This is a genomic window from Halomonas cibimaris, assembly GCF_055379665.1.
In genome coordinates, this window is the sequence record NZ_AP043828.1 from 2,160,033 (window position 1) to 2,272,300 (window position 112,268).

At 61.0% G+C, this 112,268-nt stretch carries 104 protein-coding genes, 3 tRNA genes, 3 rRNA genes and 1 pseudogene (2 of these 111 cut by a window edge); 67 read left to right on the plus strand and 44 right to left on the minus strand.

What is annotated here, in order from left to right; translation table 11 throughout:
- Positions 1-963 carry the 5' portion of a phosphoribosylformylglycinamidine cyclo-ligase gene (purM, locus tag ACZ415_RS10035; protein WP_344701329.1) on the minus strand. It extends 129 nt beyond the left edge of the window, so the window shows 963 of its 1,092 coding nt (coding positions 1-963); its start codon is at positions 961-963; its stop codon lies beyond the left edge, outside the window.
- A 188-nt stretch (positions 964-1,151) separates the two neighbouring features.
- Between purM and ACZ415_RS10040 the strand changes: the two genes are divergently transcribed.
- The 5 genes from ACZ415_RS10040 (at position 1,152) to ACZ415_RS10060 (ending at position 4,713) form a co-directional block, all read left to right on the plus strand.
- Positions 1,152-2,276 carry an AI-2E family transporter gene (locus tag ACZ415_RS10040; RefSeq protein ID WP_344701327.1) on the plus strand — a complete coding sequence of 375 codons (1,125 nt, stop codon included), beginning with the start codon at positions 1,152-1,154 and terminating at the stop codon, positions 2,274-2,276.
- The gene (gene hda / locus ACZ415_RS10045) at positions 2,273-2,977 is read left to right on the plus strand and encodes a DnaA regulatory inactivator Hda (protein WP_344701325.1); all 705 of its coding nucleotides are present in this window, start codon (positions 2,273-2,275) and stop codon (positions 2,975-2,977) included. Before ACZ415_RS10040 ends, hda begins: the two co-directional genes overlap by 4 nt.
- 55 nt (positions 2,978-3,032) lie before the next feature.
- Positions 3,033-4,424, plus strand: a complete 1,392-nt coding sequence (locus ACZ415_RS10050; protein ID WP_344701323.1) for a class II fumarate hydratase — start codon at positions 3,033-3,035, stop codon at positions 4,422-4,424.
- Between the two features lie 90 nt (positions 4,425-4,514).
- Positions 4,515-4,591 (plus strand) — tRNA-Val (locus ACZ415_RS10055).
- A gap of 45 nt (positions 4,592-4,636) precedes the next feature.
- Positions 4,637-4,713 (plus strand) — tRNA-Val (locus ACZ415_RS10060).
- A 114-nt stretch (positions 4,714-4,827) separates the two neighbouring features.
- Here ACZ415_RS10060 and ACZ415_RS10065 read toward each other — a convergent pair.
- From ACZ415_RS10065 to ACZ415_RS10080, 4 genes are all read right to left on the minus strand, one after another.
- A complete protein-coding gene (locus ACZ415_RS10065) occupies positions 4,828-5,319 on the minus strand; it encodes a GAF domain-containing protein (RefSeq protein ID WP_344701321.1) in 492 nt (163 codons plus the stop codon).
- A 135-nt stretch (positions 5,320-5,454) separates the two neighbouring features.
- Positions 5,455-6,240, minus strand: coding sequence for a MetQ/NlpA family ABC transporter substrate-binding protein (locus tag ACZ415_RS10070; protein ID WP_344701319.1), 786 nt, complete (start codon positions 6,238-6,240; stop codon positions 5,455-5,457).
- A gap of 112 nt (positions 6,241-6,352) precedes the next feature.
- The gene (locus ACZ415_RS10075) at positions 6,353-7,006 is read right to left on the minus strand and encodes a methionine ABC transporter permease (RefSeq protein ID WP_344701317.1); all 654 of its coding nucleotides are present in this window, start codon (positions 7,004-7,006) and stop codon (positions 6,353-6,355) included.
- Positions 6,987-8,030, minus strand: a complete 1,044-nt coding sequence (locus tag ACZ415_RS10080) for a methionine ABC transporter ATP-binding protein (protein ID WP_344701314.1) — start codon at positions 8,028-8,030, stop codon at positions 6,987-6,989. Before ACZ415_RS10080 ends, ACZ415_RS10075 begins: the two co-directional genes overlap by 20 nt.
- 558 nt (positions 8,031-8,588) lie before the next feature.
- On the opposite strand from ACZ415_RS10080, the gene ACZ415_RS10085 reads away from it, so the two are divergent.
- From ACZ415_RS10085 to moaE, 10 genes are all read left to right on the plus strand, one after another.
- Positions 8,589-9,221: a riboflavin synthase subunit alpha gene (locus tag ACZ415_RS10085; RefSeq protein ID WP_344701312.1), complete on the plus strand. Its 633-nt coding sequence runs from the start codon at positions 8,589-8,591 to the stop codon at positions 9,219-9,221.
- Positions 9,222-9,330: 109 nt separating this feature from the next.
- The gene (locus ACZ415_RS10090) at positions 9,331-10,626 is read left to right on the plus strand and encodes an NCS2 family permease (protein WP_344701310.1); all 1,296 of its coding nucleotides are present in this window, start codon (positions 9,331-9,333) and stop codon (positions 10,624-10,626) included.
- Positions 10,627-10,712: 86 nt separating this feature from the next.
- Positions 10,713-11,258, plus strand: coding sequence for an adenine phosphoribosyltransferase (locus ACZ415_RS10095; protein ID WP_344701308.1), 546 nt, complete (start codon positions 10,713-10,715; stop codon positions 11,256-11,258).
- A 6-nt stretch (positions 11,259-11,264) separates the two neighbouring features.
- The gene (gene gpt, locus ACZ415_RS10100) at positions 11,265-11,744 is read left to right on the plus strand and encodes a xanthine phosphoribosyltransferase (RefSeq protein WP_344701306.1); all 480 of its coding nucleotides are present in this window, start codon (positions 11,265-11,267) and stop codon (positions 11,742-11,744) included.
- 42 nt (positions 11,745-11,786) lie between these two features.
- Positions 11,787-12,470, plus strand: a complete 684-nt coding sequence (gene ung, locus ACZ415_RS10105) for a uracil-DNA glycosylase (protein WP_344701303.1) — start codon at positions 11,787-11,789, stop codon at positions 12,468-12,470.
- 166 nt (positions 12,471-12,636) lie between these two features.
- Positions 12,637-13,266 (plus strand): uracil phosphoribosyltransferase, encoded by a 630-nt coding sequence (gene upp, locus ACZ415_RS10110; RefSeq protein ID WP_344701301.1) that lies wholly within the window; start codon positions 12,637-12,639, stop codon positions 13,264-13,266.
- Positions 13,267-13,424: 158 nt separating this feature from the next.
- Complete coding sequence (locus tag ACZ415_RS10115; protein WP_464387784.1) at positions 13,425-14,597, plus strand: uracil-xanthine permease family protein; 1,173 nt, start codon at positions 13,425-13,427, stop codon at positions 14,595-14,597.
- 25 nt (positions 14,598-14,622) lie between these two features.
- Positions 14,623-15,231 (plus strand): molybdopterin-guanine dinucleotide biosynthesis protein B, encoded by a 609-nt coding sequence (mobB, locus tag ACZ415_RS10120; RefSeq protein ID WP_344701297.1) that lies wholly within the window; start codon positions 14,623-14,625, stop codon positions 15,229-15,231.
- On the plus strand, positions 15,222-16,025 hold the full coding sequence (gene moaC / locus ACZ415_RS10125) for a cyclic pyranopterin monophosphate synthase MoaC (RefSeq protein ID WP_344701295.1): 804 nt from the start codon (positions 15,222-15,224) through the stop codon (positions 16,023-16,025). Before mobB ends, moaC begins: the two co-directional genes overlap by 10 nt.
- A gap of 2 nt (positions 16,026-16,027) precedes the next feature.
- Positions 16,028-16,504 (plus strand): molybdopterin synthase catalytic subunit MoaE, encoded by a 477-nt coding sequence (moaE, locus tag ACZ415_RS10130; RefSeq protein WP_344701293.1) that lies wholly within the window; start codon positions 16,028-16,030, stop codon positions 16,502-16,504.
- A 3-nt stretch (positions 16,505-16,507) separates the two neighbouring features.
- Here the strand turns inward: moaE and ACZ415_RS10135 are convergent, their stop codons facing one another.
- Entirely contained in the window at positions 16,508-18,094 is a 1,587-nt protein-coding gene (locus ACZ415_RS10135) for a ribonuclease J (RefSeq protein ID WP_344701407.1), read from the minus strand.
- Positions 18,095-18,364: 270 nt separating this feature from the next.
- Here ACZ415_RS10135 and ACZ415_RS10140 point away from each other — a divergent pair, with 270 nt between their 5' ends.
- A complete protein-coding gene (locus ACZ415_RS10140) occupies positions 18,365-19,036 on the plus strand; it encodes an energy-coupling factor ABC transporter permease (RefSeq protein WP_344701291.1) in 672 nt (223 codons plus the stop codon).
- Between the two features lie 20 nt (positions 19,037-19,056).
- Here ACZ415_RS10140 and lexA read toward each other — a convergent pair whose 3' ends face one another.
- Complete coding sequence (gene lexA, locus ACZ415_RS10145; protein WP_344701289.1) at positions 19,057-19,710, minus strand: transcriptional repressor LexA; 654 nt, start codon at positions 19,708-19,710, stop codon at positions 19,057-19,059.
- 236 nt (positions 19,711-19,946) lie between these two features.
- Between lexA and ACZ415_RS10150 the strand changes: the two genes are divergently transcribed.
- The 4 genes from ACZ415_RS10150 to ACZ415_RS10165 all read left to right on the plus strand — a co-directional run bounded on the left by ACZ415_RS10150 (position 19,947) and on the right by ACZ415_RS10165 (position 22,893).
- On the plus strand, positions 19,947-20,597 hold the full coding sequence (locus ACZ415_RS10150; RefSeq protein ID WP_344701287.1) for a TetR/AcrR family transcriptional regulator: 651 nt from the start codon (positions 19,947-19,949) through the stop codon (positions 20,595-20,597).
- 27 nt (positions 20,598-20,624) lie between these two features.
- Positions 20,625-21,152: a L,D-transpeptidase gene (locus ACZ415_RS10155; protein ID WP_344701285.1), complete on the plus strand. Its 528-nt coding sequence runs from the start codon at positions 20,625-20,627 to the stop codon at positions 21,150-21,152.
- Between the two features lie 90 nt (positions 21,153-21,242).
- Positions 21,243-22,271, plus strand: coding sequence for a beta-N-acetylhexosaminidase (gene nagZ / locus ACZ415_RS10160; protein WP_344701283.1), 1,029 nt, complete (start codon positions 21,243-21,245; stop codon positions 22,269-22,271).
- 43 nt (positions 22,272-22,314) lie between these two features.
- Positions 22,315-22,893: a hypoxanthine-guanine phosphoribosyltransferase gene (locus ACZ415_RS10165; protein ID WP_344701405.1), complete on the plus strand. Its 579-nt coding sequence runs from the start codon at positions 22,315-22,317 to the stop codon at positions 22,891-22,893.
- Between the two features lie 39 nt (positions 22,894-22,932).
- Here the strand turns inward: ACZ415_RS10165 and ppsR are convergent, their stop codons facing one another.
- Complete coding sequence (gene ppsR / locus ACZ415_RS10170) at positions 22,933-23,766, minus strand: posphoenolpyruvate synthetase regulatory kinase/phosphorylase PpsR (RefSeq protein WP_344701281.1); 834 nt, start codon at positions 23,764-23,766, stop codon at positions 22,933-22,935.
- Positions 23,767-24,101: 335 nt separating this feature from the next.
- Between ppsR and ppsA the strand changes: the two genes are divergently transcribed.
- The gene (gene ppsA, locus ACZ415_RS10175; protein ID WP_344701279.1) at positions 24,102-26,474 is read left to right on the plus strand and encodes a phosphoenolpyruvate synthase; all 2,373 of its coding nucleotides are present in this window, start codon (positions 24,102-24,104) and stop codon (positions 26,472-26,474) included.
- A gap of 71 nt (positions 26,475-26,545) precedes the next feature.
- Complete coding sequence (gene ggt, locus ACZ415_RS10180) at positions 26,546-28,372, plus strand: gamma-glutamyltransferase (RefSeq protein WP_344701277.1); 1,827 nt, start codon at positions 26,546-26,548, stop codon at positions 28,370-28,372.
- Between the two features lie 6 nt (positions 28,373-28,378).
- Here the strand turns inward: ggt and ACZ415_RS10185 are convergent, their stop codons facing one another.
- From ACZ415_RS10185 to acnB, 3 genes are all read right to left on the minus strand, one after another.
- Positions 28,379-30,286 carry a glycerophosphodiester phosphodiesterase family protein gene (locus ACZ415_RS10185; protein ID WP_344701275.1) on the minus strand — a complete coding sequence of 636 codons (1,908 nt, stop codon included), beginning with the start codon at positions 30,284-30,286 and terminating at the stop codon, positions 28,379-28,381.
- A gap of 39 nt (positions 30,287-30,325) precedes the next feature.
- Positions 30,326-30,811, minus strand: a complete 486-nt coding sequence (gene rraA, locus ACZ415_RS10190; RefSeq protein ID WP_344701273.1) for a ribonuclease E activity regulator RraA — start codon at positions 30,809-30,811, stop codon at positions 30,326-30,328.
- Positions 30,812-30,971: 160 nt separating this feature from the next.
- Positions 30,972-33,575: a bifunctional aconitate hydratase 2/2-methylisocitrate dehydratase gene (gene acnB / locus ACZ415_RS10195; protein ID WP_344701271.1), complete on the minus strand. Its 2,604-nt coding sequence runs from the start codon at positions 33,573-33,575 to the stop codon at positions 30,972-30,974.
- A gap of 511 nt (positions 33,576-34,086) precedes the next feature.
- Here acnB and ACZ415_RS10200 point away from each other — a divergent pair.
- Both ACZ415_RS10200 and ACZ415_RS10205 read left to right on the plus strand, forming a co-directional pair.
- A complete protein-coding gene (locus ACZ415_RS10200; protein ID WP_344701269.1) occupies positions 34,087-34,722 on the plus strand; it encodes a MiaE family protein in 636 nt (211 codons plus the stop codon).
- A gap of 27 nt (positions 34,723-34,749) precedes the next feature.
- Entirely contained in the window at positions 34,750-38,634 is a 3,885-nt protein-coding gene (locus tag ACZ415_RS10205; RefSeq protein ID WP_344701267.1) for an AAA family ATPase, read from the plus strand.
- Between the two features lie 9 nt (positions 38,635-38,643).
- Here the strand turns inward: ACZ415_RS10205 and ACZ415_RS10210 are convergent, their stop codons facing one another.
- Both ACZ415_RS10210 and queC read right to left on the minus strand, forming a co-directional pair.
- Positions 38,644-38,970 (minus strand): YkgJ family cysteine cluster protein, encoded by a 327-nt coding sequence (locus ACZ415_RS10210; protein WP_344701265.1) that lies wholly within the window; start codon positions 38,968-38,970, stop codon positions 38,644-38,646.
- A gap of 9 nt (positions 38,971-38,979) precedes the next feature.
- Positions 38,980-39,681: a 7-cyano-7-deazaguanine synthase QueC gene (queC, locus tag ACZ415_RS10215; RefSeq protein WP_344701263.1), complete on the minus strand. Its 702-nt coding sequence runs from the start codon at positions 39,679-39,681 to the stop codon at positions 38,980-38,982.
- Between the two features lie 173 nt (positions 39,682-39,854).
- Between queC and trhP the strand changes: the two genes are divergently transcribed.
- Together trhP and ACZ415_RS10225 are read left to right on the plus strand one after the other, a co-directional pair.
- On the plus strand, positions 39,855-41,255 hold the full coding sequence (gene trhP / locus ACZ415_RS10220; protein ID WP_344701261.1) for a prephenate-dependent tRNA uridine(34) hydroxylase TrhP: 1,401 nt from the start codon (positions 39,855-39,857) through the stop codon (positions 41,253-41,255).
- 111 nt (positions 41,256-41,366) lie between these two features.
- Positions 41,367-41,792, plus strand: coding sequence for an SRPBCC family protein (locus ACZ415_RS10225; RefSeq protein ID WP_344701259.1), 426 nt, complete (start codon positions 41,367-41,369; stop codon positions 41,790-41,792).
- Here ACZ415_RS10225 and ACZ415_RS10230 read toward each other — a convergent pair.
- The 6 genes from ACZ415_RS10230 to ACZ415_RS10255 all read right to left on the minus strand — a co-directional run bounded on the left by ACZ415_RS10230 (position 41,789) and on the right by ACZ415_RS10255 (position 48,538).
- Positions 41,789-42,895, minus strand: a complete 1,107-nt coding sequence (locus ACZ415_RS10230) for an asparaginase (RefSeq protein ID WP_344701257.1) — start codon at positions 42,893-42,895, stop codon at positions 41,789-41,791. The two genes, ACZ415_RS10225 and ACZ415_RS10230, sit on opposite strands and share 4 nt — an antisense overlap.
- A gap of 39 nt (positions 42,896-42,934) precedes the next feature.
- The gene (locus ACZ415_RS10235; RefSeq protein ID WP_344701255.1) at positions 42,935-43,435 is read right to left on the minus strand and encodes a hypothetical protein; all 501 of its coding nucleotides are present in this window, start codon (positions 43,433-43,435) and stop codon (positions 42,935-42,937) included.
- A gap of 57 nt (positions 43,436-43,492) precedes the next feature.
- Positions 43,493-44,761 (minus strand): DEAD/DEAH box helicase, encoded by a 1,269-nt coding sequence (locus ACZ415_RS10240; protein WP_344701253.1) that lies wholly within the window; start codon positions 44,759-44,761, stop codon positions 43,493-43,495.
- 104 nt (positions 44,762-44,865) lie between these two features.
- Positions 44,866-45,450: a PqiC family protein gene (locus tag ACZ415_RS10245; RefSeq protein WP_344701251.1), complete on the minus strand. Its 585-nt coding sequence runs from the start codon at positions 45,448-45,450 to the stop codon at positions 44,866-44,868.
- 45 nt (positions 45,451-45,495) lie between these two features.
- Positions 45,496-47,193, minus strand: coding sequence for an intermembrane transport protein PqiB (gene pqiB, locus ACZ415_RS10250; protein WP_344701249.1), 1,698 nt, complete (start codon positions 47,191-47,193; stop codon positions 45,496-45,498).
- Positions 47,186-48,538, minus strand: coding sequence for a paraquat-inducible protein A (locus ACZ415_RS10255; protein WP_344701403.1), 1,353 nt, complete (start codon positions 48,536-48,538; stop codon positions 47,186-47,188). The genes pqiB and ACZ415_RS10255 overlap by 8 nt, the downstream gene beginning before the upstream one ends.
- Before the next feature lie 202 nt (positions 48,539-48,740).
- On the opposite strand from ACZ415_RS10255, the gene ACZ415_RS10260 reads away from it, so the two are divergent.
- From ACZ415_RS10260 to ACZ415_RS10320, 13 genes are all read left to right on the plus strand, one after another.
- On the plus strand, positions 48,741-49,712 hold the full coding sequence (locus tag ACZ415_RS10260; RefSeq protein WP_344701247.1) for a calcium/sodium antiporter: 972 nt from the start codon (positions 48,741-48,743) through the stop codon (positions 49,710-49,712).
- Positions 49,713-50,039: 327 nt separating this feature from the next.
- A 16S ribosomal RNA gene (locus ACZ415_RS10265) occupies positions 50,040-51,573 on the plus strand.
- A gap of 236 nt (positions 51,574-51,809) precedes the next feature.
- Positions 51,810-54,696: ribosomal RNA gene (locus ACZ415_RS10270) — 23S ribosomal RNA — on the plus strand.
- An 81-nt stretch (positions 54,697-54,777) separates the two neighbouring features.
- Positions 54,778-54,893, plus strand: a 5S ribosomal RNA gene (gene rrf / locus ACZ415_RS10275).
- Together the 16S, 23S and 5S rRNA genes form the textbook arrangement of a ribosomal RNA operon.
- A gap of 264 nt (positions 54,894-55,157) precedes the next feature.
- A complete protein-coding gene (locus ACZ415_RS10280; RefSeq protein ID WP_344701566.1) occupies positions 55,158-55,625 on the plus strand; it encodes a DUF2489 domain-containing protein in 468 nt (155 codons plus the stop codon).
- 236 nt (positions 55,626-55,861) lie between these two features.
- Complete coding sequence (locus ACZ415_RS10285) at positions 55,862-56,731, plus strand: OmpA family protein (protein ID WP_344701568.1); 870 nt, start codon at positions 55,862-55,864, stop codon at positions 56,729-56,731.
- Positions 56,732-56,939: 208 nt separating this feature from the next.
- The gene (gene thrS / locus ACZ415_RS10290) at positions 56,940-58,862 is read left to right on the plus strand and encodes a threonine--tRNA ligase (RefSeq protein WP_344701570.1); all 1,923 of its coding nucleotides are present in this window, start codon (positions 56,940-56,942) and stop codon (positions 58,860-58,862) included.
- Positions 58,863-58,922: 60 nt separating this feature from the next.
- A complete protein-coding gene (gene infC / locus ACZ415_RS10295) occupies positions 58,923-59,414 on the plus strand; it encodes a translation initiation factor IF-3 (protein ID WP_464387726.1) in 492 nt (163 codons plus the stop codon).
- Positions 59,415-59,494: 80 nt separating this feature from the next.
- Entirely contained in the window at positions 59,495-59,689 is a 195-nt protein-coding gene (gene rpmI, locus ACZ415_RS10300; RefSeq protein WP_344701572.1) for a 50S ribosomal protein L35, read from the plus strand.
- Between the two features lie 62 nt (positions 59,690-59,751).
- Positions 59,752-60,105: a 50S ribosomal protein L20 gene (gene rplT / locus ACZ415_RS10305; protein WP_344701574.1), complete on the plus strand. Its 354-nt coding sequence runs from the start codon at positions 59,752-59,754 to the stop codon at positions 60,103-60,105.
- 150 nt (positions 60,106-60,255) lie between these two features.
- Positions 60,256-61,275 carry a phenylalanine--tRNA ligase subunit alpha gene (gene pheS / locus ACZ415_RS10310; protein WP_344701576.1) on the plus strand — a complete coding sequence of 340 codons (1,020 nt, stop codon included), beginning with the start codon at positions 60,256-60,258 and terminating at the stop codon, positions 61,273-61,275.
- A 26-nt stretch (positions 61,276-61,301) separates the two neighbouring features.
- Complete coding sequence (pheT, locus tag ACZ415_RS10315) at positions 61,302-63,683, plus strand: phenylalanine--tRNA ligase subunit beta (protein WP_344701578.1); 2,382 nt, start codon at positions 61,302-61,304, stop codon at positions 63,681-63,683.
- 62 nt (positions 63,684-63,745) lie between these two features.
- Positions 63,746-64,063: an integration host factor subunit alpha gene (locus ACZ415_RS10320; protein WP_344701580.1), complete on the plus strand. Its 318-nt coding sequence runs from the start codon at positions 63,746-63,748 to the stop codon at positions 64,061-64,063.
- Positions 64,064-64,162: 99 nt separating this feature from the next.
- Here ACZ415_RS10320 and ACZ415_RS10325 read toward each other — a convergent pair whose 3' ends face one another.
- The 4 genes from ACZ415_RS10325 to ACZ415_RS10340 all read right to left on the minus strand — a co-directional run bounded on the left by ACZ415_RS10325 (position 64,163) and on the right by ACZ415_RS10340 (position 66,754).
- Entirely contained in the window at positions 64,163-64,933 is a 771-nt protein-coding gene (locus tag ACZ415_RS10325; RefSeq protein WP_344701582.1) for an amino acid ABC transporter ATP-binding protein, read from the minus strand.
- A complete protein-coding gene (locus ACZ415_RS10330; RefSeq protein ID WP_344701584.1) occupies positions 64,930-65,604 on the minus strand; it encodes an amino acid ABC transporter permease in 675 nt (224 codons plus the stop codon). The genes ACZ415_RS10325 and ACZ415_RS10330 overlap by 4 nt, the downstream gene beginning before the upstream one ends.
- A 17-nt stretch (positions 65,605-65,621) precedes the next feature.
- Positions 65,622-66,383, minus strand: coding sequence for an amino acid ABC transporter substrate-binding protein (locus ACZ415_RS10335; RefSeq protein ID WP_344701586.1), 762 nt, complete (start codon positions 66,381-66,383; stop codon positions 65,622-65,624).
- Positions 66,384-66,535: 152 nt separating this feature from the next.
- A complete protein-coding gene (locus tag ACZ415_RS10340) occupies positions 66,536-66,754 on the minus strand; it encodes a DUF2788 domain-containing protein (RefSeq protein WP_344701588.1) in 219 nt (72 codons plus the stop codon).
- 148 nt (positions 66,755-66,902) lie between these two features.
- Here ACZ415_RS10340 and ACZ415_RS10345 point away from each other — a divergent pair, with 148 nt between their 5' ends.
- On the plus strand, positions 66,903-67,367 hold the full coding sequence (locus ACZ415_RS10345; protein WP_344701590.1) for a flavodoxin domain-containing protein: 465 nt from the start codon (positions 66,903-66,905) through the stop codon (positions 67,365-67,367).
- Complete coding sequence (locus ACZ415_RS10350) at positions 67,367-67,726, plus strand: hypothetical protein (RefSeq protein ID WP_344701592.1); 360 nt, start codon at positions 67,367-67,369, stop codon at positions 67,724-67,726. The genes ACZ415_RS10345 and ACZ415_RS10350 overlap by 1 nt, the downstream gene beginning before the upstream one ends.
- 38 nt (positions 67,727-67,764) lie before the next feature.
- Here ACZ415_RS10350 and ACZ415_RS10355 read toward each other — a convergent pair whose 3' ends face one another.
- Complete coding sequence (locus ACZ415_RS10355) at positions 67,765-70,272, minus strand: EAL domain-containing protein (protein WP_344701594.1); 2,508 nt, start codon at positions 70,270-70,272, stop codon at positions 67,765-67,767.
- 247 nt (positions 70,273-70,519) lie between these two features.
- Between ACZ415_RS10355 and tig the strand changes: the two genes are divergently transcribed.
- The 7 genes from tig (at position 70,520) to ACZ415_RS10390 (ending at position 79,660) form a co-directional block, all read left to right on the plus strand.
- Positions 70,520-71,875 (plus strand): trigger factor, encoded by a 1,356-nt coding sequence (gene tig / locus ACZ415_RS10360; protein WP_344701596.1) that lies wholly within the window; start codon positions 70,520-70,522, stop codon positions 71,873-71,875.
- 72 nt (positions 71,876-71,947) lie between these two features.
- Positions 71,948-72,565, plus strand: coding sequence for an ATP-dependent Clp endopeptidase proteolytic subunit ClpP (gene clpP / locus ACZ415_RS10365; RefSeq protein ID WP_344701598.1), 618 nt, complete (start codon positions 71,948-71,950; stop codon positions 72,563-72,565).
- 72 nt (positions 72,566-72,637) lie between these two features.
- Complete coding sequence (gene clpX, locus ACZ415_RS10370) at positions 72,638-73,921, plus strand: ATP-dependent Clp protease ATP-binding subunit ClpX (protein WP_344701600.1); 1,284 nt, start codon at positions 72,638-72,640, stop codon at positions 73,919-73,921.
- A gap of 199 nt (positions 73,922-74,120) precedes the next feature.
- The gene (gene lon / locus ACZ415_RS10375; RefSeq protein WP_344701602.1) at positions 74,121-76,532 is read left to right on the plus strand and encodes an endopeptidase La; all 2,412 of its coding nucleotides are present in this window, start codon (positions 74,121-74,123) and stop codon (positions 76,530-76,532) included.
- A 192-nt stretch (positions 76,533-76,724) separates the two neighbouring features.
- Positions 76,725-76,997, plus strand: a complete 273-nt coding sequence (locus ACZ415_RS10380) for an HU family DNA-binding protein (RefSeq protein WP_344701604.1) — start codon at positions 76,725-76,727, stop codon at positions 76,995-76,997.
- Positions 76,998-77,159: 162 nt separating this feature from the next.
- Positions 77,160-78,983 carry a SurA N-terminal domain-containing protein gene (locus ACZ415_RS10385; protein WP_344701606.1) on the plus strand — a complete coding sequence of 608 codons (1,824 nt, stop codon included), beginning with the start codon at positions 77,160-77,162 and terminating at the stop codon, positions 78,981-78,983.
- A gap of 311 nt (positions 78,984-79,294) precedes the next feature.
- Complete coding sequence (locus ACZ415_RS10390) at positions 79,295-79,660, plus strand: histone-like nucleoid-structuring protein, MvaT/MvaU family (RefSeq protein ID WP_344701609.1); 366 nt, start codon at positions 79,295-79,297, stop codon at positions 79,658-79,660.
- Between the two features lie 143 nt (positions 79,661-79,803).
- Here ACZ415_RS10390 and ACZ415_RS10395 read toward each other — a convergent pair whose 3' ends face one another.
- Entirely contained in the window at positions 79,804-80,652 is an 849-nt protein-coding gene (locus tag ACZ415_RS10395) for a helix-turn-helix transcriptional regulator (RefSeq protein ID WP_344701611.1), read from the minus strand.
- Between the two features lie 467 nt (positions 80,653-81,119).
- On the opposite strand from ACZ415_RS10395, the gene ACZ415_RS10400 reads away from it, so the two are divergent.
- Positions 81,120-81,440 carry a hypothetical protein gene (locus ACZ415_RS10400; RefSeq protein ID WP_344701613.1) on the plus strand — a complete coding sequence of 107 codons (321 nt, stop codon included), beginning with the start codon at positions 81,120-81,122 and terminating at the stop codon, positions 81,438-81,440.
- Here the strand turns inward: ACZ415_RS10400 and ACZ415_RS10405 are convergent.
- From ACZ415_RS10405 to pilB, 7 genes are all read right to left on the minus strand, one after another.
- A complete protein-coding gene (locus tag ACZ415_RS10405) occupies positions 81,431-82,309 on the minus strand; it encodes a DNA replication terminus site-binding protein (protein WP_344701615.1) in 879 nt (292 codons plus the stop codon). The two genes, ACZ415_RS10400 and ACZ415_RS10405, sit on opposite strands and share 10 nt — an antisense overlap.
- 62 nt (positions 82,310-82,371) lie before the next feature.
- On the minus strand, positions 82,372-82,611 hold the full coding sequence (gene yacG, locus ACZ415_RS10410) for a DNA gyrase inhibitor YacG (RefSeq protein ID WP_344701617.1): 240 nt from the start codon (positions 82,609-82,611) through the stop codon (positions 82,372-82,374).
- 47 nt (positions 82,612-82,658) lie between these two features.
- Positions 82,659-83,267: a dephospho-CoA kinase gene (gene coaE / locus ACZ415_RS10415; RefSeq protein ID WP_344701619.1), complete on the minus strand. Its 609-nt coding sequence runs from the start codon at positions 83,265-83,267 to the stop codon at positions 82,659-82,661.
- 24 nt (positions 83,268-83,291) lie between these two features.
- A complete protein-coding gene (locus ACZ415_RS10420; RefSeq protein WP_344701621.1) occupies positions 83,292-84,332 on the minus strand; it encodes an RRXRR domain-containing protein in 1,041 nt (346 codons plus the stop codon).
- A gap of 258 nt (positions 84,333-84,590) precedes the next feature.
- A complete protein-coding gene (locus ACZ415_RS10425) occupies positions 84,591-85,439 on the minus strand; it encodes a prepilin peptidase (protein ID WP_344701623.1) in 849 nt (282 codons plus the stop codon).
- A 57-nt stretch (positions 85,440-85,496) separates the two neighbouring features.
- Positions 85,497-86,720: a type II secretion system F family protein gene (locus tag ACZ415_RS10430; protein ID WP_344701625.1), complete on the minus strand. Its 1,224-nt coding sequence runs from the start codon at positions 86,718-86,720 to the stop codon at positions 85,497-85,499.
- 6 nt (positions 86,721-86,726) lie between these two features.
- The gene (pilB, locus tag ACZ415_RS10435; protein WP_344701627.1) at positions 86,727-88,487 is read right to left on the minus strand and encodes a type IV-A pilus assembly ATPase PilB; all 1,761 of its coding nucleotides are present in this window, start codon (positions 88,485-88,487) and stop codon (positions 86,727-86,729) included.
- 282 nt (positions 88,488-88,769) lie between these two features.
- Here pilB and ACZ415_RS10440 point away from each other — a divergent pair, with 282 nt between their 5' ends.
- Both ACZ415_RS10440 and ACZ415_RS10445 read left to right on the plus strand, forming a co-directional pair.
- Positions 88,770-89,270 carry a pilin gene (locus ACZ415_RS10440; RefSeq protein WP_344701629.1) on the plus strand — a complete coding sequence of 167 codons (501 nt, stop codon included), beginning with the start codon at positions 88,770-88,772 and terminating at the stop codon, positions 89,268-89,270.
- A gap of 172 nt (positions 89,271-89,442) precedes the next feature.
- A tRNA-Pro gene (locus ACZ415_RS10445) sits at positions 89,443-89,519 on the plus strand.
- Positions 89,520-89,674: 155 nt separating this feature from the next.
- On the opposite strand, the gene ACZ415_RS10450 is transcribed toward ACZ415_RS10445, so the two are convergent.
- Positions 89,675-89,980, minus strand: a complete 306-nt coding sequence (locus ACZ415_RS10450; protein ID WP_344701631.1) for a hypothetical protein — start codon at positions 89,978-89,980, stop codon at positions 89,675-89,677.
- Between the two features lie 117 nt (positions 89,981-90,097).
- On the opposite strand from ACZ415_RS10450, the gene tnpC reads away from it, so the two are divergent.
- Positions 90,098-91,540 (plus strand): IS66 family transposase, encoded by a 1,443-nt coding sequence (gene tnpC / locus ACZ415_RS10455; protein ID WP_464387713.1) that lies wholly within the window; start codon positions 90,098-90,100, stop codon positions 91,538-91,540.
- Positions 91,541-91,807: 267 nt separating this feature from the next.
- Here the strand turns inward: tnpC and ACZ415_RS10460 are convergent, their stop codons facing one another.
- Positions 91,808-92,599 carry a Fic family protein gene (locus ACZ415_RS10460; protein WP_344702375.1) on the minus strand — a complete coding sequence of 264 codons (792 nt, stop codon included), beginning with the start codon at positions 92,597-92,599 and terminating at the stop codon, positions 91,808-91,810.
- A 499-nt stretch (positions 92,600-93,098) separates the two neighbouring features.
- On the opposite strand from ACZ415_RS10460, the pseudogene ACZ415_RS10465 reads away from it, so the two are divergent.
- The 7 genes and pseudogenes from ACZ415_RS10465 to ACZ415_RS10495 form a co-directional block, all read left to right on the plus strand.
- Positions 93,099-93,152: pseudogene (locus tag ACZ415_RS10465) on the plus strand (hypothetical protein); the annotation flags it as partial.
- On the plus strand, positions 93,153-93,320 hold the full coding sequence (locus ACZ415_RS10470) for a hypothetical protein (protein ID WP_464387787.1): 168 nt from the start codon (positions 93,153-93,155) through the stop codon (positions 93,318-93,320).
- Positions 93,321-93,364: 44 nt separating this feature from the next.
- Complete coding sequence (locus ACZ415_RS10475) at positions 93,365-93,559, plus strand: type I restriction-modification system subunit M N-terminal domain-containing protein (RefSeq protein ID WP_344702377.1); 195 nt, start codon at positions 93,365-93,367, stop codon at positions 93,557-93,559.
- 11 nt (positions 93,560-93,570) lie between these two features.
- Complete coding sequence (locus ACZ415_RS10480; protein WP_344702379.1) at positions 93,571-94,896, plus strand: type I restriction-modification system subunit M; 1,326 nt, start codon at positions 93,571-93,573, stop codon at positions 94,894-94,896.
- The gene (locus tag ACZ415_RS10485) at positions 94,886-95,143 is read left to right on the plus strand and encodes a DUF1016 N-terminal domain-containing protein (RefSeq protein WP_344702381.1); all 258 of its coding nucleotides are present in this window, start codon (positions 94,886-94,888) and stop codon (positions 95,141-95,143) included. Before ACZ415_RS10480 ends, ACZ415_RS10485 begins: the two co-directional genes overlap by 11 nt.
- On the plus strand, positions 95,115-95,963 hold the full coding sequence (locus ACZ415_RS10490) for a PDDEXK nuclease domain-containing protein (protein WP_344702481.1): 849 nt from the start codon (positions 95,115-95,117) through the stop codon (positions 95,961-95,963). Before ACZ415_RS10485 ends, ACZ415_RS10490 begins: the two co-directional genes overlap by 29 nt.
- Positions 95,956-96,111 carry a hypothetical protein gene (locus ACZ415_RS10495; protein WP_344702383.1) on the plus strand — a complete coding sequence of 52 codons (156 nt, stop codon included), beginning with the start codon at positions 95,956-95,958 and terminating at the stop codon, positions 96,109-96,111. The genes ACZ415_RS10490 and ACZ415_RS10495 overlap by 8 nt, the downstream gene beginning before the upstream one ends.
- Before the next feature lie 3 nt (positions 96,112-96,114).
- Here the strand turns inward: ACZ415_RS10495 and ACZ415_RS10500 are convergent.
- From ACZ415_RS10500 to ACZ415_RS10510, 3 genes are all read right to left on the minus strand, one after another.
- A protein-coding gene (locus ACZ415_RS10500) for an IS3 family transposase (RefSeq protein WP_344702385.1) occupies positions 96,115-97,277 on the minus strand; the annotation gives its coding sequence in 2 pieces (ribosomal slippage) (positions 96,115-97,022 and positions 97,022-97,277; 1,164 coding nt in all).
- Between the two features lie 140 nt (positions 97,278-97,417).
- Complete coding sequence (locus ACZ415_RS10505) at positions 97,418-97,828, minus strand: DUF2442 domain-containing protein (RefSeq protein WP_344702387.1); 411 nt, start codon at positions 97,826-97,828, stop codon at positions 97,418-97,420.
- Positions 97,815-98,129, minus strand: coding sequence for a DUF4160 domain-containing protein (locus ACZ415_RS10510; RefSeq protein ID WP_425552706.1), 315 nt, complete (start codon positions 98,127-98,129; stop codon positions 97,815-97,817). The genes ACZ415_RS10505 and ACZ415_RS10510 overlap by 14 nt, the downstream gene beginning before the upstream one ends.
- 63 nt (positions 98,130-98,192) lie before the next feature.
- Here ACZ415_RS10510 and ACZ415_RS10515 point away from each other — a divergent pair, with 63 nt between their 5' ends.
- Positions 98,193-98,846, plus strand: coding sequence for a tyrosine-type recombinase/integrase (locus ACZ415_RS10515; protein ID WP_344702389.1), 654 nt, complete (start codon positions 98,193-98,195; stop codon positions 98,844-98,846).
- Positions 98,843-99,289 (plus strand): transposase, encoded by a 447-nt coding sequence (locus ACZ415_RS10520; RefSeq protein WP_344702391.1) that lies wholly within the window; start codon positions 98,843-98,845, stop codon positions 99,287-99,289. Before ACZ415_RS10515 ends, ACZ415_RS10520 begins: the two co-directional genes overlap by 4 nt.
- 405 nt (positions 99,290-99,694) lie before the next feature.
- Here ACZ415_RS10520 and ACZ415_RS10525 read toward each other — a convergent pair whose 3' ends face one another.
- From ACZ415_RS10525 to ACZ415_RS10545, 5 genes are all read right to left on the minus strand, one after another.
- Positions 99,695-100,204: an ADP-ribosylglycohydrolase family protein gene (locus ACZ415_RS10525; RefSeq protein WP_344702393.1), complete on the minus strand. Its 510-nt coding sequence runs from the start codon at positions 100,202-100,204 to the stop codon at positions 99,695-99,697.
- Positions 100,205-100,293: 89 nt separating this feature from the next.
- Positions 100,294-100,851, minus strand: a complete 558-nt coding sequence (locus tag ACZ415_RS10530) for an NADPH-dependent FMN reductase (RefSeq protein ID WP_344702395.1) — start codon at positions 100,849-100,851, stop codon at positions 100,294-100,296.
- Between the two features lie 22 nt (positions 100,852-100,873).
- A complete protein-coding gene (locus ACZ415_RS10535; protein WP_344702397.1) occupies positions 100,874-101,818 on the minus strand; it encodes a pirin family protein in 945 nt (314 codons plus the stop codon).
- A gap of 752 nt (positions 101,819-102,570) precedes the next feature.
- Complete coding sequence (locus ACZ415_RS10540) at positions 102,571-103,608, minus strand: ADP-ribosylglycohydrolase family protein (protein ID WP_344702399.1); 1,038 nt, start codon at positions 103,606-103,608, stop codon at positions 102,571-102,573.
- A complete protein-coding gene (locus tag ACZ415_RS10545) occupies positions 103,598-104,194 on the minus strand; it encodes an NUDIX hydrolase (protein WP_344702401.1) in 597 nt (198 codons plus the stop codon). Before ACZ415_RS10545 ends, ACZ415_RS10540 begins: the two co-directional genes overlap by 11 nt.
- Before the next feature lie 230 nt (positions 104,195-104,424).
- Between ACZ415_RS10545 and ACZ415_RS10550 the strand changes: the two genes are divergently transcribed.
- Positions 104,425-105,048 (plus strand): class I SAM-dependent methyltransferase, encoded by a 624-nt coding sequence (locus ACZ415_RS10550; RefSeq protein WP_344702403.1) that lies wholly within the window; start codon positions 104,425-104,427, stop codon positions 105,046-105,048.
- 111 nt (positions 105,049-105,159) lie between these two features.
- Here the strand turns inward: ACZ415_RS10550 and ACZ415_RS10555 are convergent, their stop codons facing one another.
- The gene (locus tag ACZ415_RS10555; RefSeq protein WP_344702405.1) at positions 105,160-106,044 is read right to left on the minus strand and encodes a LysR family transcriptional regulator; all 885 of its coding nucleotides are present in this window, start codon (positions 106,042-106,044) and stop codon (positions 105,160-105,162) included.
- Positions 106,045-106,266: 222 nt separating this feature from the next.
- Between ACZ415_RS10555 and ACZ415_RS10560 the strand changes: the two genes are divergently transcribed.
- The 5 genes from ACZ415_RS10560 (at position 106,267) to ACZ415_RS10580 (ending at position 110,694) form a co-directional block, all read left to right on the plus strand.
- Positions 106,267-107,376, plus strand: coding sequence for an S-(hydroxymethyl)glutathione dehydrogenase/class III alcohol dehydrogenase (locus ACZ415_RS10560; protein ID WP_344702407.1), 1,110 nt, complete (start codon positions 106,267-106,269; stop codon positions 107,374-107,376).
- A 357-nt stretch (positions 107,377-107,733) separates the two neighbouring features.
- Positions 107,734-108,318 (plus strand): rhodanese-like domain-containing protein, encoded by a 585-nt coding sequence (locus tag ACZ415_RS10565; RefSeq protein WP_344702409.1) that lies wholly within the window; start codon positions 107,734-107,736, stop codon positions 108,316-108,318.
- A 75-nt stretch (positions 108,319-108,393) separates the two neighbouring features.
- Positions 108,394-108,585, plus strand: a complete 192-nt coding sequence (locus tag ACZ415_RS10570; protein ID WP_344702411.1) for a YgaP family membrane protein — start codon at positions 108,394-108,396, stop codon at positions 108,583-108,585.
- A 65-nt stretch (positions 108,586-108,650) separates the two neighbouring features.
- Complete coding sequence (locus ACZ415_RS10575) at positions 108,651-110,072, plus strand: dihydrolipoyl dehydrogenase (RefSeq protein WP_344702413.1); 1,422 nt, start codon at positions 108,651-108,653, stop codon at positions 110,070-110,072.
- Positions 110,073-110,154: 82 nt separating this feature from the next.
- On the plus strand, positions 110,155-110,694 hold the full coding sequence (locus tag ACZ415_RS10580) for a carboxymuconolactone decarboxylase family protein (RefSeq protein WP_344702415.1): 540 nt from the start codon (positions 110,155-110,157) through the stop codon (positions 110,692-110,694).
- A gap of 61 nt (positions 110,695-110,755) precedes the next feature.
- Here ACZ415_RS10580 and ACZ415_RS10585 read toward each other — a convergent pair whose 3' ends face one another.
- A protein-coding gene (locus tag ACZ415_RS10585) for a WD40/YVTN/BNR-like repeat-containing protein (protein WP_344702417.1) crosses the window boundary here: on the minus strand, positions 110,756-112,268 show its 3' portion. It continues 395 nt past the right edge of the window; only the last 1,513 of its 1,908 coding nucleotides appear in the window; the start codon falls outside the window, past its right edge — the gene reads right to left on this strand; it ends in the stop codon at positions 110,756-110,758.

Genomic DNA, 112,268 nt, shown 5'->3' on the forward strand with positions numbered 1-112,268 from the left:
GGCCTGGGCGGCCGGCACCACCAGCGCCATGCCGATGCCGCAGTTGAGCACGCGGTACATTTCGTCTTCGGCGACGTTGCCCTGGCGCTGGAGCCAGTCAAACACCGCCGGGCGCGGCCAGCTTTGGGTGTCAATGTGCGCGGCCAGATGCTCGGGCAGCACGCGCGGCAGGTTTTCGGTCAGGCCGCCGCCGGTAATGTGCGACAGGGCGTGAACCTCAACGTCGCTTGCGTGAACCAGCGACAGCAGCGGTTTGACGTAAATGCGGGTGGGGGCCATCAGCGCCTCGCCCAGCGTAGTGTCGCCCAGGGCGGTGTCCAGCTCGGCGCCGCTGACGTCAAGGATCTTGCGGATCAGCGAGTAGCCGTTGGAGTGCGGGCCGGACGAGGCGAGCCCTAGAATGGCGTCGCCTTCGCTGACCTGAGAGGCGTCAATCAGGGCGGATTTTTCCGCCACGCCTACGCAAAAGCCGGCCAGATCGTAGTCGCTGCCGGCGTACATGCCGGGCATTTCTGCGGTTTCGCCGCCCACCAGCGCGCAGCCGGCCTGGCGGCAGCCTTCACCGATGCCGCTGACGACATCGGCGGCGATATCCACATCGAGCTTTCCCGTGGCATAGTAGTCAAGAAACTGCAGCGGCTCGGCGCCGATCACGATCAGGTCGTTGACGCACATGGCGACCAGGTCAATGCCGATGGTGTCGTGTTTGCCAAGCGTCATGGCAAGCCGTAGTTTGGTGCCCACGCCGTCGGTGCCGGACACCAGCACCGGATGGCGGTAGCCGGCGGGCAGCTCGCACAGTGCGCCAAAGCCGCCAAGCCCGCCCATGACTTCCGGGCGTGCGGTGCTTTTGGCGACGTGTTTGATGCGCTCGACCAGCGCGTTGCCGGCGTCAATATCCACGCCGGCGTCTTTGTAGCTCAGCGAAGCGTGGGCCGGTGGGGTAGAGGGTGTCTCGGTCATGGCAAGTCCTGTAGGGCTGATTCGGCAAGGCCGGAGGTTGCGCCTGCCCACGCCGGGGCGATACGCGGCCCGGGCGCGCCGGCGAACAAGTTTACGGGTGGCAACGTTTCCAGGCGGCAAAGTGTAACACCCGCTACGGCGTAAGGCATTGCGCCGCTCATACACAGGCAGTCAGGGAGAAGTCGCGAGTGCGATATTCATGGTGGTGGCTTTTGCTGGCCGGTGTAGCCGTGCTGCTGGTCTATCTGCTTAACGCGGTGCTGATGCCGTTTATTGCCGGTTTGATGCTGGCCTACGTGGCCAACCCCTTGACGCACCGCTTCGAGCGGCTGGGCATGAGCCGGCCCTTTGCGGTCACCAGCGTGTTTTTGGTAATGCTGATCGTACTGGCGCTGAGTCTATTGGTTCTGGTGCCCGCAGCGGTGCAGCAGGCCAAGCAGCTGGGCCATGCGGTGCCGGCGATGGTTGGCTGGATGGAAGACGCCCTGGCCCCGCGGCTCAAGGAATGGTTTGGCTACGACCTGCGCGCCGATCTGGCCGGCATCAAGCAGATATTTGCCGACAACTGGCGCGATGCCGGCGGCTACCTGGCAAGCGCGCTGGGCCAGCTGGGGCGTTCGGGCATGGCGCTGGTATCCTGGGTGACCTACGCTGCGCTGGTGCCGGTGGTCACGTTTTATCTGCTGCTGGACTGGCAGCGGCTGATCGACAACGCCAGCGGGCTGGTTCCGCGCCCCTGGGTGAACGAGGTGACGCGCCTGGGCCGGCGCTGCAACGCCGTACTGGCGGCGTTTTTGCGCGGCCAGCTGCTGGTGATGCTGTGTTTGGGGGCGATCTACGCGCTGGGGCTGAGCCTGCTGGGGCTGAACGTGGGACTGCTGATCGGCTTTATTGCCGGCCTTGCCAGTATCGTGCCGTTTCTGGGGTTTATCGTCGGCCTGAGTATTGCGCTGATTGTGGCGCTTTTTCAGATCGGTACGCTGTGGTCGATTGCCGGCGTGGTGGCGGTGTTTGCCCTCGGTCAGGTAGTGGAAAGCGTGGTGCTCCAGCCCAAACTGCTGGGTGACAAGATTGGCCTGCACCCGGTTGCGGTGATTTTTTCCGTGCTGGCGGGCGGCGAACTGTTTGGCTTTCTTGGCGTGCTGCTGGCGCTGCCGGCGGCCGCGGTGGTGATGGTGCTCTTGCGCGAAGGGCTGGAACGATATAAAAACAGTCCCTTATATGACATTTGCACGCGGCCGGCCGGCGACGGCGGCCAGCGCTTATCCAAGGCAACGCGCGACGCTGAAAGGGACGAAGGGGAGAGACCATGAACCGACCACCGGCACAGCTGCCGCTGGGCGTAGGGCTGCGCGACGATGCCACCTTTGGCAATTACTACGCAGGCCCGCGTAATGCGCTTTTGGTAGAGCAGCTTATTCACCAGCCGGAACCCGAAGGCGAACCCTATCTCTACCTGTGGGGCGCGCCGGGCACCGGGCGCAGCCATCTGCTGCAGGCAGCCTGCCATCAGGCCTCGGATCAGGATGCGCGGGCGCTGTATCTGCCGCTTGAAGATCTGGGGCACTTCCCGCCGCTGATGCTTGAGGATATCGAACGGCTGGATCTGGTCGCCATTGACGATCTGGAGTGCGTGATCGGTCGCAAGCGCTGGGAAGAGGGGCTGTTTCATGCCTTCAACCGCCTGCGCGACGCCGGTAAGCGCCTGGTGATCGCCGCCAGCGTCGCGCCGCGTCAGCTGCCGGTGCTGCTGCCGGATCTGGCATCAAGGCTGACCTGGGGCGTGACCCATCACGTGCAGCCGCTGGACGACGACGGCCGGCTGGCCGCGCTCAAACTGCGCGCTGAGGTGCGCGGCATGGCGCTGCCAGACGACGTGGCACGCTACATTCTGCACCGTGGCCCGCGCCAGCTCAGCGCGCTTTGCCGCGCGCTGGAAACCCTCGACCGAGCCTCGCTTTCGGCCAAGCGCAAGCTGACTATTCCGTTCGTCAAACAGGCCCTTGGCTGGTAGCACGTCGTTTTGCTGCCTGCTGTGAGCCATCATGAACCTTTCTGAGGAGAGCCGTATGTCTTTTGATTCTGTATCGACCCGTACCGAGCGCGACAGCATGGGCGAGCTTGAAGTGCCGGAAACGGCGCTGTACGGCGCCCAGACCCAGCGTGCGGTCAACAATTTTCCCGTTTCCGGGCAGGCCATGCCGGCGGCGTTCATCCACGCCGTTGCACGCATCAAACTTGCCGCTGCGCATGCCAATCAGGCGCTGGGCCTGCTGGACGGCGACCGCGCACGGGCCATTCAGCAAGCGGCCGAAGCGGTAATCGAAGGCCGCTACGACGACCAGTTTCCCATCGATGTGTTTCAGACAGGCTCCGGCACATCAAGCAACATGAACGTCAACGAGGTGATTGCGCACTTGGCCAGCCGCGAGGGCGTCGAGGTGAGGCCCAACGACCACGTCAACATGGGCCAGTCGAGCAACGACGTGGTGCCCACGGCGATTCACGTCTCCGCGGCGATTGCCGTGGAGCGCTCGCTGCGCCCGGCGCTGATTGCCCTGCGCCAGAGCGTAGCCCGGCGCGCCGAGGAGCTTGAGCACGTGGTCAAGACCGGGCGCACCCACCTGATGGATGCCATGCCGCTGACCATGGGCCAGGAGCTGGGCGGCTGGGTCAACCAGCTGGATCAGGCCATCGAGCGCATCGACAGCGCCATGAATCGCGTGCAGCGCCTGGCCCAGGGCGGCACTGCCATCGGCACCGGCATCAACGCGCCGGAAGGCTTTGCCGAGCGCGTAGCGATTCACTTAAGTGAGCAGACGGGGCTTTCGTTTCGGCCCAACGACAGCCTTTTTGCCAGCATAGCCTCTCAGGACGCAGCGGTAGAGCTGTCCGGCCAGCTCAAGGGGCTTGCCTGCGTGATCATGAAAATCGGCAACGACCTGCGCTGGATGAACTCCGGGCCGCTGGCCGGCCTTGGCGAAATCGAGCTTGAGGCGCTGCAGCCGGGCAGCTCCATCATGCCGGGCAAGGTCAACCCGGTGCTGCCGGAATCCGCCGTGCAGGCCGCCGCTCAGGTCATCGGGCTGGATACCGCGATTACCGTGGCCGGCCAGAGCGGCAACTTCCAGCTCAACGTGATGCTGCCGCTGGTGGCCACCAATCTGCTGGCCTCGATTACGCTGATGGCCAACACGGCCAGCCTTTTGGGCGAAAAGGTCATCCCTGCGTTCAAGGTGCGCGAAGAGAACCTGAAAGCGCCGCTTGAGCGCAACCCGATTCTGGTCACCGCCCTCAACAGCGTGATCGGCTACAACGCCGCCGCGCAGATTGCCAAACAGGCCTACCAGGCCGGGCGGCCGATTATTGACGTGGCGGAAGAAGAGACCGATATGGATCGCGAAACGCTTGCGCGGCTGCTTGATCCGAAAAAACTCACCGAAGGCGGCATTCCGAAGTAGCGCTGCGGCGTAAAACGCTTGCATTTCAGCGCTGAGTCGGTAGTATACGCATCCGTTGCCGAACACTGCGTCTGACAGCGGATGCATGGAAGGACCATAGCTCAGTTGGTTAGAGCGCCACGTTGACATCGTGGAGGTCGGCGGTTCAAATCCGCCTGGTCCTACCAAGCGCTTCAGGCACGGCAAGCCTTTCAAAAAAAGCCACGATTTACAGGACCATAGCTCAGTTGGTTAGAGCGCCACGTTGACATCGTGGAGGTCGGCGGTTCAAATCCGCCTGGTCCTACCAGATTCGTACAGAAAACGCCCCGTCAGCTCACAGGCTGACGGGGCGTTTTTGTGTGCGTGGCGTTCAGGAAAGCGGGCCGGGCAGCAGGCACGCCCGGCCCGAATCGGGGAAGGTTTAGCCCGTAAAGTCCGGCAGGTCGGTGGCGGCGATAAACGTGGCCACCAGCGCTTCAATGCCCGCCTGATCCTCGGCGTCAAAGCGTCCCTGTGCGGGGCTGTCCAAATCCAGCACGCCCCAGAGCGTGTCGCGCACCACGATAGGTACCACCAGCTCCGAGTGCGAGTCGGCGTCGCAGGCAATATGGCTGGCAAGGGCGTTGACGTCGTCTACCCGCTGGGTCTTGCGAGTCGTAGCCGCTGCGCCGCATACGCCTTTGCCGAACGGGATGGGATGGCAGGCGGGTTTGCCCTGAAACGGCCCAAGGCCGAGCACGGCAGGCTCGCGCTGCAGATAAAGCCCGGCCCAGTTCAGCTTTGGCACCTGCTGAAAGATAAACGCACACAGCTGGGCGCCGTTGGTCAGCCAGTCGCGGGTATCCAGCAGCGCTTCAAGCTGGCGGTTGAGCAGGGCATAGTTCGGGGCGGGCGTTTCGGAAAGTGCGGTCATGGTCAGCCTTTTAGCATGCTGCAGGCCGGCATCAGGCCGGCCTTTGTTGCGTAGTGACAGTAGGAATAGGCGGGGTCAGCGGCAGTAAAGCGGCGGGTACTGAGAAAGCGCGGGCGTACCCGTGCCGCCCGAGGCTTATTTGATCCAGCCGGGAACGGCGGCGCCGTCAAACAGTTTGTCGGCTTTTTCCATGACGGCCTCGCTGTGGTAGGCATCGACAAGGTGGCGGATCGCCTCGCGGTCTTCGTCGCCGTCACGCACCACAATCAGGTTGACGTAGGGCGACTCCGGGCCTTCCTTGATCAGCGCGTCGTCCAGGCTAAGGCCGGCAGGCTGGGCAAAGGTGTTGTTGATGAAGGCCATGTCGACGTCGCGCAGCACCCGGGGCAGCTGGGCCGCTTCAATTTCAAGGAAGTCGAAATCGTGCGGATTTTTGGCAATATCGATCGGCGTGGCTTCCAGATGGGTCGGGTCGTTGAGCTCAATCAGCCCTTTGTTGTGCATTAAAATCAGCGACCGGCCTTCGTTGGACGGGTCGTTGGGGAGCGCGATCCGGGCGCCGTCGGGCAGCGCTTCGATGCTGTCATACTTTTCCGAGTACGCGCCGATGGGGTACACGAAGGTGTAGCCGGCCACGGCGAAGTCGTAGCCGCGGTCGTTCACCATAGCCTGCATGTAGGGCTCGTGCTGGAAGGCGTTGGCGTCCAGGCTGCCGTCGGCGAGCGCGGCGTTGGGGGTTACGTAGTCGGTAAACTCGATAATCTCGACGTCAAGGCCGTGCTTTTCTTCGGCGATTTCCACCGCGACCTGCATGATGTCGGTTTCCGGGCCGGCCACGGTGCCGACTTTCAGGGCGTCGGCGCTGGCAACGTTGATGCCAAATGCCAGTGCGGTAAGGCTGCCAATCACGAGTTTTTGCATGTTCAGGCTCCGGTCAATAAAGAAGGCGTCCAGCGGACACGGGGATCAAGCGGGTATTCGATAGTGCAGCGATAAAAATAAAATGTCTAATGCGTTAACGTTATATATGAAGCTACTTGCGGTCGCTTTTGCGTACCAGGTAGTCGCCAAGACTTTGAAAGCCCTGCACCATGATCACCAGTATCACCACGGTGATCAGCATGATGGTGGGGTTAAAGCGGTTGTAGCCGTAGCGGATGCCCAGATCTCCCAGGCCGCCGCCGCCCACCGCGCCGGCCATGGCCGAATAGCTGACCAGCGTAACCACCGTTACGGTAAGCGCGGTGATGATGCCGCCTCGGGCCTCGGGAATCAGCACTTTGCAGATAATCTGCCAGGGGGTGGCGCCCATGGCCTGGGCCGACTCGATCAGCCCCGGAGAAAGCTCGTTTAGCGAGCCTTCCACCAGCCGGGCAACAAACGGTACAGCGGCGATTGTTAGCGGTACCGAAGCGGCGTTGATGCCGATGGACGTGCCGACCAGCATCCGGGTGAACGGAATAATGGCAACCATCAGGATAATAAACGGGATGGAACGCCCGATGTTGGTCACCATGCTCAGCGCCTGGTGCGCCACCGGCATGGCGAGAATCTGCCGCGGCCGGGTCACGTAAAGCAAAACGCCCAGCGGTACGCCAAGCAGCGTGGCAATAACGCCGGAGATGCCCACCATGTAGAGGGTATCCAGGGTCGCCTGCCAAATCAGATTAATCATCGCGCCGGACATGCCCGAGCACCTCCACTTTCAGTTCGTGAGATTCCAGATAGCGCATGGCCTGTTCGGTTTGCGCCGGTGTGCCCATCAGCTCGGCGATCATCAGCCCCAGCGTGCGCTGCTGGATGGATTCCACCTTGGCCTGCAGGATGCTGACGTCGACACCGCACTCCCGGGCCAGCCGTGAAATCAGCGGTGTGGACACAGCGTCGCCGGAAAACGTCAGCCGCACCACGGGATGGCGCTGCTCGCCGGGGGCTTCTTCCAGCCGGGTCACCAGTTCCCGAGGCGGTTCCAGCTGGAGAAAGTCGTTGAGAAAGTCACGGCCCAGCCGGGTGTTGGGTGAGGTGAAGAAATCCCCGACTTCGGCGTCTTCTACCAGCTGCCCGTCGGAAATCAGGCTGACGCGATGGCAGATGGACTTGACGACCTCCATTTCGTGGGTAATCAGCAGGATGGTGATGCCCAGATCGCGGTTGATCTTGCGCAGGAGTTCGAGAATCGACCCGGTGGTTTGCGGATCCAGCGCCGAGGTGGCCTCGTCGCACAGCAGCACGGCAGGCTCGCTTGCCAGCGCTCGGGCAATGGCGACGCGCTGTTTCTGCCCGCCGGAAAGCTGGGCGGGAAACTGCCCGGCCTTGTCGTCCAAACCCACCAGCTTTAATAGCGGTGCGACTCGCTCTTTGATGACACCGCGCTTGTACCCCATCAGCTCCAGCGGCAGGGCAACGTTGGCAAACACTGTGCGCGTGGTCAGCAGGTTGAAGTGCTGAAAAATCATACCGATGCGGTGGCGCGCGCGATTGAGGGCAGGCCCGGAAAGACGGGTCATTTCCTGTCCGTTGACCGTAACGCGGCCGGATGAGGGGCGCTCAAGAAGATTGACGCAGCGAATGAGCGTGGATTTTCCCGCCCCGGAAAGGCCGATGACGCCGTGAATGCGGCCCTGCGGGATGTGCAAATCAACACCGCTCAGGGCATGTACGGCGGCGTCACCGCTGCCGTAGATTTTACTGACGTTTTCAAGTTCTATCATGACGTCTGCTTGGTCTGGACCGATGCTTTTATAGCAGGCACCGGTAAAGTCGTATAAAGCCGAAAAGAGGACGGACGGCGCGGACGCAAGCGTAGGGCGGGAAACGAAAAAAGGCCACCCCGAAGGGTGGCCATCAACGCTGGACACACCCTTTTAGCTGCACTTCACCGGAAAAAACCGGTGGACGCCCGCAATCCGGGAACAAATCGGCGTCTGAATATCATGGCTGTATAACAAGCATTCATCATAAGGAGTGCGCCAAGGCAATGTCAAACATACGCAGGTGATGAACATCAAGCGTCGGTGCGAAAGCCCGGGCGGGCCGTCACGCATGCGCTACCCGCATGTTGTGAGCAGTGGCACAATGATGCGGCGGTAGCACCGTCATCCGGCAGTGGCATAAGTATTCGGCAGTAAGTATTCGGCAGTGGCACTGGTATTTGGCAGTGGCGCAGTGCCTTGCCCGGCTGTTGAGCCGGTTTTGGCAGGTACAAAAGCTGATCGGACACAAACGTTGATCAGGTACAAAAGTTGACCAGGTACAAAAGGAGATAGCGCATGTTTACCGGTATTGTTCAGGGCACGGCAAAAGTGGTGGAAGTGCGCGAACGCGAGGCGTTTCGAACGCACATAGTGGCGATGCCTGAGGGGATGCGAAAAGGGCTTGAAATCGGCGCTTCGGTAGCGCACAACGGCGTATGCCTGACGGTGACCGCGGTGGACGGTGATAACGTGCATTTTGACCTGATGCGTGAAACGCTGCGAGTGACCAATCTGGGGCAGATTGCCGTGGGGGATCGCGTCAACATCGAACGGGCCGCGCGTTTTGGTGACGAGATTGGCGGGCACGCTATGTCCGGTCATGTGATGAACGCAGTCGAGGTGGTGTCCATTGAGGAGGCACCGAACAATCGCCGGCTGTGGTTTTCGCTGCCCGATGACTGCGCCCGCTTTGTTTTCGACAAGGGATACGTAGGCATTGACGGCATCAGCTTGACCGTTGGCGAGGTGCGCCACCGGGACAAGGCGCCGGCGTTGTTTTGTGTGAACCTGATTCCGGAAACCCTGGCGCGTACCACGCTTGGGGCGCGCGTGCCGGGCGATGTGGTCAATATCGAAATTGACCCGCAGACGCAGGCGATTGTGGAAACTGCCGAGCGTTTTCTACAAAGCCAAAGAGCGGGCGGGTAACGCCACATCAGGGCGCAACGCTCGCATCGCGGCACACCTTTGGGTAATATAAGCGGCTTTTCCTGCCCCGCTATCGCGAATGCGCTGGCAAAAGGATGAGACAAGGCTCATGAAATTTCTCGATAGCCACTTCAAGCTTACCGAGCACGGCACCAATATCAAAACCGAGGTTATCGCGGGGATTACGACCTTCCTCACCATGGCCTACATCATCTTTGTCAACCCGAGCATTCTGGCACAGGCGGGGATGGATGCCGGGGCGGTGTTTGTCGCCACCTGCCTGGCCGCCGCCGTTGGCTGTCTGATCATGGGGATCTGGGCCAACTATCCCATCGCCCAGGCGCCGGGCATGGGGCTCAACGCTTTTTTTACCTACACGGTCGTGCTGGGCATGGGCTATTCCTGGGAATCTGCGCTGGGCGCGGTGTTTTTCTCAGGGGTGTGCTTTTTCGTTCTCGGCGTTTTGCGCGTGCGGGAAGGGATTATCAACGCCATTCCCATCGCATTGCGCCTGGGCATTGCCGCCGGCATCGGCCTGTTTCTGGCGATGATTGCGCTGCAAAATGCCGGCATTGTGGTCGCCGACTCGGCCACCTTTATCGCGCTGGGGGATCTTGGCCAGCCCTCTGCGCTTTATACGCTCATCGGCTTTTTCGTGATTACAGCGCTTGCCTATCGGCGCGTGACCGGGGCGGTGCTGATCGGCATTCTGGGCGTGACGCTGGTGGCGACGCTTTTGGGCCACAATACGTATGGCGGGCTGGTATCCATGCCGCCTTCGGTGGCGCCTACTTTGATGAAGATGGATCTTGTCGGTGCGTTTGACGTGGCCATGCTAAGCGTCATTTTTTCCTTTCTGTTCGTGGATCTGTTTGACACCTCGGGCACGCTGGTGGGGGTCGCCCAGCGAGGTAATCTGCTGGACGAGCACGGCAACCTGCCGCGGCTGGGCCGCGCCATGGTATCGGACAGTACGGCGACCATGGCGGGGGCCATGCTGGGTACCTCCACCACGACCAGCTATATCGAGTCGACCGCAGGCATTGCCTCGGGCGGGCGTACCGGCCTGACGGCCGTAGTGGTCGCCATCATGTTCCTGATCAGCCTGTTTTTTGCCCCGCTGGCGGGCTCCATTCCGGTATATGCAACGGCGGGCGCACTGCTGTATGTCGCGGTACTGATGGCGGGCAGCCTGTCCTACGCCGATTGGGATGACCCCACCGAGGCGGCGCCGGTGCTGCTGGCCGCCGTCGGCATGCCGCTTACCTATTCCGTAGCGGAAGGGATTGCCCTGGGTTTTATCAGCTACGTGGCGATTAAACTGCTGTCCGGGCGTTTTCGCGAGCTCAACGTTGCCGTGGTGCTGCTGGCGCTTTTGTTTATCGGCAAGCTGGTCTTTTTGTAAGCCATATCCTCTCTTCGCACCGCCGATCAGCATCGCTGCGGTGCGGGGTTCATTAACCCTTCATTCAACCGTTCATGAGAGACGCGATGAGTATCTACGGCGACTATATCAAGTCGGTGATTCGCACAGTGCCGGGCTGGCCAGAGCCGGGCGTCAACTTCCGCGATATCACACCGCTTTTGCAAAACAGCACGGCGTTTCGCAAACTGATCGAAAGTTTTGTCCACCGCTACCGCGAAATGGAGCTGGATGCCATTGCCTCCATTGATGCGCGCGGCTTCATTATCGGCGCACCGCTGGCCTATGAGCTCGGTGCCAGCTTTGTGCCGGTGCGAAAGAAAGGCAAGCTGCCGTTCAAGACCGTCAGTGAAACCTACAAGCTGGAATACGGCCATTCCGAAGTCGAGCTGCACGCCGATGCCTTTCAGCAAGGCGATCGCATCCTGCTGGTTGATGATCTGATCGCTACCGGCGGCACCATGCTGGCCGCGGCCAATCTGATCCAGCGCTGCGGCGGGCACGTGGTGGATACGTCCACCATTATTGATCTGCCCGAGCTTGGCGGGTCACAGAAAATTCGCGATGCCGGCTACAGCGTATTCGCGGTTTGTTCCTTCACCGAAGACGAGTAACGCCCCATGAGCAGCGAACGCTACCATCAGCACTTCACCGTATCCTGGGATCAGCTGCACCGCGACGTACGCCAGCTCAGCCGTGAGCTGGTCGAGCGGGATTTCCAGGGCATCATTGCCATCACTCGGGGCGGGCTGATACCGGCAGCGCTGATTGCCCGGGAGCTGAACGTGCGCCTGATTGATACCGTGTGTGTCAAAAGCTACGACCACCAAGAGCAGGGCGGCCTGGAAGTGCTCAAGGGCGTCGATCACAACGGTGCCGGCTGGCTTTTGGTGGATGATCTGGTGGATACCGGAAAAACGGCCCGCGCGGTGCGCGATATGCTGCCCAGGGCGCATTTTGTCACGGTGTATGCCAAGCCCGAAGGCCGCCCGCTGGTGGATCAATATCTCACCGAAGTGGGCCAGAACTGCTGGATTCAGTTTCCCTGGGACATGGGCGTTGCGTACGTTGAACCGCTGGCCGACCAGATCAAGAAATAAGCGCCGCGCAAAAGCCACCTATCAAGACGTTTCGGAGTGAGCATGGCAAACCCGCTACCCGAACAATGGCATCGCTGGCTGGGAGATGAGTTCCAAGCCGACTACATGCAGGCGCTGAAGCGCTTTCTCGCCGCGGAAAAAGCGGCGAAAAAGGTCATTTATCCGCATTCCAGCCAGTGGTTTCGCGCCTTTGAGCTCACGCCGCTGTCTGAGGTCAAGGTGGTGATTCTCGGCCAGGACCCCTACCACGGCCCCGGCCAGGCCCACGGGCTGTGTTTTTCGGTGCAGCCGGGCGTGAAAGTGCCGCCGTCGCTTGCCAACGTCTACAAAGAGCTGGAAAGCGATGTAGGGACGACTCCGGTTCAGCACGGTTTTCTGGAGCCCTGGGCGCGCCAGGGCGTGCTTTTGCTTAATACAGCACTCACGGTAGAGCAGGGCCGGGCGGCCGCACACCGCGGCAAGGGCTGGGAAACGTTTACCGATCGCGCCATCGAAACCGTTAGCAAGCACGCGCCGCCCTGCGTGTTTCTGCTGTGGGGCAGCCATGCCCGGCAGAAAAAGGCATTGATTGATCGTGCGCGCCATCTAGTGCTTGAGGCGCCGCACCCGTCGCCGCTTTCCGCACACCGCGGGTTTTTCGGCACCCGGCATTTTTCCCGGGCCAACGCCTTTCTTGTCGAGCAGGGGCGCACCCCCGTTGACTGGCAGCTGCCGGAAAGGGTTTAACCTGCAGGGAAAACAAGCGTAAAATGCGCCGCAATTTTGCGATCGCCCGTATCTATGCTCAAAGCGTCTGGACCCCGGCACATATGGCCCGGGGCCGGGCGCCGGCGAACATAGTGTCGGAACCGGGCGGTGCAGGTCGACGCCGTCCCCTGAACGAGGAACCCCCATGAGCGTTCACGCCATTAACCACCCGCTGGTGCAGCACAAGCTCGGACTGTTGCGCGATGCCCACCTGAGTACCAAAAGTTTTCGCGAACTGGCCGGCGAAGTGGCCAAGCTTTTAACCTACGAAGCCACCCAGGGGCTGATGCTTGAGGATCACGAGATTCGCGGCTGGAACGGCGAGCCCATCGCCACCCGGCGGCTCAAGGGCAAAAAGGTCACCGTGGTGCCGATCCTGCGCGCCGGGCTTGGCATGCTGGAAGGGGTGACCGATCTGTTGCCCAGCGCGCGCATCAGCGTGGTGGGGCTTTATCGCAACGAAGAAACCCTTGAGCCGGTGCCGTATTTCGACAAGTTCGCCAACGACATTCAAGAGCGCCTGGCGATTGTCATCGACCCGATGCTTGCCACCGGCGGCTCCATGATCGCCACGCTTGACATGCTGCGTGAGCGTGGCTGCCGGCGCATGAAGGTGATCGTGCTGGTCGCAGCGCCGGAAGGCATTGCCCGGGTGGAAAAAGCGCATCCCGACGTGGAGATCTACACCGCCTCTGTGGATGAGCGGCTCGACGAGAACGGCTATATCGTGCCCGGTCTGGGCGACGCCGGCGACAAGATTTTCGGAACGCGCTAGGCCGTATCTGCCGCGCTCTGCCCCTTGCGCATCGGCCCGGGGCATTTTTTCGTCACTTGCACGGCACTGACCCGTGCCGATTATCCAAGGAGTGCCCTGCAGTGAGTTCCCCCGCCCCGGCCGAGTCCTGGCTCCGGCTGTTGCTTACCGGCGTGCAGATGCTGTTCGTTGCTTTCGGCTCGCTGGTGCTGGTGCCGCTTTTAACCGGCCTGTCGCCCAGCGTGGCACTGTTTACAGCCGGCGCAGGCACGCTGATATTTCATGCGGTGACGCGTTCAAGCGTGCCGGTTTTTCTCGCCTCGTCGTTTGCCTTTATCGCGCCCATTCAAGGCTCGGTGGCCAGTTTCGGCGTGCCCGCTACCCTCGGCGGGCTGATGGCGGCGGGGCTGGCCTACGTGGCCGTGTCCCAGGCCGTGCGCATCAAGGGCACCGCCTGGCTGCACCGGCTGCTGCCGCCGATTGTGGTGGGGCCCATTATCATGGTGATCGGCCTGGCGCTGGCGCCGGTGGCGGTGGACATGGCCACCGGCGAAACCAGTGACCACATCGGCTACGGCCGGGCGATTACGCTGTCCATGGCAAGCCTGACGGTCACCCTGGTGCTGGCGGTGTTCGGCCGGGGGCTTTTGCGCCTGGTACCGATCATGGGCGGCATTGCCACCGGCTATGCGCTGGCGCTGGCGATGGGCGCGGTGGATTTTGCGCCCATGCGCGAAAGCGCCTGGATTGCCGTGCCGGATTTCACCCTGCCGACCTTTCATTGGGCGGCGATGCTGTTTATGGTGCCGGTTGCCATAGCCCCGGCGGTGGAGCACATTGGTGACATGGTAGCCATCGGCTCGGTGACGCGACAAAACTACCTGGAAAAGCCCGGTCTGCATCGCACTTTGCTGGGTGACGGCCTGGCGACCATGGCTGCAGCACTGTTTGGCGGCCCGCCCAACACCACCTATTCCGAGGTTACCGGCGCGGTGACGCTGACCCGGGCGTTCAATCCCAAATACATGCTCGTAGCGGCCGTGACCGCTATTGTTCTGGCCTTTGTCGCCAAGCTCGGAGCGTTTTTGCAAACCATTCCCGGCCCGGTCATGGGCGGGATCATGACGCTTTTGTTTGGCTCCATCGCGGTGGTGGGCATGAACACGCTGGTGCGCGCCGGCCAGGCGCTTACCGCACCGCGCAACCTGGTGGTAGCGTCGCTGATACTGGTATTTGGCATCGGCGGTATGCAATTCGGCAACGGCCAGTTTACCTTGCAGGGGGTGAGCCTGGCCGCCGTGGTGGGGATTGTGCTTAACTGGGTGCTTCCCCGCGCCGATGATGATGAATAGCCGCAGGTTTTGATCAGGAGACAGCATGTCGGCATCCAACCTTGAGGCGCCGTTTCCGGTGCTTGCCGTGGCCGCATGGAGCGGCACGGGTAAAACCACGCTGCTCGAGCAGCTATTGCCGATGCTGCGTGGCTACGGCTTGAATGTGGGGGTCATCAAGCACGCCCACCACGCTTTTGACGTGGATAAGCCGGGCAAGGACAGCTATCGGCTGCGCAGCGCCGGTGCCGCCCCCATGCTGGTGGCATCGCGAGAGCGCTTTGCACTGATGCAGGACACCCCCGGCCAGCAAGAGCCGGACCTTGAGCGGCTGGTTGAACTGATGGTGCCCCACAGGCCGGATCTGGTGATTGCTGAAGGGTTCAAGGCCTGGCCGCTGCCCAAGCTGGTGCTGTATCGCGACGGCGTGGGCGATCCGGCCATTTTTCAGGACGCCTGGGTATGCGCCGTGGCCTGCAAACGCGACGAGCGCGACGCCCTTGAGCGGCACAGCCCGAAACGCAGCGCGACCCGGCTGGATTTGGACGACGTGGCCGCAGTGGCCCGCTGGATAGCACAGTGGGTGGCCGAGCAGCCGGCCGTCGAGCCGACAGTGGAGCACAGCAACAGTGAAGGTGACAGAACATGCAGTTGACGCATCTTAACGCCCGCGGCGAAGCCAGCATGGTAGACGTGGGCAACAAGGAGGAAAGCCGCCGGCAGGCCATTGCCTCCGGGCGGATCGTGATGGCGCCTGAAACCCTGGCGCTGCTCGCCGACGGCGCGCTGCCCAAGGGAGATGTGATTGCCACGGCGCGCATTGCCGGCATTCAGGCGGCCAAGCGTACCCACGAGCTGATCCCGCTGTGCCATGCCCTGGCGCTGACCAAGGTGGAGCTATCGTTTGAGCTGGATACCGCCTTGAGCTGCGTCAACGTGGAGGCGCGCTGCCGGCTGACCGGCCGCACCGGCGTGGAAATGGAGGCTTTGACGGCGGTATCGGTGGCCTGCCTGACGCTTTACGACATGTGCAAGGCCGTGGATAAAGACATGCGTATCGAGGCGGTGCAGCTGGAGCAGAAAAGCGGCGGAGACAGCGGCGACTACCAGCGTCCGGGCAGCGACATGGAAACGCCCATCGTCACCGGCGACAGCGCGGCTCGCGAAATATCGCTGGGCGCGCGTAGCAGCGCTCAGAGCGTGCGGGTCAAGTTTCTCGCCGAGCTGCGCGAGCGCGTGGGCGAAAGCGAAGCCCTGGTCGAGCTGGAACAGCTGGAAAACTGCGACGTGGCCGGCCTCAAGGCCGCGCTTGCCGACCGGGATCCGGCGTTCAAGGCGCTGGCCGAGCGTCGGGTGCTGTGCGCTATCAATCAGGTCATGGCCAACGACAGCGCGCGCATCACCGACGAAGACGAAGTGGCGTTTTTTCCGCCGGTCACCGGAGGCTAGGCATGGGCGTTGGTGAAAACATTCGCGTGCGCGTTCAGCGCGAGCCTTTTGGCATGACAGACGACAGCCGCGAAATCTGCCGGGGGCGCAAGGATATCGGCGCGGTGGTGAGCTTTACCGGCCTGGTGCGGGATTTCAACGAGTCGCCGGATGTGACCGGCCTGACCCTTGAGCACTATCCGGGCATGACCGAGCGCACCCTGGAAGATATTGGCCGGCAGGCCTGGGAGCGCTGGTCGCTGCAGGCGATACGCATCGTCCACCGAGTCGGCTATATGGCCCCGGGCGACGGCATTGTGCGAGTCAGCGTGGCCAGTGCCCACCGTCGGGATGCCTTTGAGGCCTGCGATTTCATCATGGATTTTCTCAAGACGCAGGCGCCGTTTTGGAAAAAAGAGCACGCCCGCAGCGGGGATTACTGGGTGCGTGAGCGGGACTCCGACTATGCCGATGCCGACCGCTGGGGCCGCGACCGCTAGCGTTCAGCCATACGTCGGCATCTCGGCTGCCATGATCTGCAGGTGTACCTCGGGCAGGTGCTGCAGGCGTTCACCCAGCCAGGCCAGCAGGCGAGGTTTGAGCCGCTGGCGCAGCTCAGCCAGGGTGTCGGCGGCAATGGTATCAAGCGTTTCGTCCAGCCAGTCGCTGAAGCTGTCCTCGTCCAGCGCGCTGGCGCCGGTGTTTTCCAGCATCAGCCGGCCGATGCGCGTCCAGCCGGTGTCGGTGGCGGTAACCGGCAGCGCCAGGTAAAGACGGCCCCGACGAGCGCGCGGGTCGGCGGCGTCATCCAGCCCGGGGTGGGCGACTACGGCGTTCTGGCTGACGATGCAGGGCGGCTGCGGGTGGCGCGCCTCGCGCGTTAGCCCCCGGGCATCAAAGCGCAGCATATCACCGTTAAGCGGCGCCAGCGGCGCGCGGATGTCCAGCGCTTCGGCAAGCTCGCGGTGCGCCTGCTGGTGCAGCGTTTCGCCGTGAACGGGCAGCAGATGACGCGGCTTGAGCCAGCGATAAAGCGTTGCCAGCTCTTCTTGAGCAGGGTGGCCGGTGGCGTGCAGCGACGGCCGGTTGAATTCGTCGTACAGCGCAACGCCAAGCTGGCGCAGCCGCGTCTTCAGCCGCTTGATTGGCCGCTCGTTGCCGGGAATGGCCTTGGCTGAAAAAATGACGCTGTCGCCCTCGGCAAGCTCCATGTGGGGGTGGCGCCCCTGGGCCAGCCGCGTCAGCGCCGCGCGTGGCTCGCCCTGGCTACCGGTGGCGATGACCACGACTTCTTCCGGGGGCAGATAGCCCAGATCGTGAATAGGCACCAGCGGCGGCAGCTCTTCCAGATAGCCAAGCCCTCGGGCTACGCCGACCATGCGCTCCATGGACCGGCCCATCAGGCTGATGCGCCGGCCGGTTTGGCGTGCCGCCCGGGCAACGGCCACGATGCGCGCGACGTTGCTGGCAAAACATGACACGACCACTCGGCCGGGGCACTCAGCAAGCGTTGTGGCAAGCGCGCGGGCCACATCGCCTTCGCTTGCCGAATGCCCGGGGACGGGGGCGTTGGTGGAGTCGCCGACGAGAAGATCTATCGGCGCCAGCGCGCGGAAGCGTTCGGGATCAAGCGCGGGGCCCACCAGCGGCTCCGGGTCCAGCTTCCAGTCACCGGTGTGCAACAGACGATAGCGCCCGGCGGTGATGAGCAGCGCGCAGCTTTCGGGAATAGAATGCGGCAAGGCCAAGTAGCGCAGAGAAAAGGGCCCGGTTTGTAGGGCTTCTCCGGGCTCTACTATCTGAATGACCTCGGTGCTCAGACCGTGTTCGGCGAATTTCAAGCGTAAAAGGCCGGCGGCCAGAGGCGTGGCGTAAATCGGACACTGCCAGTGCGGCCACAGCCAGGCCGCCGCGCCGATGTGGTCTTCGTGCCCGTGGGTGATCAGCAGCGCCCGCGGGATGATGCCAAGGGCTTTGGGCGTTTCCAGGTTGGGTACCTGAAGCGGCGTGCCCGGCAGGTCCTGACGAATCATCATGCCGCAATCTACGGCGATCCATTCATCGGCGTAGCCGTATAGCGTCAGGTTCATACCGATCTCGCCGCAGCCGCCAAGCGGCAGCAGGCGCACGGGAGAGCGATATCGAGGACGAACGGTAACGCGTATGGGATCCATCAGGTATAAAATGCCTTGAAAGTGGGGCTTTACTATACGGGATGGTGGGGGGCCGGCTCAATCGCCCGGTCCGCTGCGCGGTACGTTGTGATCCGTTACACTGCGCGCCGGCGCCATGCGCGGTGCCGGGCCTGCACGCTCCTTTTCCATAAGGCATAAAAGTTCAATCACGCATAAGAGGTTGCCATGTCGTTTGCCCAAAGTGTGCTGACCCCCTGGCTGCTGGTGCTGTGTGCCGTGGTCAGCAGCGGCGTGCTGGCCTGGATGGTCACGCTCAGACCTTGGCAGGCGCTAGTGGACAATCCCGCACTGCAGCATCGCTGGCTGGCCGCTACGCTTGGTGTAATGCTGCTGTGGCAGCTGCGGGCTCAGGCGGTGGACTGGCTGACGCTGCATCTGGTGTTTACCACGCTGCTGCTGCTGCTTTTCAAGGCGCCGCTGGCGCTTGTAAGCAACGTCATGATCAACGTGGCGATGGTCGCCATCGGACGCAATGAGTGGGCGCTGCTGGGCGTCAATGTGCTGGTAACCGGGATTGTGCCGGCTATTGTGGTAGGGCTTGTATGGCGCTTTGTAGACCGTAAGCTGCCGGATAACGTTGCGCTTTTCATGTTTATCTGCGGCTTTTTTGGCGCGGCGATGGCCACCCTTGCCGGCGGGCTGGCGGCGGTGGGTTTGATTCTCATCGGCAGTCAGGATGCCCAGGCGGTGCTGCTGGCCAAGGAATACGCGATGTTTTTGCCGCTGCTGATGCCGTCTGAGGCGTTTATCACCGGCATGCTGCTGATTATTTTGATGGTGTATCACCCGGACTGGGTCGCCACCTTCAACGATCATCGCTACATCGACATGCAGTAGCTGCCGCCGCCGGGCGCCGGCTAGCCCAGCGCCTGGCCGTTGCCGCCGCGAATCACGCCGACGCCGACGCCTTCGATATCCAGCGTCTGCGTGCGCAGGTCGATATCGATGGGGGCAAAATCACTGTTTTCTGCCAGCAGCTGTACCCGATTGCCCTGGCGGGAGAAGCGCTTGACGGTGACGTCGTCGTCCAGCCGGGCGACGATGATCTGCCCGTCGCGGACGTGCTCGGTACGGTGTACCGCAAGCAGGTCTCCTTCAAGAATGCCGGCGTCTTTCATCGATACGCCGTGTACGCGCAGCAGATAGTCTGCCCTGGGCGTAAAGTATTCAGGGGGCAGCGGGCAGTAGCGATCAATGTGTTCGGCGGCAAGCATCGGGCTGCCGGCGGCGACTTCGCCGATAATCGGCAGCCCCTGGACGGGATTGTGGGGTGTCTGGGCATCATCGCGCGACGCTTTTAGCGGCAGCCGGATACCGCGAGAGGTATTACGGACAATGCGAATAGCGCCCTTGCGTTCCAGCGCGCGCAGGTGCTCCTCCGCCGCGTTAGGGGAGCGAAAGCCCAGCGCCTGGGCGATTTCGGCACGGGTCGGCGGGTAGCCGTGGTCGTTGATGGTCTTGACGATAAACGCATAGACGTTTTGCTGGCGAGCGGTCAAACGCTGGGTCATGGAAAACTCCTGTGTAAAGGCGGTGGCTTGTATAAAGGCCATAACTTGTCTGAGGGCGATAACAGAGTATGGCAGACGCTGCTTGGCTGACAGGATAAAACATGTGCCTATCATGTGGTCAAGTATACAGACTGATTCTACGTCCAGTATTTTTTCAGCGCCGGGCCATGAATTGAGCTGCGAGCTGTTGACGTAATATTGTGGCACGTTTTAAACAGCCGTTTAGGGAGTGTTGCATGGCTGAAGTGGATACAACCACGCGCATTCTGGACACCGCCGAGGTGCTGTTTGCCGAGCGAGGCTTTGCCGAAACGTCGCTGCGCACCATTACCGGCAAGGCCGGGGTTAACCTGGCCGCGGTGAACTATCATTTCGGCTCCAAAAAAGCGCTGATCCAGGCCGTGTTTTCACGCTATCTGGACCCTTTCACAGCGCGCTTTCACGAAGCGCTGGATGCTCTGGAAGCCCGCTACCACGGGCGCACCGTGCCTCTTGAGGCGCTTTTGGAAAGCGTGGCGGAAACGGCGCTGGCAGTACCTGCCGAGCGCAATAGCCTCAAGGTATTCATGCGTTTGCTGGGGCTGGCGTATAGCCAGGCACAGGGCCATCTGCGTCGCCATATTCAGCAGCACTACGGCGACGTTTTCACCCGCTTTACCGGGCTGGTGCGCCGGGCAACGCCGGATCTGCCCGACGCCGAGCGTTTCTGGAGGCTGCACTTTGTGCTGGGTACGGCGATTTTTACCCTGTCAGGGCTTGATGCCCTCAAGGATATCGCCGAGCAGGACTATGCCCAGCAGGTCAGCGTGCGTGATCTGGTCAGGCGCCTGCGCCCGGTGGTGGTCGCGGCGATGAACGCGCCGCTGCCCGATGCGGCCAGGACTTGATCGTCAAAGACGTACCACAGGAGTTGTATGCATACACCGATACTCAGCTCGCTTCCGCCGGCCGATGCGGTCTGGCTTGAGATCGATCTGGCCTGTCAGCAGCTTGTTATCTGGCACGGCGATACGCCGGGCAAAACCGTTGGGGTTTCTACCGGTGCAGCCGGCGCCGGCCAGCGCAATGGCAGCGGACAAACGCCGCTGGGCTGGCACTACGTTCGCGCAGCGATAGGCCACCATGCGCCTGATACGGCGGTATTTCGCGGCCGTCGCCGGACCGGAGAGCGCTATACGGCAGCGCTTGCGCAGCAGCACCCGGAGCGCGACTGGATTCTCGGGCGCATCTTGTGGCTTTGCGGGCTGGAACCGGGGCGCAATCGCGGCGGCGATGTCGACACTCAGCGTCGCTATATTTACCTGCATGGCACCCCGCCGAGCGAGCCTGTGGGCGTGGCTAAATCCCACGGCTGCGTGCGCCTTCACCTTGACGATTTGCTGGCGGTGTTTGCCCAGGCGCCGGCGGGTACGCCGGTGTGGCTGCATAGCGGCAGCGACTGAGACGCCGTGGCTTTCCGCGCGCCGGCGCTGCGTTTTTGACAGCCGGTAGTGATCGGCTAGAATTACGCACCCTTTTGCAGGACGCTTACCATGACGCAACCTCTCGGCCCGGTCATGCTTGACCTTGAAGGCCCCTCCCTTGGCGCCGGCGAAGTCCGCCGGCTGCGCGATCCGGCCGTAGGCGGGGTGATTTTATTTGCCCGTAACGTGGAAAGCGCCGACCAGGTGAGTCGGCTGTGCAGCGCTATCCGCCGCCAGCGCCCTGAGCTTTTGATCGCTGTCGACCAAGAGGGCGGTCGGGTGCAGCGCATTCGCCAAGGCGTGACGCGCCTGCCGCCCATGGCAAAGCTGGGCGAGTATTTTGCAGCGGCCCCGCCGGAAGGGCTGGCGCTGACCCGCGATGTCGGCTGGCTTTTGGGCATGGAAATGGCCGCCTGCGGGCTGGATATGACCTTTGCCCCGGTGCTGGATGTCGATATCGGCCTTTCCAGCGTCATTGGCGATCGCAGCTTTGCCAGCGATCCGCACGCTGTCGCCGCGCTGGGCGAGGCGTTTATTATCGGGCTGCACGAGGCGGGCATGGCCGCGGTGGGCAAGCATTTTCCCGGCCATGGCGGCGTCGTTGCCGACTCACACCGAGAGCTGCCGGTCGATACGCGCTCTCTGGCCGAGTTGAAAGCCCGGGACCTGGTGCCCTTTACTCGGCTGGCCGGAACGCTGGACGGCGTTATGCCGGCCCATGTGGTATACAGCACCTTTGACCGGCGCCCGGCGGGGTTTTCTCCCGGCTGGCTTGGCATGCTGCGCGAATCGCTGGGGTTTAAAGGCTGCATTTTCTCCGATGACCTGAGCATGGCCGGCGCAAGCGAAGCCGGCGGCCCGGCGGCGCGTAGCGAAGCGGCACTCAGCGCCGGCTGCGATATGCTGCTGGTATGCAACGACCCCGAGGCCGCCAGCGAAGTGGCTGCCGCCTGCAGCGGGCGCCAAACGCGCCGCCCGGGCAAGCTGCGCTACGGCCGGGCACGCCCTGAACTTGACGCGCTACCGGCGCTTAACCGCTGGCGTCGCACCCATGCGCGCCTTGAGGCGCTGAGTGATCCGCGCCCCAAGGCGGTATGACGCCTTTTTTTACATCCCCGGAACCCACATGCAGGACCCCTACATGCCCAAGCTGGATAAACAAGCGCTCGAATCTCGCGACTCAATGCGCGCGCTGATGGATGATGCCGACTGTCTGATCACCCAGGTGCAGGTGGAGCAGGCCCTGGACCGTATGGCCGAGGCCATCACCGACCACCTGGGCGATAAGCTGCCGGTGTTTTACTGCGTAATGAACGGCGGGCTGATTACCACCGGCCACCTGCTGACTCGGCTGGGCTTTCCTCTGGAAGTGGACTATCTCCACGCGACGCGCTATCGCAACCGGCTTTCCGGCGGTGAGCTGTTCTGGCGGGTATCGCCGGAGATTCCCATGGCCGGCCGCCACGTGGTCATCGTCGACGATATTCTCGATGAAGGGTCAACGCTTGCGGCCATTCTCGCCTACTGCCGGGAGGCCGGGGCGGCCAGCGTGACCACCGCTGTGCTGGTGGACAAACAGCACGACCGCAAGGCCGCACCCGGCCTTAAAGCGGACTACTGCGGGCTTGCCGTAGCCGATCGCTACGTCTTCGGCTACGGCATGGACTACAAGGGCTACTGGCGCAACGCGCCGGGGATTTTTGCTCCCAAGGGGCTTTGAGTCTCCTTTCCGCGGCGCATGCCGTGCTCTGTGCGGTGGCTAACGTGGTGAGAAGCGCCGCACCAGCCCGGTTTCGGCAATCATGCGAGTGGAAATCTCTTCGACCGAAAAGCGGGTAGTGTCGATGCTTGGAATGTGCAGCGAACGGTACAGCGCCTCCACCTGCTCGACCTCCTGCAGGCACTGATCCATGGAGCTGTAGCGGCTGTTGGGCCGCCGCTCGTGGCGGATGGCGGCCAGCCGGCGGGCATCGATGGTCAAGCCAAACAGCTTGTGGTGGTGCTTGGCGAGAAACTGCGGCAGACGAAGCACGCCGTCTTCGTCCTGGTCATCTTCTGTTAGCGGATAGTTCGCCGCGCGGATACCGAACTGCAGCGCCAGATACAAAGACGTCGGCGTTTTGCCGCAGCGCGATACGCCGATCAGAATGATATCGGCTTCATCATATTGGTAGGTGCGCGCGCCGTCATCGTTGTCCAGGGCAAAGTGTACCGAGTGGATGCGGTCCATATAGACGTCGTCGCTGCCAATGGCGTGGGTGCGCCCCACGCTGTACGACGAATGCGTGGCAAGTTCTTCTTCCAGCGGCGCCAGAAAGGTGGAAAACACGTCGATCTTAAAGCAGGTCGCGGTGCGGATCACCTCGCGAATATCCTCGTTGACGATGGTGTCGATCACGATCGGTTGGACACCGTCGCGTCCGGCGGTTGCGTCGATGACGCCGGCAAGCTCGCGGGCCTTTTCCACGGTATCAATGTAGGGCTTAGTCAGCATGGTGATGGCGACACCGCTGAACTGGGCCAGCAGGCTGCGTCCCAGGCTTTCGGCGGTGATGCCGGTGCCGTCGGAAATGAAAAAGGCGGTACGAGTCATATCAAAATCCTGAAGATGAAAGAAAAAAGAACAAGGTGATGATAAAGGATAACGATAAAGGGTGCCGGTAAAAGGGCGCGATCATAGGGGGAAGGGGGACGTGAAAAACCGGCGTAGCACGGCCCCGGCGGGGCGCTGACTACAAGAAACGGCCTGGCGGCGCTGTTGTTGTAAATCTTCTCCATCGCGTTAGCGATTCGACCAATGGTTAAGATATGATGCAGCTGCTAGGGTGGCAGCGTAAACTGCCAGATGTCGTCGGCGGCAGCGCTGCCGGCAGGCGCCGTGGCAAAAGCGGTGGCACATACAGCTGCAATGACAAGCGAGGGGATTGCGTGGAAAACTACATTCTGTGGTTCGATGAACTGGGCATGGCCGATGTCGAACGCGTAGGCGGCAAAAACGCCTCGCTCGGCGAAATGATTTCGAACCTGTCGGAAGTGGGGGTCACCGTACCTGGCGGGTTTGCCACGACCGCCCATGCCTACCGTGAGTTTCTCTCTCACAAGGGGCTAAACGAGCGTATCAACGAACGGCTCAGGCGGCTGGATGTCGACGACGTCAAGGCGCTGACCCAAGCCGGGCGTGATATCCGCCAGTGGATCATTGACACGCCGCTGCCGCCGGCCTTTGAAAGCGCGCTGGAACAGGCCTACGACGCGCTGCTCAAGCGCCACCCCAATCTCAAGGCCGCCGTGCGCAGCTCCGCTACGGCCGAAGACCTGCCGGACGCTTCTTTTGCCGGCCAGCAGGAAACCTTCCTCAACATCGAAGGCCTTGCCAACATCAAGCGGGCGGTGCACGAGGTTTTCGCCTCGCTGTTCAACGACCGGGCGATTTCCTACCGCGTACACCGCGGCTACGCGCATGAAAACGTGGCGCTTTCGGCCGGCATTCAGAAAATGGTGCGCTCGGAAACCGGCGCTTCGGGCGTGATGTTCACGCTGGATACCGAATCCGGCTATCGCGATGCAGTGTTTGTTACGGCCTCCTGGGGGCTTGGGGAAACCGTTGTTCAGGGCGCGGTCAACCCTGATGAATTCTACGTGCACAAGCCTACCCTGGCCGCCGGCAAGCCGGCGGTGCTGCGCCGTAATCTGGGCTCCAAGCGTATCAAGATGGTGTACGGCGAAGAGGTCAGCGCCGGGAAGTCAGTGGAAACGGTGGACGTCTCCCACGCCGATCGCAATCGCTTTTGTTTGGACGATGAGCAGGTCATGGCGCTGGCCCGCCAGGCGGTGACCATCGAGGAGCACTATCAGCGGCCCATGGACATCGAGTGGGCGCTGGACGGCGACGATAACGCGCTGTATATCGTTCAGGCGCGTCCGGAAACCGTTGTTTCCCAGCAGGAAGGCGGCCGCCTTGAGCGTTTCACCCTGAAAGAAAAGGGCCGCACGGTCATCACAGGCCGGGCCATCGGCCAGCGCATCGGCAGCGGCACCGTCAAGGTGATGGCAAGCCCGGACGACATGGACAAGGTGCACACCGGCGATGTGCTGGTGACCGACATGACCGATCCGGACTGGGAGCCGGTGATGAAGCGCGCCTCGGCCATTGTCACCAACCGCGGCGGGCGTACCTGCCATGCTGCGATCATCGCCCGGGAGCTGGGCATTCCGGCCGTGGTGGGCTGCACCGATGCCACCGAGCAGCTGCGCGAAGGCATGGACGTCACCGTCTCCTGCGCCGAGGGCGATACCGGCCAGGTCTACGAGGGCCTTCTTGCCTTTGATCGCAAGGTGTCAAGCATTGATGCCATGCCTGCGCTGCCGTTTAACATCATGATGAACGTGGGCAACCCCGATCGCGCCTTCAACTTTGCCGGGCTGCCCGGTGCCGGCGTGGGCCTGGCGCGGCTGGAGTTCATCATCAACCGCATGATCGGCGTGCATCCCAAAGCGCTGCTGGACTACGCCACGCTGCCTGCCGATCTGCAGCAGATTATTGATTTGCGCACCGCCGGCTACGACGACCCGGTGAGCTTTTACGTTGACAAGCTCACCGAAGGCATCTCGACGCTGGCGGCGGCGTTTTATCCCAAACGCGTGATCGTGCGGCTGTCGGATTTCAAGTCCAACGAGTATGAAAACCTCATCGGCGGCAAGCTCTACGAGCCCGGCGAAGAAAACCCCATGCTCGGCTTTCGCGGGGCCTCGCGCTACGTATCTGACGCTTTCCGTCCCTGTTTTGAGCTGGAGTGCCGGGCGCTTGCGCGGGTACGCGACGAAATGGGCCTGGATAACGTTGAAGTCATGGTGCCGTTTGTGCGCACCCCTGACGAAGCCAAGGAAGTGGTGGACCTGCTTGACGCCAACGGGCTCAAGCGCGGCGCTCGCGGCCTCAAGATCATCATGATGTGTGAGCTGCCGGCCAACGCGCTGCTGGCCGATGAATTTCTTGAGCACTTTGACGGCTTCTCCATCGGCTCCAACGACCTGACCCAGCTGACGCTGGGGCTGGATCGCGATTCCGGCATCGTCGCGCACCTGTTTGATGAGCGTAACGCCGCGGTGAAGAAACTGCTGGCGATGGCGATTAAAGCCTGTAAAGATCAGGGCAAGTACGTAGGCATTTGCGGCCAGGGGCCGTCGGACTATCCGGACTTTGCCAAGTGGCTCATGGAGCAAGGCATCGACTCGGTGTCGCTCAACCCGGATGCGGTGCTGGACACCTGGCTGATGCTGGCCGGGCAGACGCAGCGCTAGCCAACGTCTGTAAGGCGGAACATACGCCCGGCCATGTGCCGGGCGTTTTGCTGTTGTGGAGGAGAACCATCATGCTGGGTTGGAAACACTGCCTTATTCCCTTGGGGCTGCTGCTGATGCCGCTGGCGGCGTCGGGGTTTGACTATCAGACGCCGGCGCTGAGCCCCGAGACCGCTTCGGGCTTTACCCAAAAGCCGGGCTGGGCTACGCAGTCGTTTGCCGTGGTAGCGGCCAATCCGCTGGCGGCAGATGCCGGCCGGCAGATTCTACAGGCCGGCGGCAGTGCGATTGATGCAACGATTGCCGTGCAGATGGTGCTGGCGCTGGTGGAGCCGCAGTCAAGCGGCATCGGCGGCGGCGGGTTTTTGCTGCACTTTGACGGCAGCGAAGTGCGTGCCTTTGACGGCCGGGAAACCGCGCCGGCAGGCGTTGATGAGACGCTTTTTCTCAACGCCCAGGGCGAGCCGCTGGCGTTTATGGACGCCGTTACCAGCGGGCGGTCCGTAGGCGTGCCGGGTATCGTCAAGATGCTGGAAAAAGCCCACAAAAAACACGGCAAGCTTGACTGGGCATCGCTGTTTGCCCCAGCGATAACGCTGGCCAAAAACGGCTTTGCCGTCAGTGAAAGGCTGCATCAGAGCCTGGCAAACGACGACGCCCTGCGGCAAAATCCGGCCGCTCGCGCCTTGTACTATCACGATGACGGCGCTGCGCTGGCCGTGGGCGAGACGCTCCAAAACCCGGCACTTGCCGCCATTTTTGAAAAGATTGCCGAGCGCGGCAGCAAGGCGTTCTATCAGGGCAAGGTGGCAAAAGATCTGGCCGCACGGGTGCAGGCACAAAAGATGCCCGGCAGCCTTGACGTTGACGACCTTGAAAACTACGAGGTCCAGGAGCGCGACGCCATCTGCACTCCCTGGCAGCAGTGGACGGTATGCGGATTTCCGCCGCCGTCATCGGGGCATCTGACCGTTATGCAGATTCTTGGCATATTGGATAACGAACCCATGGCCAAGGCGCCGCTGGACGGCGGCGCGCCGAGCGATGACTGGCTGCATCGTTTTCTTGAGGCGTCGCGGCTGGCCTTTGCCGATCGCAACCGCTACATCGCCGATCCGGCGTTTGTCGATGCGCCCGGCGGTGACTGGCGCACCCTGCTGGCGCCGGCCTACCTGAAGCGTCGGGCCGGGCTGATCGGCGCTGAGCAGAGCCTGGGAGAAGACGTGGCACCCGGCCGGCCCGGCGCACTTGAGATCAGCTGGGCGACGCCACCGCGTCAGCCGGAATACGGCACCAGCCATGTGAGCGTGATCGATGCCGACGGCCATGCGGTGGCCATGACCACCTCCATTGAGCAAGCGTTCGGCTCGCGTATTCTCGCCGACGGCGCCACCGGGCTTGCCGGCGGCTACCTGTTGAACAATCAGCTGACGGATTTTTCCTTCACCCCGGAGGTGGACGGCAAGCCCGTTGCCAACCGCGTGCAGCCGGGCAAGCGCCCGCGCTCCAGCATGAGCCCTACGCTGGTGTTCAAGCGCGCTGATGACGATGCGCAGGCAGCCGCTATAGGCCCGCTGGTGGCAACCCTTGGCAGCCCCGGCGGGGCCGCGATTATCCCCTACGTGGCCCAGACGCTGGTGGCACTGCGCGACTGGGGCCTTGATGCCCAGCAGGCGCTGTCGCTGCCGCACGTGCTGACCCTGGGCGACAGCGTTTACGTAGAAAAAGATCGGCTGCCAGCGGACACCCGAGCCGCGCTCGACGAGCTGGGCCATACGCTCAGCGACCGCGAGCTGACCAGCGGGCTGGGGGTCATCGTGCGCCGTGAAGACGGTTCTTTATTCGGCGGTGCCGATCCGCGTCGAGAAGGCGTGGTCATGGGAGATGAGGCTGAGTAAGCGTCGTTATCGCTTCAGCCAGCTGTGAAGCTTGAGCAGCAGCAAACCGGCATCGCTTAGCCGGCGGCGTTCGCCGAGCAGAGCGGCCAGGCGATCTGGGTAGTCGGTAATAATGGCATCCACGCCCATGTCGATCAGCGTCGCCATACGCTCGGCGTTGTTGACCGTCCAGGCGTGAACGTCGTAGTCGTAGGTGGCGGCCAGGCGCATTTCGTCTGCGGTAATGCGGTTGTGGCGCAGGCCCAGCGCATCGAAGCCGCGGCGGTCCAGCGTGCCGGGAATCACCAGCTGGGCAAGCAGCGTCAGGCGCATTTCGGGGGCCAGCTCGGCAAGCGTGGCCACAAGCGCGGGGGACATGGACGCCAGGCGCATTTCGCGCCGGGCATCCGGATAGCCGCAGCGGCCGTAGGCGGCGATAGCCGATTCGGCCTTTGCCCAGCAGGCGTAGCGGGTGTCCGTCTCCTGATTCAGCTCGGCGAGCACTCCGAGCGCCAGGTCGCGCCCGCGGCCCGGCGAGGGCTTGAGCTCGATCATGATGCCGGCCCGGCCGCGCAGGGTCTCAAGCACCTGTTCAAGCGTAGGAATGCGCTCGCCGCGAAAGTCGTGGCCGAACCAGCTGCCGACGTCCACGTTGGCAAGTTCTTCCCGGCTCAATGTGCCCAGCGCCCGGGCGTCGCCGGCAAGCCGTGCAAGCGTGCGGTCGTGGTAGACCATCACCGCGCCATCGGCGCTTAGCTGAACGTCCAGCTCCACCGCGTCTGCGCCTTCCTTGGCCGCCTGACGAAAGGCCGGCAGGGTGTTTTCCGGGGCGCGCATGGAGCTGCCCCGGTGGGCGATGATCTCGACGTCGTCGTCGAGCGCAAAGCTGCCTACGATCCACCAGGCCTGCAGAGCCGCCAGCACGATCACCCCAAGCTCTATCGCCCAGGCAAACCGCCCGGCGTGCGGGGTAGCAGCGCGTTTTTGATGCCGCCTGCCAAGCGCGAGCTGAAGATACAGGCAGGCAGAAAGAAGCGCGTTGAGCGCGATACCGGCAAACGTCAGCGCCAGGGTCAGCAGCACGTAGGCGGTGAGATAGACAAGCATGGCCGGCAGCAGCACGGCGTGATGCTCGGGCAGCCCGTCCAGAAGCGGGGTGAACAGGGTGTCAAAGGCAAGGGTGGCAAGTATCGGCAGCGCCACTACGCCGATCAGCACCAGCATTACCGCCGCCGCAATCGAGCGGCGCCACCCCTGGGTCAGCGCGACGCTGCGCTTGAGGGCGGTAACGGGGGCGGCGTTGTCCAGCGCCACCAGCGGCAGCGCCAGCAGCCAGCGCAGGTACAGCCGCCCGGCAAGCCAGGCCCACAGGCCCAGCACGGGCAGCGCGCAGGCAACGAAATACCACAGCGCCGGCGGCCGAATTTTTTGCAGATAGTAAAGTTCCATCCCGCCAAGCCAGGCGTCGTAAAGCCAGGTCATGGCCACCATAAAAGGCGCCACCAGTAAAAGGTGGCTGCCGACCTGCACGACCACCAGCCCCATCAGCGCCGGCAGTCGGCGAGTGCCGTGCCACAGCGCTTCCAGCGCCAGCCGGGAGTGGCTTGTACCGTGCCGGCTGGTGGCGATATACAGCATGCCCGCCTGCTGCCAGTACAAAAGCCCGAAGGCCAGCCCCTGAATCGCCAGGGCGCCGCTGATACCGGCCGGGGTGAACAGCAGGGCGATCAGCCGGTCAAGGGTGACGATGTCGGCCCCGAGCCGGGCATACAGCGCACGGCTGACCCAGGCAATAGCCGGCAGCGCGAGAAACGAGGCCAGTAAGGTAAACAGCAGATGAAACGCGACGAGCGCGCGCAGCCGGCTGCGAAATACGCGCCACAGCGATGCGGCCAGCCGGCGTAGCGGTGCAGCGCGGGAGGCAGAAAGCGACATGGATAGGCAACCTTCAGCTCGCGGAAAAAGGTGTGCGGTCTAGAGGGGCAGCGCCTGCTCGGCAATCAAAATACCGTTGTTGTCGGCGTACAGCCACTGGCCGGGGGCGACTCGGGTGCCGGCGATGTCCACTGCAATGTCCCGGGTGCCTTCGCCGCGCTTGTGGCTTTTGCGCGGGTGGCTGCCCAGCGCCTGAATGCCGATGGGCGTGGTGGCCAGCACGTCGACGTCGCGCACGCAGCCAAACATGATAATCCCCGCCCAGCCGTTGGCGTGGGCCTTTTCGGCGAGCATGTCGCCAAGCATCGCGCAGCGGTGCGAGCCGCCGCCGTCCACCACCAGCACCGCGCCGTTGCCGGGCTCGCTCACCGCTTCGCGCACCCGGGAGTTGTCTTCAAAGCAGCTGACGGTGCGCACCGGGCCGTAAAAGGCGCTGACGCCGCCGAAGTTTGTGAACGGCGCGACGATGGCTTCCACTTCCGGGTGGGCGTCGCAGATATCCGGGGTCACGATGTTATCGCTCATGGCGGGTGTCTCCCTTGAAACGGTCTTGAAAACGGTCTTGAAAAGATGGTCTTGAAAACAGTCTTGGTTTAAAAAACAGCCTTGAATAGCCGGCTGATTCACCATGAAAAAGCCGGCCTGAGAAGGCTCAGGCCGGCAGACAAGCGGATGCAGCTACGGCTTAGGCTTCTTCGGCGAGGGGAATGTAGTCGGACGCTACGTTCTGGTATTCCTCGATCTCGTGGAAGTTCATGTAGCGGTAGATCTCGCCGGCCATGGCGTCAAACTCGCTCATGTAGCGGCGGTACTCGCTCACCGTGGGCAGGCGGCCTTCCACCGCGGCCACGGCGGCAAGCTCGGCCGAGGCCAGGTACACATCCGCGCCGTCGCCCAGGCGGTTGGGGAAGTTGCGCGTGGAGGTGGAGACCACGGTGCTTTTGGCCGCGACCCGGGCCTGGTTGCCCATGCACAGCGAGCAGCCAGGCATTTCCATGCGCGCGCCGGCGCGGCCGAAGATGCCGTAGTAGCCCTCTTCGGTGAGCTGGTGCTGGTCCATCTTGGTCGGCGGGGCGAGCCACAGGCGGGTTTTCAGGCTGCCGGCGGGCTGTTTTTCCAGCAGTTTACCCGCGGCGCGGAAGTGGCCGATGTTGGTCATGCACGAGCCGATGAAGACCTCGTCGATGGTCTCGCCGGCGACCTCGGACAGCAGGCGGGCGTCGTCGGGGTCGTTGGGCGCGCACAGCACCGGCTCGGTGAGTTGGTCCAGATCGATTTCGATGACTTCGGCGTACTCGGCGTCGGCGTCGGCGCGCAGCAGGCTGGGATCGTCAAGCCAGGCCTGCATGCCCTTGATGCGCCGCTCGATGGTGCGGGCATCGCCGTAGCCCTGGGCCAGCATCCACTTGAGCAGGGTGATGTTGGAGGTCAGGTACTCGGTCACGCTGTCTTCGGAAAGCGTAATGGTGCAGCCCGCCGCGGAGCGCTCGGCGGAGGCGTCGGACAGCTCGAAGGCCTGCTCGGCGGTCAGGTCTTCCAGGCCCTCGATCTCCAGAACCCGGCCGGAGAAGGCGTTTTTCTTGCCCGACTTTTCGACGGTCAACAGCCCCTGCTGAATGGCGTAGTAGGGGATGGCGTGGACCAGGTCGCGCAGGGTCACGCCGGGCTGGCGCTTGCCCTTGAAGCGCACCAGCACGGACTCCGGCATGTCCAGCGGCATCACCCCGGTGGCGGCGGCAAAGGCCACCAGCCCCGAGCCCGCGGGGAAGGAAATGCCCATGGGGAAGCGGGTGTGGGAGTCGCCGCCGGTGCCCACGGTGTCGGGCAGCAGCATGCGGTTGAGCCAGGAGTGGATGATGCCGTCGCCCGGGCGTAGGGACACGCCGCCGCGGTTCATGATGAAGTCCGGCAGGGTGTGGTGGGTATCCACGTCCACCGGCTTGGGGTAGGCGCTGGTGTGGCAGAACGACTGCATCACCAGGTCCGCCTGGAAGCCCAGGCAGGCGAGGTCTTTCAGCTCGTCCCGGGTCATGGGGCCGGTGGTGTCTTGCGAGCCCACGGTGGTCATTTTCGGCTCGCAGTACATGCCCGGGCGCACGCCGTCCATACCGCAGGCGCGGCCGACCATCTTCTGGGCCAGGGTGAAGCCGCGGCCGGTGTCCGCCGGCTGCTCGGGCAGGCGGAAAATATCGGAGGCGGGCAGGTTCAGCGATGCCCGCGCCTTGGCGGTCAGGCCGCGGCCGATGATCAGCGGAATGCGGCCGCCGGCGCGCACTTCGTCGAGCAGCAGCTCGGTTTTCAGCGCAAAGGTGGTGATCACCTCGTTGGTACCGTGGCGGCAGACTTTGCCGGCGTAGGGGTAGACGTCGATCACATCGCCCATGTTGAGGTTGTCGACGTCCATCTCGATGGGCAGCGCACCGGAATCTTCCATGGTGTTGAAAAATATCGGGGCGATATTGCCGCCGAAGCAGAAGCCGCCGGCGCGTTTGTTGGGCGCGTAGGGAATGTTGTCGCCGAAGAACCAGAGTACCGAGTTGGTCGCGGACTTGCGCGATGAACCGGTGCCCACCACGTCACCCACGTACACCACCGGGTGGCCCTTGGCCTTGACCGCCTCGATCTGCTTGAGCGGGCCCTTGACGCCCGGCTCTTCCGGCTCGATGCCGTCACGCGGGTTTTTCAGCATGGCGTTGGCGTGCAGCGGAATGTCCGGGCGCGACCAGGCGTCCGGCGCGGGGGACAGGTCGTCGGTGTTGGTTTCGCCGGGCACCTTGAACACGGTCAGGGTGATCTTTTCGGCAAGCGCCGGCTGGGACAGAAACCACTCGGCCTCGGCCCAGGATGTCAGTACGTCCTGGGCGACGGCGTTGCCCGCGCGGGCGCGCTCTTCCACGTCGTGGAAGGCGTCAAACATCAAAAGGGTGTGCTTGAGCTGCTCGCCGGCCTCTTTGGCCAGCGCGTCATCGTCGAGCAGCTCGGTCAGCGAGGCAATGTTGTAGCCGCCCTGCATGGTGCCCAAAAGCTTTACCGCGTGGACCTTGTCGATCAGCGGAGACTCGGCTTCGCCTTTGGCAATGGCGGTGAGAAAGCCGGCCTTGACGTAGGCGGCCTCGTCCACGCCCGGCGGAATGCGCTGGGTAATCAGCTCCAGAAGGAACTCTTCTTCGCCCGCCGGCGGGTTTTTCAAAAGCTCCACCAGGGCGGCGGCCTGCTCGGCGTTAAGCGGTTTGGGCGGAACGCCTGCCTCGGCGCGTTGGGTAACATGTTGGCGGTAGGCTTCGAGCACGGTGGACCCTCGGGTTGGCTGGGAAGGCGCGGCTGCCGGCTGTGTCGACAGACACAGCACAGTTCGGGCGCAGCCGGAAGGCCGGCATACGCGATAGGGCGGCGCAGCGGAATGGCGCAATAGTACGTTAAACCGTTGACAATGTTAAGCGAATGGCGTGGCGGCCACATGACACTTTGGCCGCAGCCGATGGCGTAAAATGACGCCTGCGGCGCGCTCGGCGGCGCATTACGGTAGTGCAGCTACCCGGGCAGGTGTGATTGCCGCGTCGCCGCGTTACCATACGCCTTCGCTGTTTTATGCCCGATATTTCTACGCTCGACACTTTCATGTCGGATATTTTTAAGCTCGATACTGTTCATGCCCGACAGCAGCGCGCGTCGGACATCGGCTGCTTGGGTACTTTGCCATGACTCATTTTGAATCGTCTTCTATATCTTCCCCTCACCGCTCCCTTTCTTCCGGTGCCGATGCGGACGCTTCTTCCCGCGCTACCGCGGCGAACCGCGTCTTGCCGCCTGCCGGTCACGGCATCAGCGCTGAGCATCTGCTGCCCGCGAGCCTGCTGGATTTTCTCGCCTGCGCCACGCCGCACGCCTGGCTGGAATGGGCCATGGCGCATCCGCAGACGCTTTTGATCGATCATGCCCAGTGCGAAAAAAAGGCCGCCTCCACGGCCATGAACCTGCTTTACCGCTATGTGGATCAGCCGCTATTGCTGAGCAAAATGTCTCAGCTGGCGCGCGAGGAGCTTTTGCACTTTGAGCAGGTGATCAAGCTGATGGAAAAGCGGGGCGTGGCCTATCATCATCTGAGCGCTTCACGCTACGCCGAAGGGCTGCGCCGCCATGTGCGGCCCAACGACCCTGAGCGTTTGATCGATATTTTGATCATCGGTGCGCTGATCGAAGCGCGCAGCTGCGAGCGCTTCGCGCGGCTGATTCCCTATCTGGATGAAGAGCTGGCGCAGTTTTATCGCACGCTGGTGAAATCGGAAGGCCGCCACTACGAAGACTACCTGCTGCTGGCCGGCCGGCAGACCCAGGCGCCGCTGGACGAGCGCATTGCGTTTTTCGTTGCCTGCGAAGCCGAGTTGATCAGCGCACCCGATACGGATTTTCGTTTTCATAGCGGCGTGCCTGCCTAGCCAGCCGCTGAGCCAGGAACTTTGCCCATGCGCGATGCTTGCGAGTCTGACCAGCTTGTCCTTCTGGGGCATTTTTCGCTCACGCGGGATCGGGACGTGCTGACCCGCTTTAGCTACGACAAGGTCAAGGCACTGCTGGTTTATCTGCTGCTCCATCGTCAGCCGGTGAGCCGCACGACGCTTGCCGAGCTTTTATGGCCGGATCAAGCCGTGTCAACCGGGCGCACCAATCTGCGCCACGCGCTGCACTGCCTGCGCCAGTCGCTGGGGTCGCGCGGGGATGACCTGCTGAGCGTATCGCGCCAGGCGATGGCTCTGACCCTGCCGGACGACTGGCAGGTCGATCTTAAACAACTGGAAACGCTGCTCGACGGCCCGCGAGACCTGGCGGGCCTTGAGGCGGTGCTGGCGTGCTATCAAGGAGACCTGGTCGAAGAGCTCGAGCTGGCCAGCTGCGCGGCCTTCCAGCGCTGGCTGGTTCAGGTGCGCAGCGAATGGCGGCAGCGCGTTATACGTTTTATCGAGCAAGTGCTTGAGGCGCATGATTCGGTGCCGGACAGCGTGCTGGCGACGTTGACCCATCGCTTTTCCGGTTACGGGCCGTTTCATCAGCGCCGGGTCAAACAGCTGGCCGAGCAGGGGCAGCGAGCCGCAGCCCACGAAGCATACAGCGCCTATCTGCAGCTGCTGGCGCTGTCCGGCCAGCAGCCGGAGCCGGCATTTTTGCGGCTGGCGCGCTACTGGTCGGACGGCGAGACGCCGCCGCGGGGCATGTCGCCCCAGGGCGCCTATTCGCGCGCGCTGGCCGCTGACAGCGCGGCGCTGCGTGAAGACGAAATCGAGCTGCGCCAGCTGTCAGTGATGGCGATTCGCCTGAGGCTTGAGGGCGAGTGGCAGGAGCGTGGTGCGCTGCAGCACTGTTTGACGCTGCAGCTAGCGCTGCTGCGCTGGCTGGAGCAGCAGTGTCACCATCTGGGCGGCTTCTGGCTGCCCGGCGCCACCGGCGGGCTGGGGCTTGCCTGTTTTGGCACCCACGGGCCGGCGCATCAGCTGGCCGAGCTGGTCGCGCTGTACGAACACTGCCGCCATGCGCTGCCCCAGCAAGCCGCGCGCTGCTGGCAAGGAGACGGCGCGCCGCCGCACTTCACTCTGGCGGCCGGGCTGCACAGCGGCCGGGCGGTCTATCTGCCCGAGCGGCAGCTGGCCGATCCGCTGGGCCAGGTCACCCAGACCTCCCTTGAATTGATGAACGCAGCGGAAGACAGCGAGCTGGTGATCTCCCGCCAGGCAAGCCAGCACATGCCGCCGGCGCTGGATTTGCAGCCGCGGCTGACTTCGCGGCTTGTCGCAAGCGATGGCCAAGTGCGCCTGAAAGCGCTGGCGCTGGGCCGCCATGACAGCGGCGGGGATGCCGTGCCGCCAAGTTTGATCGGGCGGGAAACCGCGCTTCGTCAGCTGCACGACGGGCTGGCCCGGGCCGGTATCGGGCTGCGCCAGAGCGTGATGGTGAGCGGGACGGCCGGCATGGGTAAATCGGCTCTGATGGTGAGGTTTCGCCAGCTTGAGCTAAGCCGCGGCGCGGCGATTTGCTGGCAGCCAATGACGCGGCTGTCGGTGCTGGAGCCGTACGCCGTTGCCCGCCGCCTGGTGGCCTGGCACGGCCGGGCGCACCCCGGGGCGTCGGACCTGCGCGCGCTGCAACGCCGGCTAAAGATGCCTGAGCTTGAGGCCGGCCGCCAGCGGCTGCTGGAAGAAGCGCTGGGGGCGTGCGAGCAGGCCGATATAGCGCGGCTGACGTGCACTGCAGAAGCCACTGAGCTGGTCGTGGCGCTGGTGCAGCGGCTGATTGAGCATCTGGCCGGCAATCGCCCCGTGGTGCTGATGATTGATGACCTGCAGTGGGCCGACGAGCCTTCGTTCAAGGTGCTTGCGGCTCTTCAGGCGCGTCTGCCCATCCATACAGCGTTCATGCTGGTCGCCAGCCAGCACGGCCGTGAGGCGCTGCCGGGCAAACTGTACTGGGATCAGCAGGTAGCGCTGGGGCCGCTGGATGGCGAGCAGTCATCGCGACTGCTGGCCTTGCTTGCCCGGCGCTACCGGCTGCACTTGAGTCCCCGGCTGCGCACGCAGATCATCGAGCGCTGTGACGGGGTGCCGCTGTATCTGCAGGAGCTCTGTCGGCGGCTGGACATTGACCGGCGCGAAGGGCGAAAGGTGCAGCTGGATACGCTGCCCAACGGCCTTTTCGGACTGCTGGCCAGCCGTATTGATCAGCTGGACGGCGATCGTCACGTAGCCCACGTGGCCGCCATGCTGGGCCGCCGTTTTCGCCTGGACTTTCTGGCGGCGTGCAGTAGCTGGGAGCCCCAGGCGCTTGATCGCGCGCTGGAACACATGCGCAGACGAGAGATCATCGAGCCGGCAGGTGAAGCGCAAGGGGGCGTTCAAACCTACCAGTTCAGCCACCAGCTTTTGCAGGAAGCGGCCTGCCTGTCGTGCCCGCGGGACGTGCGTCAGCGGCTGCATCAGCTGGTTGTCACGCTGATTGAAGAGCGCTTTCCGGTCTGGATCAGTCGCCATCCGGGCGATTTCGCCATGCACCTGAGCGGCAGCGGCCACGATGCCCGTAGCGCACGCTACTTCGAGCTTGCCGCTCAGCAAGCGCTCAAGGTCAGCGCCAATCGTACGGCGCTGCGTATGGCGGATGCCGGGCTGGAAAGTCTGGAACGTGTGGCTCATGAGCCGGCGCGCGCCATCAGCCTGCTGACGGTGCGCGGCCAGGCGGCGTTTGCGCTTGAAGGTCACGGCTCGCCTGCTGCGCTGGAAAGCTTTGAACGTGCCCGTGAAATGCTGCGACAAACGCCGCAGGACGATGATACGCCCGCGGATTCGGGCGCGGTATTTTTGGTCAAATGGGGCCTTTGGGTGGCACGCAGCCAGCGCTATGACCATAACGAGGCCCGTACCCTGGTGGCCGGCCTGGCAGGGCTTGCCGCGCAGCTCAAAGAGCCGCGCTACCGCCGGCTGGCCGACTACGCCCGGGCCCACTGTGCCTATTGGTCAGGCAACGTAGGCGAGGCGCATCGTCAGCTGGAGGCGCTGGACCCGCTCAATACGCCGATGATGATTGAATGGCTGCCGTTTTCTGATCACCCTCAGGTCAGCGCTGCCTGTTTTCACAGCTGGGCGCTGTGCCTGCACGGTGACTATGCGCGTGCCGAGCGCCAGGTGGAAAGTGCCATACGGCTGGCCCAGCAGATCAATCATCCCGGTACGCTGGCCATGGCGCATCTGGTTGGCTCGGCGCTGTACCGCCAGCTGGGGCACGTGCACATGGCCAGCCGCCATGCCGAGCAGGCCGCTGCCCTGTCCGATACGCCGGATCTGGCCCTGTGGCAGCTTTCCGCCCGAGGGGTGCTGGGCTGGCAGCGTGCCTTGGGCGGCGATGCCGGTGGGCTTGCTGAACTTGAGCAGTGCCTGGCGCAAATGGCCGAACTGACCGGCTTTGAGCGCTATCTACGCCCGGTGCTCTGGTACACCGATGCCTGCCTGGCGATGGATCAGCTAGGTGCGGTAGAAGGGTATCTCGACCAGTGCCTGAGCATCGCCCTGGAGCGCGATACGCTGTTTTTGCCCGAACTTGCCATGCAGCTGGCGTACGTGCGTGCGCGCCGGGGGCAAGACGTGCAGGCGCTGGCGGAGCTGGCGCTGCGCCAGGCGCGCAAGCAGGGCAATCGCCATCAGGAGCTGGCGGCTCTGGAACTGTGGCTGACCCATATTGCCCCGGACGATCCTGCCGCGCTGATCAGCTTTCGGCGCCTGCTGGGCCGCGTGCGCCACAGCGATGCGCCGGTACTGCTGCGCTGGACGCGTCTTGCCGAGCGGCGCTTGGCGGTTTCCGGGGCGCCGTGATCGTTCGTTTCACGCGGTCAGGACTTCCAGCGCGGCCAGCGTCTCCAGCGCCTGTTCACGATGCTCGCCGCAGAGCGCGCGATCGTAGCTGAACCGCTGGCATACGGCCGGGCGGCGGGGGTCGTCGAACAGCCGGCAAAGGTTCGCGTCATCCAGCTGGGCGCAGCGCACGCCGGCGGGTTTGCCGTCAGGCATGCCGGGAATCGGCGAGCTGATGGACGGCGCAATACAGCAGGCCCCGCAGCCCGGGCGGCAGCCGTCTGCAGGCGGCGTCTCTGCGGCCTGTGCGGCGAAAAAGACGGCGCTGTTTTCGCGTTGGGGTCGATCACGATGCATGGGCGCGCGTCAGGCCGGTGTCTGGGCATAGGCCAGCGGGTCGCTGACGCCGTTGGCGGCAAACGCATCCAGACGTTCGCGACAGCTGGCGCATTCGCCGCAGGCAAGCGTTTCTCCCTGGTAGCACGTCCAGGTGTCGGCGTAGTCAAGCCCCATGGCCAGCCCGTCTGCCAGAATCTCGGCTTTGCTGCGGTGCAGGTAGGGCGCGTGGACGTCCACGGGCTCTAGGTTGGCAAGGCCCGCGGCGTGGCGCATGGCCTCGACAAATTCGGGACGACAGTCAGGGTAGAGCACGTGGTCGCCGCCGTGGGCGCCGTAATCGACGCGATCGGCGCCGATATTTACCGCCTTGGCAATGGCAAGCGATAAAAGCATCATGTTGCGATTGGGCACTGCCGTGGCGGCCAGGTTGTCTTCGGCGTAGTCGCCGCCGGGCACGGCGCGGGAGGCGTCGGTCAGCGCCGAGTTGTCGATCAGCCCGTGAATGGCGCGGATATCCACCACCTGATGAGGAATATCCAGCGCTTCGCACACCCGGCGGGCGGTGTCCAGCTCGCGGACGTGGCGCTGGCCGTAGTCAAACGACAGCGCGTGCACCTCGCGGCCTTCGCGCAGGGCGCGGTGCAGCACGGTGAAAGAATCCATGCCGCCGGAGTAAATCACCACGGTGGCAGGGCGGTGGGAGGCGTGCGCGGTAGGCGTGTCAGGCATAGAGCGTGTCTCTTGGCGAAGCGTGGTGTGGAGGCGGTCCGGCGCGCCGGCAGTGTACGCCAGCGGGCGCGGCCATAAAAGGCGTTCAACCCGACGCAGGTCAAGTGAGGCGCCGTGCCGGTCTGCTAGTCTCGCCGCTTTCCTGCCACATGCCCTATGCCACGGAGCCTTTCATGTTTGCCCCCGAGCTACTTTCGCCCGCCGGTACCTTTGAAAACATGCGCTACGCCTTTGCCTACGGCGCCGATGCGGTGTATGCCGGCCAGCCGCGCTATTCGCTGCGGGTGCGCAATAACGACTTCAACGTCGCCAACCTGCACAAGGGAATTGCCTACGCCCACGCGCGCGGCAAGCAGTTTTACGTGGCGTCGAACATCGCCCCGCACAACGCCAAGCTGAAAACCTATCTACGCGATATGGAGCCGGTGATCGAGGCCGGCCCGGATGCGCTGATCATGTCCGATCCGGGCCTGATCATGATGATCCGCGAGCGCTGGCCGGAGCAGCCGATTCATCTGTCGGTGCAGGCCAACGTGGTCAACTACGCCGCGGCACGCTTCTGGCAGCGCCAGGGCATCAGCCGGATCATTCTTTCCCGGGAGCTCTCGCTTGGCGAAATCGGCCAGATTCGCGCCGAGTGCCCGGGGCTTGAAATCGAAACCTTCGTCCACGGCGCGCTGTGCATTGCCTATTCCGGGCGCTGTTTGCTGTCGGGGTATTTCAATCATCGCGACCCCAACCAGGGCACCTGCACCAACGCGTGCCGCTGGCAGTACCGCACCGTGGCCGCGGCCAAGGATGCCACCGGTGATCTGGTGCCGGCCAATTCCGCCCTGGCGCATGCTGCAAGCGGCGAGTGGGCGCCGGGGCAGGGGGTCATTGCCAGCGGTAACGGCAGCGAAAGTGGCGGCCCCGCTGCCGGTGCTCAACGCCCCGATGAGCTCTCCGCGCTTATCGAAGATCGCAGCCGCCCCGGCGAGCTGATGCCGATCTTTGAAGACGAGCACGGCAGCTACATCATGAACTCCAAGGATCTGCGCGCAGTGCAGCACGTGCCGGAGCTTACGCGGCTGGGCGTAAGCTCGCTGAAAATTGAAGGCCGTACCAAATCGCCGTACTACGTAGCCCGCACTGCCCAGGTGTATCGACGGGCCATTGACGATGCCGTGGCGGGCCGCCCGTTCGATAAGGCGCTGATGGACGAGCTGGATAACCTGGCCAACCGCGGCTATACGGAAGGCTTTTACCGTCGCCACGTGCACGACGAGTACCAGAACTATGAGCGCGGCCATTCCATCGGCGTCCACCAGCAGTTTGTCGGCGATGTTATCGACGTGGATGCGGCTCGCGGCCGGCTGACCGTCAACGTCAAAAACCGCTTTGCCGTGGGTGACAGCGTGGAGCTGATGCTGCCCGGCGGCAACCGGCGCTTTACGCTTTCGCGAATAGAAAACAAGCGCGGCGAGGCGGTCAGCGTGGCCCCGGGGTCCGGCCATGTGGTCAGCATTCCCGTTCCCGGAGAAGCCATATCGCCGGACGACGCCGAGTTTGCGCTGCTGATGCGAGATCTGTGAGCCGTCGGCGTTTGCCGTGTTAGGCTAGGCGCTCACCGCGCCCTGCGCGGGCCTGCCATTATTTTTCGGGATCATCCCCCAGCTAGCGATTGCTTATTGCGAGTATCCGACATGGCCACCATCGAACACAGCGAAATCGTCAACGCCCCGCCAGAGCGCGTTTTTGCCCTGCTGCGCCGGGTCGAGGAGTTTGCCGACTATTCCGATCTGATTGAGCGTATCGAGCCGCTGGGCGAGCAGCGCTATCGCTGGTATGTCCATGCTGTGAAAATGGACTGGACCTTTGATGTGGCCGTGGTAGAGGCACGTTCGCCTCATACGCTGGCCTGGGAATCGCTGAGCGGGGTGAAAAACCAGGGGCGCTACTATCTTGAACGCGTGCCCGAAGGCACTCGAGTGACGCTGACTCTGAGCTACGAAATCGGCAGCCGGCTGATGGAAAAGGCCGTCAACCGCGCAGCGACGCCGCTGGTCGGTAAGGTCAGCCGACAAATTCTTGAACGGGTAGAAGCCCGGCTTCGCGCCGGCGATCGCTAGTGCGCAGAAGGCTTGCCGTCGCGGCGCTCCCCGATGCAAGGGGTAAGGAAAGCACGGCGGCGAGCGTCGTCGCCAAGCCCCAGCGCCAGCAGGTGAACGAGTTTGCCGTAGGCGGCTTCCGGCGTCATGTCGCCACCGCTTAGTACGTCGGCCCGGTAAAGCCCGCTGCCGGCGGCATAGGCGCCCATGGCCACGCTGCCTTGGGGGCACTGGCTGACCGCGGCCATCAGCGTGCCCCGAGCGCTGCTTCGCCGTATGACCTCCAGCAGTGCCGGATCGTCGGCGATATTGCCGGCGCCCCACAGCTCCAGCAGCGCTCCTTTAACCCGCGAATCCTCCAGCCAGGCGCTGAGCTGCCAGGCGGCCATGCCGGGCCACAGGGCGATACGAACGACTTCGCCTTGATTGACCCGCTGATAGTCTTGATTGACCCGCTGATAGTCGGCCGGCGTGGCGTTATAAGCGGTATCGGCTGCGGCAGTGGCCGGGGGCAGGGCATGGGAAAAAAGCCGCGGTGTGTCGCGGTATTCGCCCAGTGCGGGGGCGTTGGGGCTGGCGAACGCGTCTGCGGCCGAGGCGTGCTGCTTGGTGGCCCGAGCGCCGTGGAGCAGGCGCCCGGCAAAATAGACCGCGACGCCGTCAAGCGCCGGCTTTGCGGCAAAGCGCAGCGCGCCGTAGAGGTTGTCCAGCGCGTCGCTGCCCGGCGTTTCCAGCGGCTGCATGGCGCCGGTTACGATAACCGGAAAACCCGGACGGCGCAGCTGGAAGGCCAGGCTTGCAGCGGTCCAGCTCAGTGTATCGGTGCCGTGCACCACCACCACGCCGGCGTAGGCGGCCTGATGGGCGCGAATGTCATCGGCCAGCACCTGCCAGTCCAGCGGCGTCACCGCGCTGGAGTCGATCAGTCGCGAATAGCTGTGCACTTCCCATCCGGGCAGCGCCCGGTGTTTTTCGGCGGGCAGCGTCGCCAGAGCGCGCTGTAGCCGGGCGGCGAAATGACCGCCCGGGGCCAGGCCGTCGCTGCCGGGCAGCATACCGACGGTGCCGCCGGTGTAGATCACCCGTATCGGCAGGGTCGTATCGCCGGCTGATCTAGCGTGCATGTCTATCTCCTTGGCCGGGCGGCGTGTTGGCATGAACGACTAGAGATGCGGGCGCAAGTCGCCGCGTACGGCATCCAGCAGCGTAACGAAGTGCGCGTCGTTGCCGTTATCCACGCAGTCCACCCGGACACTGGTGCGCATGCCTTTGTCGATGTGTACCTGATCGAAAATTTCCAGCGTGATTTTGCGCGCGGGCTTGTCCCCGGGCGCCATGATGCCGTCTTCCAGGGTGAAGGTTTCTACCAGGGTGGCGCGCACCCGCGCCTGCTGGCCTTCGCTGAGCAGGCGGCGAATAAACAGCCAGCCTTCGCACACCAGCGCTTCGCCGCCTTCACGGGTGCGTAAAAACAGCGTGCGGTAGCAGGCTCCTTCGGCTGCGGCTTTTTCGGCCATGCTGCGATAGGCCTGCACCACAGGCCCGGACGAAGCGCGTGCCTCTTCCAGACGCTGAACGATGCCGGCGTGTTCGCGGCTCAGCTGTTCCTGATGCTGAAAGGTGAGCCAGCGGCGATAATCGGCAATCAGATCGGACGAGGCCATGGTCACTCCAACGATGGGTCAACAAAAAGCGATAAAAGGTGCGAGCAAGCGACGAGACTAGCGGCTTTGGGAGCTGCGCTGGCGATTGCGTGAGCGCCGCGGCTTTTGTTCGCGGTCGGCACCGGGCGTGCGCTTGGCATTGCGCGGTTTCCCGGAGCGACGGCCGTTTTCGATCGGCTGGGGCACGGCGTTGGGGTCCGGTTCAAACCCTGGTTCCACGCGGCGCTCCAGGGGTTTTTTGATCAGCCGCTCGATGTTTTTCAGCAGCTGGGCTTCGTCGACGCATACCAGCGATACGGCTTCCCCCTGGCGGCCGGCACGGCCGGTACGCCCGATGCGATGCACGTAGTCTTCGGCAACGTTGGGCAGGTCAAAATTGACCACGTAGGGCAGCTGGTGAATGTCCAGCCCGCGTGCGGCAATGTCGGTGGCAACCAATACCTGCAAATCACCGCTTTTGAAGGCGCCGAGTGCCCGGGTGCGGGCGCCCTGGCTTTTGTTGCCGTGGATCGCCATGGCCGGGATTGAGCGCTTGGACAGCTGCTCCGCCAGGCGGTTGGCGCCGTGCTTGGTGCGGGTAAACACCAGCACCTGATACCACTTTTGCGTGTCGATCAAATGTGCCAGCAGCTCGCGCTTTTGCTCGCGATCGACCTGATAAACCACCTGCTCGATCTTGTCGGCGGTGGTGTTGCGCGGCGCCACGTCGATTTGCTGAGGGTTGTGCAGCAGCTGTTTGGCCAGCGCCTGAATGTCGTTGGAGAAGGTAGCGGAGAACAATAGGTTCTGCCGTTTGGGCGGCATCAGCCGCAAAAGCCGCTTGATGTCGTGGATAAAGCCCATATCGAGCATGCGGTCGGCTTCGTCAAGCACAAGAATTTCCAGGCTTGACAGATCAACGTGCCCTTGCTGGTGCAGGTCCAGCAGCCGGCCGGGCGTGGCGATGAGGATATCCACGCCGCGCTTGAGCGCTTCTACCTGAGGGTTCTGGCCCACGCCGCCAAAAATGACCTGGGTGCGCAGCTTCAGCCCGGCGCCGTAGGCGGCAATGTTTTTGCCGACCTGTGCGGCCAGCTCTCGGGTCGGCGCCAGTACCAGCGAGCGTACCTGCCGGCTTTTGGCGGGTTTGCCGTGGTTCAGGCGCTGCAGCATGGGCAGGCCAAAGCCGGCTGTTTTGCCGGTGCCGGTCTGGGCGCTGGCCAAAAGGTCGTCGCCGTTGAGTACGGCAGGTATTGCCTGGGCCTGAATGGGCGTAGGCGTGGTGTAGCCTTCAGCGTTGATCGCCTCAAGCAGTTCGGCCGCTAAGCCAAGGTCAGAAAAATCCATAGTATCTCCGCACGGCGTTGGACATAAGCGCCGTGTTAAAACGCCGGCCGCGTTGCCCGGCCGTCAACAGTAATAAAGCGTTATGTGATAAACGCAGCCGCGCACTATAACACGGCGCGCCGGATGCCGGTGGCAATCTCGCCGGCGGCCTGCTCAAGGCTCTGGCCAAGGGCGCGCACCAGTGCGGGGTAGCCGTCCTGCTCAAGCGCGGTGCGGGTTGTGAAGCTGGCCATGTGCACAAGCTTGCCGCCGGCGCTACGCAGCTGCCACTGGCCGCCGGCGAGGGCATAGCCGTCGTAGCGCCCTTGAAACTGGTCAATGCTGATACGCAGCGTGTAGGCGTCGGTGTCGCCGGCGCTGCCCTGAACGACCCGCCAGGCGGGCAGGTCTTGCGAGAGATGCGCCTGGAGGTTGCGTCTCAGCTGCTGGTCCAGGCCTTCGGCCCAGCGGTGGTCGCGGGCTTCGCGCAGCTCGATATCGTCGAGCTGCATGACGATACCTTCAACGTCCAGATAGTGCGCCAGGCGTAGCCGGCCAAGTGCCAGCGTGGCCTCAGCGGCGTTGGGTATCTCGGGTGTGGTGGCCGGGAGCACATAGCGTGCGGACGGCGTCACTTTGCCGGCGCAGCCGCCAAGCCCGAGGCTTAGCAGCAGCGCGATCAGCAGCAGCGGACGCGGAAAGGCGAGCATGGCGTTTCCTTCTGGTGGCATTGGCCGGTACGTGCCGGGCTCATGTCAAGGAGCGGACGGTGCGCGCGGCACGGGATCTTTTGTTTCCAGGTTATCGAACAGCAGCGCCCGGGGATTTTCATTTAACGTCTTGGTCAGCGGCTGCAGGTCGCGCAGCGAGCGTTCGATACGCTCCATAGTCGAGCGTATGTCTTGATAGACCGGCGACCCCGGAGATACGCCTTCCAGCGTCGTGCGAAGTTCCTTGAGCGTTGCATTGAGGTTGCCGCCGATGTCTTGGGTTTCCGGGCTGTCGAGCAGCTTGTTCAGCGACCGGGAAACGTTCTGCACTTCGTTGAGCGTGGCTTCGGCCGCCTGCATGTTGCGATCCAGACCGCTGATCAGCGGCTCGATATTCAAGGCGTTGAGCTTTTCCAGCAGCGCTGTGATCTGGGCCTGTATCTGGTCAAACCCGCCGGTGGTTGTAGGAAAGACGCGCACGTCCGCGAAGGTTTCGGCGCTATAGGGATCGCTCGGCGCGTCCTGGAAGTTCAGGTCGACGAACAGCGCGCCGGTGAGCAGGTTGCCGTTTTTGAGCGTAGCACGCAGGCCTATGTCGAACAGTCGTTCAAAGCGTGTTCGCCACTCGTCAAGCTCAATGCCGCCCTCGGCCATGCCCAGGCGCTGGGGTTCAATCCGAATCAGCACGGGAATGGCAAAACTGGAGCGTGAATCCGGCTGGGGGGCATCGAAGTTCCAGGGGACTGCGGCTACGGTACCCACGCGAACGCCGCGAAACTCGACCGGCGCGTCTTTCGTCAGCCCGCGAACGGTGTCGTCGACCAGCAGCACGTATTCGATGTAGCGATCAAAGGTGCCCTGGCGCGCGCTTTCTTCATCGGCATAGAGGCTAAAGCGGGTGTCGGCACTGACTTGTTTTCCCGTGGGCAGGTCGGCGGGCACGCCAAAGCTCACGCCGCCGCCCAGCAGAGCTTCGAGGGACTCAAGGTTGATGCGTATGCCGTCAGCGTTCAGGCGAAAATCGATGCCGCTGGTATTCCAAAAGCGGGTGTTGTCGGTCACCAGGCCGGTATAAGGCTTTTCAATAAAGATGTGGTTGGATACGCGGCGCTTATCGGGATTGAAATTAACCTCTTCCACGCGACCGACGGTATACCCTTGATAGGACACCGGGTCCCCGACTTTTAACGAGTTGCCCAGCTGGCTTTCCAGCTTGAGCTGCAGCCCGGCGACGCCTGCCGGGGCGACCGGCGGCACGTCGCTGACCTTGAATTCGCGCTGAAAATCGTCTGAGCTGCCGGGTTCGAGCTGTATGTAGGCGCCGGACAGTACGGTATTGAGCCCGCTGATGCCCTCGCGGCCGATGCGCGGCTTGACCACCCAGAAGCGGCTGTCTTCGGTGAGCATGCCGTCGGCTTCGGGATGAATGCGGGCGCCGATAACGGCATGAGACAGATCGTCAGAAAGGCGCACGCTTTGCACCTGACCGACTTCAACGTTGCGGGTGCGGATCAACGTTTTGCCGGCTTCGATGCCCTCGGCATTGTCCATGGTGAGGGTAATCTGGGTGCCGCGGCTGGTGTAGTTATCGTATACCAGCCACATACCGATGGCGACGGCGATTAGCGGGATGATCCAGATCGGCGACAGCCTGGCCTGCGGCGATGCCTTGGCGCGATCCGGGCCGGAGGCCGGCGCGGAGTCGTGTGGCGTACGCTGGGCGTGAGAGGGTTCGTTAGCCATCGGCGCTTCCCTGAGAGGCTTTGGTGTGTGAGGGCACTTTCCGGGGCAAGGGCGCGTCCCAGATCAGGCGCGGATCAAATGACATCGCCGCCAGCATGGTGAGCACAACCACAGCGCCAAACGCAAGTTCAGCGGGTCCGGGGGTAATCGACATCAGCGTGCCGGCCCGGATAAGCGCGACGAGAATCGCCACGACAAAGACGTCAACCATGGACCAGCGGCCGATAAATTCGGTGACCCGATACAGCACGGTGCGGCTGTGGGCGTTTAACCGGTGGCTGCGGCGGGCGACAAGGCACAGCCAGCCAAGGGCGAAGAGTTTGCCCACCGGGACGATAACACTGGCGATAAAAATAACCAGCGCAACAGGCCACGAGCCTGACTGGTATAGCTCCACCACGCCGCTGATAATGGTGGAGGAGGACGTTTCCCCCAGATTGGTTACGTTCATGATGGGATAAAAATTGGCCGGAATATACATGACCGCCGCCGCTGCGAGAAGCGCCCAGGTGCGCTGCAGACTATGCGGCCGGCGAGCATGCAGATGTTCGCCGCAGCGGCGACAGCGCGTCTTTTGCGTTTTTGCCAAGCGGTTGACCAGACCGCAGGTGGGGCAGCCGGTAAGCTGCTGGGCAGCTGCGGGAGCCCCGGTTTGAGCGCCTTGTGGTGCCAAGGGTTCATGGTCGAGGGAAAACCACAGCCAGTCGGCGTCCAGTGATTGGCTGGTCAGCAGCAGCAAAAAGGCAAAAGCGCAAAATGCCCAAAAGGATAAGCCCAGCGACACCTGCGCCAGTCCGGCAATTTTGATCAGGCTGACCAGAGCGCCAATGATAAAAACGTCGGCCATCATCCAGGGGGTCAGATGGGCAAGCGCACGCGCAATGTCGCGGCTAAACGGCAGCGGACGATAGCGCATAAGGCCCAGCTGCAGCCACATGACGGCCAGCAGGTAGCAGGCGGGCAGCACTACGATGGTCAGGATAACCACGACCGCCACGACCGGCTGATGAAAGCTGATCAGTGCTGTGGCCGTTTGGGGCAGCTCAATGGAGTTGCTTACACCGCTGACGCTGAAGCTGATAAAGGGAAAGGACACGGCAACCATCAGCGCGACAAGCGCTGCCATGGCCAGTGCCATGCTGCGCTGCGCCGGATGGTGGTGCCGTCTTGCCAGCGTATGGTGACATCTCGGGCAGGTGGCCTTCTCGCCGGCCGTCAGCGGCGGCAAGGCACAAAGCCAGTCGCATTCGTAGCAGGCGCGCAGCCGCCGCCTTCGGGTGTGTACTTCAGGCGGAGAGCGGTCGACATACGGAGCGCGATGAGGGATCGCGGGTCGCTTGAGCATGCGATGACGAATCAATTCTTCTCCTTTTGCGTACGGTCATCTTCCATAGCTGAGCTGGAAGGCACTGTCTGAGCGCCGGGGGCAATACGCCGGGCGTTTGCGACATGCCTAGGCGTTGATGATGATCAATGCTTGACCCACCCCTTCGCTTCCATAACGATGCAGCGCGATACTACCCAGATAAACTTACGAAGGAAACGTTATGCTGCTTCCCGTCTTGGCCGTTATTGCCGGTCTGATCCTGCTGATATGGAGTGCCGACAAGTTCATTGACGGGGCGGCGGCCATTTCACGCTGGCTAGGATTGTCGCCGCTGCTGATCGGTATGCTGGTGATTGGCTTTGGCACATCGGCACCGGAAATGATGGTCTCGGTTCTGGCCGCGCTCCAGGGAAGCCCCGGGCTTGCTGTGGGCAACGCTTACGGCTCCAATATCGCTAACATAGGCCTGGTGTTGGGGCTGGTGGGTTTGCTGGCGCCGCTTGCCGTGCACTCCAGCGTTATTCGCAAGGAAATGCCGGTCTTGCTGGCAGTGACGCTGCTTACCGGCGCTGTTCTGCTGGATGGCGTTGTCGCCCGCTGGGAGGCGATCTTGGCCTTGCTGATTCTTGGCGGCTTTATGGGGCTTAGCATCCTGCAGTCGCGAGCGCAGAAAAGCGATGCCCTTGTGGCTGAAGTCAGCGACACACTCAATAGCCAGTCCATGTCGGGCGGCGTCGCGCTGGGCTGGACGCTTATCGGCCTGATTGTGCTGATCGGCAGCTCGCGTCTGTTGGTATGGGGAGCGGTGGAAATTGCGACGGCTTTTGGCGTCAGTGAACTGGTTGTAGGCCTGACGGTCGTGGCGATTGGCACATCGCTGCCTGAGCTTGCCTCTTCGGTGAGCGCGCTTCGTCGTAAAGAGCACGATATGGTGCTGGGCAATGTTGTGGGTTCCAACCTGTTCAACACGCTCGGTGTGGTCGGGCTTGCAGGAGTGATTACGCCGATTGACGCCGGACCGGAAGTGCTCGCTCGGGACTGGATGGTCATGACGTTGATGACCGTATTGATGATTGTCTTTGCGTTTTCCTGGCGGGGCCGGCCGCGCAAGATCAATCGTCTCGAAGGCGGTATCTTGCTTGCTATTTTCATGGCATATACGGCCTATATGGTATCTGTCGTTATTGCGTGATGCGAGGCGACGTTCAACCCGACCGGACGCACCCCGGGCGCAATGGCCCCGTAAATCCGAAAAACACGCTGTAGTCATAAAAAAATAAGCCAAACAATTGACGCGGCCCAAAACGCTGGTATGATGCGTGTCTATCGGGAAGAGAGGTAATGCCTCGCTCCGGCGCTCTTTAACAAGTTGATCAGGTAATTCATGTGGGCGCTTGCCTGAGTGGGTGACAAATCACCTATTATCAAGGCAAGTGTCTCGTCAAAAACCTTCGGGTTTTGTTTGAGACGTTTGAAACCTTGAGCCAAGTTTGGTGCAGCTTATGCACTATATGATTTTAAACTGAAGAGTTTGATCATGGCTCAGATTGAACGCTGGCGGCAGGCTTAACACATGCAAGTCGAGCGGAAACGATGGAGTGCTTGCACTTCAGGCGTCGAGCGGCGGACGGGTGAGTAACGCATAGGAATCTGCCCGGTCGTGGGGGATAACCTGGGGAAACTCAGGCTAATACCGCATACGTCCTACGGGAGAAAGGGGGCTCAGGCTCCCGCGATCGGATGAGCCTATGTCGGATTAGCTGGTTGGTGGGGTAACGGCCTACCAAGGCAACGATCCGTAGCTGGTTTGAGAGGATGATCAGCCACATCGGGACTGAGACACGGCCCGAACTCCTACGGGAGGCAGCAGTGGGGAATATTGGACAATGGGCGAAAGCCTGATCCAGCCATGCCGCGTGTGTGAAGAAGGCCCTCGGGTTGTAAAGCACTTTCAGTGAGGAAGAACGCGGTCGGGTTAATACCCCGGCCGAAAGACATCACTCACAGAAGAAGCACCGGCTAACTCCGTGCCAGCAGCCGCGGTAATACGGAGGGTGCAAGCGTTAATCGGAATGACTGGGCGTAAAGCGCGCGTAGGCGGCTTGATAAGCCGGTTGTGAAAGCCCCGGGCTCAACCTGGGAATCGCATCCGGAACTGTTGGGCTAGAGTGCAGGAGAGGAAGGTAGAATTCCCGGTGTAGCGGTGAAATGCGTAGAGATCGGGAGGAATACCAGTGGCGAAGGCGGCCTTCTGGACTGACACTGACGCTGAGGTGCGAAAGCATGGGTAGCAAACAGGATTAGATACCCTGGTAGTCCATGCCGTAAACGATGTCGACCAGCCGTTGGGGTCCTTGAGACCCTTGTGGCGAAGTTAACGCGATAAGTCGACCGCCTGGGGAGTACGGCCGCAAGGTTAAAACTCAAATGAATTGACGGGGGCCCGCACAAGCGGTGGAGCATGTGGTTTAATTCGATGCAACGCGAAGAACCTTACCTACCCTTGACATCCTCGGAACTTGGCAGAGATGCCTTGGTGCCTTCGGGAACCGAGAGACAGGTGCTGCATGGCTGTCGTCAGCTCGTGTTGTGAAATGTTGGGTTAAGTCCCGTAACGAGCGCAACCCTTGTCCCTATTTGCCAGCGATTCGGTCGGGAACTCTAGGGAGACTGCCGGTGACAAACCGGAGGAAGGTGGGGACGACGTCAAGTCATCATGGCCCTTACGGGTAGGGCTACACACGTGCTACAATGGCCGGTACAAAGGGCAGCGAGCTTGCGAAAGTCAGCGAATCCCATAAAGCCGGTCTCAGTCCGGATCGGAGTCTGCAACTCGACTCCGTGAAGTCGGAATCGCTAGTAATCGTGCATCAGAATGGCGCGGTGAATACGTTCCCGGGCCTTGTACACACCGCCCGTCACACCATGGAAGTGGACTGCACCAGAAGTGGTTAGCCTAACTTCGGAAGGCGATCACCACGGTGTGGTTCGCAACTGGGGTGAAGTCGTAACAAGGTAGCCGTAGGGGAACCTGCGGCTGGATCACCTCCTTAATCGATGCGTCACCCGCTCGGCAAGTGCCCACAATGAATTACCTGATCGATGTGTCGAAGTGCAGCCATAAGCACGGGGGCAACAGCCCGCCTGTTTACGACTGCTTTTTGGCAGTGCTCTTTAACAAGGTATATCAAGCTGATAAACGATCATTTCAGATGAAGTGATCATGTGATACGTCTCAAGCGTATCCGGCAATCGTTGTCATTGCGACCCCGACTCCTTCGGGTTATAGGGTCAAGCAATGAAGCGCACACGGTGGATGCCTAGGCAGCCAGAGGCGATGAAAGACGTGGAAGCCTGCGATAAGGCTCGGCGAGGTGGCAAACAACCTGCGACCCGGGCATCTCTGAATGGGGAAACCCACTCACCACAAGGTGAGTATCGTATTCTGAATACATAGGAATACGAGGCGAACCGGGGGAACTGAAACATCTCAGTACCCCGAGGAACAGAAATCAACCGAGATTCCCCCAGTAGCGGCGAGCGAACGGGGAGCAGCCCTTAAGCGCGTGGCCGATTAGACGAAGGCGTTGGGAAACGCCGCCATAGCGGGTGATAGCCCCGTAGTCGAAAATCCAAACGCGTGAAATCGAGTAGGTCGGGGCACGTGTAACCTTGACTGAAGACGGGGGGACCATCCTCCAAGGCTAAATACTCCTGGCTGACCGATAGTGAACCAGTACCGTGAGGGAAAGGCGAAAAGAACCCCGGAGAGGGGAGTGAAATAGATCCTGAAACCGTGTGCGTACAAGCAGTGGGAGCATGCACGTCATGTGACCGCGTACCTTTTGTATAATGGGTCAGCGACTTATTGTCCGTAGCGAGCTTAACCGACTAGGGGAGGCGTAGGGAAACCGAGTCTTAACAGGGCGTCGAGTTGCTGGCAATAGACCCGAAACCGGGCGATCTACCCATGGCCAGAGTGAAGGTTGCGTAACAGCAACTGGAGGCTCGAACCCACGTATGTTGAAAAATGCGGGGATGAGCTGTGGGTCGGAGTGAAAGGCTAATCAAGCCCGGAGATAGCTGGTTCTCCTCGAAAGCTATTTAGGTAGCGCCTCACGTATCACCGCCGGGGGTAGAGCACTGTTTCGGCTAGGGGGTCATCCCGACTTACCAACCCGAGGCAAACTCCGAATACCGGTGAGTGCAGCGTGGGAGACACACAGCGGGTGCTAACGTCCGTTGTGGAAAGGGCAACAACCCAGACCGTCAGCTAAGGTCCCCAAATCCTGGTTAAGTGGGAAACGATGTGGGAAGGCTCAGACAGCTAGGAGGTTGGCTTAGAAGCAGCCATCCTTTAAAGAAAGCGTAATAGCTCACTAGTCGAGTCGGCCTGCGCGGAAGATGTAACGGGGCTAAACCAGGTACCGAAGCTACGGACGCATCCTTCGGATGCGTGGTAGAGGAGCGTCGTGTAAGCCGATGAAGGGGAGTTGAGAAGCTCGCTGGAGGTATCACGAGTGCGAATGCTGACATGAGTAACGATAAAGGGCGTGAAAAACGCCCTCGCCGGAAGACCAAGGGTTTCTGTTCGACGCTAATCGAAGCAGAGTGAGTCGGCCCCTAAGGCGAGGCCGAAAGGCGTAGTCGATGGGAAACGGGTCAATATTCCCGTACCGGATCGTATTGCGATGAGGGGACGAAGAAGGCTAGGTGAGCCAGGCGACGGTTGTCCTGGTGAAAGTCCGTAGGCTGAGCCGCCAGGCAAATCCGGCGGCTCAAGGCCGAGAGACGAGACGAAGACACCACGGTGTTGAAGTCATTGATGCCACGCTTCCGGGAAAAGCCTCTAAGCACCAGATACGATGCGACCGTACCCCAAACCAACACAGGTGGTCAGGGTGAGAATCCCCAGGCGCTTGAGACAACTCGGGTGAAGGAACTAGGCAAAATGGTGCCGTAACTTCGGGAGAAGGCACGCCGCCGGTACGTGAAACCCCTCGCGGGCGGAGCGGAAGGCGGTCGAAGATACCAGGTGGCTACAACTGTTTACTAAAAACACAGCACTCTGCCAACGCGCAAGCGGACGTATAGGGTGTGACGCCTGCCCGGTGCCGGAAGGTTAAGTGATGACGTTAGGTTCGCCGAAGCGTTTGATCGAAGCCCCGGTAAACGGCGGCCGTAACTATAACGGTCCTAAGGTAGCGAAATTCCTTGTCGGGTAAGTTCCGACCTGCACGAATGGCGTAATGATGGCCACGCTGTCTCCACCCGAGACTCAGTGAAATTGAAATCGCCGTGAAGATGCGGTGTACCCGCGGCCAGACGGAAAGACCCCGTGAACCTTTACTATAGCTTCACACTGGACGCTGATGTTGCCTGTGTAGGATAGCTGGGAGGCTTGGAACCCCGGTCGCCAGACCGGGGGGAGCCACCCTTGAAATACCAGCCTGGCATCATTGGCGTTCTCACTCTGATCCGTGATCCGGATCGAGGACCGTGTGTGGTGGGTAGTTTGACTGGGGCGGTCTCCTCCCAAAGCGTAACGGAGGAGCACGAAGGTACCCTCAGCACGGTCGGACATCGTGCAGTGAGTGCAAGAGCACAAGGGTGCTTGACTGCGAGACAGACACGTCGAGCAGGTGCGAAAGCAGGTTCTAGTGATCCGGTGGTTCTGTATGGAAGGGCCATCGCTCAACGGATAAAAGGTACTCCGGGGATAACAGGCTGATACCGCCCAAGAGTTCACATCGACGGCGGTGTTTGGCACCTCGATGTCGGCTCATCACATCCTGGGGCTGAAGTCGGTCCCAAGGGTATGGCTGTTCGCCATTTAAAGTGGTACGCGAGCTGGGTTTAGAACGTCGTGAGACAGTTCGGTCCCTATCTGCCGTGGGCGCAGGATGTTTGCGAAGGGCTGCTCCTAGTACGAGAGGACCGGAGTGGACGACCCTCTGGTGTGCCGGTTGTCACGCCCGTGGCATTGCCGGGTAGCTAAGGTCGGACGGGATAACCGCTGAAAGCATCTAAGCGGGAAGCCTCCTTCAAGATGAGACATCCCCGAGGCCTTGAGCCTCCTGAAGGGCCCAGCAAGACGAGCTGGTGGATAGGCACGGTGTGGAAGCGCTGCAAGGCGTTGAGCTAACGTGTACTAATGGCCCGTGAGGCTTGACCCTATAACACCCAAGGGGTCGGGTTGCAGGACAACGACCGGATACAAGAGACGTATCACACAGCTTGATAGACCACCAGTTACGCCTGACGGCCATAGCGAGCGGGAACCACCTGATCCCTTGCCGAACTCAGCAGTGAAACCGTTCAGCGCCGATGGTAGTGTGGGGCCTCCCCATGCGAGAGTAGGACATCGTCAGGCATTAATACGCAGAGAACCCGGCCACGTGCCGGGTTTTTTGTGTGCGGCTTTTCATGTCTGCGCTTTGGGCTAGAATACGTTGATATCATGATGTTGGCTGGGTTCACGAGTTAACCCTACTATGGATCAGGTGTATATATGAAAGCACGAAGGGCGAAAGCGTTACACTATCCGTGAGCCGGAAAGGAGTCCTTTTCAGATATCTATAGGCCTTTATTTTTTGTATAGTTGTTGTACTCATTTATACCGAATTGGGTAGCATCCATGAGCACAAATACAGCGATGATTCTCTTAGCCGCCGGTACTGTTGTCATCTTTGCTTTGGGTATATATGCCATCCGGCTTCGTCGTGAGGTAAAGCGTCGTGCAGATTTTCGTAAAGAAGAAGATGCACGTGCGATCACCAACAGCCTGGAAAACCTGGATTATGTATCGACTGCTCTGGTCCAAGACCAGGTCAACATTACGGAAGGTGCCTGGCGTTGCAAGGTGTTGCTGGAAATTATTGAACCTTCACTTGTTGAGAGGCAAGAATTTCTTGCTTTCTCCGATGTTTACAGCAGAACGCAGCATTTGAAAACGCATTCCGCTCGTAAAGCGCTTTCACCGCGAGAGCGCATGCGTGAAGACAAGGAGCGCCTGAGCGTGGAAAAAGAAATGCACCAGCCAGTGATCGAAGCGGCGAGGGCTGTTATCCGTTGGCGAGCGAAGGGTGGAAAGACGCTGCATTAATGCAATATCCCATTGAAAATACATCGATGAGCTTTATGCTAGAATGGTACTGCCCGCTTTTCAGGCGGTGACGCTATTCGGGCAGATATGGCTTGAACGATACGTCTTCGGTTGCTGTTAGCCAGAGGATCGTGTGAGCGGGCTTTCCTTAGAAAAATACCAGCCCAAACAGGAAAAAAGCCAAATGGGGCGCGTATCACGCAGCCCTACGCATTGGATCAAAAAAGGAGTGTTGCATGAAAAAATCAACGACTGGTCTGCTACTCGGTTCTGCTTTGGCCGTTGGTCTTTCTGGCTGTGCTAGCTCGGCATCACAGTCCGAAGGTCAAACAGCGGGCTATGACGCGGACAAAAGCTGGTATCAACACCCGATGGTATGCGGCCTTGCCGGCAGTGTGATTGGCGGTGGCCTAGGCTATGCAACCACCAGTGAGTCTGACGAAGATAGCGGCGCGGCAATCGGTGCCACCGCCGGTGCTGCGCTGGCAGCGTATCTTTGCGCGGATAAAAGTGAAGAAGTTAAACCCCAATGCCCTGGCTATGGTGAAGTACCGGCAGGCGTTGCTGTTGATGCAGAAGGCTGCCCGCTTGACTCTGATAATGACGGCGTAGCGGACTATCGGGATCAGTGCCCCGGTACGCCGGCCGGTGTTGCCGTCGATGCCAAGGGTTGCCCGCTCGACTCTGACAACGATGGCGTAGCCGATTATCGCGACCAGTGTCCGAATACACCTGCCGGTGAGAAAGTCAACGCGCTTGGCTGCCCGGAAAATCTGGTGCTGGATGGCGTTCACTTTGAGTTTGACTCTGCCAAGCTGACGGCCGAAGCCGAACAAGAGCTGGATGATGTTGCTGAAAAGCTGGTGCATAACGCCAACGCACGTGTTCGCATTGAAGGCCATACCGATGCCGTAGGCAGCGCACGGTATAATAAAGAGCTGTCTCAGCGTCGCGCAGAATCCGTTGCCAGCTACCTGCAGTCGAACGGTGTACACCAGGACCGTATGAAGTCTGTTGGCTACGGCGAAGAGCGTCCCATCGCTACGAACGAAACACCGGCGGGGCGTGCAGAGAACCGTCGTGTCATGCTGGATGAGTGGAAATAAAGCAACGTTGTAACCTCGTCAGGTTATAGACACACTATGCATCGGACGGAGGGCCAGCGTGCCTTCCGTCTTTTGTTTATGCCATGCCAAAACTTTGCTAGGCTGCTTGCTTGCCGCGGCTTTAAGTGCCGCAACATTGCCGACAACGCCCATTGATAGCGACACGTGATCCTTGGTGTGGATCACCACTGCGCTCAAGGAAAATTGAATGCCCATAGTCACCTTGCCTGACGGTAGCCAGCGTTCACTGAATGAACCGCTGACTATTATGCAGCTGGCGGAATCCATTGGCTCAGGCCTGGCGAAAGCCTGTATTGCCGGAAAAATTGACGGCGTACTCGTGGATGCCTCGGATATTGTTGAACACGATGCTGAAGTGGCAATCGTCACCGCTCGGGATCCTGAAGGATTGGAGATAATTCGTCACACCTGTGCTCACTTAGTAGGGCATGCGGTCAAGCAGCTTTACCCGAGTGCAAAAATGGCAATCGGGCCGGTTATCGACGACGGTTTCTACTACGACATTGACTTTGCTCAGTCGATTACGCCCGATGACCTTGAGACCATCGAAGCGCGCATGCAGCTGCTGATCAAGCGGGAATATGACGTTGTACGCGAGTATGTCGATCGCGATAAGGCAATGCTGACGTTTCTGCACAGGGATGAGCCGTATAAGCAGGAAATCGTACGCGATATTCCTGAAGATACAACGATCAGGCTTTACCACCACGAAGAATATATAGACATGTGCCGCGGCCCGCACGTGCCTAATACGCGTCACCTCAAGGCTTTTAAGCTGACCAAGCTGGCCGGTGCCTACTGGCGCGGGGACGCGGACAACCCCATGCTGACGCGCATTTACGGTACGGCCTGGGGAGACAAGAAACAGCTCAAAGCCTATCTCAAGCGTCTTGAAGAAGCTGAAAAGCGCGATCACCGCAAGCTTGCGCGCAAGATGGACCTGTTTCACCTCCAGGAAGAGGCACCGGGCATGGTGTTCTGGCATCCTGGCGGCTGGAGCATGTACCGAGCGCTGGAAGATTATATGCGTGACGTCCAGATGCGGCACGGTTATCAGGAGATCAAGACGCCGCAAGTGGTTGACCTTTCGCTATGGAAGAAATCCGGACACTGGGGCCACTATAGCGAACTGATGTTTACCACCGAGTCGGAAAAGCGCGAGTATGCGGTTAAGCCGATGAACTGTCCGTGTCATGTGCAAGTGTTCAACCAAGGCTTGAAAAGCTATCGGGACCTGCCGTTGCGCCTGGCAGAGTTTGGCAGCTGCCATCGCAACGAGCCGTCGGGCTCGCTGCACGGCTTGATGCGCGTGCGCAATTTTACGCAAGACGACGCGCATATTTTCTGTACCGAGGGGCAGATCCAGTCCGAAGCCGAAGCATTTATTGCACAAACCCTGGAAGTGTATAAAACGTTGGGCTTTGACGACGTCGAGCTGAAACTGTCCACGCGCCCGGACGACTTTCTAGGTGAGGTCGCTCTTTGGGAAAAGGCGGAAAAAGGGTTGGAGGCGGCGCTTGACGCAACAGGCCTGGAATGGGAGCTGCAGCCGGGTGAGGGTGCCTTCTACGGCCCCAAAATCGAATTTTCGCTGCGGGACTGTCTCAATCGTATCTGGCAATGTGGTACGCTGCAGCTCGACTTCAATCTGCCCGGTCGGCTGGGAGCGCAGTATGTTGATGAAGGCGGCAGTCGCAAGGTGCCGGTCATGCTGCATCGCGCCATTCTGGGCTCTTTTGAGCGCTTTCTGGGTATCCTGATCGAGCACTACGCCGGTGCTATGCCGCTATGGCTGGCACCGCAGCAGGCTGTGGTCATGACGATCACCGATGCGCAGCGCGATTACGCCCTGGCATTGGAAAAACGCCTGGCAACGACGGGGCTACGGGTTAAAGCTGACTTGAGGAATGAGAAAATTGGCTTTAAAATCCGTGAGCATACGCTGCAAAAGGTTCCCTATCTCCTGGTGGTAGGAGATAAGGAAGTTGAGGCTGACTCGGTTGCCGTACGTACGCGCAACGGTGAAAATCTTGGTACAATGAGCGTTGAAGCCCTTATTCAGCGTCTTGACACTGAGAGAGCAGTTCTGACGACATCGTCAATTGCCTAAGGAGACGGAGCAATCAAGCGAAGCAACCAGCGCGGGCGCCCACAAGACAAACGCCCACCAATGAACGAGCGAATTACCGTAGACCAGGTGCGCCTCATCGACAGCAACGGTGAGCAGCTTGGCATTGTTCCTACGAGCGATGCCCTTGAGCGTGCCAACGAAGCGGGAATGGACCTCGTGCAAATTTCGAATGCCGATCCCATTGTCTGTAAGATAATGGATTACGGCAAATTCGTCTTTGAACAGAAAAAGCAGAAAGCAGCGCAAAAGAAAAAGCAAAAGCAGATCCAGGTCAAGGAAGTCAAATTCCGTCCTGGCACTGACGAAGGTGACTATCAGGTTAAGCTTAAAAACCTGATGCGCTTTCTGGAAAGTGGTGACAAGGGTAAGGTCACACTGCGCTTTCGCGGTCGCGAAATGGCGCATCAGGACATCGGCCGCAAGCTGATGGAACGAATTGCCGACGACCTCGAAGGTATCGGGTCTGTGGAGTCCTTTCCGAAAATGGAAGGGCGCCAGATGATCATGATACTTGCCCCGAAGAAGAAGTGATCCAACGGCCGGTTAAACGGGCCAGCGGCAACGCTGGCAGGCCTTGGATTTTCTAAAGAATATCGAGCGGAGCTATTCTCATGCCGAAAATCAAAACCAACAGCGGTGCTGCCAAGCGTTTCAAGAAAACCGCTAACGGTTTCAAGCACAAGCAGTCCTTTCGCAGCCACATCCTGACCAAGAAGTCGACCAAGCGTAAGCGCCAGCTGCGCGGTATGCGCCAGATTCATGACGCCGACAAGGCGTTGGTTCAGCGCATGCTGCCGAATCTGTAAACGGTTGGATCTTCAGGAAGCGCAATGCTGCGCTATCCGTCTTATAAAGTCAGGAGTGTGTTATGACTCGTGTTAAGCGTGGCGTAGTCGCCCGTCGTCGCCATAAAAAAGTATTGAAGCAGGCCAAGGGGTACTACGGTGCCCGGTCACGCGTGTTCCGCGTTGCCAAGCAGGCCGTCATCAAAGCCGGCCAGTACGCGTATCGTGACCGCCGCAATCGCAAGCGCCAATTCCGTGCGCTGTGGATTCAGCGTATCAACGCCGGCGCTCGCCAGCACGGCCTGTCGTACAGCCGTTTTGTTGGTGGCCTGAAAAAGGCCGGCGTCGAAATTGATCGTAAGGTGTTAGCCGACCTGGCTGTCCATGAAAAAGCGGCTTTTGCTGCGATTGTGGAAAAAGCCAAGGCTGCCCACTAAAACATTCGCGTTACCTGCGCGTACGCAATGTCATAGGTCTCATCACGTGACCCGTACAGGGGAAGAGCAGCCGCTCTTCCCCTGTTTTTTTGGCATTGTCGTTGCGATATTTCTGATAAACGGGCAAACGTCAAACTCGGAGTCAATCGGATGGATCATCTTCCTAGCCTGGTATCTGACGCGCGTGCCGCGATACGGGCCTCGCAAAGCGTTGCAGCACTAGAAGAATTGCGTGTCCGCTATTTGGGAAAAAAGGGCGAAATTACAGCCTTGCTCAAGGGGCTGGGTCAGCTGGCAGCGGAAGAGCGCCCCGCCGCCGGCGAGCGCATCAATCGTGCAAAGCAAGCGCTTGCAGGTGAGATCGATGAAAAGCGCCAGGAACTGGAGAAGGCTGCACTGGATGCACGGCTTGCCGCTGAAACGCTGGACGTCACGCTGCCGGGCCGCGGCCAGGTACCCGGCGGGCTGCATCCGGTAACGCGTACCCTGGAACGTATCGAAGAGCTGTTTACTCGCATCGGTTTTGACGTGGCGGTGGGGCCGGAAATCGAAGATGACTACCATAACTTTGAAGCGCTGAATATTCCGGCCCATCATCCGGCGCGCGGTATGGCGGATACGTTTTATTTTGATGCGACAAGGCTTTTGCGCACGCATACTTCGCCGGTGCAGGTGCGCACCATGGAGACCAGCACGCCGCCCGTACGAATAGTCTGCCCGGGCCGGGTATACCGCAGCGATTCGGATCTGACCCATACGCCGATGTTTCATCAAGTAGAAGGGTTGCTGGTTGATGAAGATATCAGCTTTGCCGACTTGAAGGGGACGATCGAGGATTTTCTCCACGCGTTTTTCGAGCGCGAGGACTTATCCGTTCGCTTTCGGCCGTCGTATTTTCCGTTTACCGAGCCCTCCGCGGAAGTGGACATTCAATGCGTGATATGCAGCGGCAAAGGCTGCCGCGTATGTTCTCGCAGCGGCTGGTTGGAAGTGATGGGCTGCGGCATGGTGCATCCTGCGGTATTTCGTCATTCGGGTATTGATGCCGAGCAGTTTAGCGGCTTTGCCTTTGGCATGGGCGCCGAGCGTTTGGCGATGTTGCGCTACGGCGTTAACGACTTGCGCCTGTTTTTCGATAACGATCTGCGCTTTTTGCGGCAGTTTGCCTGAGTCTTGCGCTAAATACGGGATAGAACATGAAGTTTTCTGAACAGTGGCTGCGTGAGTGGGTGTCTCCGCGGCTTGATACGCAGGCCATGGCGGATCAAGCCACCATGGCGGGGCTGGAAGTCGATGCGATCGAACCGGTTGCCAAGGCTTTTACCGGCGTTGTTGTCGCCGAAATCTTGACCCGGGAGCCGCATCCCAACGCTGACAAGCTAAGTGTTTGCACCGTCGACGATGGTTCGCCGGCGCCTGTGCAGGTGGTATGTGGCGCACCCAACGTGGCGGCGGGGCAGAAAGTGCCCTTTGCCCGCGTAGGAGGCATGCTGCCCGGCGATTTCAAGATTAAAAAGGCAAAGCTGCGCGGTGTGGAATCAAACGGGATGATTTGCGCGGAGTCCGAGCTGGGGCTGGCAGAAGAGGCTTCACCGGGCATTATGGTATTGCCGGCGACGTCTTCGGTGGGTGAAGATTTTCGCCGCTATATGGCACTCGATGACAATGCGATCGATATTGACCTGACGCCCAATCGCGGTGACTGCCTGAGCCTGAAAGGCCTGGCGCGAGAGCTCGGCGCTCTTAATCGCCTGGCGGTAGAGACACCCGATACGTCGCCGGTGCCGGTCGGCCACGATACGGTGCTACCGGTTGATATTGCATCGCCGGAGCATTGTCCCCGCTATGTCGGGCGTGTTATCCACGGCGTCAACGTAAATGTCGAAACACCGCTATGGATGACAGAGCGTCTTCGGCGTAGCGGCATCCGTGCGATTGATCCGGTCGTAGACGTCACCAACTATGTCATGGTTGAGCTGGGTCAGCCGCTGCACGCCTTTGATCGCGACAATCTTGACGGCGGCATTGTCGTGCGCAAGGCGCAAGAGGGCGAGCGTTTGACGCTGCTCGACGGCCAGGAAATTTCGCTGCGTCCGGAAACGCTGCTCATTGCCGATCATCAAAAGCCGCTGGCCGTTGCCGGTGTGATGGGCGGGGAAGGCTCAGGCGTGAGTGCGTCAACGCGTACGATTTTTCTTGAATCGGCGTTTTTCACCCCGCTGGCGATCGCCGGCCAGGCACGCTCTTACGGGCTGCATACCGAAGCCTCCCACCGCTTTGAGCGCGGCGTGGACCCTCAACTGACCGCAACCGCGATTGAGCGGGCCTCAGCGCTGCTGCTGGCTATTTGCGGCGGTGAAGCCGGGCCGCTTACCGAAGTGGTCAGCGACGTGCACTGTCCGGATACTCGGCGTATTACGCTGCGCGCTCGGCGGTTGGAAAAAGTGCTGGGCAAGACACTGGATGCGGGTGATGTGGAAGATATTCTCGCCCGGCTGGGATTTGATGTGGCGGCAACGGCCGACGGCTGGGACGTGACCGCGCCCAGCTGGCGTTTTGATGCGGCGATCGAAGAAGACCTGATTGAAGAAGTAGCGCGCATTCACGGATACAACAATTTGCCGGTACGACGCCCGGCGATGCGCCTCGCCCTGCGCCCGGATAACGAGGCCGGAGTCAGCCAGGCCCAGCTGCGCCGGCAGATGGTGGCGCGGGGCTATCAGGAAGCCATAACCTATAGCTTTGTGGCCCCAGAGCTGCAGCAGGCGATGCTGCCCAATGCGGTAGCGCCTGCGTTGGCCAATCCGATTTCCAGCGATCTGTCGGTTATGCGGGCCAGTTTGCTCCCCGGACTGGTGCGAGCTGTGGACTATAACCTCAAACGCCAGCAGTCTCGGGTACGGCTTTTTGAAACGGGGCTGGTGTTCAACGGCCACCTGGATAACTTGAGCCAAACACCGATGCTCGGTGCGCTGGCCTGCGGCTTACGCTATCCGGAAGGCTGGAGCAGCGCGGCCAAGCCGCTGGACTTTTACGATGTCAAAGGCGACTTGGAGAGCCTTTTTGCTCTGGGCGGCAGCCCGCAGGATTGGCGTATGCAATCCGGCAAGCATCCGTCGCTGCACCCGGGGCAGTGCGCGCAGATTTTCTACCGGGGTAAGCATGCCGGCTGGCTGGGCACGCTACATCCCGAGGTTTCCCGTCAGGTAGGGCTTAAAACCGAAGCGGTCGGGTTTGAAGTCAGCCTTGAAGCGCTGAGTGAAGGGCGCGTGCCTGCGTTCAGGCCGCTATCGCGCTATCCCGAAGTGCGCCGTGATCTGGCCTTTCGCGTTGCCGATGGCGTGCCGGTACAGTCGCTTTTGGATACTGCCAGAGAGAACGCCGGTGACTGTTTAAGAGAGATACGTCTGTTTGACGTGTACGCCGGGCAAGGCGTGGCCCAGGGCTACAAGAGTGTCGCTCTGGGCTTGACCTGGCAGCATCCATCGCGCACGCTAAATGACGATGAAATCAATCAGTTGGTGGATTCAATCGTTGAGCAGATCAAGCGTGAATTTAATGCCGAGCTGCGCGGCTAATTGAGTCCGCCGCCGCAAGCCGGCGCCAGTCGAGAAAAGGCGCCGGCGGGAGGATAGGCTTTATGAGTGCATTGACCAAAGCAGCGCTGGCTGAGCATCTGCATAGCGAACTGGCACTGTCGAAGCGCGAAGCCAAAGCAGTGGTGGAAACCTTCTTTGAAGAAATTCGCGGCTGCCTGAGGGAAAACGAACAGGTCAAACTGTCGGGATTTGGCAACTTTGAACTGCGCGACAAGCGTGAAAGGCCCGGTCGCAACCCTAAAACCGGGGAAGAAATCCCGATTTCCGCTCGCCGGGTGGTAACCTTTCGCCCCGGGCAGAAGCTCAAGCAGCAGGTCGAAGAGCTCACGGCGAAAAAGCGTTCGGATAAAGACGCCTGAAGCCGCCGTTTTTTTCACGGGCCGCTTTTTGTCACGGGGAATGCCGCCAGGCATTCCCCGTCCTGCGAGGGTGTCCTTCGGCGCCGGCTTTTTCGGGTATTATTTGGCCGCTTTTAGGGCCGTCTCGTCTGATTGCCCGGCAAGCATCTTGCGTAAAAAAGCGCGGGTGCGCGGATCCTGCGGCGCGCTGAACAGCTGCGATGGCGGGCCCTGCTCAACAATGCGTCCGCTTTCCATGAAGATAACTCGGTCGGCCACGTCGCGGGCAAAGTTCATCTCGTGGGTGACCACCAGCATGGTCTGCCGCTCGGCGGCCAGCTGTTTCATCAGTTCCAGGACTTCTTCCACCCACTCGGGGTCTAGCGAAGAGGTGGGCTCATCAAAGAGAATGACGTCGGCTCGCGCGGCCATGGCTCGCCCGATGCCGACGCGCTGCTGCTGCCCACCGGACAGGGAGGCCGGATAGGCATCGCCCTTGTCGGCCAGCCCGATACGCTCGAGAATGTCACGCGCACGGGCATGGGCTTTGTGTCTGGGCCAGCGATGAACCACGAGCAGACCTTCGGCGATATTTTCCAGCGCTGTCTTGTTGGCAAACAGCGCATAGTTCTGAAAGACAAAGGCCGTGCGTCGCCTGACCGCAAGTATCGAACGCGCGCTGGCCGTCGCTACGTCCATGTCGAGATCATTCAGTACAAGGTGCCCGGCGTCGGGGCGTTCGAGAAAATTCAAACAGCGCAGCAGCGTTGACTTTCCGGTGCCCGAAGGGCCGATCACCACGATGATCTCGCCCCGGGCAATATCCATGTCGATGCCGTCGAGGACTGCGGCGCCGCCGAAGCGCTTGACGAGGTTGGTTATCCGAATCATCGGCGATATGCCTTGTTGAGTCGATGTTCCAGCCGCCGCTGGCACCAGGCCAGCAGTTCGACCACGGCCCAGTAGATTACCGCTGCCACAATAAAGGCTTCGAAATACAAAAAGCTGCCCGCAGCCTCTTTTTGCGTTGCTCCCATCAGCTCCGTCACGCCCAGCGTGAAAGCCAGCGAGGTGGCCTTGATCATGTCGATGAAGTAGTTCATCAGCGTGGGTACCGCAATACGCGTGGCTTGGGGTAGTACGATGCGCCTCATCAGCTGGCCCTGGGTCATGCCGATGGACAGCGCTGCCTCGGTCTGGCTGCGATCCACCCCGACAATGGCGGCGCGAATCGATTCGGCCATATAGGCAGAAAAATGCAGCGTCAGCCCCATGACGGTAGCCGTTATGCCGTTAATGGTGGTCAGCACCGACATGACCTGGGGCAGGCCGTAGTAGAACAGGAAAAGCTGGACAAGCAGCGGCGTGCCACGAAAAAACGAGATGAACAGCAGCGTTGCTATGTTAAGCACCGGCAGGCGCAACACGCGAATGACGGCCAGTCCGGCGGCCAGCGACAGCGCCAGCACCATTCCCGCGGCGGCCATGCCCAGCGTCAGGGGCAGGTAGCGCAGCAGGATCGGCACCAGCTCGAGCATGTAGGGAACGTCAAGCAGGTTCATGAAAAATCAACGTTCCCTCAGGGGCGGGTAATATCATTGCCGAACCAGCGCTTGGATATGTCGCTGAGCCTGCCGGACTTGCGAAGTTTTTCCAGAGCGCTGTCGACCCGATCGCGCAGCGTGCGGCCGGCCGGCGTGTCGCGGAAGGGCAGGGCATTACGCAGTTTGGAAAACGGCTTGCCGGCTAGCGCCAGGGGGAGCGGTTTTTCCTGGATGACCTGGCTTGCGCTGATCCGGTCCATAACAAAGGCATCCACGCGGCCCAGCGCCGTATCCTGCTCGATGTTGCTTTCGTAGGTGCGAATCTCGATGTCGTCGGCGTAGGGCAGCTCGCGCAGCAGCTGTTCATAGTTGGAGCCAAGGTTGACGGCCACGGTTTTGCCGGCCAGATCCTCGACGCCCTTGATCTCTTCATTGCCGCGCTTTACTACCACCTGAGCGCCGTCATACACGTAGGGCGCGGAAAACAGATATTTCTGCTGGCGTTCATCGGTGATGGTGATCTGGTTGGCAATGGTATCCACGCGCCCCGACTCGAGCATGCCAAACAGTCCCGAAAAGCTGGCGGTGACGAACTCAACGTCGGTATCCATTTGTTGGGCAACGGCGCGCATGACATCGACTTCAAAGCCCTGCAGCGTGTCTTTTTCGACAAACGTGAAGGGGAAGTAGCTGCCCGACATGCCGACCTTCAGCACGTCATCGTCAGCGTGAGCAGTACCGGCCAGCGCCAGGGCGGTGGAGGCCAGCAGGGGAAGCAGGCTAAAGGTTCGCAGCATGAGTACTCCAGCAATTCATTTCTATTTATATTCTTTTCAGGAATCAAAGTGGTTTTTCTTATTCCTGAGCTAGAGGGACGATAAAGGAAAGTGCTTCCGCCGCCAACAGGTCGGCGTGAAAAATGCCGGATTCGCGCGCTGCGTCGGTGCGGTCAGCCCAAGCCGCCTTCAAGGATCCAGGTGATCACCACCTTGAGCACGTAGCCGAACATCCCCGCCCCCAGCACGATAAACAGCATAATCGTGCCAAAGCGGCCGGCGTTGGATTTCTTGGCGAGATCAAAAATGATAAAACACATAAAAACGATCAGCCCGCCAATCATCAGCGGTGTGATCCAGGCTTCGAATGTCTGCTGTAAAGTGGGTTCCATTGGTAACCTCGGCTGGGGTGCATTGCCCGGGCGGACGTGCGCCAACGAATATCAACGTGCTAATATTTGACCAAATTTATCGGGTATTTGTCGACGTTTGCCGCGGAAACATCGGCAAAAGAGGCCATCAGAAGGAGAGACTTGCTACATGTCGCAGCTTACTATTGTGGTTGGCACTATGTACGGTGGTGCGCTGGACGTGGCCGAACAGGTCATGCCGCTGTTTGAAAACGCCGGGTACAGCGTCGAGATTACCGAGCAGGCCACCCCGGCCATGCTGACAGCTCAGGATACGGCGCTGGTGCTGTTTTGCGTTTCTACCACCGGCAGCGGCGACTTCCCCGGTAACTTTGTGCCCTTTGCGCGCGCGCTTGAGGAGCAGAGCCCGTCACTTGACGGGCTGCGCTACGGGCTTATCGCCCTGGGTGACAGCTCCTACGGAGAGACGTTTTGCGGTGCCGGGCGTACGCTGGATGCGCTGCTGGAAAGCTTGGGCGCTACGCGGCTGGGCGAGCGTCTTGAAGTGGACGCCATGGAGACCTTCATGGCCGATGATGCCGCCGTGCCCTGGGTAGAACAATGGATTGAACAACACCGGCTCAAGGTGGCGTGATGATCAAGCAGACGGCATCGCCGGAGCGCATCAGTCTTGGCGTGGGGCTATGCGCAATTATGCTGGCAGCGCTGCCGCGCTATATAGCCGGCGGCCATGAAACGCGCCAAACGCTGGTGCTGCTGGGTGCCGCCGCCATTGCCGCGGTAATGGCGGTGCAGTGGCGCTGGTTGGATAAAGCCGGCAGGCAGCGTCTGCCGCGGCTTTTACTGCGCCTGGCCGGCCTGTTGGCGCTGGGGCTGGCGTTGGTGTTCAGCGGATACTCGCTTTTCGGCACCGCTCACAGCTGGGCGGTTAGCCTGTCTCACGGTGCTACGCTCGGGCTGTTACTGTATGCGGTAACGCTATGGCGCCGTTAACACTTTGCATATATTTCCAGCGGGTAGCATGCGTGCTTCTACGCCGGGGCAAACCGAGGCGCGTGCAGCCAGTCGATAAAGCTTTCGGCAGGTACAGGGCGTGCAGCATAAAACCCCTGCACCAGATCGATGGCGTAGCGCCCCAGCTCATCCCATTGACGGCGCGTTTCTACGCCTTCGGCGACGACGGTCAATCCAAGCTCACGCGCAAGGCTTGCAATGGCGGCGATAATCGCGCGGCTGCTGCGGGTTTGGCTATCCAGCGCGGTGATGAAGCTACGGTCAATTTTCAGACTGTAGGCCGGAATATTTTGTAGATAGCTCAGTGAAGAATAGCCGGTGCCGAAATCGTCCAGAGAAATACGAAAGCCGCTATCGCTCAACGACTGCAAAACGGCCAGGCCCTGGGCGTGCCTGTCCAGCAGTATGCTTTCGGTCAGTTCAAAAATGATCAGGCGAGGCGAGAGACCGGCGTCCTGCAGTTTTTGGCGGACGCCGGCGGCAAAGCCGGTCTGCCAGAACTGTGCCGCGGACAGGTTGATCGCTATGGGCACCGGCGTCAGCCCTTGTTGTTGCCAGCGCTTCATGTCGTCAATCACGCATTCCAGCACTCTATTGCCCAGCGGCAGGATAAGCCCCGAGCGCTCTGCCAACGGAATGAATTCGCCCGGTGAAATGAGGCCGCGCACCGGATGCTCCCACCGGACCAGCGCTTCAGCGCTGCAAAGACAGCCGCTGTGTCGGCTAAACAACGGCTGGTAGTGCATCACCAAGCCGCTGCCGTCTTCCAGCATATCGCGTAGCTGTGTCTCCAGGGCCAGGCTATCCTGCGCCTGGATGTCCATTTCCGGGCGATACAAGCGGTAGGTGTTGCGTCCTTCATGCTTGGCCCGATACATCGCTGCATCCGCACTTTGAATCAGCGCCTCGGCCGTTGTGCCATCCTCGGGATACAGGCTAATGCCCAGGCTGCAGCCAATGCGAAAAGTGTGGCGTTCGATGCAAAAAGGGGCGCTTACGGTATCAATCAGGCGCTGGGCAATACGGATGGCTTCGGCAAAGCCGCTGACGCTGGGCAGCAGGGCGATAAACTCATCTCCGCCAAGGCGTGCCAGGGTGTCGTCTTCACGCAGCTTTTTGCCCATACGTTCGGCGGTCTGGAGCAGCAGCTCATCGCCAAGGGCGTGCCCCAGCGTGTCGTTAACCTGCTTGAAATGATCCAGATCGATAAAAATGACCGCCAGCGCTTCCTGGGCACGGTGCGCATGGCGAACGGCCAGTTTGATACGGTCGACCAACAGCCGGCGGTTGGGCAGCCGTGTAAGCGCATCGTAATAAGCCAGGTGGCGAATTTGCTCTTCATTTTCACGAATATGGGTGATGTCGGCGAAAAGGCCGGCGTAGTTTTGCACGTTGCCCTGTTCGTTATAAATAGCCGTAATAGTGAGCAGTTCAAGATAAAGCTCCCCGGACTTTTTACGATTCCACACTTCGCCGCGCCAAAAGCCGTGCTGTTTCAGCGTCTGCCACATCTTTTGATAAAACGCGGCGTCCTGCCGCCCGGAGGATAATACGCCAGGGTTGCGCCCGGTCACGTCTTCCAGCGTATAGCCCGTCAGGTGGGTAAACGCTGGGTTGACGAACTCGATGCGCACGTTCGGGTCGGTAATGATGATGCCTTCAAGCGAGGAATCGATAACCTTTTCCGCCAGCTGCAGGTGCTGGTGCGAACGGGCCAGCGCTGAGTCGCGCTGCTCCAGCGCCTCGCGTAAATCCTTGAGATAGTACTGCTCGGCGCCGGCCAGCATATCGCGAAAGCCAAGCAGCCCGCTGATCCGCTGGCTGTCATCAAGCACCGCTAAATGGCGGATACGATGATTGATCAGCAGGTCGCGGGCCTTTAGCAGCGGGGCGTTTTGCTCAACGGTCAATAGCGGCCGGCTGGCCAAGGCGGCAATCGGCGTATTGCCCGGATGTTGGGCAATAAAACGCACCAGATCACGCTCGGTCAGAATGCCCAAAGAGGCGTCGCTGCACAGCACAATGGCCGCTTCGTAGGCTTGGTGGTGCATCGCCTGCGCGGCATCGGCCAGCAGCATGCTGCCGGGCAGCGTGAGAGGGCGGGTGCGCATGGCCGCGTGCACTTCCCGTAGCTTTAGATAGGGCTCAAGCCCTTGGTTCAGCGCGATATCCGTTTGCGATATGATGCCTACCGGGCTATCGCCGTCGACGACCAGCAGATGGCGATAGCCCATCGCCTTGATCAGTATCGCGGCTTCGCCCAGCGATTCGTCAGCGCTGATCGTGGCCACTGGCTGACTCATGCATTCGGCGATCGGGCGGTGTACGGCGGCTGCGTCACGAAAATCGACGGCGAGAGCGTCGTGTTCTGTCCAGATGCCGACGGGCGCATCGTGCTCGACCACAAGAATGGCACTGCAGCAGCGCGCCGCCATGCGCTTGGCCGCTTCGTTCAGCGGTGTCTGAGGCGCGCATTCAAGCAGGCCGGTTTGCATGATGCGCGAGATAGAAAGCTCTTGATTCATAAGTGCCGCACTGGTCTATGCCCAATATGGATTCGTACATTACGGTTGGTTTTCAAGCTTATCATGTCTGCCCGTTTTCCCGTGTCGTTCTGACAAAAAGCCCTTAATGCTTGTGACAGGGTTGCATTATGCCACCAGGCCCCCATCATTACGCGCAAGGCGCTTGCCAGCCTGCGCCGGGATTCTTAAAATTGATCCCTGATTTTTTATTGCGAATACCCATCGCCCAGCCGCTAGAGGACAGTTCATGCAAGTTTCCGTCGAGACGACCTCCCCGATCGAACGCCGTCTTACCATCCAGGTGCCGGCTGCCGAAATCGACGAGGCCGTAAGTGCGCGCCTGAAAGACACCGCGAAGACCGCGCGCCTGAATGGTTTTCGCCAGGGTCGCGTGCCGATGTCCGTTGTCCAGAAGCGCTACGGCCCGAGCGTGCGCAACGACGTTGTGGGCGAAGTCATGCGCGAGCGCTATGTCCGCGCCATCACGGATGAGGCACTGAATCCGGCAGGCTACCCGTCCATTGATCCGACCGTTAACGAAGCCGGCCAGGATCTGGAATTCGTCGCCACCATGGAGGTATATCCTGAGGTGGAGCTGGCCTCCATTGAGGGCACCGACGTTGAGCGTCCGGTGGTTGAGATCGCCGAGGCAGACGTTGAAGAGATGATTGAAACGCTGCGCAAACAGCACGCCGACTGGCAGGTTGTCGAGCGCGCCGCCGCCGACGGCGATCAGGTCAAGATCGACTTTCAGGGATTCATCGACGATGAGCCGTTTGACGGCGGCAGCGCCGAAGGCCACGAACTGGTGCTGGGCTCCAACAGCTTCATCCCCGGCTTTGAAGAGCAGCTGGAAGGCGCGAAGGCAGGCGATGAAAAGACGGTGAAAGTCACCTTCCCGGAAGACTACCAGGCAGAGCACCTGGCCGGTAAGGAAGCCTCCTTCAAAGTCAAGGTGCACGAGGTTAAAGCCCAGGTGCTGCCGGACGTTGACGCTACGTTTATCGAGCGTTTCGGCGTGGAAAGCGGAGATGTCGCCGAGTTTCGCGCAGAAGTGAAGAAGAACATGAGCCGCGAAGCCGAACAGGCCGTGGACAATCGTGTCAAGCAGCAGGTGCTTGATGCGCTCAAGGCCGCCAACGATATCCCCGTGCCAAGCGCGCTTGTACAGCAGGAAGTTGATGGCATGAAACGCCAGGCGGCACAGCAGTTTGGCCTTGGCGAAGACTTCGACGTCAGCCAGCTGCCCAACGAGCTTTTTGAAGAGCAGGCGAAAGGCCGGGTTCAGGTAGGGCTGCTGCTGGCAGAGGTCATCAAGCAAAATGAGCTCGACGCCAGCGACGACGATATCAAGGCCAAGGTAGAAGAGCTTGCCGGGCAGTATCAGGATCCCCAGGAAGTCGTTGACTACTACATGGGCAACGAACAGCTGAAAACCCAGGTAAAATCCGCGATTCTGGAAGAAAAAGCCGTTGCGAAGCTTCTGGAACAGGCGCAGGTGCGCGATGTCAACATGAGCTACCAGCAGGCGCTCGCCGCCGCTCAGCAGCAGGCTGAGCAGCGCGAGGAAGACGGCGCTGATGAAGAAAGCGCCAACGCCTAGCGTCTGCTGACCCTACGCGGCGCGCTGCCTGGCGGCGCGCCTCTCCCTGACCGGACGCAAGGAATCACCCAAATGAGTGAGTTGGATATTCAAAACGCCGGTGGCCTGGTGCCCATGGTGGTTGAACAAAGCGCCAAAGGGGAAAGATCCTACGATATTTATTCGCGCCTGCTCAAAGAGCGCGTGATTTTCATGGTGGGGCCGGTGGAAGACTACACCGCCAACCTGATCGTGGCTCAGCTATTGTTTTTGGAATCGGAAAATCCGGACAAGGATATACACCTTTACATCAATTCACCGGGCGGCTCGGTCACCGCGGGCATGTCGATCTACGACACCATGCAGTTTATCAAGCCCGATGTGTCTACGGTGTGCATCGGCCAGGCGGCGAGCATGGGCGCGCTGCTGCTGGCCGGCGGGGCGGCGGACAAGCGCTTTTGCTTGCCCAACTCACGGATGATGATTCATCAGCCGTTGGGCGGCTATCAAGGCCAGGCATCGGATATCGAAATCCACACCCGTGAAATTCTCGGCATCCGTGATCGCCTCAACCAGATACTGGCGCATCATACCGGGCAAAACATCGATACGGTGGCGCGCGATACCGACCGCGACAATTTCATGACTGCCGAACAGGCCAGAGACTACGGCCTGATCGACGCAGTGCTGGATAAGCGGCCGACATCCTGATAGCGTGATGAACCCGCTTTATCAACGAGCTTTTTCGGCGGCTTTTGCCGCCGCAGTGTAAGAGGTACGCCAATGGCCGACGGCAAAGGCAAGGACGAAGAAGGCAAGCTGCTGTATTGCTCGTTCTGCGGCAAAAACCAGAACGAAGTACGCAAGCTGATTGCCGGTCCGTCCGTGTATATCTGCGATGAATGCGTTGACCTGTGCAACGACATTATTCGCGAGGAAGTTCTCGAAGCCGATGCCGAGAGCGACGAAGAGCGTCTGCCGACGCCTCGCGAGATTCGCTACACGCTTGACGACTATGTCATCGGGCAGGATCGCGCCAAGATGGTTCTGTCCGTCGCGGTGTATAACCACTACAAGCGGTTGAAATCCGAAGTAACGGAAAGCGATGTTGAGCTGGGTAAATCCAACATCCTGCTGATTGGCCCGACAGGCAGCGGCAAGACACTGCTCGCCGAAACCATGGCACGGCTGTTGAACGTACCCTTTACCATTGCCGATGCGACCACGCTGACGGAAGCCGGCTATGTGGGCGAGGACGTTGAAAACATTATCCAAAAGCTGCTGCAAAAGTGCGACTACGACGTCGAAAAGGCAGAGCGTGGCATTGTTTATATTGACGAAATCGACAAGATTTCGCGCAAGTCCGACAACCCGTCGATTACCCGCGACGTCTCCGGCGAAGGCGTGCAGCAGGCGCTGCTCAAGCTGATCGAGGGGACTACGGCCTCGATACCGCCCCAGGGCGGGCGCAAACATCCGCAGCAGGAGTTTGTACAGGTCAACACGGCGAATATGCTGTTTATCGTTGGCGGTGCCTTTGCCGGTCTGGACAAGGTCATCAGCGACCGTTCCGACAAGGCGGGCATCGGCTTTAATGCCAGCGTCAAGAGCAAGGATACCGAGCGCGGCGTAGGCGAGGTGCTGGCTGACGTTGAGCCCGATGACCTGGTCAAGTTCGGCCTGATCCCTGAATTCGTCGGGCGCCTGCCGGTGATCGCTACGCTGACCGAGCTGACTGAAGATGCGCTGATTCAGATTCTGACCGAGCCCAAGAACTCGCTGATCAAGCAGTACGTCAAACTGTTCGAGATGGAAGGCGTCACCCTTGAGTTTCGCGAAGACGCGCTGCGCGCCGTTGCCGGCAATGCCATGGCGCGCAAGACCGGCGCCCGCGGGCTGCGCTCCATTCTGGAGTCTGTTCTGCTCGATACGATGTATGACATTCCGTCGCTCGACGGTGTCAGCAAGGTCGTGATTGACGCATCGGTTATCGCCAAGGAAAGCGAGCCGCTGCTGATCTATGCCCAGCAGCAGGAACCGACCCGCAGCGACGGCACGGATGGCTGACGTGCTTTTGTGCCGGCCTGGCTGATACCGATCGCGCCAGTTGAAGGGGTCGCCTTGGCGGCCCCTTTTATTTGCCTGACGCCACCTGCCCGGCGGGGTTGCGATTGCGCCGCAGGGGTATCCGCTATTCGTTTCAGTTTTCAGCGGTGTCTTTTTTAGCCGCTGAGAAGTTCACCCGATTTGTTGAGGAACGTCTGCGATGCAGCAGAACGCCGAAAAGTCACAGTGTTTTCCCTTGTTACCGCTGCGGGACGTTGTCGTTTACCCGCAGATGGTCCTTCCGCTCTTTGTCGGCCGTGAAAAGTCCATTCAGGCACTGGAAGCGGCCATGGAAGCCGACAAGCGTGTACTGCTTGTGGCCCAGCGCGAAGCCGCCGAAGACGAGCCCGGTCACGACGACCTTTATGCCATGGGCACGGTGGCCGATATCATGCAGCTGCTCAAGCTGCCCGACGGCACGGTCAAGGTGCTGATCGAAGGCGATTTCCGCGCCGATGTCACCGCCGTCACAGAGCACGAGCAAGGCTATACGCAGGCTCGTATCGCCCCGCGTGACAGCGAGCCGTTAACGGATCGCGAACGCGATGCGCTGGTGCGCGTACTGCTTAACCAGTTTGAGCAATACGTTAAGCTGTCGAAAAAAGTTCCTAACGAAGTGCTCAATTCGCTATCGGGCATTGAAGATCCCAGTCGCCTGGTGGATACCATCTGCGCGCATCTATCGCTGAAGATCGGCGATAAGCAGGAGCTTTTGGAGATGGATCGCGTGCGCGATCGTATCGAGCACCTGATGGCGCTGATCGAGTCGGAAATTGATCTGCTGCAGGTTGAAAAGCGTATCCGCTCGCGGGTCAAAGAGCAGATGGAGAAGACCCAGCGCGAGTACTACCTCAATGAGCAGATGAAGGCCATCCAGAAAGAGATGGGTGAGCTGGATGACGTGCCCAACGAGGTGGAAAAGTACGAGCAGGCCATCGAGTCTGCCGGTATGCCCAAGGAGGCGGCCGAGAAAGCCACCCAAGAGCTCAACAAGCTCAAGATGATGTCGGCCAACTCCGCTGAGGCCACCGTGGTACGTTCGTATCTCGACTGGCTGGTCGCCGTGCCGTGGAAAAAGCGCACTCGCGTCAAGCACGATCTGGTCAAGGCCCAGCAGGTGCTCGATGAAGACCACTACGGGCTGGACGAGGTCAAGTCGCGCATCCTTGAATATCTTGCAGTACAAAAGCGCGTACGCAAGATGAAAGCCCCGGTGCTGTGCCTGGTGGGGCCGCCGGGGGTAGGCAAAACATCCCTCGGGCAGTCCGTCGCCCGGGCTACCAACCGCAAGTACGTGCGGCTGGCGCTGGGCGGGGTGCGCGACGAATCCGAAATTCGCGGCCATCGGCGCACCTATATCGGCTCGCTTCCCGGCAAGATGATTCAGCGCATGACCCGTGCAGGCGTAAAAAACCCGCTGTTTCTCCTGGACGAGGTCGACAAGCTGGGCATGGATCATCGCGGCGATCCGTCATCGGCGCTGCTTGAAGTGCTGGACCCGGAACAGAACAACAGCTTCAGCGACCACTATCTGGAGCTGGACTATGATCTGTCGGAAACGCTGTTTATCTGTACCGCCAACTCGATGAACATCCCCGAGCCGCTGCTTGATCGGATGGAAATCATTCGGCTGCCGGGCTACACCGAAGACGAAAAGCTGGCGATTGCCAAGCGCTACCTGCTGCCCAAGCAGATCAAGGCGAACGGCTTGAAAAAAGGCGAGTTTGACCTTGACGACGAGGCGCTGCTGGAGCTGATTCGCTACTACACCCGGGAAGCCGGCGTGCGCGAACTTGAGCGCCAGGTGGCCAAGGTGGCGCGCAAGGTGCTGCGCGAGCGGGTCGAGCAGGAGCGCAAAGGGGAAACGGCGAGTGCGAGCAGCGTGCTTGCCGCGCAGGATATTGAGCACTATGCCGGCGTACGCCGCTATAGCTACGGCCTGGCCGACCAGGATGACCAGGTAGGCCGCGTCACTGGGCTTGCCTGGACCTCAGTAGGCGGCGAGCTGTTGACGATTGAGTCGGTAGTGACCCCGGGCAAAGGGCGGGTTAACAAGACCGGCTCGCTGGGTGATGTGATGAAAGAATCCGTCAGCGCTGCCCATACGGTGGTGCGTGCCCGCGCAGAGGCGTATGGTATCGACGCCAAGCGCTTCGAAGAGGAAGACCTGCACATTCATGTGCCCGAAGGCGCCACGCCCAAGGACGGCCCCAGCGCGGGTATTGCCATGGTCACAGCGATGGTCTCGGCCTATAGTAACCGCCCGGTGCGCTGTGCGGTGGCCATGACCGGCGAGGTCAACCTGCGCGGTGAAGTCATGCCGATTGGTGGCCTCAAGGAGAAATTGCTGGCAGCCCGGCGTGGTGGTATAAAGACCGTCCTGATACCCGAAAAAAACCGCCGTGATCTCAAGGAAGTACCGGACAATATCACAGAAGCGCTGGATATTCGGCCGCTGCAATGGATCGACGACGTGCTCGCGATTGCCTTGAGTGACGGCGCCACAAAAAGCAGCGTCGCAGCCGACCAGAAACGATCTGCGGTAGACGATGCGCTGATTAACACGCATTGAACTAAGCCGCTGCAAGGCGGCTCGCCAATGCTGAAATAACGCCCAAAGCCTTGTATGGCGGGCATTTTGCGGCACGGTTGCTTGACAGTCATTTTGCCGCGTTGCTATAAACTGCAGCTGCGCTTTGATCGTCAAGCCAACCGCTAACCGTGCCTTTCAGAGCCATTTTTTAAACCAGTCAAGGGGTGAAGTGTGAACAAGTCCGAGCTGATTGAAGCCATTGCGGCCTCTGCCGATATACCCAAGGCAGCGGCAACCCGTGCGCTGGATGCCATGGTGGAATCCGTCACCGAAAGCCTCAAGCAGGGCGAAAGCGTATCACTGGTAGGCTTTGGTACCTTCACGATCAAAGAGCGTGCTGCGCGTACCGGACGTAACCCGCAAACCGGTCAGCCCATTGAAATCAGCGCTGCGAAAGTGCCCAACTTCAAGGCGGGAAAAGCGCTCAAGGATGCCGTCAACTAAGGTGTCGAGCGCTGGGTGATACTTGAGCGGCGCGGATAACGGTGACGCTGTCAATAACGCTCTCAAGACATGGTGACATGGGCGCATCGCCAAGCGGTGCGCCCATGTCATGTTTTAACGCGGGAAAAAACGCGGGATTGGCCGTGTTTATCTGAGGCAAGCATGCTGCAAAGTATTCGAGACGGCGCCAAAAGCTGGGCCGCAAAGATAATCATCGGCGTTATGGTGGCCGCCATGGCGCTGTTCGGCGTGGAATCGCTGTTTAGTGTCTTCGGTGAAGATCCCGACCAGGCAGCCAAGGTAAACGGTGAAACCATTACCCGCCAGCAGGTAGGGCTGGAGGTGCAGCGCACCATGCGTTCAGGGCAGGTTCCCCCGGAGCAGGAAAAAGCGCTGCGTGAGGACATGCTTGATCAGCTGATCACTCAAAAGCTTTTAACCCAGTATGCCGAAGACGGCGGATTCAAGATCTCCGACGAGCAGCTCGACCAGCTGATTGTCAGCCTGGAGGAGTTTCACGACCAGGAGGGCAGCTTTTCTCCCGAGCTTTTTCGCAACCGCCTGTCCCGCGTTGGCTATACGCCGCTGGCGTTTCGTAACGAGCTGCGCGCCGACATCATGCGGCGCCAGCTGCAGCAAGGGCTTGCGCTCAGCGAATTCACCCCGGAAGCGGAGCGCGAGCGCCTGGCCGCGCTGCAGCGCCAGACGCGGACTTTTCGCTATGCGCAGCTGACAGCAGAGAACGCCGGCATTGAGGTCAGCCCCGACGCCGATGATATGCAAGCCTATTACAAAGCGCACACCGAGCTGTTTCGTCGCCCGGAGCAGGTCAAGCTTCACTACGTAGTGCTCGACCGCCAGGCGATGGCGGAAAGCGTTGCGATCAGCGACGACGAGTTGCGCCAGGCGTGGCGCGAGCAGACCGACGATGCCAGCCGTCGCGTCGCACACATCATGATCGGCTATGGCAACGAACGCAGCCGTGAACAGGCTCGGGCGGTTGCCGAACAGGCGCTGGATGACCTGAAAGCCGGAAAAAGCTTTGCCGATACCGCCGCGCGCTACTCCGACGATACTGCCAGCGCCGAAAACGGCGGTAATCTGGGGGAAATCAGCCGCGGCTTCTTCGGCGAATCGTTCGACGAGGCGGCGTTTTCTCTGAGCGAAGGCGAGGTGTCGGCGCCCGTTGCTATGGACGATGCCCTGCATATCATCAAGGTAACCGACATCGATCGGCCGTCTTTTGACGAGCAGCGTGACAAGCTGCGTCAGATGCTGGCGGCTCGCCAGGTTGATGAGGCATTCAACGAGCGCGCGCAACAGCTGATTGATGAAAGCTTCGCCGCCGATGATTTGCAAAGCGTGGCCGATGATATCGGCTTGCGCGTACAGCGCAGCGGCTGGGTATCCCGCAATGCGGGGCAGGGCGTACTTTCCGAGCCCGGCGTCATGGATAAGGCGTTTAGCGAGGATGTACTGGAAGACGGTTATAACAGCGACGTAATCGAGCTGGATAAAGACCGCCGCCTGGTACTGCGCGTGGTTGAACACCGTGACGCCACCACGCTGCCGCTTGCCGAGGTGCGCGACGAGGTCAAGCGTCGGGTCGTGGCCCAGCAGCAGCAAGCGGCGCTGGCCCGCCGTGCCGCCACGCTGATTGATCGGCTCAAGGCTGGCAAGCCCACGGACTTGGCGTGGCAGCAGGCCAACAGCGTTTCCCGCCAGGCTGGCAGCGCCGTACCCAGTGATATCGTCAATGCGGCATTCCGGCTGCCCAAGCCCGGAGACGACCAGGCGGGATATGGCCGTGTGGCGACGTCCGACGGCGTTGCCATCATCGCTCTGGAGCGCGTTTCCGCCGGCGAGCCCGATGCCGAAATAGAGGCGTTTGTTGCTCAAATGGCTGAGCGACTGCGTTCGCAGGCAGCAGTTCAAGGGCTGATTGACTATTTGCACCAGCAAGGCGCAATCAAGTCGAATTTTTAAGACGCGCTTTGCACGCATTAACGAAAACGCCGGCGTAAAAACCGGCGTTTTTTGTTACTTACAAAGCGCTTTGACGTTCTATCCTGTAACGCAGAATAGACATCACCAGTTGCACAGAAGACTGTTAAGCCACATAGCAAAGTGCCCGTTTTTTCTAACAGTCATACTGTTGCGATAACCCCTTGCGAGTTATGCGCTATAGCGCAATAATGTCCCGGCAAATCGGCGCCATCTTTTGCCGATGTTTGTTTTTGTCGTCACGGCGTTTTTGATAATCGCCGTTTTATTGATTTAGCAAAAGGATATAAACCATGTCACTACTCAACCAGTATGTTCAAAAAGAGCAGCAGCTCAAACAGCTTCAAGAAGAGCTTGCGCGTCTGAAAGACGATCAGCGTCTGCAAAGCGAGCTTGAGTTCAAGGAAAAGCTGGAAAGCTTGATGAACGAGTTTGGCAAGCGTCCGTCCGACGTGATCGCACTGCTTAATCCGGAGCAGAGCAGCGCGAAGCCGACCACCGCTACCGGCCGTCGCAAGCGCCGTCTGAAGGTGTATGAAAACCCGCATACCGGTGAGGTGATTAAAACCCGTGGCGGCAATCACAAAAAGCTGCGTGGCTGGAAAAGCGAACACGGTGACAAAACGGTAGAGTCCTGGGTTATACGCACAGAAGACTAAGCGATTTTTTCGTCGGCCCGCATGAAAGCACGCAGCCAGCAAATGCAGGCCTGATACGCCGTGCAAGTGCTGCGATAGCGTTTACGCAAAATAGCCGTTTATGCTTTTTCTCGGGGGCATTCGCAAGGCCCGCTCCGCCGCGCTCACCGCGAGTTCGATGTGCTTTGTGCAACGTCAGGCTGTGCTACAAGAGGGACACGCAGTTCCAGCTCGTGGCCAAGCCACAGCACGCTGGGCGATTTGCCGCTGATGCGAAGCGAACTGCTGCGGCGCATCAGCTCATGTATCAGACAGTCAACGGCGCCGTCCAGCTGATGAAGGGTCGACAGACGAACAGTCGCATAGTGTTGAGCGGCAACGGGTACGCATCGGTATGGCATTGGCAGCGCCAGGCCGTTAACTGCGCTTGGCGGCAGCAGGCAAAGCCCCACGTCAGTGCGCCGGGCGGTATTAAAGGCGCTGTCCGGCACCAGCCGCGCGGTAAACAGATCAGGCAGTGCAATGCCGGGCACGGCCGCGCTCAAGCGCTCGCCTTGTCCGCCAAGCCCCTGGGCGTGTAGCGTCTGGCTGCCCAGCGCCAGCGCATGGGGCGGTTTGTATTCTCGCCGCATAATGGCATAGTGGCTGCGCTTTTTCTCACGGTGTATTGGCATGCGACAGCCCGGCGGGCGCTGGCCCAGCGCATGGCGTATGCGGCGGCGATAGCGGCGCGGCGTTGTGCCGTAGCGGCGCTGAAACGCGCGTGAAAAAGCCGAATGGTTGCGATAGCCGCAGGCAAGCCCGATGTCTGCAACAGGGTCCAGGGTAAGCGCCAGCAGCACAGCGGCCCGCTCAAGGCGACGGCCGTCACGATAGGTGCCGGGTGAGCTGCCAAAATGATGGTGGAAAAGTCGCCGCACCTGCGAGGTAGAATAGCCCAGATGAAGGGCCAGATCGTCGATACTCAGCGGTTGGCAAAGGGTATCCTGTAGCCAGATTTCGGCACGTGTCATCGCATCCTTCATGATTCAGCCTCTCGTGCATCGGTCTGGCGGACGATCGTCTCGTCCTTGTCGCACCGTTTCGTGCTTATACGCAGGCCAGCAGATAGGGCGCGCAGCGGTAAAAGAGGAAAGCCAAGTAGCTCGGCGTGCACCCAAAACCGGCACGATAAATGTCAACGACTGTAAACAGTGCGCAAGCGTTTTTTACGCTGCTATCCTCGGTAGCCGTTATGCTGCGGCCCGCAACAACGCGGGTATATCACACCTGCTGTGCCAACATGTTTTGCTGCCATCTTTATGCTTGTTTTGCCGGGTCGATAGCAAGTTTACTTTGGTCTTTGTGCGCGTTTGCGCACATTTTTTGCACAAAAAACGCTGCACAAAGCCGTCATTGGCAGAAAACTGTTCTGTCAGACTGCGTTTTTGCCCGCTAATCTTTTATTCAAAACGTCATACAAGGTGAGAATGGAATACGAATGAAACATCGCAACGCGGCTACGCCACAAAGCGGACGAGATAAACTTCGCCAGTTCAAAGAGCTGGACGACGCTTTTGCCAAGGCGCTCAAGGCACTGGATGACCCGGATACCGCTGCCGACATTCCTACCGGACCGCCGGTACGCTCGTTGGATACGCTGGAACGAGAAGACGATGCGAAGGCCAGAGAACAAGCCTTTGGCCGGCATCTGGAGGCGCTGATGAAAGAATACGGCATCAGCCACGCAGCGCTTCTTGAGCTTAGCCATACGCTGCTTGACTACGGCCTTTGGGAAGATCGGCCGCCGGCTCAGCGGTAGCGGTAAACGCGCAGGCTGGGCAAAAACGGCTCGTGCTCGAGTTTTTCATCCCGGCGCCGGGCGCGCGTGCGTTTTTCCGGCGGGGTGAGAGCAGGGCAATTGGTGTGCGGCAGCCGGCCCTGGGCGCTGGGCACAAAGATGGGCATGGCGGCATTCAGGGCTCGGCGGGTATGCCCGTCGGCCAGCGGTTCGGTAAAGAACAGGTTGGCGCGCATCAGCGGTGCCTGCGGCTGTACCTGGGCCAGCGGCTCGGAGGAGGGAATGCCTGCCAGCCGGCGCAGCTGCAGGCGCACATGGGCGGCGTCGCTGTCCAGCGCCAGCAGTTTCTCCTCGGCCTGACGCACGCTCAGCCGCTTGATGGAGCGCCCGCTGCTGTACCAGGCAAAGCGCACGCGGGACACCGGCGCCTCGGCCACGGGCAGGTGGCGCCAGCACTGTTTAAGGTGCAGCCGAGCCAGGCCGTTGCGTTCCAGCACCGTTTGTACCCGGGGGTGTCGCCGGGGCAGGCGTTCTCGGCCTTCGCTCAGCAGGCTCGGCGCCTGCTGCTTGATGGCCTGCAGGGCGTCGCTGAAGCGGCTCTTGGCGGCGTTGGCGCGGATAACCGCATCCAGCAGCGCGTCGTTGGCGGCCACCAGGCCTATATAGTTGCGCGTTTGGCGGCCGTCCTGGCCCGGGGTGTGCCACATGTCGAAAAGCGCTGCGTGCAGCCAGTCGCCGCCCGCACCGGGTGTGTCCAGCGCCCAGTAGCCCGGAGGACATAGGCGCGCCTGTTCATTGACCGCTTCCAGCGCGGCCAGCACGTCGTCGAACGCGCTATCCAACCGGTATAGCAGCTGATAGTCCAGCGGGGTCGATGAGCGGCCGGTCATGGGCATCCTCGTTGTGACGGTGACAAAAACGATGGGCAAAAATGACGGGCAGCGGGCGTCAGTCAGGAAAGCGGGGCGTCGCGATCCGCCTCGCGCAGCAGCCCGTCGATATCCGCTTCGTCCATGGCAGGCTCACCGCGGATGCGGTGCGATTCATCCGCCCAGGCGCCCAGATCCAGCAGCTGGCAGCGGCGGCTGCAAAACGGCCGGTAGACGCTTTGCGCCGCCCAGAGAACGCGCGTGCCGCACTCGGGGCAGGGCAGCGCCACGGCAGACGATGAAGCGGCAGTGTTGCCAGACATGCAAACCTCCTGAGGGCAATATACGTAACAATGGCCGGTGCGACGCGTCAGGCGCGGGCAAGGATGCGATAGCAGGCATCCAGCGCACCGGCCTGAGCGCGCATGAACGCGTCGTCCGCGCTATTATCAATCACATCGCAGCCGCGGGAAAGCCGTTCCCGACGTGAGAGCTGAGCGGCCATGATCGCCTTGATCTGCACGGGGCTGCTGCCATCCCGGGACAGGGTGCGTTCGATCTGCATGGTCTCGGGTATATCAACCACCAGGCAGCGTTTGACCAGCGCGTCCTGGCCAGATTCGAACAGCAGCGGCGAGACCAGCAGCACGTACGGAGCGCGGGCGGTGTCAGCTTCAAGACGGGCCAGATGCGCCAGCAAGCGTTCGCGCACCCGAGGGTGGGTCACGCTTTCCAGCCACGCTCGCTCGGCGGGCTCGGTAAAGATCCGCTCGCGCAGGGCGGCGCGGTTCAGCGTGCCGTCCGGCTGCAGCACCCCGCTGCCGTAGCGCCGGGCAATGGCGGCAAGAGCCGGCTCGCCGGGTGCGACAATTTCACGGGCGACGTCGTCGGCGTCTACCCAGGCCGCGCCGCATGCAGCAAACGCCCGGGCTACGGTGGATTTGCCCGAGCCGATGCCGCCGGTTAAACCAATAATCATCAGAACTTGTGCGGGATACCCGGATTATGCCACCGCCTGTCCCGCTCCTCCTTTCCGTTGGTGAGTGGTTATTGTGAGGTGGTAGCCGTAGCCATCTCCACGTTGGATAACGGTGCAGTATGTGTGCGAAATGCCCTGCACTGCCCCCTGTTGGGTCTGGATATTAAAGCGGCCGGTTCTGCGCACGGCCACACGGCCCGTATGCGTGCCGGCTTTCCTGCCGGCGGGCACGATGGCGCTTACCATGTCGCCGGTCTGAAAACCGTGTACCTGTTTTTGTCGCATCAGGTAGCCACGCGGAAAACCGTGTTTGGTCAGTCGAGTGCGCTGATAGCTGCCGCGCCCGGTGGCTTTGATCGTCAGCGTTGGCACTTGCCAGTGGTGCAGGGCGTCCATTGGGCCGACGCAAGCGGCATCCAGGGCGTGAGTTTTGGGAATACCGAGCCGCTGGCGGTTGTATTTGGTACGGCCACCCGTGCTGACCGTGACAGCTAAGCCGGTGGCCTTGAGCGCGGTGAACAGCGCCCAGCGGGTCGCATTGACCGCACTGGCGTCGCGTAGCGGCTGCTTGAGCTGGCGCTGTACGCGCTCAAGCCGCCCATCCGCCGACAGGCCGTTGGCCTTGAGGCGCTTCTTTAAGCCTTTATCGGTGGCGAAAAAGTCCGCCAGCGGCAACGCATCCTTGGCCTGGTTGCAGTTATGACACGACAGAGCCAAATTGCTGATGCGGTTTGAGCCACCGCACGAACGTGGCACCACATGCTCGACTTCCAGCGGCGTCTCGGTGGCGCCGCAGTAGGCACATGCCCGCCCCCATTTCTCCAGCAGGTACGCCCGCACCATGGCCAATCCGGTCGTCTTGCTGCCCGGATCGAGCTTCAAACGCAGCGGTTGCGTGTCGCCGCCCACCCGATCCTTGAGTCGGATCGTGAACGGGTAGCGTTTATGCACCACGGCGCGACCGCGTTTCAGCAGCAGCCGGGCGCGTTTTTCGCTGCACGGCATCAACGGCTGCTTGCGTTTGTCCCATACGAAAACCGCCATGCGATTTCCTCCCGTGTTCATGCCCTTACGGGCCTTGTGTCGCGGATCGTTCGATCCGTCTCCCCTCGGGAATGTCGATAACCGGCTCCTGCCGACGATACGCTATCAGCAACGGTCAGAACCCTCGGCGTTTTACCTTGCGCCCGCATGACCCTGACCTTTCAGAGTGCCGAACTGAGGAAGCATTCGGCGGTGAGTCTTGACGACCTGTTACCCACGTAGCGGCCATGTTGCCCGCTCTCCCTGGTCAACCGGACCTGCTTTCACAAGCCTCTGCCTTCAGGCAGAGGTAGTTGACGTAATCACCGTCAAATAGGTGGCCATCAGCGCATCGCCGGCGAGCAGGCCAGCCCAGCCCGCCGCGGCCAGAAATGGGCCAAAGGGCATGGGCACGTCACGCCGCCCGGCGCTGGCCTGCAGCGCCAGGCCGACCACCGCGCCAAAACCCGCGGCCAGCATCACAATCAGCGGCAAAAAGCTCCAGCCCAGCCAGGCGCCCAGCGCGGCGAGCAGTTTGAAATCACCGTAGCCCATGCCTTCCTTGCCGGTCACCAGCTTGAACAGCCAATACACGCTCCACAGCGCCAGGTAGCCGGCCATGGCGCCGATCACCGCGGCGGGCAGCATGGCCGGCTGGCAGACCAGCTGATACAGCAGCCCGGCCCACAGCAGCGGCAGCGTCAGGCAGTCCGGCAGCAGCTGGGTGCGCAGGTCAATCACCGCCATGGCCAGCAGCGTAAGGCAGGCGGCGAGCACAAAACCCGCCTCAATGGTGATGTCAAACAGCGCCACAGCGGTGGCGGCAAGAACCCCGCCGGCCAGCTCCACCAGCGGGTATTGCACGCTGATGCGGACGCGGCAGGCCGCACAGCGGCCGCGCCGCTTGAGCCAGCCAAGCAGCGGTATATTATCGTGCCAGCGAATGGGGGTGTGGCAAAGCGGGCACATCGAGCGCGGCGCCAGCAGGGTAAAACGCGGCGACGGCTCGCCGGGCAGCTCCAGCGCCGCTCTGGCTTCGGCGCGCCAGCCGCGCATCAGCATCACCGGCAGCCGGGTGATAACCACGTTGAGAAAGCTGCCCAGACACAGGCCGAACAGGGCCGCCAGCACTACATCGAGCGTTGCCATACTATTCCTTGCAGATGTTTTGTAAAAAAAGCCGCCACGGGCGCGTTGGCCGCTCGGCTACATGGCCGTGCCCAGCGTAAAGATGGGCATGTACATGGCAACGACCACGCCGCCGACCAAAAGCCCCAGCACGGCAATGATAAACGGCTCCATCAGCGAGGTCAGCGTCTCTACCTTGTTGTTGACCTGCTCTTCGTAATAGTCCGCCACGCGGTTGAGCATGGCGTCCAGCGCGCCGGTCTCCTCGCCGATGCTGAGCATCTGCACCACCTGGGTGGGGAACATGTTGGTCATGCGAACGGCAAAATTCAGCGGCCGGCCGCCGATAACGTCGTCGCGTGCCCGCAGCACGGCGCTTTCGTAGACGCGATTGCCGGTAGAGCCGGCGGTGCTTTTCAGCCCGTCGGCCAGCGGTACGCCGGAGCTGAACGTGGTGGCCAGGGTGCGTGAAAAGCGCGCGACGGCGGACATGTGCAAAATATCGCCGACGATCGGCAGTGAGAGCAGCCAGGCGTCTACCCGGTAGGCAAACTTTTCCGAGCGCCGGTGCATGTAGCGAAAAGCCAGCCCCGCCAGCATCACCGCGCCAAGTGCGTGCAGCCAGTACTGCTGCGCCTGCTCGGACAGGTGGATCGTAATCCGGGTAATCGCCGGCAGCTCGGCGTTAAAGCTCTGAAACATGCTTTCAAACTGCGGCACTACCTTGACCAGCAGAATAATAGTGACGCCGATGCCCATCGCCATGACCGCACCGGGGTACCACATGGCCTTTTTGACCCGCCCCTTGAGCGATTCCACCGCTTCTTTGTAGCTTGCCAAACGCGACAGTATGTCATCCATGGCCCCGGCCTGCTCGCCGACGTGCACCAGGTTGACAAACAGGCGATCAAAATGCCGCGGCTGGCGGCGAAGCGTATCGGAAAAGCTGGAGCCGGCCGTGACATCGGCAATCATCCGGCGCAGCAAAGCGACCATTGCCGGCTTGTCGAGGCTGTCGCGGATGACCTCAAGCGCCTGCAAAAGCGGAATACCGGCGCGGGTCATGGTCGCCATCTGGCGGGCAAACAGCGCCACGTCCAGCGGTGTCACCTTGCCCGGGCCGCCCAGTCGTTTGCGGATGCGCCGGACGGTGATGTTCTGGCGCTGAAGCGTTGACTTCACCTCGGCGCGGCTGGCGCTGATGGCGGTGCCGCGAACCTTGTGCCCGTCGGCGCTGGTGCCTTTCCATTTCCAACGGTAGAGCTTTTCGGCCTGCCGGCGGCTGCGCGGTGCTCGTGCCATGCGGCCTTACTCCTGGGTGACCCGGTTGATCTCTTCAAGGCTGGTAACCCCTTCCAGCACCTTCAGCAGCCCGCTGTGGCGCAGGCTCGGATAGCCTTCCTCGCGGGCCAGCCGGTCGATTTCCAAAGCGTTGGCATCGCGCATGATCAGCCCGCGCATGGCCTCGGAAATCGGCACGACTTCGTAAATGCCCACTCGGCCTTTATAGCCGTGGGTGCATTTACGGCAGCCCGCGGGCTGATAAAGCGTCGCCCCGGCGATGTCGTCGTCGTTCAGGCCTTCCTGGCGCAGGGCCTCGGGCGGAATGTCTGCGGCTACTTTACAGTGCGGGCATAGCGTGCGCGCCAGCCGCTGGGCGATGATCAGGCTCACGGCGCTGGCAATGTTAAACGGTGTGATGCCCATGTTCGACAGACGCGTAAGCGTTTCCGCCGCTGAGTTGGTGTGCAGCGTTGACAGTACCAGATGGCCGGTTTGCGACGCCTTGACGGCGATTTCGGCGGTTTCCAGATCGCGGATTTCCCCGACCATCACCACGTCCGGGTCCTGGCGCAGAAACGCCCGCAGCGCGGTGGCGAAATCCAGCCCGATGCGCGGCATGACGTTGACCTGATTGATGCCGGGCATCTTGATTTCCACCGGGTCCTCGGCGGTGCAGATGTTGCGCTCGGTCTGGTTGAGGATATTCATCCCGGTGTACAGCGATACGGTCTTGCCGCTGCCGGTGGGGCCGGTGACCAGCACCATGCCCTGCGGCTGGGCCAGGGCGTGTTCATAGTGGCGTCGCTGGGCTTCGTTAAAGCCCAGCCGGTCGATGCCGATCTGCGCGGCGGAAGGGTCGAGCAGGCGCAGCACCAGTTTCTCGCCGTAGACCGTGGGCAGCGAGTTGACGCGAAAATCCAGCGAACGAGTGCGCGATAGCCGCAGCTTGATGGTGCCGTCCTGGGGCAGGCGGCGTTCGGAAATATCCAGCCGCGCCATGACCTTCAGCCGCGCGGCGATGCGGTGGCGCATGGAAAACGGCGGCCGCGCCACTTCCACCAGCACGCCGTCCACCCTGAAACGCACCCGGTAGAGGGTTTCATAGGGCTCAAAGTGAATATCCGAGGCGCCGTCTTGAATTGCGTCCAGCAAAATCTTGTTGACGAACTTGATGATCGGCGCATCGTCGGCGGTGTCTTCGCCGCCTTCGTCGTCAAACGACAGGGCGTCGTCGTCTTCGCCCACGGCCTCGATTGAGGTGATCGCATCGTTGATGCTGTCCATGCTCTCCAGCATGCTGCGCTCGTTCTGGGCGAGGTAGGCGTTCAGCGAGCCGGCCAGCTGATCGACAGGCGCCAGCACGCCTTCGATGCTAAGCCCGGTGGCAAACTGCAGATCGCCCAGCCGGGTGAGCGTCGAGGGGTAGGGCACGGCCACGGTAAGGCGATGGCCGCGCCGCGACAGCGGCAGCACGCCCAGGTTGCGCAGTACGCGCACGGGGTAGTCACCGGCCGGGGGCAGCGCGTTGACATTGATCGCTTCAAGCGCCACGACCGGCAGGCCATATTCCCAGCCGGCGGCCACGGCGGCATCGGCGGGGTCGACCATGTTTTCATCGACCACGTAGCGCAAAAGCTCCACGTCCCGGCTTACCGCCCCGGCCTCGGCGGCGTTGGCCTGCTCCGAGGTCAGCAGCTGATGGGCCACCAGCCGCTCGGCAATGCCGCGCAGGCCGCCGCGAGCGGTCGCCTGGCTCAGGGTAGACGTAAAGGAGGTATGGCTCATGGCTGTGTCCATTGCTGGTTGCGTGGTGAGTGCCGCTGGCCGTGCGGACGCCCGCCGCCCTCGGCATGCGCAGCCGTTGTACCACAGCAGGGCGGGTATTGGTATGACAAGCCCCAGCCCGAACGCATCAGGCGGCTCGGCCCTGATCGGGACGGCGGCGTATACGCCGAAAGAGGTAGAATAAGGGGGGAAATACGTTGAAGGAGCGTCAACCGTAAGTTAGTGTAACGGTGAATAGCGCCAAGGTTGCCTTGGTGCCCGATCAAAACAGCGGAGTATCCTATGCAAACGAACGTCGACCCCCAAACCGCGCGCCCCGCTAAGCAGGGCGGTTTTACCCTCATTGAGCTGATGATTGCGGTTGCCATTATCGGCGTGCTGGCGTCTGTTGCCATTCCTCAATATCAGAGCTATGTGGCAAGGGCACAGTATGCTGAGGCATCAAGCCTGTTAGGCGGGGCACGCATTACCATTGAGGAGCGTGTAGCCAAGACCGGGCTGGGCAATACTGGAATGTCGGGTAAAAGTGGCTTAGAGGAATATGGTGTACGTTTGCAGGGCGAGCATGGGGCCATCAATAGCTTCTCTGATGCAAGTGACGGTGCAGTAGTTACTTACACATTTGGCTCTGGCGCCGATGCTAGCGTAGCGGGCGTGCTGAATGATAAAAAAGTTTCTTATATATACAACCCCGAGACAGGCTGGTCGTGCAATAAAGACACAACCGATAAGGAGTATCGCAGCGGGCTTTGTGAGAGCTACACTGCGCCAAAAAATGAATGACTAATATCATTAACTAAGCTTGTTAAAAGGAGCCGAAAGGCTCCTTTTTTATGTCTGGCTGCCGGACGCCGCCAAGCACCTGAAAAGAAAGCGCAAAAAAGGCTTTTCATCCGCTGCGAAAAGCGCTATAGTACGCCCCGTCTTGAGGCGAGCATATTGCCCAAGCGCAAAGCGGAGCGTGGCGCAGCTTGGTAGCGCGTTGCAATGGGGTTGCAAAGGTCGCAGGTTCGAATCCTGTCGCTCCGACCAGAATTAGCAGTAAAAACGGTCACTTAGCGCATTCGCTGAGTGGCCGTTTTTTGTGCGTTTGGCTTTAGGTTCCAAGCAGGTTCCACGCGTCATAAGGTGGGAGCGCGCTGTCTGGCAGGATGCGCCGGTTTGGCCGGCGCAGCCCGGCTGCCATATTAGTCGTTGGGTGGCGTATCGTCCGCCCCGGTGCTGTTCTCGCGATGCTTCAAGTTGGCTTCAGCGGTGTTGCTGACAGGCTTATCTTTACCCATCCAGGTGAGCAGGTCGCTCAGCCGGTAGACAATGCGGCGGCCACGCTCAATATACTGTGGGGTCGGCCGGCCAAGCAGCACGCCGGTCGTGCGGCTTTTGCGGGCGGTTGATGGCTGCGCGGCAATCAGATGGGGAAAGATGGAGCTTTCACGCAGCTCGATCAGCTTAGGGTCACAGCCATCTTGATAGCGCTTGAGCGCGTTATTCAACAGCTCGACTGGGTCTTGCTTCTTTGTAACTATTCAGGTGGCGTCGGGTGAGACTCGCCAACCCGCTGTTCCTTCAGGCATAGTACCGTCATTCGACTCCCCCACCCAGCAGGCAACATGACCATCAGAGATATCAACGTCGACGAGGCCCTCGAGCGGGTCCGGCAGCAGCTCAAGGAAGACCGCACGGTCTCTCCTTCGCTGCGCGCCGCGATCGACGTCCTGATGCTGCTGGTCAAGCTGATGGCGGACCGGCTGGCGACCAGCAGCCGCAATAGCAGCAAGCCGCCGTCACAGGACCTCAACCGCCAACGCCGCTCCCGGGCAAAGGGCGAGCGTCGCCCCGGCGGGCAACCGGGTCACGAAGGCAGGACGCTGGAGCCGGTTACCGACCCGGATGAGGTCGTATCGTTGCGCGTCGATCGCCGCACTCTGCCCAACAAGGGGAGAGCGTATCACTCGGTCGGCGTTGAGAAGCGTCAGGTCCAGGACATCGTGATCCAGTCGGTGGTGACCGAGTACCAGGCCGAGGTGCTGGAGGATGATCGGGGCCAACGCCATGTAGCGCCGTTTCCCGACGGCGTGACCCGCCCGATCCAGTATGGCCCGCGTCTCAAGGCGCATGCCGTCTATCTCTCCCAATACCAGCTGCTGCCTTATGCGCGCATTCGGGAGCTGCTGACGTCGCAGTATGGCCTGTCACTGAGCACCGGCACCCTGTTTGCCTTCAACCAGGAGGCCTGCCGACGAGCCGAGCCCTTTGCCGAGTGGGTGATCCCGGCGCTACGTGAAGCGGCTACCGTGCATGCCGATGAAACCGGGATGCAGGTCGGTGGCAAGCGCTACTGGCTGCACTGCGCCTCGAATGAAGCCTTGACCTACCTGGCGCCTCATGCAAAGCGCGGCCAGGAGGCCATGGACGCCATCGGCATCCTGCCTTACGTCCAGGGAGTACTGGTGCATGATCATTGGAAGCCCTATTACCGCTACCACGATTGCCGGCACGCGCTGTGCAATGCCCATCACCTTCGCGAACTGACCGGCGTCCGGGACAACGACCAGCAAACCTGGGCGACGTCGCTGCATGATCGGCTGTTGGCCATGAATCGCGCCGTCGATGAGGCGGGAGGCTGCCTCCCGGCAGACGAGGCGCAGCGCTGGCGAGTTCGCTACCGGGACTGCCTGGCGGAGGGTGAGGCCGAATGTCCGCCACCGGCCAGGCCACCCCCCGGAACCCGTGGGCGCACCAGGCGCACCAAAGCGCGCAACCTGCTCGAACGCCTCCGGGCGTATGAGGATGACGTGCTGCGCTTCCTCGAGGATCCTGCCGTTCCCTTCACCAACAACCAGGGAGAGCGCGACCTGCGGATGACAAAGGTCCAGCAGAAGATCTCGGGCTGTTTCCGCTCGTGGGAAGGGGCGGAGATCTTCTGTCGGATGCGCAGTTTCCTCTCGACGGCCGTTAAACAGGGCCTGGCGGCGCACACGGCGCTGGAGCAACTGTTTGCCGGTGAGGTGCCTGCCTTCATGCGAGAGGACGAGCTGGATCAGGCAGCATGAGCTAAATAGTTACGCTTCTTTTTGCTCATAACAACATCACCTCTCGCTAAAAATGAGTCGGTATGGCAGGCGGGCGCGGCTTTGGAAAGCGACGGCGCGCCTGCCTGGGTCGCTGCGCCTTGCGCAGCAGCGGAGCACATTTTTTGTGCTAGCGAGCGCAGTTTATCGATGTTGGTGAATGGACCTGGCCAAAAGCGCGGTCAAAAAAGCCACTTTTAGAAAAAAAGTGGCTTGCAGGAAAAAAGAGCACTTGTGTGGAGGATTGGGCTACGGCATCGTCGGCTGTGGCGGCTCCAGCAGCTCCAGATAAGCCGCAATACTCCGCTCAACCCCTTGCCCCACCAGCCGAGCGATAGCGTCATAGTCACCGGTGGTACAGGCGGTATCCAGCGCGTCGTAATAGTCGAGCCGTTCTTCTACGCGGATGATGGATGGCGGGTAGCCGGCTTTCATTAACTCACAGTTCATGAGCAAGCGTCCTGTTCGGCCATTGCCGTCTATAAAAGGGTGAATCTCGACAAACCGAGTGTGCAGCTCTGCTATATGGCGTATGGGATGGTAGCCCGTTTGGCTATGTGACCAGGATAGCAGCCGCTGTATCGCCTCCTCGACATGCAGACAATCAGGCGGGGTGGTGCTGGCGCCCGTAATGCGGACGTTTTCACGATGATATCGGCCCGCTTCATCCATATCGATGCCCCGCAGCACCAGCGCGTGCAGATCCTTGATATCACGCTCAGAGATTGGCGTGGGCTCGGCGACCAGCATTTCAAGAAACTCAATCGCATCCCGGTGGTTGATGGCTTCGAGGTGCTCGCGCATCGTCTTGCCGCCGACGGTGATCCCTTCCAGCACCACTTTTGTTTCGCGCAGCGTAAGGGTATTGCCCTCAATACCGTTGGAGTTGTACGTCCATTCCAGCGCCAGATGGTCGCGCAGGGAAGCGGCGGTGTGCTTGGGCAGCGGCCTGTGGCTATCGATGCGAGCTTTATCTCGATCTATTTGAGAAAGCATAGCCTGCAGGCTGCCCGTGCTCCCTTGGCGTTCATGCGCTGGCATAGTCGGCACCTTGTGGCGTTTTGTGATGGGCGCTGTCTTGCGTATGTCGCGGCGATTATACCATTGGCTTGCCGCCATGCAGCCGCGATAACGAGCACCTTTCAAAGCGGATATAACGTGCTGAGTATCAGCGTCGCCCAGCGTCAGGCAGTGTTATGCGCCATGCTGAAAGTGACCTCAGGCGAGGTATTGGCTCGGCGCGCTTGGCGCAGCTGCTGCAGCTGGCGCTGGGATGCAGCTTTTGCGGCGGCTCGCCGTCACGTTCTGCCAGCTTCCAGATGCTTTGCTCATGGGCAGTCATCGTGAATATTGTTGCGAATGTCGAAAGATTATAAAAACGCATCTTGCGCCATGATGCAGCGCTGATCGGCCGAGTGCCGCCCAATACCGTATGTACGCCCAACTTCTATCACGTGCGCCTCAAGCCAGGCATTGAACAGTCACGCCGGCTTTCTTGGCTTGGCAGCTTAATCATCGCGCAGCTCAGCGCTATTTTGCCATGTGTTCGGAAGGCTCAGTCGCGCCAAGCATTAGAAAATCCCAGCTGGCTCAGGTGCCGATTTACCTGCCGCCGCTGGAAAAACAGCACGTGATGGTAGCGCTTGCGCAAGCCGCGGCGGAGGAGCGGCGGTTACTCACCCGACTGATCGATAACCGCCAGCGCATGATCGAGGCCACCGGCCAGCAGCTGCTTGATGGCGGTGTCATCACTGAAAGCTGATCGACATACACTGACACATAGAAATTGAGACAAAAGAAGCTGATATGAGCAACGACACCGTCAAGCAGGAACAGATCAACCAGGCGATCTGGAGCGCCTGCGATACCTTCCGCGGCACCGTAGATCCGAGTATTTACAAGGACTATGTGCTGACCATGCTGTTTGTGAAGTACCTTTCGGACGTATGGGCCGACCACTACGCCCAATACCAGAAAGAGTACGGCGACGCCCCGAGCTGATCGATGAGCTGATGAAAAACGAGCGTTTTGTGCTGCCGCCCGAGGCCGGCTTCTACGCGCTTTACGAGCAGCGCCACGACCCGGGCTGCGGCGAGCGTATCGACAAGGCGCTGCACGCCATCGAAGAGGCCAACATCGGCAAACTGGCCGACGTGTTTCAGGACATCAGCTTCAACTCCACCAAACTGGGCGACGAGAAGCACAAAAACGACATTCTGCGCTATCTGCTGGAAGACTTTGCCAAGCCCGAGTTGAACCTGAGCCCCAGCCGCATCGGCAATCTGGACGTGATCGGCAACGCCTACGAATACCTGATCAAAAACTTCGCCGCGACGTCCGGCAAGAAAGCGGGAGAGTTTTATACGCCGCCGGAAGTCTCTGAGCTAATGGCGGAAACTGTCGACCCCAGGCCCGGCGACGAGATTTGCGATCCGGCGTGCGGCTCGGCTTCACTGCTGCTCAAGTGCGCCGATCGCATTCGCCGTAGCCACGACGGCTCCAAAAACTTTGCCCTGTTCGGTCAGGAAGCCATCGGCAGCACCTGGGCGCTGGCCAAGATGAACATGTTTCTGCACAACGTGGACAATCACAAGCTGGAGTGGGGCGATACCGTTCGCAACCCGCTGCTGCTGGATGCCGGCGGCGGCCTCAAGCATTACGATGTCGTGGTGGCCAATCCGCCGTTCTCGCTGGACAAGTGGGGTCATGAAAGCGCCGGCGACGACCCCTATAGCCGCTTTCGGCGCGGCGTGCCGCCCAAGTCCAAGGGCGACTATGCGTTCATTCTGCACATGATCGAAACGCTCAAGCCCGCCGGCAGCGGCAACAGCGGCGGCCGCATGGCGGTTGTTGTGCCCCACGGCGTACTGTTTCGCGGCGCGGCGGAAGGGCGCATTCGCCAGAAGCTGATCGAGGAAAACCTGCTCGATGCGGTGATCGGCCTGCCGGAAAAACTGTTCTACGGCACCGGCATTCCCGCGGCGATTCTGGTATTCCGCAAGCACAAGGCTGACGATAACGTGCTGTTCATCGACGCCAGCCGCGAGTTCAAGGCGGGTAAGAACCAGAACCAGCTCGCCGACGACAATATCACCAAGGTGGTCGAAACCTATCACCAGCGTGAAAGCGTGGACAAATACGCCTACCTGGCAAGCCCTTACGAGCTCAAGGAGAACGACTTCAATTTCAACATCCCGCGCTACGTGGACACCTTCGAAAAAGAAGATGAAATCGACCTGATGGCGGTACAGGCCGAGCGCAAGGGCATCGAAGCGGAAGTTGCACGCCTCAATCAGCAGATGGAAGGCTACCTCAAGGAGCTGGGCTATGACGTATGAGATCGATCAACACCCCGAGCCGCCGGTACCCGGCCAGCGGCTGGTGACGGACATTCGCGAGCTGGTGGCCGCTGCGCGTACCCAGGTGGTGTGCACGGTGAATAGCTCCATGGTGCAAACCTACTGGCACATTGGCCGGCTGATCGTGGAAGACGAGCAGCAGGGCAGCGCCCGCGCCCGCCTACGGCAAGCAGCAGCTCAAGCGCCTGTCCGACGAGCTGACCGAGGAGTTTGGCCGCGGCTTTGACGTGACCAACCTGCGCCAGATGCGCCGATTCTACGAAGCGTTTCCAAAACGCGAGACAGTGTCTCTCGAATTGAGCTGGTCGCATTATGTGCACCTTGCACGAATCGAGCAGGACGCCGCGCGGCACTGGTACCAGCAGGAAGCGATTCAACAGGGGTGGAGCGTTCGCGCGCTGGAGCGCCAAATCAGCACGCTGTATTACGAACGCCTGCTCAGCAGCCAGGACCGCGCTGCCGTAGAGCACGAGGCCGAGCAAAACACCGCACCGCTGGCGCAGCAGGATGCCAGGCAGTATCTGCGCGACCCCTACGTGCTGGACTTTCTCAACTTGCCCGCCGGGCGCTATCTGGAAGCTGACCTTGAGCGCGCGCTGATTGACAACCTGCAGGATTTCCTGCTGGAGCTGGGCAAGGGCTTCGCCTTCGTTGAGCGCCAGCAGCGCATCCGCACCGAGGATCAGGACTTCTACGTTGATCTGGTGTTTTACCACTTCAAGCTCAAGTGCTTTTTGCTGGTGGACCTCAAGCTGGGCAAGTTGACCCATCAGGACGTGGGCCAGATGGACAGCTACGTCCGCATCTACGATCAGCACCGCAAGGGCGACGACGATAACCCTACCATCGGGCTGATTCTGTGCAGCCAGAAAAGCGAAGCGGTGGTCAAATACTCAGTGCTTACCGACAACCTGCAGATGTTCGCCGCCAAGTACCTGCCGCACCTGCCCACGGAAGAAGAACTGCGCCGTGAGCTGGAGCACGAGCGCGAGCGGGTACAGCAGCAGATTGGGCAGGCGGGCACGCCGGGAGAGACGGATGAGTAACGAGCTTGTTGAGAAGAAGAGCAAAGGTAAGGAGCTGGGTATGGTGCCTGATGGGTGGGAAGAAAAGGCATTAGCCGATATCACAAACAAAAAGATATCCTATGGAATTGTGCAGGCTGGCCCTCATGTTGCTGGTGGTATACTGTAGTGGTCAACTAATTCCGGACAGTACGTTAAGTTGTTCCTCAGCTGCCACGGGCGATATCTCACCGTTGAAGGCATGAGGACGTTGTCGGTTGTAATAGCCCATCAGATAGTCACCGATATCCTGACGAGCCGTGTGCAGCGCCGTATAGCCCAGCGCAGGTATCCATTCCGTTTTCAGACTACGGAACAGGCGCTCCATCGGGGCGTTGTCCCAGCAGTTGCCACGACGGCTCATGCTTTGCTGCATGCGATAACGCCATAGCCGCTGACGGAACGACCGGCTGGCATACTGGCTACCCTGATCCGAGTGGAACATGACACCGTCCGGTTTGCCGCGCGATATCCAGGCATGATCCAACGCCTTGATGACCAGCGACGCATCGGGATGCCGAGACATGGCCCAGCCCACCACGCGTCGTGCATACAAATCCATGACCACCGCCAGATAGCTCCATTGCTGCCCTGTCCAGATGTAAGTGATATCGCCACACCAGGCACGGTCGGGGCGACTAACGGTAAACTCCCGAGCCAGTAAATTGGGAATATCCGGCTTTTCCACCGTTGCCATCCGATAGGCACATGGCCCTGGCTGTCTGGAGACAAGGCCAAGCTCACGCATTAGACGGCGTACCTTGAAGCGTCCGATGGTAATGCCAGCCTGATTGAGCAGCGCCTTGACCGTCCGACTACCGGCGGAGCCTCGGCCCTGGGTAAACACGCGGCGAACCATCGCTTTCAGGGCCAGTCGACTGGCATCGATGTTTTGCCGCCGCTGGCGGTAGTCGTAGTAGCTTGAGCGACTGATATCGAACGCATCACAGACCATGGAAACCAGCATTTGCTCACTCAACGGGTCTATCAGCGCGTACGATTCATTCCGTCCGACATCAAGAGAGCGGTAGCCTTTTTTAGTATGTTTTTTTCCTCTTCAGATCGACGCAGGCGGCGTTTTAAGTCCTGAATCTCGCGCTGCTCCGGGGTCATGGCGTCGCCTTTTTGCGGTACTTTACCAGCTCGCTCGGCACGGAGCTTGCGAACCCAGGATTCCATGGTGGTTTTACCGACGCCCATCGCGGCACTCGCGGCTTTCACGGTGTAGCCCTGATCCACCACCAGTTGCGCTGCTTCCAGGCGAAATTCCGGGCTAAAATTTCTTCTCTTGGTCATTCTGTCCACCTGATTTTTTCTCTGTGAGTGATCATACACTCAAAACCAGCTGGCCAAATTCACTATGCCACTACACACCTCTCAATCCGTTTGGGTGACAACTACGCTGACAGAGGGGGATAGCTGGTGGTCGAAAGGTTTTATCCTTGTTTTTTCCGAGGCCTGCCTCCTTTGAAGCCATTCGCTCTGGCGGCGTTGCCCTTGGCTGGACTACGGCTTTTCCCGCCTGCTGCACCCAGCTGGCGAGCCATCCATTCCTTGGTGCCGAACTGCCCCTCCAGGAGTGCTGGCACATAGAGGTCGGCATCGAGTTGAGGCCAGTGTAGCCCGAGCCCAGAGGGCGATATTTCGATCTCGGACAAGGCATCCGGCGTCGCATCGGCGAGACCTTCTACCAGGTGCGGGGGAAGAGCAAGTTCAAGCCCTGTGTGCAGGCTGACAATCACTCGATTGTTACGCCTACTATACCGGGCTGCCGTAGCGTGAGTATGGCTGCGCTCGGTGGCCATACGGGCTTCTGCCTGCTTGATAACATCATCAGTCATAGCCATGAATTTCCCTCCATCTAGCACATAAGGCCAACAGCTCTACCGATAGGACCGACGCAATACGTTTGAGCTCTGGTGAGTTGAAGCGGTAGCTTTCGCGCAACTCCGGTGGGCCACTGGGGCTGTTCAGAATAAACACTGCTTCACTGCCTTTGCCGGTGACATGGACGTGCGCTGGTCGATGGTCGTTGGGGTAGATGACGGCCCTTAAGCCATCGAAACGGGTGATAGTTGGCATAGCGACAGCATAGCATAAACCCAAACGGTTGGGTTTATAGGGCCAGCGGTTGCTGGCTGAATGCATCAATAACTGTCAGTCTTTTAACTAAAACCCGGACAGTGTCCGCCGCCCAGGGAGCCCAAGCCCATGACTGACGCCGCTTCATCTCGCGTGACCCGCCTGCGCCCGGCCACTGAAAGCCGGACAGTCCGCACGCGCTCGACCAATGACGCGGCGCGGGGCCGTAAGCACCTGACCCGCGACGAGGTGCATCGCCTGATCCGGGCAGCGAAGAAAGGCCGCCAGGGCCAGCGCGATGCGCTGATGATTCGTCTGGCCTTCGAGCATGGCCTGCGGGTGAGCGAGCTTGTCGCGCTCAAGTGGCAGCACCTAGACCTGGCCAGCGGCCATACCCTCACCGTTCAGCGGGCCAAGGGCTCGTTGGACGGCACGCACCCGCTTCAGGGGGAGACGGTACGCGCGCTCAAGCGCTACCAGACGGCCACCGAGCGTCGCGACGGCTTTGTGTTCGTCAGCGAACGCGGGGCGCCGGTGAGTATCGAGGGTTTTCGGAAGATGCTGGCTCGGCTGAGCGTGCGCGTGCTGGGGGTGCCCTGGCACCCGCACGCCCTGCGCCACGCCTGTGGGGTGCACCTGATCAACAGCGGCACGGATATTCGCACGGTGCAGCAGTACCTGGGTCACGCCAATATCCAGAACACGGTAGCCTATACGGCGCTGTCGGGGCGGCCGTTCGAGCGGGTAAGGAAGCCATCCTCAAGAAGATGGCACCGCCCATGAGCCTGACCATCCCAGAACTGGCCGAGCAGGAAGGCATCACCGCGACAACCCTCTACAATTGGCGGAAACAGGCCAGAGCACGAGGACAGGTTTTGCCATCACGTTCCACCCAGCCCGATCAGTGGACCAGCCAGAAAAAGTTCCAGATCGTCCTGAAGACGGCCCCCATGAACGAAGCAGAACTCAGCGCCTATTGCCGCGAGCGCGGGCTTTACCCCGAGCAGGTGGAGGCCTGGCGGGATGCCTGCATGAACGCCAACGAAGAGGCGGCAGCGCAGGCTAAGCAGCTTCGTCAGGCGCGTAAGGCGGAGCAGAAGCGGCTCCGCAAGCTGGAGCGAGAACTGCACCGCAAGGACAAGGCCCTCGCCGAGACGGCGGCGTTGCTGGCCCTATCAAAAAAGGCCGAGGCGATCTGGGGCACGACCCACGACGAGGACGACTGACCAGCTTCCCGGATCGCCAGCGCATCGTGACCCTGGTGCAAGACGCCCGGCGTGACGGGACTCGGCTGGCCAAGGCCTGTCAGGTGATGGGTATCCATGTGCGGACCTATTACTGTAGTGGTCAAGTATTTTTGGCCACCGGGCATCTTGTAGGCCTATCAGCCGCATCTGCGCTACTATCTGGTGGATGAAGGCCGTTATAGCGATGATGACCTGGCCGAGCGTAACAGCGTGCTGAGTGGAATTTTTGGTATTGAAAAGGCCAAGAATGGCCGCGAAGTGCTACTAAACGTCTAAACGCTGGCCGCTTGTTTGGCGGATACAAACTCCTTCAGACCACGCATAAAAGCAGCCCCGAAGGGCTGCCTTTTGTCTTGTCGCCCACCGTTATCGCCCTATAACGCCTTAGCGTGAGCCAAGCGCCTCGCCCATCAAGGCGATTGTCTCGCGCAGCTCCAGCTCGGACAGCCAGCGCTCGGGGATAGCCGCCTCGCCGTGCATCGCGCCTAGCAGGTTGCCGGCCATCGCCCCGGTAGAGTCGCTGTCGCCGTCGTGGTTCACCGCCAGTATCACGCCGTGGCGCAGGTCCTCGGCTACCCGCGCGCAATAAACGGCAATGGCCAGCGCCTCCTCGGCGACCCAGCCTTCGCCCAGGGCGGCGATGGCCTCCGGGTAGGGTGTCGGGCTATCCGCCAGCCGCCACGCCTGCTGCAGGGCGTCTCGCGTCTCCTCGTGGCCATCTTCTTCGGCCAGCAGCGCCAGGCCAAGCGTTACGCCTGCAGGAGATACGTGCGCCTGTAGGAGATACGTGCGCCTGCAGGAGATACGTGCGCCTGTAGGAGATACGTGCGCCTGCGGAGGAATCCTACTGCTATGGTGGCGCTGCTCGTCTGCCGTCTGACACTCCCCGCCCAAAGCGCGTAGCGCAGCGGGCGGGGAGTGTCAGAAAAACAGCAAAGATAGCGGCTGTAATGATCATTCGCTACGTCGAACCATGCTCTAACTCACCGCATGGTTTTTAGCGCTTTGGCCCACCGGGCCAGGGTTTCAAGCAGGGTTTGCGCGCTCTGCTCGTGAATCGCCGTGGGCGTGAACATGCCGTTTTCGAGATGATCGGCGACCATCGGGATCATCACCTGTTGCTTTACCGGCACCATTTCCAGCGTGTTCAGGATATGTTTGGCAATCTCAGTCGAACGAATACCACCTGAGACGCCGCCGTAGCTGATAAAGCCGGCGGGTTTGTAGTTCCACTCCTTGTACAGATAATCCACCGCGTTAACGAAAGATGGCGGCGGGGTGTAGTTGTACTCCGGCAGCACAAAGATGAAGGCATCCGAGTCATTGACGATCTTTGACCAGCGTTTGGTATGCTCGTGCTCGTATTTTTGCATGGCGGGGTGGTTGGGTTCGTCCAGCAACGGCAGGTTGATGTCTTCAAGATCCGCGAACCCGATCTCGAACCCGACAGGGTTCGCCCGGGCATAGTCGTAAAACCAGTCGGCAACGGTCTTGCCGACCCGGCCAGGGCGGGTGCTGGTGAGAATGATGGTCAGTTTCATCGTATAGTCCTCTTGTCAGATATCAGGTCATGCGCCATGGAATGGGCGGCGGCATCAGCCGGTCGCCGTCGAATTCGGGAACATCGCCGAATCGCGAATCGCCGGCCTCCCATTCCTGCTGCGCCTGGGCGATCTCGGCCTTGCTGTGCCCCACGAAATTCCACCAGATGAAAATCTCTTCGTTCAGCGGCTCGCCACCCAGCAGCAGCACGCGGGTACCGACGTCAAGCTCCAGCGCGATGTCGTCGAGCCCACAGCCCAGATAGGCCAGTTCGTTTGGCGCGAATCTATCCGGACCGATGCGCAGGCCGCCTTCGAGCACGAGCACGCCGTATTCGTAGTGGCTGTGCAGGTTCAGGCGAACGGACGCCTCGGCGTCGGCGAACAGATCGGCACCCACCAGCGGCGAGAAGGCGAGGGTGGGCGCTTCATGGCCGTTGAGCACGCCGGTGAGCAGGGTGATATCAACGCCCTGTTCCTGCCAACGTGGCAGGTCGGGATAATGATCGAAGCGGGGCTCGGTATGCCGATGGGCGTGGGGTAGCGCGATCCATAGCTGCGCGGCGTGCAGCTGGGATTCACTCGAGAGCGATTCTTCGGTGTGCGCAATGCCGCGACCGGCGGTCATCAAGTTGACTTCCCCGGGGCGAATGATCTGTTCGCTGCCCAGGCTATCGCGATGCAGAATGTCGCCGGCCAGCATCCAGGTGAAGGTCTGCAGCCCGGTATGCGGATGCGGGCCGACGCGCATGCCCTGACTGTCCACGGAAAATACCGCAGGCCCGGCGTGGTCCAGAAAACACCAGGCCCCGATCAGACGCCGTCCGCGCTGGGGTAGAACCCGATTGATGGGAATACCGCCTACCTCGGTGGTACGCGAGGCGAGATGCTGAATCAGTCGGTGGCCGTCAATGACGGGGCACTCGCGCGATTCGAACAGCGCAGGGTTTGATTCGGTGTTGCTCATGGTATTGGTGTCCTGGATAGATCGCTCAGCTCAGTTGCCGAGCCGGATAATTGGCTCAACCATTTATTAGGAGCTTCTCGTCAGTCGATAAGCCAACAGTCAGCCAGCGTTCGGTTTGTCACTCCCAGACTTTAGGTCATGCTTTTGTGCGCAGTCGGTCCAGGCTCCATTCACCACCACCGGTGATGAACAGGTAGAGAAACACGAAAGAGTACAAGAGTGCCAGCTGACCACCGTTCGCCAATGGCCAAAAATACTTGACCACTACATTCCTGCTTGAATTCCGTGGAAAAGGAACGTCGTTTTCTGGTCATGAGACACCTCGTTCAGGATGGCAAGCTTATCACCCAAGTGAGTGTCCGGTTTCATTAGACCATTACAGAATCAGGAAAAGATCGAAGACGTGGTGTGGTCAGTGCAGGCAACGTGGGAAGGCGTGACCCAGCGAGTCTATTTTTACATCCTGCTGGAGTTTCAGTCCCGTGTGGACCACACGATGCCCTTGCGGATGATGCAGGCAGGGCTCCATGACCACCTGATCAAAAACGGCGAGACTACGGCACGAAAAGGCTTGCCGCCGGTAACAGCGTGCTGAGCGGGATTTTTGGTATCGAAAAAGCAAAGGATGGCCGCGAAGCGCTGCTAAACGTCTAAACGCTGGCCGCTTGTTTGGCGGATACAAACTCCTTCAGACCACGGATAAAGGCAGCCCCTCGGGGCTGCCTTTTGTCTTTTCGCCCATTGTTATCGCCTTAGCGTGGGCCAAGCGCCTCGCCCATCAGGGCGATCGTCTCGCGCAGCTCCAGCTCGGACAGCCAGCGCTGGGGGATAGCCGCCTCGCCGTGCATCGCGCCCAGCAGGTTGCCGGCCATCGCCCCGGTAGAGTCGCTGTCGCCGTCGTGGTTCACCGCCAGTATCACGCCGTGGCGCAGGTCCTCGGCTACCCGCGCGCAATAAACGGCAATGGCCAGCGCCTCCTCGGCGACCCAGCCTTCGCCCAGGGCGGCGATGGCCTCCGGGTAAGGTGTCGGGCTATCCGCCAGACGCCACGCCTGTTGCAGGGCGTCTCGCGTCTCCTCGTGGCCGTCTTCTTCGGCCAGCAGCGCCAGGCCAAGCGTTACGCTGTCTTCCAGGCTGTCGCCCTTGATCAACCGCTGAATCAACACGGCCAGCACACCGCCGGTCAGGTAGCCGCTGGGATGCCCATGCGTCAGCCACGCAAGCTCCCGGCCCAGGGCAAACGTCGTTTCCGGTGCCAGCCCGTGGGTAGCCGCAAACAGCCCCGCCGGCGCGACTCGCATCACCCCGCCGCAGCCCTTGCTGTGGTTCCCCGCCCGCTCGCCGAGGACCTTCATCTCTCGAAGTGCCGACAAACAGGTGTTGCCCGGCGCGCGTCGCGCATGCAGGACGGGATCAGCGACCAGCGCGCTTTTGACCGGGCTTGTCGGGTCTGTCAGAGCGCTTTTCTCGTTCTGGGTCAGTAGCCAGCGCTGCAACGCGGCGGCCCCCGTCCGACGATGCCCCTCGATGTCGCTCACCCGCGGCTGGGCTTCGGTGGCCAACAGCCCCTCGGCAGTGAACAGCGTCATTTGAGTGTCATCGGTAATGGCCCCTGTGCACCCGTAGGCGGGCCAGAAGTGGGTAATGCCCGGTTCACCGAACTGCTGAATAATCTCCGCTCGCGGCCAGAACTCCACCCGAGCGCCCAGCGCATCGCCGCAGGCCCCGGCGAGCAAGCAGCCGCGGTAATGGCTCAGTGGGGCAGAGGGTACGGTATCGTTAGGCATCATGGTGCAAGGCCTCTTGTAGTGGCTGGTCGTTGGCGTGATGCAGCACCTCGCCGAGGCGCTTGATAGGCACCAGGCTGACAGCCTGGCTTTCCCAGCCCATGGCCGCCGGGCTGCCGCCGATACGCCGTGCCAGAAAATAGCGGGTCAGGCTGGCCGAGCGCGGCACGTCCACCAGCCAGCGGATCAGCTCAATTGCCAGCCCGGCCTCCTCGAGTGTCTCCTTGATCGCGGTCTGCTCAAGGCTCAGCCCCGGCTCCTGCCTGCCCTTGGGGAACGTCGCCCGATAGCCGCCAAAGCCGTTGCTGGGGTGAATGACCCACACCCGGCCGTCGGGCTCGAGCACCACCGCGCCGGCGGCGGGCACTTTGCCGGGTAACGAGGGCAGCGCCGGCGTGTCCCGCCCCAAGGCCAGCGGCGTCACCGCGCTCTGCCAGAGCCGCGTCACATCACCTGGTGTATCGTCCGGCCACGGGGCCAGCGCCAGCCCGCTCAGATGCGTCGGCAAGGGGCCGTCAGGCACCACCCGAGCGATGGCGTTGGCGTCAGCCCAGCACGATAGCGGCGTGGGCGTGGAAGGGGAACGCAAGGGTACGGGCTGCCCCGTGTCGTTTACGCGAGGGTGAAAAACCGGCATGGCACAGCCTCAATGGCGGAAAGCCATCAGACTAGCCCAGCCTGAATGATACCGCCATGAAATCATGGGGTTAGGGGAAAATAGTCGTGCATCGAATAAAAATACCGATGGGAGGCGCTGTAGTAGCCAAAAATACCTGACTATGGCTCTATTAGGGTTTTAGCAATCTCAGGGGCATGTACATGAACCAGCAACGTTCCACTACCGACTTTTGGGATACGCGTTTTGCCGGTGCGGAATACGCCTACGGTGAGCAGCCCAATCAATTTTTACAGCAAGCGCTGGGTGAGCTTTCGCCGGAGGTGGCGGGGCGTGCGCTGTGCCTGGCGGAAGGCGAGGGGCGAAACGCGGCGTTCCTGGCGGAACTTGGGTACGCGGTGACGGCCATGGACCAGTCAAGGGTGGGGCTGGAGAAGGCGCAGCAGCTGGCCGCTAAACGCCAAGTAACGCTGACGACTCAGCAAGCCGATCTTAACGACTATGTTCCGCCGGCGGAGAGCTTTGATGTCGTCACGATGATCTGGGTTCACACGCCCGAGGCCGTGCGGCAAAAAAGCTACGCCATTGTGAAGCGCGGCTTGAAGCGCGGCGGGTATTTTATTCTGGAAGGCTATCTGCCCGCCCAGGCCACGCGCGACACGGGCGGCCCTTCGAATCCTGACGTGATGTTTACGCTGCAAGAGCTGCAGGCGAATTTCGCGGATTTTCGCTTTGTGGTGGGGCGCGAACTGACGCGAAACGTAGAAGAAGGCGTCTACCACACCGGCGTTAGCGATGTGCTGCAGGTGCTTGCCGTGCGGCTATAACAAGCGCCGCCGCTTCTGGTGATAGCCCGTACGGCGGTCATGTTTTTTACATAGCCGCGCCGTCCCACCTGCCATGCCCATCCAGGCTTGCACAAATAGCCTGACAAGCGACTACAGCGGAAAGTTTTGCGGCAGGTGCTCCGCCAAGTGATTAATGAAGTAGTGCAGTTTGGGAGAGCGCTGCCGATGGCGCGGGAACACCGCCCACACGGCGTTATCGTCATGGCGGTAGGCGTCAAGCACTGAGATCAGATCGCCGTTATCCAGGTGTTTTTTTACGTAATAGCCGGGTAGCTGCGCCAGTCCCAGCCCTTTCAAAGCGGCATCGAGCAGGGCCGGCCCGGAGTTGGCGCGCCAGGGGCCATCGACGCGCACCTCGCGGCGTGCGCCGTCTACGGCGAAGCGCCAGTGGTTGCGACTGCCGATTAGGCAGCGATGTCGGTGGAGTTCTGTCAGGGCGTGGGGTTGGGGAGCCCGTGCAAAATATGCCGGGGCCCCCACGACGTATTCGCGGCGCTCGCACAGGCGCTTGGCAATCAGGCTGGAATCCTCCAGACGACCCATGCGGATGGCGACGTCAAAGCCTTCGTCGATGATATCCACCTGGCGGTTGGTAAAATGCATGCGCACCTCCAGCTGCGGATGCGCAATCTGGAAATCATTGACCAGCGGGGCGATAAAGCGCTCACCGAACGTGGTGGCCGAGGTGAGCGACAGTTTCCCATGAGGCCGGCCCTGCAGATCGCCGATAGCGGCTTCAGCGTCGCGAAAGCCGTCGAACAGCTGGCGGCAGTGGCGGTAATAGAGTGTCCCGGCGTCGGTCAGCCGTATCTGGCGCGTGGTGCGGTAGAGCAGCGCGCAGTCCAGCTGCTGCTCCAGCTGGGTCACCAGCCGGCTGACGTGGGAAGGGGATACCGACAGCTCGCGCGCCGCGGCGACAAAAGTGCCCATCCGTATGACTTCGACAAAGGCTTCGATACGATCCCAGCGTTGCATGGAGGCTCCCTTGTAACCTTCAGGATTATTGCTGTGTGACAATAATGTTATGTCTTTGGTGCGGATTATCCCAGATAGCGCTTTTGACTACACTGGGAACCACAGCGTGCGCGCCGGCATCACCGCAACGGTGTTGAGCCCAAGGGGCGAGCTCATCGCAGAGCCACCCCTGAATTATTTTGGCGAGTTGCACGTTTTTGCATCCAAGCGAGGAGAATGAAGATGAAGTCACGCGCTGCCGTCGCCCTGGAAGTGGGCAAGCCTTTGGAGCTGGTCGACATCGACGTTGAAGGACCCAAGGCCGGCGAAGTGCTGGTGCGTATGGTTGCCACCAGCGTCTGCCATACCGATGCCTTTACGCTCTCGGGAGCGGACCCCGAAGGACTGTTTCCTTCGGTGCTGGGCCACGAAGGCGCCGGTGTTGTCGAGGAAGTGGGCGAGGGCGTGACCGGCCTGCGCCCCGGCGACCACGTTATCCCGCTGTACACTGCGGAATGCGGTAAGTGCAAGTTTTGCCTTTCCGGCAAGACCAACCTGTGCAGCTCGGTGCGTGCCACGCAGGGCAAGGGGCTGATGCCCGACGGCACCACGCGTTTTTCACTGGACGGCCAGCCGCTGCATCACTACATGGGCTGCTCGACTTTCAGCGAGTATACCGTGCTGCCTGAGGTGTCGCTGGCCGTGGTGTCGCAACAGGCGCCGCTGGACAAGATCTGCCTGTTGGGCTGTGGCGTAACGACCGGTATCGGTGCCGTTCTGAATACCGCCAAGGTGGAGCCGGGCGCTACTGTTGCCATTTTTGGCATGGGGGCCATCGGTCTCGCCGCGATTCAGGGCGCCGTTATGGCCAAGGCCAGCCGGATTATCGCCATTGATATTAATCCGGAGAAGTTTCAGCTGGCCGAGCAGTTCGGCGCTACTGATTTCGTCAATCCTAAAGATTACGCGGCCAGCATCCAGGAGGTGATCGTCGACATGACCGACGGTGGGGTCGACTACTCCTTTGAGTGCATTGGCAACGTCAATGTCATGCGCTCGGCGCTGGAATGCTGCCATAAAGGCTGGGGGGAATCGGTCGTTATCGGCGTGGCCGGTGCCGGTGAGGAGATCAGCACCCGCCCGTTCCAGCTGGTGACCGGCCGAGTCTGGAAAGGCTCTGCCTTCGGCGGCGTGAAAGGCCGCTCAGAGCTGCCGGGCTATGTGGAGCAGTACATGAACGGCGAGATCAATATCGACGATTTTGTCACCCACGACATGTCGTTCGAAAAGATCAACGAGGCCTTCGAACTGCTGCACAAGGGCGAAAGCATTCGTACCGTGCTGCATTATTGAAACGCATCGATTTATCAAGCCGCCCGGTAGCGCGGCGGCTGATTTATCCATCTTTCCATCGCTATACGACGCTGTCTGTCGCATGCACACGCACACTCATTAACGCAATTAACGCTTGAACGAACGTGCCGGCGCCGCTTTTGAACCGCGCGCGATGGGCCATCGACGGCACGGTAAGCCAACCTTGGCGCAGCCGGAAGGCGGCGAAGACACCCTGCGGCGTTCGATACGCAAGTGGCGGGTACATCTTATTTTTAAACATTATATTTTTATTGAAAGTATCTGGCGTCTCGGATAGTCTGTAAGGACAGCGCTCGGTTGGCTTTCGACCGGGTCATCATACTGAAAGGAGCCGCCATGAAGATTCACTACGCTTGGGCCCCGGTGCTGCTGGCAGCGACGCTAAGCGCCGCTCCGGCGTTTGCCGAATCGTCCGATAGCTACCGGGAGACGCAGCTGGGGCTTTATCTTGACGCCAAACAGGCCTACGCGCTGATGCAGGATGACGAAAGCGCCGTGCTGATCGACGTGCGTGATCCGATAGAGGCCAAGTTCACCGGCTTCGCCACGCCCACTGATATCCACGTACCCTGGATGCTGGCGGACCGCGATCGCTTCAATGAAAAAGCGCGCACCTGGCCGATGCATAAAAATACAGACTTTACCGATCAGGTACGCGAGCAGCTGGAAGCCCAGGGGGTCGACCAGGACGCTCCGGTTATCGTGATGTGCCGCTCAGGTTCTACCCGCAGCGCACCGGCGGCAGATGCGATTCACCAGATGGGCTACAGTGAAGTGTATTCGGTCACTGACGGTTTTGAAGGCAGCAAGCTGGAACAGGGTGAATCCGTCGGTGTGCGAGCGGTTGACGGTTGGCGTAATAGCGGGCTGCCCTGGAGCTATAGCGTGGACCCTGACGTCGCCTGGCAGCCGGAAAAATAAGCCGGGATTGACGCGCGTTTATCGCTATTCAACAAGTTTATCGCTATACAACAGCACGGTATTGGGGAGAACGTCATGAACTGCAACGTAGGCAAAATAGATAAAACGATACGCATCGTAGTCGGCATCGCGCTGATTGTGCTGGCACTTACCGATGTTATCGGCGCCTGGGGCTGGGTAGGCATCCTGCCGCTGGCGACCGGCTTTATCAGCTTCTGCCCGGCGTATCGCCTGCTGGGTCTGAATACCTGCCGCCGCCAGTCGTAGCCAGTATTCGGCCCGTGTAGCCGCCCTTGGACGGAGCTTTTCAAACACAAGCGGGAGCAATATCCATGACGCGACGCGTGACGCTTGCCATTCTAGGCGCCGGTACCGCCGGCCTGACGGCGCTGAAGGAGGCCAGGCGCTATACAGACGATGTGGTGTTGATCAACGCCGGGCCTTACGGCACTACCTGCGCGCGAGTGGGGTGTATGCCTTCCAAGGCGCTGCTGGAAGTGGCTCACGCCTATGGCCGTCGCGATTGGCTGGCCGAATGTGGCATGCAAAACGGCGAGGCGCTGACGATGGACTTGCCCGCCGTTATGGCCCACGTTCGCCGCCTGCGCGACGATTTCACCGCCGGGGCGGTAAGCACGGCCAAGGCGCTGGGCGAGCGCAGCATTCACGGCCGGCCGCGCTTTGTTTCGCCGACGACGCTTGACGTCAACGGTGAGCGCATCGAGGCCGAGGCGGTGATTATCGCCACCGGCACTCGTCCCAATCTGCCCGAGGCCTGGCGTACGTTTGGCGAGCGCGTAGTGACCTCTGACGAAGTCTTTGAGCTTACAGCACCCGGCCGCCGGGTCGGCGTGGTCGGCCTTGGCCCCATTGGCGTGGAGCTGGGTCAGGCGTTTGCCCAGCTGGGCTGCGAGGTGCACGGCTTTACCCGTGGCTCTCGCGTGGCGGGGCTTGGCGCAGAGCCGGTCAATCAAAGCCTGCTTGCCGCGCTGCGCCGGCAGATGCACGTCACCGTTGGGGCGGATGTCAAGCTGAGCGAAGGCAAGGCCGGTATTGTGGTGCAGGCCGACGGCCGCGACGTAGAGGTGGACTGGGTGCTGGCCTCGCTCGGCCGCCGGCCTAACGTCGAGGGGCTGGGGCTGGAGAGTATCGGGCTGGAAAACCATGGCGTGACGCTGGATGCGCGCGGCGTGCCCCGCTTTGATCCGGCCACCCTGCGCGTGGGCGATCTGCCGCTGTTTATCGCCGGCGACGTGGATGGGCTGCGCCCGCTGATGCACGAAGCCGCAGACGCCGGACGCATCGCTGCTCATCATGCCTTGAACCCGCAAGCCCAGCGCCTCGCGCGGCGTACGCCCATGGGGGTGGTATTTACCGAGCCGGGTGCAGGGTATGCCGGGCTCACCGCAGACTCGCTGCCGGCGAGCGGGATCGTGACCGGCCGCGCTGATTTTTCACGCCAGGGACGTGCCTTGACTGCCGGGCGCAACGCTGGCTGTTTACAGATATACGCCGAGGAACGCAGCGGCCGGCTGCTGGGCGCTGAAATGGCCGCGCCGGATGCAGAGCATCTGCTGCATCTGCTCGCCTGGTCGATCCAGCAGGAAATGACCGTGGATGACCTGCTAACAATGCCGTTTTATCACCCCACCGTAGAAGAAGGGCTGCGCACAGCGCTGCAGAGCGCACGCCGTGAACGGGGTGAACACCGCACCCGGCCTGATTTGCCGCTACGCTGCGAGCCGGCGGTGTAACGCTTCAGAAACGCCTTGTTTTAGCGCGCTTCGCTATTTTGTAGCGTGCGTCTGACCATTTTGTATACAAAAGAGGTTCTTTATGTCACGTCTTCCCCTGCTAAGCCGCGAAAAAGCCGACGATAAGTCGGCCCCTGCGCTGGCGTCGGTGCAGCAAAAGCTCGGCATGCTGCCGAATTTCTTTGCCGGCATGGCGCACCATTCCGGCACGCTGAACGCGTTTCTTGCCGCTCAGCAGGCCATGACCGCAGACAGCCGGCTCTCCGCGGCCCAGCGCGAAATGCTTGCGCTTGCCGTTGCCAATGCCAACGGCTGTGGCTATTGCGTCAGCGGGCATACCGTAAGCGCCCGGGCGGCCGGCGTGAGCGCTGAAGCGGCCATGCAGGCCCAAGCCGGTAAGGCCAAGACGGCCTACGATCAGGCGCTGCTTGATGTAGCGCTTGCGGTACTGGAAAAGCGCGGCCATCTCAGCGATGAAGCGCTCCGAGCTGCCCGCGAGGCAGGCCTTGACGACGCGACGCTGGTGGAAATCATCGGGCTGGTGAGCGTCAACAGCCTGAGCAACTGGCTGAACAACGTGATTCGTCCGGCGATCGACTTTCCCGAAGTGGCGCTGGTGTAACAGGGCAGCAGGCGCCAAGGCCAGCAAGCAGCCGCTGCCGCATGGACGGCAGCGGCTGACATCAAGCAGAGCGCACAGGCCGGCGCATGATGGTGCCCTGATCGCCTACGGCGTATACCTCGCCGCTGCGGGTGGCGAGCACGGAGCGCAGGCCCAGCTCCGTGCCGGTCGGCTCGCTTAGCCACTGGCCGTTTTCCAGGCGCAGGGCGCAGCCGTGGGTGCCTACGGCATAAGCGCCGGCGGCGGCCGATCCGGTAATCGAAAGTAAGTCGTCGCGCACGCGAATGGGCAGCAGGTTCCAGCGCTGGCCGTTGAAGTGGGCCAGGGTGCCGGAAAGCCCCACGGCGTAGATATTGTCCAGCGCATTGCCCCATACGCCGTAGAGGAAGTTTTCAGTGCCCGCGGCAAAGTCGGTCCACTCGCGGCCGTTATAGCGCAGCACCAGGCCGAAATCGCCCACGGCCAGCAGATGCTCGTCGTCCATGCCCCAGAGATGGTAAAGCGCCGAGGCGGTGCCGCTGGGCAGTCGGTTCCAGCCCAGCCCGTCAAAGTGGAGAATCAGCCCTTCATCGCCCACGGCAAAAATCGAGTCCGGGCGGGTACCCCACATGGACAGAATAGTGATATCCAGGTGCAGATCGAAGTGAAGCTGCCAGTCGCTGCCGTCGAAACGGAAAATCTGCCCGAACTGGCCGGCGGCGTAAAGCCCGCCCTCACCGGCGTCCCACACGCAGTGCAGATTGAGCTCGGTAGGCGCGGGGAGCGGCTCCCAGCGCTCGGCGCCGGCCGCCAGGCGCAGCACCGTACCCGCTTCGCCGCAGGCGTAGCAGGTGCCCTGGGGGGTCTCCCAGAGATTCCACAGCTGGCGGTCGGTAGGTGAGTCCATGGCTTCCCAGCGGGGTTTTTGCGAAGCGGCGCTTACCGCCGGCGCCAGAACGTTGATGAAGTCCGGCGCGGCGGTCATTACCGTGCCAAAATCACCCACCACCAGCGCTTCGCCGGTAGAGAGCGGCACGATGTCCATCAGATCGTGGTGGCAGTTGCTTTCCAGCTGGTACAGCCGCGGCTTTGCGGTGCGTGCTTCGGTAAGAAAATCGCGCAGATAGAACAGATAGCCGCGATCGCCGACGATCAGCACGCCGTCCTTGTACGGGCGCAGCGAGCGCAAGCGCGGCATGGGCGTGTCGACCTCGATGGCCTGAAAGCGGCCGTTGGCGTAGCGCACCAGCTCGCCGCGAAAACCGCCCTGGTCGACAAAGTAGCGCCCGCCGCCGAGCAGCAGCGTGTCGTCGTCGACCACCAGCATGGCCTGAAAGCCGGAGCTTAGCGGGCAGTCCAGCGCCTGCCAGCCGCCGTCGGGCGCGCGATAAAGCACGGTGCCTTCACCGCCGGCGGCGTAGACGCCACCGTTTGGGGTGCAGGCAACGGCGCGCAGGTTGATATAGGTGGGGCTGGTCTCTCGCTGCCAGGCGTGGCCGTCGTAGTGCAGAATCATGCCGTCATCGCCTACCGCCCAGGCGTGGCCGGAGGCGTTGCCGTCGATGGCGAACAGCGGCGTATTTTCTGCGCAGGCA

Bases quoted from the DNA above. Each gene is read 5' to 3' on its own strand.
- ACZ415_RS10480 (WP_344702379.1), top strand. From the start codon at position 93,571: ATGAAAAACGAGCGTTTTGTGCTGCCGCCCGAGGCCGGCTTCTACGCG.
- ACZ415_RS10245 (WP_344701251.1), bottom strand. From the start codon at position 45,450: ATGCTCGCCTTTCCGCGTCCGCTGCTGCTGATCGCGCTGCTGCTAAGC.
- ACZ415_RS10205 (WP_344701267.1), top strand. From the start codon at position 34,750: ATGCGCGATGCTTGCGAGTCTGACCAGCTTGTCCTTCTGGGGCATTTT.
- ACZ415_RS10395 (WP_344701611.1), bottom strand. From the start codon at position 80,652: ATGACACGTGCCGAAATCTGGCTACAGGATACCCTTTGCCAACCGCTG.
- ACZ415_RS10565 (WP_344702409.1), top strand. From the start codon at position 107,734: ATGAAGATTCACTACGCTTGGGCCCCGGTGCTGCTGGCAGCGACGCTA.
- ACZ415_RS10560 (WP_344702407.1), top strand. From the start codon at position 106,267: ATGAAGTCACGCGCTGCCGTCGCCCTGGAAGTGGGCAAGCCTTTGGAG.
- yacG (WP_344701617.1), bottom strand. From the start codon at position 82,611: ATGTCTGGCAACACTGCCGCTTCATCGTCTGCCGTGGCGCTGCCCTGC.
- ACZ415_RS10335 (WP_344701586.1), bottom strand. From the start codon at position 66,383: ATGCTGCGAACCTTTAGCCTGCTTCCCCTGCTGGCCTCCACCGCCCTG.
- ACZ415_RS10095 (WP_344701308.1), top strand. From the start codon at position 10,713: ATGAGTATCTACGGCGACTATATCAAGTCGGTGATTCGCACAGTGCCG.
- ACZ415_RS10355 (WP_344701594.1), bottom strand. From the start codon at position 70,272: ATGAATCAAGAGCTTTCTATCTCGCGCATCATGCAAACCGGCCTGCTT.
- trhP (WP_344701261.1), top strand. From the start codon at position 39,855: ATGTTTGCCCCCGAGCTACTTTCGCCCGCCGGTACCTTTGAAAACATG.
- ACZ415_RS10340 (WP_344701588.1), bottom strand. From the start codon at position 66,754: ATGGAACCCACTTTACAGCAGACATTCGAAGCCTGGATCACACCGCTG.
- pheS (WP_344701576.1), top strand. From the start codon at position 60,256: ATGGATCATCTTCCTAGCCTGGTATCTGACGCGCGTGCCGCGATACGG.
- ACZ415_RS10090 (WP_344701310.1), top strand. From the start codon at position 9,331: ATGAAATTTCTCGATAGCCACTTCAAGCTTACCGAGCACGGCACCAAT.
- infC (WP_464387726.1), top strand. From the start codon at position 58,923: ATGAACGAGCGAATTACCGTAGACCAGGTGCGCCTCATCGACAGCAAC.
- rpmI (WP_344701572.1), top strand. From the start codon at position 59,495: ATGCCGAAAATCAAAACCAACAGCGGTGCTGCCAAGCGTTTCAAGAAA.
- ACZ415_RS10430 (WP_344701625.1), bottom strand. From the start codon at position 86,720: ATGGCACGAGCACCGCGCAGCCGCCGGCAGGCCGAAAAGCTCTACCGT.
- ACZ415_RS10420 (WP_344701621.1), bottom strand. From the start codon at position 84,332: ATGAACACGGGAGGAAATCGCATGGCGGTTTTCGTATGGGACAAACGC.
- ACZ415_RS10140 (WP_344701291.1), top strand. From the start codon at position 18,365: ATGTCGTTTGCCCAAAGTGTGCTGACCCCCTGGCTGCTGGTGCTGTGT.
- ACZ415_RS10515 (WP_344702389.1), top strand. From the start codon at position 98,193: ATGACTGACGCCGCTTCATCTCGCGTGACCCGCCTGCGCCCGGCCACT.
- lexA (WP_344701289.1), bottom strand. From the start codon at position 19,710: ATGACCCAGCGTTTGACCGCTCGCCAGCAAAACGTCTATGCGTTTATC.
- ACZ415_RS10075 (WP_344701317.1), bottom strand. From the start codon at position 7,006: ATGTCCGGCGCGATGATTAATCTGATTTGGCAGGCGACCCTGGATACC.
- ACZ415_RS10575 (WP_344702413.1), top strand. From the start codon at position 108,651: ATGACGCGACGCGTGACGCTTGCCATTCTAGGCGCCGGTACCGCCGGC.
- ACZ415_RS10505 (WP_344702387.1), bottom strand. From the start codon at position 97,828: ATGGCTATGACTGATGATGTTATCAAGCAGGCAGAAGCCCGTATGGCC.
- ACZ415_RS10405 (WP_344701615.1), bottom strand. From the start codon at position 82,309: ATGACCGGCCGCTCATCGACCCCGCTGGACTATCAGCTGCTATACCGG.
- ACZ415_RS10080 (WP_344701314.1), bottom strand. From the start codon at position 8,030: ATGATAGAACTTGAAAACGTCAGTAAAATCTACGGCAGCGGTGACGCC.
- tnpC (WP_464387713.1), top strand. From the start codon at position 90,098: ATGACCATCAGAGATATCAACGTCGACGAGGCCCTCGAGCGGGTCCGG.
- pheT (WP_344701578.1), top strand. From the start codon at position 61,302: ATGAAGTTTTCTGAACAGTGGCTGCGTGAGTGGGTGTCTCCGCGGCTT.
- ACZ415_RS10135 (WP_344701407.1), bottom strand. From the start codon at position 18,094: ATGAACCTGACGCTATACGGCTACGCCGATGAATGGATCGCCGTAGAT.
- ACZ415_RS10050 (WP_344701323.1), top strand. From the start codon at position 3,033: ATGTCTTTTGATTCTGTATCGACCCGTACCGAGCGCGACAGCATGGGC.
- upp (WP_344701301.1), top strand. From the start codon at position 12,637: ATGAGCGTTCACGCCATTAACCACCCGCTGGTGCAGCACAAGCTCGGA.
- ACZ415_RS10065 (WP_344701321.1), bottom strand. From the start codon at position 5,319: ATGACCGCACTTTCCGAAACGCCCGCCCCGAACTATGCCCTGCTCAAC.
- ACZ415_RS10235 (WP_344701255.1), bottom strand. From the start codon at position 43,435: ATGGCCTCGTCCGATCTGATTGCCGATTATCGCCGCTGGCTCACCTTT.
- ACZ415_RS10240 (WP_344701253.1), bottom strand. From the start codon at position 44,761: ATGGATTTTTCTGACCTTGGCTTAGCGGCCGAACTGCTTGAGGCGATC.
- ACZ415_RS10280 (WP_344701566.1), top strand. From the start codon at position 55,158: ATGAGCACAAATACAGCGATGATTCTCTTAGCCGCCGGTACTGTTGTC.
- tig (WP_344701596.1), top strand. From the start codon at position 70,520: ATGCAAGTTTCCGTCGAGACGACCTCCCCGATCGAACGCCGTCTTACC.
- ACZ415_RS10330 (WP_344701584.1), bottom strand. From the start codon at position 65,604: ATGAACCTGCTTGACGTTCCCTACATGCTCGAGCTGGTGCCGATCCTG.
- thrS (WP_344701570.1), top strand. From the start codon at position 56,940: ATGCCCATAGTCACCTTGCCTGACGGTAGCCAGCGTTCACTGAATGAA.
- ACZ415_RS10460 (WP_344702375.1), bottom strand. From the start codon at position 92,599: ATGCCAGCGCATGAACGCCAAGGGAGCACGGGCAGCCTGCAGGCTATG.
- ppsR (WP_344701281.1), bottom strand. From the start codon at position 23,766: ATGACTCGTACCGCCTTTTTCATTTCCGACGGCACCGGCATCACCGCC.
- ggt (WP_344701277.1), top strand. From the start codon at position 26,546: ATGCTGGGTTGGAAACACTGCCTTATTCCCTTGGGGCTGCTGCTGATG.
- clpP (WP_344701598.1), top strand. From the start codon at position 71,948: ATGAGTGAGTTGGATATTCAAAACGCCGGTGGCCTGGTGCCCATGGTG.
- hda (WP_344701325.1), top strand. From the start codon at position 2,273: ATGAACCGACCACCGGCACAGCTGCCGCTGGGCGTAGGGCTGCGCGAC.
- ACZ415_RS10535 (WP_344702397.1), bottom strand. From the start codon at position 101,818: ATGAGCAACACCGAATCAAACCCTGCGCTGTTCGAATCGCGCGAGTGC.
- ACZ415_RS10570 (WP_344702411.1), top strand. From the start codon at position 108,394: ATGAACTGCAACGTAGGCAAAATAGATAAAACGATACGCATCGTAGTC.
- ACZ415_RS10550 (WP_344702403.1), top strand. From the start codon at position 104,425: ATGAACCAGCAACGTTCCACTACCGACTTTTGGGATACGCGTTTTGCC.
- ACZ415_RS10530 (WP_344702395.1), bottom strand. From the start codon at position 100,851: ATGAAACTGACCATCATTCTCACCAGCACCCGCCCTGGCCGGGTCGGC.
- rplT (WP_344701574.1), top strand. From the start codon at position 59,752: ATGACTCGTGTTAAGCGTGGCGTAGTCGCCCGTCGTCGCCATAAAAAA.
- ACZ415_RS10255 (WP_344701403.1), bottom strand. From the start codon at position 48,538: ATGCTCAAGCGACCCGCGATCCCTCATCGCGCTCCGTATGTCGACCGC.
- ACZ415_RS10225 (WP_344701259.1), top strand. From the start codon at position 41,367: ATGGCCACCATCGAACACAGCGAAATCGTCAACGCCCCGCCAGAGCGC.
- moaE (WP_344701293.1), top strand. From the start codon at position 16,028: ATGGGCGTTGGTGAAAACATTCGCGTGCGCGTTCAGCGCGAGCCTTTT.
- ACZ415_RS10165 (WP_344701405.1), top strand. From the start codon at position 22,315: ATGCCCAAGCTGGATAAACAAGCGCTCGAATCTCGCGACTCAATGCGC.
- gpt (WP_344701306.1), top strand. From the start codon at position 11,265: ATGAGCAGCGAACGCTACCATCAGCACTTCACCGTATCCTGGGATCAG.
- ACZ415_RS10425 (WP_344701623.1), bottom strand. From the start codon at position 85,439: ATGGCAACGCTCGATGTAGTGCTGGCGGCCCTGTTCGGCCTGTGTCTG.
- ACZ415_RS10495 (WP_344702383.1), top strand. From the start codon at position 95,956: ATGAGTAACGAGCTTGTTGAGAAGAAGAGCAAAGGTAAGGAGCTGGGT.
- ACZ415_RS10070 (WP_344701319.1), bottom strand. From the start codon at position 6,240: ATGCAAAAACTCGTGATTGGCAGCCTTACCGCACTGGCATTTGGCATC.
- ACZ415_RS10580 (WP_344702415.1), top strand. From the start codon at position 110,155: ATGTCACGTCTTCCCCTGCTAAGCCGCGAAAAAGCCGACGATAAGTCG.
- mobB (WP_344701297.1), top strand. From the start codon at position 14,623: ATGTCGGCATCCAACCTTGAGGCGCCGTTTCCGGTGCTTGCCGTGGCC.
- ACZ415_RS10210 (WP_344701265.1), bottom strand. From the start codon at position 38,970: ATGCATCGTGATCGACCCCAACGCGAAAACAGCGCCGTCTTTTTCGCC.
- ACZ415_RS10510 (WP_425552706.1), bottom strand. From the start codon at position 98,129: ATGCATTCAGCCAGCAACCGCTGGCCCTATAAACCCAACCGTTTGGGT.
- ACZ415_RS10520 (WP_344702391.1), top strand. From the start codon at position 98,843: ATGAGCCTGACCATCCCAGAACTGGCCGAGCAGGAAGGCATCACCGCG.
- ACZ415_RS10085 (WP_344701312.1), top strand. From the start codon at position 8,589: ATGTTTACCGGTATTGTTCAGGGCACGGCAAAAGTGGTGGAAGTGCGC.
- ACZ415_RS10350 (WP_344701592.1), top strand. From the start codon at position 67,367: ATGATCAAGCAGACGGCATCGCCGGAGCGCATCAGTCTTGGCGTGGGG.
- queC (WP_344701263.1), bottom strand. From the start codon at position 39,681: ATGCCTGACACGCCTACCGCGCACGCCTCCCACCGCCCTGCCACCGTG.
- ACZ415_RS10320 (WP_344701580.1), top strand. From the start codon at position 63,746: ATGAGTGCATTGACCAAAGCAGCGCTGGCTGAGCATCTGCATAGCGAA.
- coaE (WP_344701619.1), bottom strand. From the start codon at position 83,267: ATGATTATTGGTTTAACCGGCGGCATCGGCTCGGGCAAATCCACCGTA.
- ACZ415_RS10475 (WP_344702377.1), top strand. From the start codon at position 93,365: ATGAGCAACGACACCGTCAAGCAGGAACAGATCAACCAGGCGATCTGG.
- ACZ415_RS10540 (WP_344702399.1), bottom strand. From the start codon at position 103,608: ATGATGCCTAACGATACCGTACCCTCTGCCCCACTGAGCCATTACCGC.
- ACZ415_RS10555 (WP_344702405.1), bottom strand. From the start codon at position 106,044: ATGCAACGCTGGGATCGTATCGAAGCCTTTGTCGAAGTCATACGGATG.
- ACZ415_RS10185 (WP_344701275.1), bottom strand. From the start codon at position 30,286: ATGTCGCTTTCTGCCTCCCGCGCTGCACCGCTACGCCGGCTGGCCGCA.
- ACZ415_RS10345 (WP_344701590.1), top strand. From the start codon at position 66,903: ATGTCGCAGCTTACTATTGTGGTTGGCACTATGTACGGTGGTGCGCTG.
- lon (WP_344701602.1), top strand. From the start codon at position 74,121: ATGCAGCAGAACGCCGAAAAGTCACAGTGTTTTCCCTTGTTACCGCTG.
- ACZ415_RS10485 (WP_344702381.1), top strand. From the start codon at position 94,886: ATGACGTATGAGATCGATCAACACCCCGAGCCGCCGGTACCCGGCCAG.
- moaC (WP_344701295.1), top strand. From the start codon at position 15,222: ATGCAGTTGACGCATCTTAACGCCCGCGGCGAAGCCAGCATGGTAGAC.
- ACZ415_RS10285 (WP_344701568.1), top strand. From the start codon at position 55,862: ATGAAAAAATCAACGACTGGTCTGCTACTCGGTTCTGCTTTGGCCGTT.
- ACZ415_RS10325 (WP_344701582.1), bottom strand. From the start codon at position 64,933: ATGATTCGGATAACCAACCTCGTCAAGCGCTTCGGCGGCGCCGCAGTC.
- ACZ415_RS10390 (WP_344701609.1), top strand. From the start codon at position 79,295: ATGTCACTACTCAACCAGTATGTTCAAAAAGAGCAGCAGCTCAAACAG.
- ung (WP_344701303.1), top strand. From the start codon at position 11,787: ATGGCAAACCCGCTACCCGAACAATGGCATCGCTGGCTGGGAGATGAG.
- ACZ415_RS10260 (WP_344701247.1), top strand. From the start codon at position 48,741: ATGCTGCTTCCCGTCTTGGCCGTTATTGCCGGTCTGATCCTGCTGATA.
- rraA (WP_344701273.1), bottom strand. From the start codon at position 30,811: ATGAGCGATAACATCGTGACCCCGGATATCTGCGACGCCCACCCGGAA.
- ACZ415_RS10155 (WP_344701285.1), top strand. From the start codon at position 20,625: ATGCATACACCGATACTCAGCTCGCTTCCGCCGGCCGATGCGGTCTGG.
- pqiB (WP_344701249.1), bottom strand. From the start codon at position 47,193: ATGGCTAACGAACCCTCTCACGCCCAGCGTACGCCACACGACTCCGCG.
- ACZ415_RS10400 (WP_344701613.1), top strand. From the start codon at position 81,120: ATGAAACATCGCAACGCGGCTACGCCACAAAGCGGACGAGATAAACTT.
- pilB (WP_344701627.1), bottom strand. From the start codon at position 88,487: ATGAGCCATACCTCCTTTACGTCTACCCTGAGCCAGGCGACCGCTCGC.
- clpX (WP_344701600.1), top strand. From the start codon at position 72,638: ATGGCCGACGGCAAAGGCAAGGACGAAGAAGGCAAGCTGCTGTATTGC.
- nagZ (WP_344701283.1), top strand. From the start codon at position 21,243: ATGACGCAACCTCTCGGCCCGGTCATGCTTGACCTTGAAGGCCCCTCC.
- ACZ415_RS10230 (WP_344701257.1), bottom strand. From the start codon at position 42,895: ATGCACGCTAGATCAGCCGGCGATACGACCCTGCCGATACGGGTGATC.
- ACZ415_RS10440 (WP_344701629.1), top strand. From the start codon at position 88,770: ATGCAAACGAACGTCGACCCCCAAACCGCGCGCCCCGCTAAGCAGGGC.
- ACZ415_RS10150 (WP_344701287.1), top strand. From the start codon at position 19,947: ATGGCTGAAGTGGATACAACCACGCGCATTCTGGACACCGCCGAGGTG.
- ACZ415_RS10115 (WP_464387784.1), top strand. From the start codon at position 13,425: ATGCTGTTCGTTGCTTTCGGCTCGCTGGTGCTGGTGCCGCTTTTAACC.
- ACZ415_RS10385 (WP_344701606.1), top strand. From the start codon at position 77,160: ATGCTGCAAAGTATTCGAGACGGCGCCAAAAGCTGGGCCGCAAAGATA.